At 49.7% G+C, this 115,343-nt stretch carries 103 protein-coding genes, 1 tRNA gene, 1 other RNA gene and 2 pseudogenes (2 of these 107 cut by a window edge); 28 read left to right on the forward strand and 79 right to left on the reverse strand.

From position 1 onward, the window contains the following. From GI364_RS15460 to selA, 7 genes are all read right to left on the reverse strand, one after another. Positions 1-661 carry the 5' portion of a replication-associated recombination protein A gene (locus tag GI364_RS15460; RefSeq protein WP_198850147.1) on the reverse strand. The gene continues 632 nt to the left of window position 1, outside the view, so 661 of the gene's 1,293 nt are visible here — the first part of the coding sequence; the start codon lies at positions 659-661; its stop codon lies beyond the left edge, outside the window. Positions 662-668: 7 nt separating this feature from the next. Then, entirely contained in the window at positions 669-1,712 is a 1,044-nt protein-coding gene (ltaE, locus tag GI364_RS15465; protein ID WP_370541787.1) for a low-specificity L-threonine aldolase, read from the reverse strand. 106 nt (positions 1,713-1,818) lie between these two features. Continuing rightward, positions 1,819-1,996: non-coding RNA, 6S RNA (gene ssrS / locus GI364_RS15470), on the reverse strand. Between the two features lie 165 nt (positions 1,997-2,161). Continuing rightward, positions 2,162-3,976 carry an aspartate--tRNA ligase gene (gene aspS / locus GI364_RS15475; protein ID WP_198850148.1) on the reverse strand — a complete coding sequence of 605 codons (1,815 nt, stop codon included), beginning with the start codon at positions 3,974-3,976 and terminating at the stop codon, positions 2,162-2,164. A 1-nt stretch (position 3,977) separates the two neighbouring features. Further along, positions 3,978-5,261 carry a histidine--tRNA ligase gene (hisS, locus tag GI364_RS15480; RefSeq protein WP_198850149.1) on the reverse strand — a complete coding sequence of 428 codons (1,284 nt, stop codon included), beginning with the start codon at positions 5,259-5,261 and terminating at the stop codon, positions 3,978-3,980. 482 nt (positions 5,262-5,743) lie between these two features. Then, positions 5,744-5,917, reverse strand: a complete 174-nt coding sequence (locus tag GI364_RS15485; protein WP_198850150.1) for a hypothetical protein — start codon at positions 5,915-5,917, stop codon at positions 5,744-5,746. A gap of 117 nt (positions 5,918-6,034) precedes the next feature. Then, positions 6,035-7,531, reverse strand: a complete 1,497-nt coding sequence (selA, locus tag GI364_RS15490) for an L-seryl-tRNA(Sec) selenium transferase (protein WP_233095816.1) — start codon at positions 7,529-7,531, stop codon at positions 6,035-6,037. A gap of 90 nt (positions 7,532-7,621) precedes the next feature. Between selA and GI364_RS15495 the strand changes: the two genes are divergently transcribed. Next, positions 7,622-8,971 (forward strand): glutamate-1-semialdehyde 2,1-aminomutase, encoded by a 1,350-nt coding sequence (locus GI364_RS15495; RefSeq protein ID WP_198850152.1) that lies wholly within the window; start codon positions 7,622-7,624, stop codon positions 8,969-8,971. A gap of 1,294 nt (positions 8,972-10,265) precedes the next feature. Here GI364_RS15495 and trxA read toward each other — a convergent pair. From trxA to GI364_RS15530, 7 genes are all read right to left on the reverse strand, one after another. Continuing rightward, complete coding sequence (gene trxA / locus GI364_RS15500) at positions 10,266-10,586, reverse strand: thioredoxin (RefSeq protein ID WP_198850153.1); 321 nt, start codon at positions 10,584-10,586, stop codon at positions 10,266-10,268. A gap of 153 nt (positions 10,587-10,739) precedes the next feature. Then, the gene (locus tag GI364_RS15505) at positions 10,740-11,825 is read right to left on the reverse strand and encodes a sodium:calcium antiporter (RefSeq protein WP_233096178.1); all 1,086 of its coding nucleotides are present in this window, start codon (positions 11,823-11,825) and stop codon (positions 10,740-10,742) included. A gap of 107 nt (positions 11,826-11,932) precedes the next feature. After that, on the reverse strand, positions 11,933-12,691 hold the full coding sequence (locus tag GI364_RS15510; protein WP_198850155.1) for a 3-oxoacyl-ACP reductase family protein: 759 nt from the start codon (positions 12,689-12,691) through the stop codon (positions 11,933-11,935). A 130-nt stretch (positions 12,692-12,821) separates the two neighbouring features. Next, positions 12,822-13,796 (reverse strand): hypothetical protein, encoded by a 975-nt coding sequence (locus tag GI364_RS15515; protein WP_198850156.1) that lies wholly within the window; start codon positions 13,794-13,796, stop codon positions 12,822-12,824. A gap of 101 nt (positions 13,797-13,897) precedes the next feature. Then, positions 13,898-14,737, reverse strand: a complete 840-nt coding sequence (locus GI364_RS15520) for an ABC transporter permease (RefSeq protein ID WP_198850157.1) — start codon at positions 14,735-14,737, stop codon at positions 13,898-13,900. Then, entirely contained in the window at positions 14,734-15,666 is a 933-nt protein-coding gene (locus GI364_RS15525) for an ABC transporter ATP-binding protein (RefSeq protein WP_198850158.1), read from the reverse strand. The genes GI364_RS15520 and GI364_RS15525 overlap by 4 nt, the downstream gene beginning before the upstream one ends. Before the next feature lie 32 nt (positions 15,667-15,698). Beyond that, positions 15,699-17,678, reverse strand: a complete 1,980-nt coding sequence (locus GI364_RS15530; RefSeq protein ID WP_233095817.1) for a hypothetical protein — start codon at positions 17,676-17,678, stop codon at positions 15,699-15,701. 218 nt (positions 17,679-17,896) lie between these two features. Between GI364_RS15530 and panD the strand changes: the two genes are divergently transcribed. Next, entirely contained in the window at positions 17,897-18,295 is a 399-nt protein-coding gene (panD, locus tag GI364_RS15535; RefSeq protein WP_198850160.1) for an aspartate 1-decarboxylase, read from the forward strand. 152 nt (positions 18,296-18,447) lie between these two features. Here the strand turns inward: panD and queF are convergent, their stop codons facing one another. Next, a complete protein-coding gene (queF, locus tag GI364_RS15540; RefSeq protein WP_198850161.1) occupies positions 18,448-18,810 on the reverse strand; it encodes a preQ(1) synthase in 363 nt (120 codons plus the stop codon). A 174-nt stretch (positions 18,811-18,984) separates the two neighbouring features. Between queF and GI364_RS15545 the strand changes: the two genes are divergently transcribed. After that, a complete protein-coding gene (locus GI364_RS15545; protein ID WP_198850162.1) occupies positions 18,985-20,577 on the forward strand; it encodes a methyltransferase RsmF C-terminal domain-like protein in 1,593 nt (530 codons plus the stop codon). Between the two features lie 5 nt (positions 20,578-20,582). Here GI364_RS15545 and GI364_RS15550 read toward each other — a convergent pair whose 3' ends face one another. After that, positions 20,583-21,758, reverse strand: coding sequence for a thiolase family protein (locus tag GI364_RS15550; protein ID WP_233095818.1), 1,176 nt, complete (start codon positions 21,756-21,758; stop codon positions 20,583-20,585). A gap of 276 nt (positions 21,759-22,034) precedes the next feature. Between GI364_RS15550 and GI364_RS15555 the strand changes: the two genes are divergently transcribed. From GI364_RS15555 to GI364_RS15565, 3 genes are read left to right on the forward strand one after another with little or no spacing between them, the layout of a single operon-like run. After that, the gene (locus GI364_RS15555) at positions 22,035-22,421 is read left to right on the forward strand and encodes a DUF2089 domain-containing protein (RefSeq protein ID WP_198850164.1); all 387 of its coding nucleotides are present in this window, start codon (positions 22,035-22,037) and stop codon (positions 22,419-22,421) included. Next, complete coding sequence (locus GI364_RS15560; protein ID WP_198850165.1) at positions 22,414-23,391, forward strand: DUF4097 family beta strand repeat-containing protein; 978 nt, start codon at positions 22,414-22,416, stop codon at positions 23,389-23,391. Before GI364_RS15555 ends, GI364_RS15560 begins: the two co-directional genes overlap by 8 nt. Positions 23,392-23,443: 52 nt before the next feature. Next, a complete protein-coding gene (locus tag GI364_RS15565) occupies positions 23,444-23,635 on the forward strand; it encodes a hypothetical protein (RefSeq protein ID WP_198850166.1) in 192 nt (63 codons plus the stop codon). Between the two features lie 85 nt (positions 23,636-23,720). Here the strand turns inward: GI364_RS15565 and GI364_RS15570 are convergent, their stop codons facing one another. Together GI364_RS15570 and GI364_RS15575 are read right to left on the reverse strand one after the other, a co-directional pair. Then, entirely contained in the window at positions 23,721-24,887 is a 1,167-nt protein-coding gene (locus GI364_RS15570; protein WP_198850167.1) for an aminotransferase class V-fold PLP-dependent enzyme, read from the reverse strand. A 79-nt stretch (positions 24,888-24,966) separates the two neighbouring features. Next, a complete protein-coding gene (locus tag GI364_RS15575; RefSeq protein ID WP_198850168.1) occupies positions 24,967-26,460 on the reverse strand; it encodes a class I SAM-dependent methyltransferase in 1,494 nt (497 codons plus the stop codon). Between the two features lie 97 nt (positions 26,461-26,557). On the opposite strand from GI364_RS15575, the gene GI364_RS15580 reads away from it, so the two are divergent. Further along, positions 26,558-26,887 carry a hypothetical protein gene (locus GI364_RS15580; RefSeq protein WP_198850169.1) on the forward strand — a complete coding sequence of 110 codons (330 nt, stop codon included), beginning with the start codon at positions 26,558-26,560 and terminating at the stop codon, positions 26,885-26,887. A 71-nt stretch (positions 26,888-26,958) separates the two neighbouring features. Here GI364_RS15580 and GI364_RS15585 read toward each other — a convergent pair whose 3' ends face one another. Continuing rightward, positions 26,959-27,501 carry a peptidylprolyl isomerase gene (locus tag GI364_RS15585; protein ID WP_370541788.1) on the reverse strand — a complete coding sequence of 181 codons (543 nt, stop codon included), beginning with the start codon at positions 27,499-27,501 and terminating at the stop codon, positions 26,959-26,961. A 370-nt stretch (positions 27,502-27,871) separates the two neighbouring features. On the opposite strand from GI364_RS15585, the gene GI364_RS15590 reads away from it, so the two are divergent. From GI364_RS15590 to glp, 3 genes are all read left to right on the forward strand, one after another. Further along, complete coding sequence (locus tag GI364_RS15590; protein ID WP_198850170.1) at positions 27,872-28,567, forward strand: hypothetical protein; 696 nt, start codon at positions 27,872-27,874, stop codon at positions 28,565-28,567. A 49-nt stretch (positions 28,568-28,616) separates the two neighbouring features. Beyond that, complete coding sequence (locus tag GI364_RS15595) at positions 28,617-29,573, forward strand: aldo/keto reductase family protein (protein WP_198850171.1); 957 nt, start codon at positions 28,617-28,619, stop codon at positions 29,571-29,573. A gap of 106 nt (positions 29,574-29,679) precedes the next feature. Continuing rightward, positions 29,680-30,891 carry a molybdopterin molybdotransferase MoeA gene (gene glp / locus GI364_RS15600; protein WP_198850172.1) on the forward strand — a complete coding sequence of 404 codons (1,212 nt, stop codon included), beginning with the start codon at positions 29,680-29,682 and terminating at the stop codon, positions 30,889-30,891. A 307-nt stretch (positions 30,892-31,198) separates the two neighbouring features. Here the strand turns inward: glp and GI364_RS15605 are convergent, their stop codons facing one another. The 10 genes from GI364_RS15605 to GI364_RS15650 form a co-directional block, all read right to left on the reverse strand. Next, a complete protein-coding gene (locus tag GI364_RS15605) occupies positions 31,199-32,425 on the reverse strand; it encodes a DUF2705 family protein (protein WP_198850173.1) in 1,227 nt (408 codons plus the stop codon). Next, entirely contained in the window at positions 32,418-33,368 is a 951-nt protein-coding gene (locus tag GI364_RS15610) for an ABC transporter ATP-binding protein (RefSeq protein WP_233095819.1), read from the reverse strand. Before GI364_RS15610 ends, GI364_RS15605 begins: the two co-directional genes overlap by 8 nt. A gap of 126 nt (positions 33,369-33,494) precedes the next feature. After that, positions 33,495-34,532, reverse strand: a complete 1,038-nt coding sequence (locus GI364_RS15615) for an ABC-2 transporter permease (RefSeq protein ID WP_198850175.1) — start codon at positions 34,530-34,532, stop codon at positions 33,495-33,497. Beyond that, positions 34,513-35,427, reverse strand: a complete 915-nt coding sequence (locus GI364_RS15620; protein WP_198850176.1) for an ABC transporter ATP-binding protein — start codon at positions 35,425-35,427, stop codon at positions 34,513-34,515. Before GI364_RS15620 ends, GI364_RS15615 begins: the two co-directional genes overlap by 20 nt. Then, positions 35,424-35,822, reverse strand: coding sequence for a GntR family transcriptional regulator (locus GI364_RS15625; RefSeq protein WP_198850177.1), 399 nt, complete (start codon positions 35,820-35,822; stop codon positions 35,424-35,426). Before GI364_RS15625 ends, GI364_RS15620 begins: the two co-directional genes overlap by 4 nt. Before the next feature lie 574 nt (positions 35,823-36,396). After that, positions 36,397-38,064 (reverse strand): IS1182 family transposase, encoded by a 1,668-nt coding sequence (locus tag GI364_RS15630; protein ID WP_198850178.1) that lies wholly within the window; start codon positions 38,062-38,064, stop codon positions 36,397-36,399. A gap of 1,100 nt (positions 38,065-39,164) precedes the next feature. Then, positions 39,165-40,655, reverse strand: coding sequence for a phosphoenolpyruvate carboxykinase (ATP) (locus GI364_RS15635; protein ID WP_198850179.1), 1,491 nt, complete (start codon positions 40,653-40,655; stop codon positions 39,165-39,167). Between the two features lie 158 nt (positions 40,656-40,813). Further along, positions 40,814-41,593, reverse strand: a complete 780-nt coding sequence (locus tag GI364_RS15640; RefSeq protein WP_198850180.1) for a YheC/YheD family protein — start codon at positions 41,591-41,593, stop codon at positions 40,814-40,816. Positions 41,594-41,664: 71 nt separating this feature from the next. Further along, positions 41,665-41,955, reverse strand: coding sequence for a hypothetical protein (locus GI364_RS15645; protein ID WP_198850181.1), 291 nt, complete (start codon positions 41,953-41,955; stop codon positions 41,665-41,667). 117 nt (positions 41,956-42,072) lie between these two features. Further along, positions 42,073-42,288, reverse strand: coding sequence for a hypothetical protein (locus GI364_RS15650; RefSeq protein ID WP_198850182.1), 216 nt, complete (start codon positions 42,286-42,288; stop codon positions 42,073-42,075). A gap of 46 nt (positions 42,289-42,334) precedes the next feature. On the opposite strand from GI364_RS15650, the gene GI364_RS15655 reads away from it, so the two are divergent. Then, positions 42,335-43,291: an alpha/beta hydrolase gene (locus GI364_RS15655; protein WP_233095820.1), complete on the forward strand. Its 957-nt coding sequence runs from the start codon at positions 42,335-42,337 to the stop codon at positions 43,289-43,291. Between the two features lie 82 nt (positions 43,292-43,373). On the opposite strand, the gene GI364_RS15660 is transcribed toward GI364_RS15655, so the two are convergent. Next, complete coding sequence (locus tag GI364_RS15660) at positions 43,374-44,339, reverse strand: nucleoside hydrolase (RefSeq protein ID WP_198850183.1); 966 nt, start codon at positions 44,337-44,339, stop codon at positions 43,374-43,376. 378 nt (positions 44,340-44,717) lie between these two features. On the opposite strand from GI364_RS15660, the gene GI364_RS15665 reads away from it, so the two are divergent. After that, positions 44,718-45,155, forward strand: a complete 438-nt coding sequence (locus GI364_RS15665) for a DUF309 domain-containing protein (protein WP_198850184.1) — start codon at positions 44,718-44,720, stop codon at positions 45,153-45,155. Positions 45,156-45,402: 247 nt separating this feature from the next. After that, a complete protein-coding gene (galU, locus tag GI364_RS15670; RefSeq protein ID WP_198850185.1) occupies positions 45,403-46,290 on the forward strand; it encodes a UTP--glucose-1-phosphate uridylyltransferase GalU in 888 nt (295 codons plus the stop codon). Positions 46,291-46,512: 222 nt separating this feature from the next. On the opposite strand, the gene GI364_RS15675 is transcribed toward galU, so the two are convergent. The 5 genes from GI364_RS15675 to GI364_RS15695 all read right to left on the reverse strand — a co-directional run bounded on the left by GI364_RS15675 (position 46,513) and on the right by GI364_RS15695 (position 51,403). Further along, entirely contained in the window at positions 46,513-47,739 is a 1,227-nt protein-coding gene (locus GI364_RS15675) for an aminopeptidase (protein WP_198850186.1), read from the reverse strand. 124 nt (positions 47,740-47,863) lie between these two features. Further along, complete coding sequence (locus GI364_RS15680) at positions 47,864-48,205, reverse strand: DUF6054 family protein (RefSeq protein ID WP_198850187.1); 342 nt, start codon at positions 48,203-48,205, stop codon at positions 47,864-47,866. A 163-nt stretch (positions 48,206-48,368) separates the two neighbouring features. Then, a complete protein-coding gene (locus GI364_RS15685) occupies positions 48,369-49,622 on the reverse strand; it encodes an MDR family MFS transporter (protein WP_198850188.1) in 1,254 nt (417 codons plus the stop codon). 243 nt (positions 49,623-49,865) lie between these two features. After that, complete coding sequence (locus GI364_RS15690; protein WP_198850189.1) at positions 49,866-50,024, reverse strand: TetR-like C-terminal domain-containing protein; 159 nt, start codon at positions 50,022-50,024, stop codon at positions 49,866-49,868. A gap of 17 nt (positions 50,025-50,041) precedes the next feature. After that, entirely contained in the window at positions 50,042-51,403 is a 1,362-nt protein-coding gene (locus tag GI364_RS15695) for a hypothetical protein (RefSeq protein WP_198850190.1), read from the reverse strand. A gap of 195 nt (positions 51,404-51,598) precedes the next feature. On the opposite strand from GI364_RS15695, the gene GI364_RS15700 reads away from it, so the two are divergent. Beyond that, entirely contained in the window at positions 51,599-51,961 is a 363-nt protein-coding gene (locus GI364_RS15700; RefSeq protein ID WP_198850191.1) for a cupin domain-containing protein, read from the forward strand. 140 nt (positions 51,962-52,101) lie between these two features. Here GI364_RS15700 and GI364_RS15705 read toward each other — a convergent pair whose 3' ends face one another. From GI364_RS15705 to GI364_RS15780, 16 genes are all read right to left on the reverse strand, one after another. Further along, on the reverse strand, positions 52,102-53,700 hold the full coding sequence (locus GI364_RS15705) for an APC family permease (RefSeq protein ID WP_198850192.1): 1,599 nt from the start codon (positions 53,698-53,700) through the stop codon (positions 52,102-52,104). A gap of 260 nt (positions 53,701-53,960) precedes the next feature. Then, a complete protein-coding gene (locus GI364_RS15710; protein WP_233095821.1) occupies positions 53,961-54,563 on the reverse strand; it encodes an acyl-CoA-like ligand-binding transcription factor in 603 nt (200 codons plus the stop codon). 142 nt (positions 54,564-54,705) lie between these two features. Further along, entirely contained in the window at positions 54,706-56,214 is a 1,509-nt protein-coding gene (locus GI364_RS15715; protein ID WP_198850193.1) for a DHA2 family efflux MFS transporter permease subunit, read from the reverse strand. A 315-nt stretch (positions 56,215-56,529) separates the two neighbouring features. Next, positions 56,530-57,060: a 5' nucleotidase, NT5C type gene (locus tag GI364_RS15720; protein WP_233095822.1), complete on the reverse strand. Its 531-nt coding sequence runs from the start codon at positions 57,058-57,060 to the stop codon at positions 56,530-56,532. 46 nt (positions 57,061-57,106) lie between these two features. After that, on the reverse strand, positions 57,107-61,072 hold the full coding sequence (locus GI364_RS15725; protein ID WP_198850194.1) for a UvrD-helicase domain-containing protein: 3,966 nt from the start codon (positions 61,070-61,072) through the stop codon (positions 57,107-57,109). Further along, positions 61,069-64,707: a PD-(D/E)XK nuclease family protein gene (locus GI364_RS15730; RefSeq protein ID WP_198850195.1), complete on the reverse strand. Its 3,639-nt coding sequence runs from the start codon at positions 64,705-64,707 to the stop codon at positions 61,069-61,071. Before GI364_RS15730 ends, GI364_RS15725 begins: the two co-directional genes overlap by 4 nt. A gap of 2 nt (positions 64,708-64,709) precedes the next feature. Beyond that, the gene (locus tag GI364_RS15735; RefSeq protein WP_198850196.1) at positions 64,710-67,979 is read right to left on the reverse strand and encodes an AAA family ATPase; all 3,270 of its coding nucleotides are present in this window, start codon (positions 67,977-67,979) and stop codon (positions 64,710-64,712) included. Next, complete coding sequence (locus GI364_RS15740; RefSeq protein WP_198850197.1) at positions 67,976-69,253, reverse strand: metallophosphoesterase family protein; 1,278 nt, start codon at positions 69,251-69,253, stop codon at positions 67,976-67,978. The genes GI364_RS15735 and GI364_RS15740 overlap by 4 nt, the downstream gene beginning before the upstream one ends. Then, positions 69,250-70,254 carry an NADP-dependent oxidoreductase gene (locus tag GI364_RS15745; protein WP_198850198.1) on the reverse strand — a complete coding sequence of 335 codons (1,005 nt, stop codon included), beginning with the start codon at positions 70,252-70,254 and terminating at the stop codon, positions 69,250-69,252. Before GI364_RS15745 ends, GI364_RS15740 begins: the two co-directional genes overlap by 4 nt. After that, a complete protein-coding gene (dusB, locus tag GI364_RS15750) occupies positions 70,254-71,228 on the reverse strand; it encodes a tRNA dihydrouridine synthase DusB (protein ID WP_198850199.1) in 975 nt (324 codons plus the stop codon). The genes GI364_RS15745 and dusB overlap by 1 nt, the downstream gene beginning before the upstream one ends. A 236-nt stretch (positions 71,229-71,464) precedes the next feature. Beyond that, entirely contained in the window at positions 71,465-72,094 is a 630-nt protein-coding gene (locus tag GI364_RS15755; protein WP_198850200.1) for a hypothetical protein, read from the reverse strand. 53 nt (positions 72,095-72,147) lie between these two features. Continuing rightward, entirely contained in the window at positions 72,148-72,369 is a 222-nt protein-coding gene (locus GI364_RS15760) for a TM2 domain-containing protein (RefSeq protein ID WP_198850201.1), read from the reverse strand. A gap of 103 nt (positions 72,370-72,472) precedes the next feature. Further along, positions 72,473-73,342, reverse strand: coding sequence for a D-alanyl-D-alanine carboxypeptidase family protein (locus tag GI364_RS15765; protein WP_233095823.1), 870 nt, complete (start codon positions 73,340-73,342; stop codon positions 72,473-72,475). Positions 73,343-73,395: 53 nt separating this feature from the next. Continuing rightward, positions 73,396-74,079 (reverse strand): metal-dependent transcriptional regulator, encoded by a 684-nt coding sequence (locus tag GI364_RS15770; protein WP_233095824.1) that lies wholly within the window; start codon positions 74,077-74,079, stop codon positions 73,396-73,398. Positions 74,080-74,091: 12 nt separating this feature from the next. Continuing rightward, positions 74,092-74,760, reverse strand: a complete 669-nt coding sequence (locus GI364_RS15775) for a fumarylacetoacetate hydrolase family protein (RefSeq protein WP_198850202.1) — start codon at positions 74,758-74,760, stop codon at positions 74,092-74,094. 295 nt (positions 74,761-75,055) lie between these two features. Continuing rightward, the gene (locus tag GI364_RS15780; protein ID WP_198850203.1) at positions 75,056-75,490 is read right to left on the reverse strand and encodes a BrxA/BrxB family bacilliredoxin; all 435 of its coding nucleotides are present in this window, start codon (positions 75,488-75,490) and stop codon (positions 75,056-75,058) included. Positions 75,491-75,860: 370 nt separating this feature from the next. On the opposite strand from GI364_RS15780, the gene hemE reads away from it, so the two are divergent. From hemE to GI364_RS15805, 5 genes are read left to right on the forward strand one after another with little or no spacing between them, the layout of a single operon-like run. Continuing rightward, positions 75,861-76,907, forward strand: a complete 1,047-nt coding sequence (gene hemE / locus GI364_RS15785) for a uroporphyrinogen decarboxylase (protein ID WP_198850204.1) — start codon at positions 75,861-75,863, stop codon at positions 76,905-76,907. Next, positions 76,904-77,836 carry a ferrochelatase gene (gene hemH, locus GI364_RS15790; protein ID WP_198850205.1) on the forward strand — a complete coding sequence of 311 codons (933 nt, stop codon included), beginning with the start codon at positions 76,904-76,906 and terminating at the stop codon, positions 77,834-77,836. Before hemE ends, hemH begins: the two co-directional genes overlap by 4 nt. Before the next feature lie 21 nt (positions 77,837-77,857). Then, positions 77,858-79,282, forward strand: a complete 1,425-nt coding sequence (gene hemG, locus GI364_RS15795) for a protoporphyrinogen oxidase (RefSeq protein ID WP_198850206.1) — start codon at positions 77,858-77,860, stop codon at positions 79,280-79,282. A 60-nt stretch (positions 79,283-79,342) separates the two neighbouring features. Further along, complete coding sequence (locus GI364_RS15800; RefSeq protein ID WP_198850207.1) at positions 79,343-80,968, forward strand: GAF domain-containing sensor histidine kinase; 1,626 nt, start codon at positions 79,343-79,345, stop codon at positions 80,966-80,968. Between the two features lie 5 nt (positions 80,969-80,973). Next, positions 80,974-81,690, forward strand: coding sequence for a response regulator (locus tag GI364_RS15805; protein ID WP_198854062.1), 717 nt, complete (start codon positions 80,974-80,976; stop codon positions 81,688-81,690). A gap of 178 nt (positions 81,691-81,868) precedes the next feature. Here the strand turns inward: GI364_RS15805 and GI364_RS15810 are convergent, their stop codons facing one another. The 3 genes from GI364_RS15810 to GI364_RS15820 all read right to left on the reverse strand — a co-directional run bounded on the left by GI364_RS15810 (position 81,869) and on the right by GI364_RS15820 (position 83,520). Continuing rightward, positions 81,869-82,840, reverse strand: a complete 972-nt coding sequence (locus GI364_RS15810) for an aromatic acid exporter family protein (RefSeq protein WP_198850208.1) — start codon at positions 82,838-82,840, stop codon at positions 81,869-81,871. Between the two features lie 119 nt (positions 82,841-82,959). Continuing rightward, positions 82,960-83,241 (reverse strand): hypothetical protein, encoded by a 282-nt coding sequence (locus tag GI364_RS15815; RefSeq protein ID WP_198850209.1) that lies wholly within the window; start codon positions 83,239-83,241, stop codon positions 82,960-82,962. Positions 83,242-83,367: 126 nt separating this feature from the next. Further along, positions 83,368-83,520 (reverse strand): hypothetical protein, encoded by a 153-nt coding sequence (locus GI364_RS15820; RefSeq protein ID WP_198850210.1) that lies wholly within the window; start codon positions 83,518-83,520, stop codon positions 83,368-83,370. 325 nt (positions 83,521-83,845) lie between these two features. Between GI364_RS15820 and GI364_RS15825 the strand changes: the two genes are divergently transcribed. The 3 genes from GI364_RS15825 to GI364_RS15835 all read left to right on the forward strand — a co-directional run bounded on the left by GI364_RS15825 (position 83,846) and on the right by GI364_RS15835 (position 85,852). Beyond that, a complete protein-coding gene (locus tag GI364_RS15825; protein ID WP_198850211.1) occupies positions 83,846-84,715 on the forward strand; it encodes an aldo/keto reductase in 870 nt (289 codons plus the stop codon). A gap of 321 nt (positions 84,716-85,036) precedes the next feature. Then, entirely contained in the window at positions 85,037-85,309 is a 273-nt protein-coding gene (locus tag GI364_RS15830; RefSeq protein ID WP_198850212.1) for an aspartyl-phosphate phosphatase Spo0E family protein, read from the forward strand. Positions 85,310-85,755: 446 nt separating this feature from the next. Continuing rightward, a tRNA-Sec gene (locus GI364_RS15835) sits at positions 85,756-85,852 on the forward strand. A 34-nt stretch (positions 85,853-85,886) separates the two neighbouring features. On the opposite strand, the gene GI364_RS15840 is transcribed toward GI364_RS15835, so the two are convergent. The 3 genes from GI364_RS15840 to GI364_RS15850 all read right to left on the reverse strand — a co-directional run bounded on the left by GI364_RS15840 (position 85,887) and on the right by GI364_RS15850 (position 87,209). Then, entirely contained in the window at positions 85,887-86,114 is a 228-nt protein-coding gene (locus GI364_RS15840) for a hypothetical protein (protein ID WP_198850213.1), read from the reverse strand. A gap of 100 nt (positions 86,115-86,214) precedes the next feature. Beyond that, entirely contained in the window at positions 86,215-86,979 is a 765-nt protein-coding gene (locus tag GI364_RS15845; RefSeq protein WP_198850214.1) for a hypothetical protein, read from the reverse strand. Beyond that, positions 86,961-87,209, reverse strand: a complete 249-nt coding sequence (locus tag GI364_RS15850) for a hypothetical protein (protein WP_198850215.1) — start codon at positions 87,207-87,209, stop codon at positions 86,961-86,963. The genes GI364_RS15845 and GI364_RS15850 overlap by 19 nt, the downstream gene beginning before the upstream one ends. A 233-nt stretch (positions 87,210-87,442) precedes the next feature. Between GI364_RS15850 and GI364_RS15855 the strand changes: the two genes are divergently transcribed. The 4 genes and pseudogenes from GI364_RS15855 to GI364_RS25455 all read left to right on the forward strand — a co-directional run bounded on the left by GI364_RS15855 (position 87,443) and on the right by GI364_RS25455 (position 89,487). After that, on the forward strand, positions 87,443-88,756 hold the full coding sequence (locus GI364_RS15855; RefSeq protein ID WP_198850216.1) for a TrkH family potassium uptake protein: 1,314 nt from the start codon (positions 87,443-87,445) through the stop codon (positions 88,754-88,756). A gap of 35 nt (positions 88,757-88,791) precedes the next feature. Then, positions 88,792-89,175: pseudogene (locus GI364_RS25445) on the forward strand (TrkA family potassium uptake protein); the annotation flags it as partial. A gap of 32 nt (positions 89,176-89,207) precedes the next feature. Further along, positions 89,208-89,261, forward strand: a pseudogene (locus tag GI364_RS25450) (hypothetical protein); the annotation flags it as partial. A 13-nt stretch (positions 89,262-89,274) separates the two neighbouring features. Then, positions 89,275-89,487, forward strand: coding sequence for a cation:proton antiporter regulatory subunit (locus GI364_RS25455; protein ID WP_370541865.1), 213 nt, complete (start codon positions 89,275-89,277; stop codon positions 89,485-89,487). Positions 89,488-89,523: 36 nt separating this feature from the next. Here the strand turns inward: GI364_RS25455 and GI364_RS15865 are convergent, their stop codons facing one another. The 10 genes from GI364_RS15865 to GI364_RS24925 all read right to left on the reverse strand — a co-directional run bounded on the left by GI364_RS15865 (position 89,524) and on the right by GI364_RS24925 (position 101,187). Beyond that, positions 89,524-91,305: a putative bifunctional diguanylate cyclase/phosphodiesterase gene (locus GI364_RS15865; RefSeq protein ID WP_198850218.1), complete on the reverse strand. Its 1,782-nt coding sequence runs from the start codon at positions 91,303-91,305 to the stop codon at positions 89,524-89,526. A gap of 85 nt (positions 91,306-91,390) precedes the next feature. Then, on the reverse strand, positions 91,391-92,026 hold the full coding sequence (locus GI364_RS15870; RefSeq protein WP_198850219.1) for an MBL fold metallo-hydrolase: 636 nt from the start codon (positions 92,024-92,026) through the stop codon (positions 91,391-91,393). Between the two features lie 16 nt (positions 92,027-92,042). Beyond that, on the reverse strand, positions 92,043-92,492 hold the full coding sequence (gene dtd, locus GI364_RS15875; RefSeq protein ID WP_198850220.1) for a D-aminoacyl-tRNA deacylase: 450 nt from the start codon (positions 92,490-92,492) through the stop codon (positions 92,043-92,045). Positions 92,493-92,548: 56 nt separating this feature from the next. Beyond that, positions 92,549-94,699, reverse strand: coding sequence for a RelA/SpoT family protein (locus tag GI364_RS15880; RefSeq protein ID WP_198854063.1), 2,151 nt, complete (start codon positions 94,697-94,699; stop codon positions 92,549-92,551). A gap of 40 nt (positions 94,700-94,739) precedes the next feature. Further along, positions 94,740-95,249 carry an adenine phosphoribosyltransferase gene (locus GI364_RS15885; protein ID WP_198850221.1) on the reverse strand — a complete coding sequence of 170 codons (510 nt, stop codon included), beginning with the start codon at positions 95,247-95,249 and terminating at the stop codon, positions 94,740-94,742. 128 nt (positions 95,250-95,377) lie between these two features. Next, entirely contained in the window at positions 95,378-97,387 is a 2,010-nt protein-coding gene (gene recJ, locus GI364_RS15890; protein ID WP_198850222.1) for a single-stranded-DNA-specific exonuclease RecJ, read from the reverse strand. Between the two features lie 12 nt (positions 97,388-97,399). After that, complete coding sequence (locus GI364_RS15895) at positions 97,400-98,302, reverse strand: cation diffusion facilitator family transporter (RefSeq protein ID WP_198850223.1); 903 nt, start codon at positions 98,300-98,302, stop codon at positions 97,400-97,402. A gap of 125 nt (positions 98,303-98,427) precedes the next feature. Further along, positions 98,428-99,351 (reverse strand): protein translocase subunit SecF, encoded by a 924-nt coding sequence (secF, locus tag GI364_RS15900; protein WP_198850224.1) that lies wholly within the window; start codon positions 99,349-99,351, stop codon positions 98,428-98,430. Then, a complete protein-coding gene (secD, locus tag GI364_RS15905) occupies positions 99,348-100,652 on the reverse strand; it encodes a protein translocase subunit SecD (protein WP_198850225.1) in 1,305 nt (434 codons plus the stop codon). Before secD ends, secF begins: the two co-directional genes overlap by 4 nt. A 109-nt stretch (positions 100,653-100,761) precedes the next feature. Further along, positions 100,762-101,187, reverse strand: a complete 426-nt coding sequence (locus GI364_RS24925) for a post-transcriptional regulator (RefSeq protein ID WP_233095825.1) — start codon at positions 101,185-101,187, stop codon at positions 100,762-100,764. A 136-nt stretch (positions 101,188-101,323) separates the two neighbouring features. On the opposite strand from GI364_RS24925, the gene spoVB reads away from it, so the two are divergent. After that, positions 101,324-102,907 carry a stage V sporulation protein B gene (gene spoVB, locus GI364_RS15915; RefSeq protein WP_198850226.1) on the forward strand — a complete coding sequence of 528 codons (1,584 nt, stop codon included), beginning with the start codon at positions 101,324-101,326 and terminating at the stop codon, positions 102,905-102,907. Between the two features lie 12 nt (positions 102,908-102,919). Here spoVB and GI364_RS15920 read toward each other — a convergent pair whose 3' ends face one another. Beyond that, the gene (locus GI364_RS15920) at positions 102,920-103,657 is read right to left on the reverse strand and encodes a DUF421 domain-containing protein (protein WP_233095826.1); all 738 of its coding nucleotides are present in this window, start codon (positions 103,655-103,657) and stop codon (positions 102,920-102,922) included. Between the two features lie 75 nt (positions 103,658-103,732). After that, the gene (locus GI364_RS15925; protein WP_198850228.1) at positions 103,733-105,898 is read right to left on the reverse strand and encodes a sensor domain-containing diguanylate cyclase; all 2,166 of its coding nucleotides are present in this window, start codon (positions 105,896-105,898) and stop codon (positions 103,733-103,735) included. A gap of 154 nt (positions 105,899-106,052) precedes the next feature. Between GI364_RS15925 and GI364_RS15930 the strand changes: the two genes are divergently transcribed. Beyond that, the gene (locus GI364_RS15930) at positions 106,053-106,460 is read left to right on the forward strand and encodes a TIGR04086 family membrane protein (RefSeq protein WP_198850229.1); all 408 of its coding nucleotides are present in this window, start codon (positions 106,053-106,055) and stop codon (positions 106,458-106,460) included. Positions 106,461-106,528: 68 nt separating this feature from the next. Here GI364_RS15930 and yajC read toward each other — a convergent pair whose 3' ends face one another. From yajC to GI364_RS15980, 10 genes are all read right to left on the reverse strand, one after another. After that, positions 106,529-106,966, reverse strand: coding sequence for a preprotein translocase subunit YajC (yajC, locus tag GI364_RS15935; protein WP_198850230.1), 438 nt, complete (start codon positions 106,964-106,966; stop codon positions 106,529-106,531). 5 nt (positions 106,967-106,971) lie between these two features. Continuing rightward, positions 106,972-108,120, reverse strand: a complete 1,149-nt coding sequence (tgt, locus tag GI364_RS15940; RefSeq protein ID WP_198850231.1) for a tRNA guanosine(34) transglycosylase Tgt — start codon at positions 108,118-108,120, stop codon at positions 106,972-106,974. Between the two features lie 2 nt (positions 108,121-108,122). After that, positions 108,123-109,283 carry a tRNA preQ1(34) S-adenosylmethionine ribosyltransferase-isomerase QueA gene (gene queA, locus GI364_RS15945; RefSeq protein WP_233095827.1) on the reverse strand — a complete coding sequence of 387 codons (1,161 nt, stop codon included), beginning with the start codon at positions 109,281-109,283 and terminating at the stop codon, positions 108,123-108,125. A 166-nt stretch (positions 109,284-109,449) separates the two neighbouring features. After that, on the reverse strand, positions 109,450-110,844 hold the full coding sequence (locus GI364_RS15950) for an anti-sigma factor domain-containing protein (RefSeq protein ID WP_198850233.1): 1,395 nt from the start codon (positions 110,842-110,844) through the stop codon (positions 109,450-109,452). 12 nt (positions 110,845-110,856) lie between these two features. Then, positions 110,857-111,600, reverse strand: coding sequence for an RNA polymerase sigma-I factor (gene sigI / locus GI364_RS15955; RefSeq protein WP_198850234.1), 744 nt, complete (start codon positions 111,598-111,600; stop codon positions 110,857-110,859). Positions 111,601-111,712: 112 nt separating this feature from the next. Further along, on the reverse strand, positions 111,713-112,738 hold the full coding sequence (gene ruvB, locus GI364_RS15960) for a Holliday junction branch migration DNA helicase RuvB (RefSeq protein WP_198850235.1): 1,026 nt from the start codon (positions 112,736-112,738) through the stop codon (positions 111,713-111,715). 138 nt (positions 112,739-112,876) lie between these two features. Next, positions 112,877-113,494 carry a Holliday junction branch migration protein RuvA gene (gene ruvA / locus GI364_RS15965; RefSeq protein ID WP_198850236.1) on the reverse strand — a complete coding sequence of 206 codons (618 nt, stop codon included), beginning with the start codon at positions 113,492-113,494 and terminating at the stop codon, positions 112,877-112,879. A 4-nt stretch (positions 113,495-113,498) separates the two neighbouring features. Continuing rightward, a complete protein-coding gene (gene ruvC / locus GI364_RS15970; RefSeq protein WP_198850237.1) occupies positions 113,499-114,008 on the reverse strand; it encodes a crossover junction endodeoxyribonuclease RuvC in 510 nt (169 codons plus the stop codon). 102 nt (positions 114,009-114,110) lie between these two features. Continuing rightward, positions 114,111-114,542, reverse strand: coding sequence for a hypothetical protein (locus GI364_RS15975; protein WP_198850238.1), 432 nt, complete (start codon positions 114,540-114,542; stop codon positions 114,111-114,113). Between the two features lie 94 nt (positions 114,543-114,636). Next, positions 114,637-115,343, reverse strand: partial view of a YebC/PmpR family DNA-binding transcriptional regulator gene (locus GI364_RS15980; protein WP_198850239.1) — the 3' portion only. Its footprint extends 28 nt past the window's final position; 707 of the gene's 735 nt are visible here — the last part of the coding sequence; the start codon falls outside the window, past its right edge; the stop codon is at positions 114,637-114,639.

The following is a 115,343-nucleotide window of genomic DNA, read 5'->3' on the forward strand; positions in this document are numbered from 1 at the left end:
CCATTTCCAGAGCATTGAGCGACCTCCGCGCGTCACCGCCGCTCATTTGAATGAGCCAGTTTTCGGCTTCCTCACTTAGACGAACGTGCAGCTTTCCGAGACCGCGTTCCTCATCTGCCAAAGCCCGGTGCAGGAGGCTGCGAATGCCGTCAACGCTAATGTGACGAAGCCGAAAAATATGCGATCTCGATAAAAGCGCGTTATTAACCGACGTATATGGATTTTCTGTCGTTGCCCCAATCAGGGTTATCAGGCCCGCTTCGACGTGAGGCAAAAGGGCATCCTGCTGCATTTTATTAAAGCGGTGGATCTCGTCGATGAACACAATGGTTTTACGACTATACATAGCCTGTGCTTCCCTAGATTCTTCTACGGCCTTGCGAATATCAGCGACCCCGGAGGTCACCGCATTGATGACTTCAAAGCGGGCTTTGGTCAGATTGGCAATGACCTTTGCCAGAGAAGTCTTTCCGGTACCTGGGGGTCCCCAAAAAATCAACGACACGAGCCTGTCAGTTTCTATCACACGCCGCAACATGGTTCCGGGTCCAACGACATCCTCCTGACCTACCAACTCATCCAGCGACTGCGGTCGCATTCGATATGCCAGCGGAGCCGTCTCTTCTGCTTCTCTTTGCGCTTGATAGCTGAACAAGTCCATTCTTGCTTTATCTCTCCTCTGTCATCACTCTCTGAACAACCTGTTTAGCGGCGGCAATATCAACTGTAGACACGTCATGATGCGTTACAAAGCGCACGCGCTTGGCACCAAATCCGTTGGCCAGAACGCCGTGACGCTTCAAGGCAGAAACAAATGCAGTTGTGTCCACGCTCTGCTCCAATTCAACAATCACAATATTCGTATCCACTTTATCAGGGTTTACAGCAATTCCCTCAATCTCCGCCAAACCGTTTGCAAGTTTCTTGGCATTGTCGTGGTCATCCTTCAGTCTGCTGCGCATTTCTTCTAATGCAATGAGTCCTGGCGCGGCAATGACACCTGCCTGACGCAATCCGCCACCAAGTCTCTTCCTCCATTTTCTGCAACTTTCTATAAATTCGCGGGAACCGAGAACCAATGAGCCAATTGGTGCACACAAGCCTTTTGAGAGACAAATTTGAACCGTATCCGCATAGGCAGCAATCTCTCTTGGAGGCATATCGAGTGCAACGGCCGCATTAAACAGGCGGGCACCATCCATATGTACAGGAATTCCATAACTGTCTGCCACTTTTCGCAAGTCCTGTAAGTCCCTGATTGGCAGTACAGCCCCCCCTGCACGGTTGTGTGTATCTTCAACAGTAATCAGCGCAGTACGCGGTTGATGGATATCTGTGTCATCTCGAATGGCAGCTTCAACGGCTGCCGCACTCATACTTCCTCGATGACCTGCTACTTGTCTGATTTGTGCGCCAGTAAAAACGGACACCGCTGCAGCCTCATACATAAACACATGGGATTCAGCCTCGGCAATGACTTCTTCTCCGGTTTTCACATGACTTGCTATAGCTACTTGATTTCCCTGGGTACCGCTTGTCACGAACAAAGCGGCCTCTTTTCCCAGCAGGTCTGCAGCTGTCTCCTCCAGCTGGAGAACAGTCGGGTCTTCACCGTAGACATCATCGCCGACTTGTGCGCTAGCCATCGCTTCACGCATGGCTTGAGTCGGTTGAGTCACCGTATCACTGCGTAAATCAATCAGTTTATCCACGTTCCAGCCTCCATCTCCCACTTTAGGTCTGTCTCTCCCGTCTGTCTTCACAGTGCTCATTATACAATAAAAAACGGTACCTTTAGGTACCGTCTCATTGTACACGCAATGCCCCGCCCATGCCGTGAAACCCATAGTTTTGAACCTGCTCTCGCAGGTGGGTGCCCTGCTCAACCGAATGCAGAGTCCCGTAACGGGCATTCGCACGCGACCGAGACACAGGCTCCCTCGTTTTGGGTGTTGGCTCAAAACGAAAAGGGTTCGCACCAACAGCGCAGGGCGCTGTGTCAATCAACTTCTGTAGTTATGTTACCACCATTGCAAGGCGAAGGCAACACTGAGATGCCTCTTTTGCAGGCATCTGACTTTCCATATTCAGGAACCCATATGTGTTTACACAAGTTGCCTCAAACGCCAAAAGTCTACTCGCTGTACGTGACCAAATGAAACTAACCGTTCACCTGCTGGGCTTCACTTTTCTCGATTTCAAGACTCAACGTATGCAACTGCTCTGAGCTGACTGGAGCCGGTGCATGAATCATCAAGTCACTGCCGCGGGACGTCTTGGGAAAAGCAATAGAGTCCCGGATGGAATTGCGCCCGCCCATCAACATCACAATCCTGTCGATACCAAGGGCAATCCCGCCATGTGGAGGCGTCCCATACTCAAATGCGTTGAGCAAAAAACCGAACTGCTCATACGCTTCTTCCTTCGTGAAACCCAAAGCCGAGAACATCCGTTCCTGAATGTCACGGCGGTAGATACGCATGCTGCCGCCGCCAATCTCGTATCCGTTCAGCACCATGTCGTATGCAGCCGCTCGAACACTCCCCGGGTCCGTGTCGAGCAGATGTAAATCCTCTTCACGCGGCATGGTGAATGGATGATGCTCTGCAACGTAACGTCCCAAATCCTCGTCGTAACTGACCAGAGGGAAATCTGTGACCCACAAAAAACGAAACTCATTGGGGTCGGTCAGTTCAAGGTCTTGCCCAAGCTTTTGTCGCAGCGCTCCCAGGCCCTGCCTGACCGTCTTTTTGCTGGCTGCAGCAATGAGAATTAGGTCACCTTTGTCTGCTCCGAGAGCAGTTGCAATCTGCTGCAACTGCTCTTCGCTGAAGAACTTTTGAATGGACGATTTAATCTGGCCATCCTGCACAGCAATGGTTGCCAACCCTTTTAATCCATATTGCTTGACGAAATCTGTCAAGGCGTCCGTCTGTTTGCGCGAATACCCGGCACATGACGGTGCCACCAGAGCCCTTACGACACCTCCATCCTCCAAAGCAGACGTAAATACTTTAAAGTCTGTGTCTTGAACAAGGTGGCTAATGTCCTGAATCTCCATGCCAAACCGTAAGTCCGGTTTATCTGACCCATACCTGTCCATAGCATCTTCATAAGACAGGCGCGCGAACGGGACTGGAATGTCTTTCTTCAGCACCTTTGCGAAGACTTCCTTCATCATGCCTTCCATCATGGCCTGAAATTCATGCAGCGGAATAAACGATTGCTCGATGTCAACCTGTGTAAACTCAGGCTGTCTGTCCGCCCGCAGGTCTTCATCCCGAAAGCATCGCGCCACTTGATAATATCGCTCAAGTCCGGAAACCATCAGAAGTTGCTTGAAGAGTTGGGGACTTTGGGGCAACGCGTAAAACTCACCCGGCTGAAGCCTTGACGGGACCAAATAGTCCCTGGCGCCCTCAGGAGTGCTCTTAGTGAGCACCGGTGTCTCCACTTCAACGAACGATTCATCATCCAGATACAGCCGCATCGCCCGGATCACCTGGTGCCGCAATCGGAGCATTTTCTGCATTTCCGGCCGACGCAAGTCCAGATAGCGGTGTCGCAAGCGCACTGACTCGTCTGCATCGATACCGTCCTGAATGTAAAACGGCGGTGTTTTTGACTTATTCAGCACGGTTACATCCATTACAGTAACTTCAATATGCCCTGTCGCAATCTTGGCATTGACTGCATTTTCGTCTCGCTCTACAAGGATTCCGCGCACGGCGACCACGAACTCGCTGCGCAACTGATTGGCTGTAGACAAGGCATCTGCCGGTGTCCCCTTGCTGGTGTCAAATACCAGTTGGACAATTCCAGACCTATCGCGAAGGTCAATGAAAACGATACTTCCCAAATCCCGGCGACGCTGTACCCAGCCGTTCAAAACAACCTCCGTCCCTGAAGGCACATTTACTGTTTCCACGGCCAAGTGTGACCTGACAAACTTGCTTTTATCATTTGCCTGATTCATGTTAAACCCCTTTCTGGCCGCGAGGCTCAGTCATCTGTGCAGTCACAATTTCCATCATCTGTTCTACCGGAACTGTCTCTTGCTCTCCTGATGCCAAATTCTTCAGCGTCACCGTGCCGGCATTCACTTCGTCTTCCCCCGCTACAGCCACAAACTTTGCCCGTGCCCTATCGGCTGCCTTAAACTGCGCCTTCAGGCTGCGTTTCAAATAGTCTCGGTCAGACTGAATTCCACGCTCCCGAAGCGACTGCACCAACTTTGTTGCATAGGACTCAGCGGTCTCGTCAGCGAGCGCGACGTAAACATCCATACCTGCTTTATCTTCTGACCGCTTCCCTTGTTCTTCAAGCAGCAAAATGGCTCGCTCCACGCCTCCAGCAAAGCCAATCCCCGGCGTCTCTGGTCCGCCTACGTCTGCTACTAGTGAGTTATACCGCCCGCCGCCAGACACGGTGCCGAAGTCTTGTGCAGTGACTTCCCAGGCAGTCCTGGTGTAGTAGTCAAGTCCACGAACAAGCATTTCATTAATCTTGTAGGGTACGAGAAGCACATCCAGATGGCGTTTTACATCATCAAAGTGTTCAGCACAGTCATCGCAAAGGGAGTCAAGAATGGTTGGTGCTCCCGCTTTTTCAAGAACCATGTGACAGCTTTTATTTTTGCAGTCGAAGATCCGCAGGGGATTGCGTTCCAGCCTGTCCTGACAGTCCTTACACAGCTCCTCGCGGTATGGCGTGAGGGCAGCGATCATCGCTTCCTTGTGCTTTGGACGACAGATTGGGCACCCCACGCTGTTTAACTCAACCGTTAAATCGGAAGCACCTGCGCGAGTCAAAATATCCATGTTTAGAGCAATGACTTCCGCATCCAACGCAGGGCTGTCCGTTCCGAACACCTCACATCCGTACTGGTGCAACTGCCGCAACCGTCCCTTTTGCGGCTTTTCGTAGCGAAACATGGGACCAATGTAATACAGTTTAGAAATACCAGGCTGACCGTACAGCTTATTTTCCACGTACGCCCGTACCACTCCGGCTGTCCCCTCAGGCCGAAGGGTAACACTGCGTCCGCCTCGGTCCGTGAAGGTGTACATTTCCTTCTCGACAATATCCGTGGTCTCTCCTACACCGCGCTGAAACAACTCGGTGTGCTCGAAAATGGGCGTACGAACTTCGGCATAGTTGTACGTCTGGAATACCTGGCTTGCAATCTTCTCGAGTAGCTGCCAGGATTTTGACTGCTCCGGCAACAAATCAGCTGTGCCGCGCGGTCTTTGAGTCAACATGCTCTCCACCTCTTTCGACAATCTAGCAACATTTTGTTTCCTTTTCTCTATCTCATTGCTGTCCTGAAGGGTTGTTTCATGACAAATAAAAAACGCCTTCGCCGCCTGTCTTCCAGACAGGGACGAGAAGCGTTGCTTCCGTGGTGCCACCCTTGTTCAGACAAAAGCCAAATCAGGCTTTGTCCCTCACATCGCGTAACGTGCGAAGTGCGCCATGCGCTTGGGACCTTCGATACCTGTCAGTATGATACCTGTCAGTATGATACCTGTCAGTAAGAAGACCGTTGACGCAGGTTCTCAGAGGTGTCCTTCACGACCGGGGGCCAACCTGCTTCCAGCCTTGGCAGGTTTCTCTTTGGACCACCTGTTTCCGCTACTTTTCCTCATCATTGAATCCACTTTTCAGCTTTTTGCAACAACTTGCGTTTGAATCTTATTTGCGGGAATTATACCCGTCGAACGGCAGCATGTCAATATCTTTGCTAACCCCTGCGCAATTGCCCTGTCACTGACGGACGTTCTTTCGGCTCATACGAAACAGTTTGAATGGTTCTGATACATTCTTGCAGGGCCACTGAACGCACGCCCCAAAAATCCATTGCACCGTCGTCCTGCAACATCTGCTGCCGGTACTCTTCCAATTCGGTTCGTCGCATGGTTCATCCTCCCAAAACCTCGTGCAGTCATGATGCACCACTTCTGGCAAAACGCGCGGCCGTTTTGCTGTGGGCAGGAAAACTGCTGTTGTATAGGATGAACATTGCTGCCGCAGCTCATGCGTGCGAATGCAATAATTGCCGAACAACATGTGCTACGGAATGCGCACAAATTTCTTCCTCTCCAGGCAACAAAGTGCGGACATTCAGTCTGACTCTGTCTTCAACCAATCTCCCTATGACGGGCGGGTCTCCTAGCTGCCGTAAACCATCAAATAGAGCCTGCGAGGACACTCCTTTTACTTTCAATTCCAAAGCGGTTGAAGGTAACTCTTCCAGCGGAAGCGCTCCTCCACCCACCCGACCGGTGTCCTCTATGAGTTGGAGCCCAAACGCTTCTTCTGGTTGGAGCCCAAGCGCTTCTTCCCTGCCAGCCAATTCTTCATGAAGGAATTTCACCAGTACCTCGGCTCGCTCCCGCACCGCAGTTGCAGTTTCCGTCAACATGCGCGGAACGGGAATGGTCCGAGGGGCGCAATCGGGATTAGCCGAATCAATCAATGTAGCCTCCAAAGCAGCCAAGGTCATCTTGTCCACTCTTAGCATTCGAGCTAACTGATTTTTCTTCAGTCGCCCAATAATGTCCTTTTTACCTGCTATGATGCCAGCCTGAGCTCCTCCCAAGAGCTTGTCACCGCTGAAGGACACCACGTCAACTCCGGCCCGCAGACTCTGCATGACGGTTTCTTCGTCGCCAATGCCGTAGCTGCGAAAATCTATCAGTGCACCGCTGCCCAGGTCTTCATATAGATACACGCCGTGCTCTTTTGCCGTTTCGGCTAGCTCAGCTAAGGCAGGACGCTCCGTGAACCCGACAATCCGGAAGTTGCTGGTGTGCACCCGAAGCAGCATTTTGGTGTTTTCGGTGATGGCTCTGCGATAGTCGGCCAAGTGTGTCTTGTTGGTAGTCCCGACCTCAACTAGTCCAACCCCGCTCTCTTCCATGATGGCGGGAATTCGAAATGAACCGCCAATTTCAACGAGTTCACCTCGGGACACAACTGCTTCGCCGCCCTGTGCCAATTCTCTTAGTACCAAAAATACTGCTGCTGCGTTGTTGTTCACTACCATGGCTGCCTGTGCACCTGTCAGTTGACACAGCCGTTGCTCGACCAAATCATGACGTGAGCCTCTCTGGCCCTTTTGCAAGTCGTATTCCAAGTTACTGTATCCTCTGGCCACAGACGATACCGCATTGAGAGCCCGCTCTGACAGCGGTGCACGACCTAAATTGGTGTGGATGACCACTCCGGTTAAATTAAGCACTTCACGTAAAACCGGACGGGTCCGTTTCTTTAGGAGATTGTGAACCGACGCCATTATGCCTGTCTCTGAAATCCTGTCCTTCCACCACGCTTCGTCAGGTTTGCTATCACCCGCCCACATCTGACGCAAAGATGACAGAACCTCTTCAACCGCTTCTGTCACCCATTTTTTTGAGTACATCTCAATGAGATGGGCTGCCAAGTGAGAGGAAATGAGTTTATGTACAGCGGGCAAACTGCGAAGTGCAGATTGTTTGTCCAAAGTGCCGTTGTCTGAAGTCCTATCCAAGAGCCTCGAACCCCTTTCTCGGTTCATGCCTTCATTGTCCTCAATATGGTACCATTGTGAAGAAATTCAGCAACAGAGGAGACGACCGTCATGAACAATAAAGGTACCAAATTCAGCAGTGCAGGGTTTAAACTGAATCAATCGGAAGCATGGCAAGCTAGAGCACACGAAGCGATTCTTGGCGGTGTCAACAGCCCATCGCGATCGTATAAATCTGTCGGCGGCGGCCTCCCCCCCGTGATGAAACGGGGAGAAGGAGCATATCTCTACGACGTCGATGACAATCGATACATAGACTATCTCGCTGCATACGGACCCGTCATTCTTGGACACGCCCACAAAGGTGTGGGAGAAGCGCTTAAACAGGCTGCCGAAGAAGGCATTCTATACGGAACCACGACACCGTGGGAAGTAGAGTTTGCCGAACAGCTGCAAGAGGCCATTCCTGACCTGGAACGCATCCGTTTCGTCAATTCGGGTACAGAAGCCGTCATGACAACAATACGAGTCGCCAGAGGCGTCACCGGGAAAAACCGGCTGGTCAAGTTCGCTGGCTGCTATCACGGCCATACGGATCCAATGCTGGTGGCGGCGGGATCCGGTCCGTCATCCATGGGAACACCGGACAGCGCAGGCGTTACCAAATCCACTGCGGAAGATGTCATTACCGTGCCGTATAACGACGTTTCAGCCCTCAAACATGCGTTGGAGAAATACGCCGGCGAAGTAGCCGCAGTGCTGGTTGAACCGATTGTCGGCAACTTCGGAATGGTTGCGCCCGCCACAGATGCCTACTTACAGCAGGTTATCGATCTCGCACACCAACACGACGCCCTGGTCATCTTTGACGAGGTCATCACTGCATTTCGTTTTCACTACGGCACGGCCGCTCAGCTGTACGATGTTCACCCAGACCTGTACGCCATGGGGAAAATCATTGGCGGCGGAATGCCGATTGGCGCATACGGGGGCAGCCGCAGGATTATGGAAACCGTCGCTCCTTTGGGCCCAACCTACCAGGCTGGCACAATGGCCGGAAACCCTGCCAGCATGCGAGCTGGTATCGCCTGTCTGGAAGCGCTCCGTACACCCGGCTTTTATGAGCATCTGGACAATCTCGGACGGCGGCTCGAACAAGGCATCCTCCGCTTAGCCGAACAGAGCGGGATTGACATCACAATCAACCGCATCAAAGGTGCCTTTACCGTCTATTTTGGTCAAACTCGTGTGCAAAATTACGTAGACGCACAAGCCACAAACGGTGCTGCATTCGCTGCGTTCTTCCACGGGCTTGCCAAACGAGGCATATGGACCGCTCCATCTAAATACGAAGCCTGGTTTGTCACTGCAGCACATACGGACGAAGATGTAGACAAAACGTTGGCGGCAGTGCAGGAAACCTTCGAGGAAATGGCAGCAGCTGGATTCTCACACAAGTAGCATGAGGCGGATTGAGGTGGGCTGGAGCCGCGTGGAGCCGGCGTGGCGTGGGCTGGAGCCGCGTGGACCCGGCGTGGCGTGGACCCGGCGTGGAGTGGGCCGGAGCCGCGTGACCCGGCGTGGACCCGGCGTGGCGTGGGCTGGAGCCGCGTGGAGTAAAATAGAGATCCCAGAGGAGCTTATTGGGGTGTTACCCGTGAATTTGCAGCAAATAAGCTTCTCAGACGCGTCTATTTTGGGATTTCAACCGAATTTCCACCATAGGTCTACAAATAAGCTCGTTTAGCGAGCTTATTTGCACCGTTCAATAGTCATGACGGCGAATAAGCGCTTCGGAGGACCTTATTATGTGCCAACCCGAGCGGATACGTGGGATGGGCCCCGCAGAAGCAGGCATAATGCGATACAAGTCGCAAAAATTGGTGCTAAACCTTGATGCCCACATCTGCGGCCGATCAAGTCCGAGGATATGTGACTCTATACCTCGGTACAGCAGGGTGGCAACCAATACGCTGCACTACGTTCCGCTTTCCTTTGTTCATCTTTCTGTTTTACCGCCTTACACAGACTCAACTGTGTGCCAGAGCAGAAGCTGGACCAACTTTAACGGGAATTTTCTGCTTATCTTCTTGTCCAATCCCGTCGTTCCCCTCTGACCACCTGTCCAGACTGGCTGCCCCGGATACCTGTGAGGCACTTGGTTGCAGGAAGTTCGCGATGCAGGGGGTTCGTGATGCCGTTCGCGATGCAGGCAGTTCGCAAGCCGCTTAGTGACTCGAAAGATCCCTATTAGCCCATGTGTTGGTACGATTGTGATCGCGATGATCACTAATGCCCCTCGCCCAAGAGATTAGTGTCATGAATGGACACTAATCCGGGGAGGACCAGGCTGGAGCGTCAGGAATAGGGAGCAATGGGATCACTATTCAAAAGGGGCCCATTAGGATAGGGATCGATTCGATCACTATCGTTTAACCCGCGTCGTGATAGGGAGCAATGGGATCACTAACAAACATGGTTGGAAACAAATCCTGTTGGGTGGGCAGCCGAATTGACTGCTTTCCGACTCATCAGCCGCCTAATCTCACCTTTTATTAGAATTATAATATATTTTAAGTATGTAAATGGAATTTATCCGCTTATTTTCTTGTTCGATCCCGTCGCTCTCCCTGATCACCAGTCCTCTGGCCACCTGTCCATTATTATCGCAATCATCACCATTCCAAACAAAGCTAAGGGCTGCCCTAGCCACTCATAGAAGTGGATCAGACAGCCCTTATGTTATGGTGAAGGCTTAGGACAGAACGTCAGCCAATTGTGCCAGCAAGTCGTTTTTCGGACGATATCCGACGAGTTGCTTTACCACTTCACCGTTTTTGAATACCAAGGTAGTTGGAATACTCATAATGCCAAATTGTTGTGCAGTGCGTGGATTTGAATCTACATCCAGCGCGCCGACGGTTAACTTGTCTGCGTACTCATTGGAAATTTCTTCGATGACTGGGCTTAGCATTTTGCACGGTCCGCACCATTCTGCCCAAAAGTCAACGAGTACAGGCTTCTCCGAATTTATAAATTCGTTAAAATTTGCGTCAGAGACTTGCTGTGTAGCCATTCTCCATCTCCTCTTTTCTACACATGGGTTTAAAGCATTAATCATTGTAACACATCTGATAAGTATTTATGAAATGTAAGCACGTCGAAATCTGCAATTTATTTGCATGGCACGTGTCTGAAGAACGCATTTGGCCTGACAATCTCTGCATTGCTACAAGCTGCGATAGCGGGTCCCTATTCCAAATGAGAGAAGCAGTATGATTCCAAAGCCCGCAAAACCCAACCAATAGGCGACGTGTAGGTCATAGCGAGTAACAATGGCTTGCATGGGCAAGATCCAGTACAACAGTGAGGCTGTCATCAAAACACTGCTTTTGACTTGTCCCTGCATCTGGAACATGCCAAAGATGAATGTGGCTGCCGCCAGTGTCAGCCCAGCCGTCAGCAATGCTTCCTGATTTAAATTCCAGGGTGTCATCCATATCCCAAGCGCGGGTACTAATGTACTTTGAAAGACCATGGCTCCGGTAATGTTTCCGCTTGCCAAAGCATCCTTACCCTGCCGAATCCACACTACACTGTTCAAGGTCTCCGGCAACTCCGTTGCCAACGGTATGAGCAACGCCGAGACAACGAAGGTGGGGATATTCAGCCATACTGAAACTTGTTCCGCACTGCCAGACAAAAGGTGAGCTCCGCCGACAATGAGCGCAAGTGCAACGGTCAACTGCAACCAGACCTGCAACATGCCAGGAATCTCAGCTTTCCCCTGCAGGTACAGGGGATGGAGTTCTCCGTCCGAATCTATGTTTACTTTATCCCGCAAAGTCAAAACGAGGAAAGTGATGTAAATTCCAATTAGGAAAATGGGAGCAGCCTTATGAAGCCATGGATTTGGGACGCAACCTGTCAGCGTTACAACGGCAAAAGCCAGTAAGAAAACAGTCATGTCGCGTCGATATGACCTGCCATATACATTTAGTTTTGGGGCACTGCCGCGCCGCCGGATCAAGAGCAGCGATATAGCCATAATAAAGGAGCCAAGCGTAATTAATAGAAATGGGGCCCCTAAAATGCCGCCGATACCCACATCCTGTGCCCGCAGCGATCCCTTCCCCGCCACTATGGCTGTGACGGGCACCGCAGTTTCAGGCAAGGCCGTTCCAAGAGCTGCCAAGACCGACCCGACAGCTCCTTGACCCAAGTGCCACTTTCGCCCAAGCCACTCGATTGCATTCGTGAATAGTTCCGCACCAAATAATATCATTGCCAGGGCGAGGATCATCATTATCGCCACATTCAAACAAATTCCCTCCCCGCGACCACGCTGTCTCTAGACAATACGTGATTGCGGACAGGGATATGACAAGCCTGCCTAAGTTGTCCCAGGACAAACAACACGGTCTACCCCATGTAGTTGCCGCCATTGACGAAAAACATCTGTCCAGTGATATAAGAAGCCTTGTCGGAACAGAGAAAGGATACCATGTTTGCAATATCTTGAGATTGTCCCAGGCGTCGCAACGGAATGGAATCCAAAATTTTGTCCTTATTAGCATCGTCATCGAGAGAAAAGCGGTCTACCACTTCCTGGGTCTCAATGAACCCGGGTACAATACAATTCACGCGAATTTGCGGGGCTAGTTCCAGTGCTGTGCATTTCGTCAGCGCCATAACTCCTGCCTTCGATGCACAATAATTCGCCCCGTCCTCTCTCCCATGCAATGCAGTGCTTGCTGACATGTTGAGTATAGAACCATGAATACCTAGCTTCATCATGGTGTTTGCAACAATTTGAGTGCAATGAAAGGTACCGTCAAGGTTGACTTTCATGACGCTCGACCACTCTTCAGAGGTCATTTCGAGAAATGGCCTATCTATGTTCAGACCTGCGTTATTAATCAGAACGTCTATTCTGCCTGCACGTTCTACAATATCATTTGTCAACTTCAATACTGCTTCCCTAGAGCTAACGTCAGCTTGATAAGACATGGCTTCTCCGCCTAAGTCAACAATTTCATTGACGACTTGTGCTGCCTCTACAGCAGACGAGCGATAGTTTACAACCACATAATATCCGTCCGCGGCCAGCGTTTTAGCGATGTCTCGACCCAATCCGCGGGTGCCTCCAGTAACAATTGCTACTTTTGTGCTCTCAGCCATGCTTGAATCGTCCTCCAATTTCATCAAATCGCGCACATAGTCCTTCTTCAGATTTAACGCTTCCCGCTTGCGTTGTCCGCTTGAACAGACTGTATGACAGCCATATCGTACGATTCCTCCGTCAACTCATTCAGGACGGTTCATGCCGATTGTTCGCGTGAGCTTGGAGCAAATCCCTCGTTAGTGCCCAACTGTCTACATCTCTGTCCACAAACAGCGCAAACCAAATCTCGTCAACCACAGTCAACAACCAAACCTTGCCCTCGTCACCCACAATTGAGGTTTCGACTACCCGCGATAATCCGACCTGCTTTTGCAGACGATCCGTTGATATCCGATAGCTGCGCAATGCATCCAAAAAATCCTCATCGTACTTTCGATCGGCAGCACCCACTGTCTCTTGGGAGAAGGCAATCCAGCCCAGTACGCCGTCGTGATTGGTCAAGTATAGAAAGGACTGAACCCAGTCTTGTCGTGTGAAATCCGGCACATTTACTTCGTTCAAATAATAGGGCTGGCGGCGTTGTGCAAAAATACCTTCCCGCGAATTTAATGTTCGATTCTGCAGTACCTCAATTGAGGTTTGCTCATGCTCAGACTCCGCAGAGGGATGAGAAGACCAATTAGCTGATGCATCGGACCCGGTTTCAGGTGATGCAGGAGACGAAGAAAATTGCAGGTCTCTTTGACCATCAGAAACATTGTGCGCCTTATCTAATTCACTATCAGTCGCAGGTCGCTCGAAACGTCTGTCCGTTCCTCGCGTAACCTGTGCCCTGTATCGTTCTGGTTTCGCGTCCGGCCTCATGTCTGCGTTCGCGCCTCGCTCAACATCTGGTTTCGCGTCCGGCCTCATGTCTGCGTTCGCGCCTCGCTCAACATCTGGTTTCGCATCCTCGCCAGAATTCTGCTCTGAATGGCGATGGACACTCGATTTCGCGTCTGCGCTCGCACCTTGGTTGCGGTCGGTCGGAACATCAGATTTTGAATTCCTCTTTGCTACTTTTGCTGAATCTCGCTTGGGAAGTTGGCGAGCCCAGTACACATTCAGCCAGATGAGTACTAACAACAAGACTACAACTACAGCCGCGATTGCATAAACCATCGGCGCCCCTCCTTCAGACCTTCGTTTAACAAACGCTGCCAAACAGATTTCGGCTGCCTGGAACTTATGCTCTTATTAGTCGTTCCGTTATTACAGTTCCGTTATTGGTAGTTCCCTTCCTGCGTTCCGCGAAGCCAAGGGATTTTGTGGACCCATTGAGGTCGCAGCCGCAGTGTAGCGGGAACAGCCAAGACTAGACACAGCCCAATATAAAACACACTAAACCCAATCCAGTTGCTGGTCCCAGCTGTCACCACTGCTTCCAGTGATGCCTGCATCCACAACGGATTCAGACTTAAAATAATATTTGCCCAGTGTAGTGCAAAAAACTCAATTGGACTTTGAGGTGACAACAGTTTTAAGGCATACCCTATCAATCCCGTCAAAATCATCATCCAGGACACCGTGCCGTATGCCAGGACCGTGCTCCATCCGGAGCGCAGGGCGATAGAGGACCACAACACGCTAAGGGTGGCAATGAGCACGATTGTAACCAACTGAAATGAAAAGACTGCAAGGGCTTCTTGAATCACAGCACCGCCGAATAGAAAGACCAAGCTGTACAACGGCAGCGTCACCACGACCAACAATGCCAGCAAAGCGCTTGACGACAAAATTTTCCCGACGAGAATCCGTACCGGTGAAAGAGGCGTGGTAAGCAGTACAGCCAAGGTTTTCCGCTCTCTCTCGCCACTGATAGCACCCGCAGCGAAAGCTGGCGTCAAGAAAGCCACGACCGTCATTTGCAACAGGGTCAACACCAGAAAAACTTGCTGACTGCGTGCTGGCAGAAGTAAAGCGAGTTGTCCCTGAACATTTTCGTACAGCAAAAAGAAGGTAATCACCCCAAAGACCAAAACATATCCGGTAATAATGACTGGAGCTCTCCTTGTCCGCATACGTTGCCGAAATTCCTTTGTCAACAGTGGATTGCGGTTCATGACTCTGATTCACTCCCTTCCGTCAGTCGCAAGAATAATTCCTCAATGTCTGTTGGCCGCTCAGCAAACTGGTACAACTTAATTCCAGCACCAAGCAAATTGTTCATCAATCCCGCCTGCTGGTCAATCGTTCCCGCATAGACTACTTCTACCCCGGGATTGACAAATTTCACGTTTAAAACCTGCGGGTCATCGCGCAGCACGCGCTCCCACTGCGATGTTTCGGCAACTCCCGTGATCCACAGCGTGCGAAATGCAGTGGAATGAGACAACAACACGTGGATAGATGCAATAGCGGATAATTCGCCGCCCCGTACGACACCAATTTCGTCAGCGACCGAGCCAAGTTCGTGTAGAATGTGAGAACTGACAACGATGGTCTTGTTCAGTGAACGCAGGTTCTGCAGAACGGACCGCATTTCTACCCTCGATCTCGGATCTAAACCGGAATTGGGCTCATCAAGTATCAGAACTGACGGGTCGTGCATCAAACACCGGGCTATTTCGAGTCGCTGCTGCATACCCCGAGAAAGTGCGTTGACATAGTCTCCTATCTTGTCCGTCAAACTCACCCATTCGAGTAAATTCTTAGCCCGTCGCTCGGCCGTTCCCCGAGGTACGTCATAACACTCAGCAAAAAACAGGAGGTATTCCATAACCGTGACATCGTCAAAGACGCCGAAAGCATCCGGCATATAGCCAATTTCCCTGCGAACTTGAGCCGCTTGCTTGGTAATTTCATACCCTTCTATGTATGCCTTCCCAGACGAAGGAGCCGTTAAGGTGGCCAGCATGGACAGAGTTGTTGTCTTACCCGCCCCGTTTTCACCGACAAATCCAAAGATGCTTCCCTTGCGAATACTGAGATTAAGGCTGTTTACTGCTAGGTGTCGGCCAAACCGCTTTGTCAGGTTTTGGGTTTCAATCACGAGAAAGCCTCCTCAGGTCCACCACAGCCGGTCTATTGCACACGCACCTTAGCAAACTCTCGAATAAACACCAGGTGTTCGTTTGTGATGACCTTCTGCGCCGTGTGAATACGTGGAAACGCCTTGGCCATGCTGTCAGTAGACGCTACAATCATAGCACGTCCTTGAGGAAACGACAGGCCAGAATCCATTGTTGCAATGTAACTGCCCAAAGCTCTGCCTAGGCCATGGGTAATATCACCGTTATACTGTCCGTATTCCGTCAGCCAGTTTCCCCTCACTCCCTTGTATTTAGTCTTCGGTCCAATCACAGTTTGGGCGTGGGAACCAAGGTTCCCCACTTCGAAAAGTTTCCCATTCCAAAGGACCGCAACGTCCTGCAAATTGTAAGGTGTATCATTTTGCACAATGCCAGTTATGGGGCCGGAAGAAGCATCAAGTGTTGTCCGAATCTGTCCGGTACCGGACACTGTGCCTTGCGCGTAGAGGTAACGCAGATTCCAGCGTCCAACTCCCTCAAACTGAGACAACACATGCGTCCCAAAGGTTACAGTAGCTTGTCCATGTTGGCGTCCTTGGGGTGATACCATGGGCACCGCAAAATCCAAGCCGTTTGCAGAAAGGGTAGCAAATGTCGTGTAAGGTGACGTGAAGCCAGTCACACTATACGCCTCAGCTTGTCCATCACCAGTGAGTTCCAACATACCAACAGTCTCTGAAAGTACACCCCTCGGGCGTTGAATTGAACCAAAACCGTAAATGGCGGCTGTCGTCACGAGACTAATGGCCGGCAGAATCCACCAAGCCATCGGCTCCTTACGATAACGCCGCAAGATGAAAAACAGACCTGGTCCCGCGATGAATAAATAAACCGCAAATAAGGGTCCCCAAAATGTCAGCGACGGAATTCGCATGGGTGACAGCGTATCACTCGCATTGCTGAGTGACGAGGCACCGGATTTACCTGTCAGGTTCGGAAAGGCATTGTTGCTGTCCAACAAACTCTTCTGCAAAATCGTACTCCATAACGATGCGTTTCCCGTCCAACCGAGGAGTTTGGGAGCCAACGGTGAGAACCCTGTCTGCACCACCACTCCTCTTCCCAGCGAACCCTCTGCCAAAAGGGGGATGTGTGCGGTGCCTGCCCAAATATGTATTCCGTGGAGTGAGGAGATCGGCTTCGCATAACTGTTGACTTTCCCGCCGCTGATAGGTGTTGCCGCCCCCGCAAATTCCCGCAGTGACAAGCTCGGTACGGCACGAGGACCACTGGCAGCGAGAGGAAGGATTTTACTCCACGTTCCTGACAATCGTCCGGGACCAGTTACGAGCAAAACTCCTCCGAGTTTGACCCACGTATCCAGCGCCCGGGTCTGCGCTTTGCTCAACTGCAAAAGAACTTTTGGAGATATAGAAATTGCGGTCAAGTCGTCCATCCAGTCAGCTTCAGACGGGAGTTCGGAAGGTGAAATGCGTTCCGCTAATACTGGTTCCTGACGAACGGGATCGGTGCTGCCTGAAAGAAACTGAGCTCCCTGCGGACTGTTGGACACCACTGCAATCAATGCAACATTGCCCAAGAGGTTCCCGGATAACACAGAGGACGCCACCGTCTCGTTTCCAATCGTCAATTCAAGCGGACTCCCTGAACCAATAACACTTCCAGGAAAGGCTATTACCTTTTTGGTCACACTTTTCGCTGCCAAGTGAATAGGATATTGCAATGTCCCGTCCAAAGTTGATTTGGTCAACGCGGAGGGAGATAACGTCACATGCAACGACGCGTTCACAGCCGCTCCCTGATTCTTGATTTTTACCAGTACAGGAACAAGGTGATGCTGGTCATAGTACCCATTAATACCGACGGACGTGGAAATGGAGTATAGGCTCGTCGGGGCAGCTTGTGCTTTTGCTGGAAAACTGCAGACACCAAACGCAATCATTCCCGGCAAAAGAACAAGAGCAATGTATCTCAAAACAATTGCAGTCTTATGTCGCCTCATTTGCATCATGCCAATCGTCCTCTCTACCATAAGAGGGTCCACTACCAAATTGTAATTATTCTACAGACCACGGGCAGTTCCTTCAATTAAGGTATTTACACTTCTCCGAGCCAATCGCGACGGAACAGCCACGGTTTTGATAAATTCACTTTTGGATAAATGACATCTGCGCAAGTTATCTTTCATATTGGTAAACTAGATAACAACATGCTAAGTGGAGGTCAAAAATGCAGAGAACAATGTGTAAAGGAAAAATACATCGAGCGCGCGTAACGCAAGCGGATTTAAACTACATGGGCAGCATTACAATCGACAAGGAACTGATGGATGCCGCTGATATCAGAGCTTTCGAAATGGTACAAATCACCAACGTCTCAAACGGTGTCATCTGGCACACTTATGCAATGGAAGACGACCCAAAGTCAGGAACAATCTGCCTGAACGGGCCGCCCGCTCGACACTTTCAACCAGGCGATGAAGTCATTATTCTCTCCCTCGCCCAAGTCGATGATGAAGAATGGGGACACCAAGTCCCTAACGTCGTCTTCGTTGACGAAAACAATCATATTTCAGAAATCGTGGAGCATCCGCTGGAACCGCCGCACAAATCCAGAGACGGTCAATAGAGTACTGTATCTGCAACGGCGACGGCCTGCTTGTAGCTGCTTGACGGTACTGTTTCTGGTCCTTCACGGCAAACTTTGGCAGGGAAGTTTAGCCTGCCGAAGTTTGCCTCCTGAAGTCTGTCTTCTTTAGAAACAACACAATACCCGCGGCTCTATGCGTCTTTTGCGGTGTATTCGACCGCCACTTTGGTGTGAATGCCTCCCCTTATCGTAAAGTCACTGACGACTTTCGCCGTCCGGGGCTTAGCTGCTTCAACGAAATCATTCAAAATAATGTTGGTGACATCCTCATGATAATGTGCCTCGTTTCGAAAGCTCCACAAATACAGCTTTAAAGACTTCAACTCCACTAGGTGTTCGCCAGGTTGATAGATAATCGTTATCGTGGCAAAATCAGGCTGTCCCGTCATGGGGCACAAAGTCGTAAATTCAGAGGTGGACATCTCTACGTCATACACCCTGTGCGGGTGTGGATTTGGTACTACAACCAGTTCTTTAGAAGGTTTGGTCGTCAATGAAATTTCCTCCGCTCTATCAGTGAAAACTTGCTTGTCGTTGCAACGGCAGAGTATAAGAATGACATATATCGAGACTTTGGACAACCCGCCGAAGACGCTCAATGCGTATTTTACCACGAACGGCAACTTCGTGATGACGGGTCGGTATCCATTGCAGGGAGCTGCTGACTTATGATAAAACTTCCGGAAGACTTTGTACGACAGACTCAACAGTACATAGGACAAGAGTGGCACGAACTTGCACAGGCATTGGCTCAGCCCCCCACCCGTGCAGCACGCCTGCAAAAGTTCACAGCTGATCTAGCCGAACCGGATCTAGCCGAACCGGGAGTGGCAGCGAACGGATCGTCCTCTCGCGGTCAGACAGAGATTTCATCGCCTTGGTATACAGCCGGTCCCCTGGCTGTACAGCCCGTTGCAGTCGCTGCAGAAATGACAGAGAATGTGCCGTGGTATAAGACTGGTTTCTACATCCAACCTGACAGTCAGTTGGGCAAAACCGTTCTTCATGAACTGGGTGGTGTCTATATTCAAGAAGCATCAGCCATGGCTGCTGTGGCTGCGCTGAATCCACAACCTCATGAACGCATTCTCGACTTGTGCGCGGCCCCCGGCAGCAAAGCCACTGCCATTGGCAGGCGACTGCAGGGACAGAGTCTGTTATACGCCAATGAAATTGTTCCGGCACGAGCCAAGGTTCTCGCTCAAAATTTGGAGCGCAGCGGCATTCCAGCTCTGGTTACGAACGACAACCCAGCGCTCCTTGCCAAGGTTTGGGCAGGCCAATTTGATGCTGTTTTGGTTGATGCGCCTTGTTCGGGAGAAGGCATGTTTAGAAAGGACCCCGACGCGGCTTTTGAATGGAGCCTAGACAATGTTGGGATGTGTTCCGTAAGACAACAGGATATTCTGCAAAGTGCTGTCAAACTCCTGAAGCCTGGAGGACGATTGGTTTATTCGACATGCACGCTCAATCCTGTCGAAAACGAGCAAGTCACCGCGTGGGCTTGTAAGCATTTGCCCTTAAGCCTAGAGCCCCTGCCGCAATGGGCTGGATGGGAAACCGGACGGCCCGAATTCACCGAGAGCGGCGTAAATGTTGAATATACTCGACGACTGTGGCCGCACAGGGGCCGTGGAGAAGGACATTTTCTCGCCTTATTTCGATTGACTGGGAGTACGAGTCGTGATGGCGAGCATCCAAGCACAGACAGTCTGCCTCACGTCAGGAAAAAGATGAAACGAAGCAACCCTGGCACAGAATCCAACATTCTAAAAGGACAGATCCTGGCGGACTGGAAGGCCTGGATGAAGACGATTGTCGTTCCAGAGCCTGAAGTGTTTGGACCACCGGTTCAATACGGAGATGGAATTTATGTCTTCACCGAAACCAGTTTGCCGCTGACGGAGGTACATGTGGTTAGAAACGGTGTGTGCACAGCCCATCTTCAAAACCAGCGTTTTACGCCACACCATCAATTTGCGATGGCTTTACACCCACAGGCATTTCTTCAGCACAAGCGCCTCGATGAAGATGAGGCACGGGCCTACCTTGGCGGAAACACGCTTGCAACTGTGAACAGTCACGGCTGGTACGGCCTTTCGTTTGCCGGATTACCAGCAGGGTGGGGAAAAGCCGTACCAGGAAGAGTAAATAATTTGTATCCAAAAGGACTTCGTAAGAATAACCTCATTGTACTCAGTGACGCGGTACTCGGTGACGCGGTACTTGGTGACGCGCGCCCTAGACTGCATGACGCATAAGGTGACTAGACTGCTTCAATGACCATGGCAATACCCTGCCCGCCGCCAATACACAATGACGCTACACCGTAGCGTTGATTGCGTAAGCGCAGCTCGTAGGCTAATGTAAGCAAGAGCCTCGCTCCGCTGGCGCCGACCGGATGCCCCAGCGCTACGGCTCCACCATGGACGTTCGTACGGTCACGCGGGAGCTCAAGTTCTCGTTCCACACTGAGGTATTGTGCGGCAAAAGCCTCGTTTATTTCCCACAAATCGATGTCTTTGATTCTTAAGTTTGCCTTATTTAAAGCGGCTTTCACGGCTGGTACAGGACCAATGCCCATGTAGGCGGGATCGACGCCGACAACAGCGTGGCTTACAATCCGTGCCATTGGCTTCAACTGTTTCACTCGAACAACCGTGTCCGAAGCAATGACAAGTGCCGCGGCCCCGTCGTTAATTCCGCTTGCATTGCCAGCTGTAACAGTCCCGTCTGCTTGAAATACCGGTCGAAGTTTCGCCAGTTTTTCAACCGAGGAATCTTCACGGATGTGCTCATCCTCGGACACAATCGTTTCGCCTTTTCTGGTCTTTACGGAAACCGGTGCGATTTCCTGTGCAAACCTTCCTGAACTGCGTGCTTCTGCAGCACGTTTGTGGCTGAGGACAGCAAACGCGTCTTGGTCATCTCTTGAGATTTCATACTGCTTGGCTAGATTTTCTGCTGTCACTCCCATGGGCAGCCCTGTATAGCTGTCTGTGAGGATTTCGTCCAACATATCGACTGCCGTTGTGTCTCCCATTCTCATACCAAACCTTGCCTTGCGAAGGAGATATGGCGTTAAGCTCATCGACTCAGCTCCACCTGTCAGAGCTATGTCACTATCACCCGTCTGAATATCCTTGGCAGCGGTTACAACGGATTGTAAGCCAGAACCGCACAACCTATTTACCGTGAGAGCCGGGATCTCCTGTGGTACACCCGCTGTTAAGGCGACATGACGTGCAAGATACGCAGCTCCGTTGAAACTTTGAATCACGCTGCCGAAGACCACATTATCAATGTCCGTTCCATCAACACCCGCACGGTTCAGTGCTTCTAACGATGCAATACTCCCCAACTGCGTCGCAGTTTGCGTAGAAAGACTGCCTCCCAAAGTACCAAACGGGGTTCTGGCACCCTCCAAAAGATAAACCTCCACGCTATCACTCCCTCCCATAATCTATTTTATTATGACATGAATCGAGCAGCCAAGGATAGCTATCCTAGACAAAACTTTCATGTTCGTCAGGAGGGGTTCGGTTCAGGGGTTGCGGGGATATTGGAAAGCTGACATCGACTCAGGCTCCGGTAGCATCCGCAGACCTGTATATTCACTTATTTAATACCAATATTAATAATTACACTGTCCGTATTGACATTGTTAATGTAGGAGAACATAATGATGATAAAACTGCTGTAGAAGGGAGATGTTTTTGTGAGTGCAAAACACCGTTTGCCCCTCACTTGTCCAGCGTGTAATGAAACCATGAATGTCACCGAACTCACGTGTCCCGAATGCAATACCCGCATTCAAGGCGAATTTTCAACGTCTGGCTTATTTCAATTGACGCCGGAGCAACTTCAGTTTGTCGAGGTCTTTGTTCGCTGCCGCGGCAACATCAAGGAAGTCGAACGAGATTTGAAAATCTCCTATCCAACAGTCCGATCCCGTTTGGACAACGTCATTCAAGCAATGGGCTACCCTATCAGTGAAACAGAGGAAGACGAATACTCAGACCGCATTCTACAGTCGCTGGAAACTGGTGAACTCACTTTCGAACAGGCCATGGATATCTTAAGGGAGGGGAATTCAAATGAATGACCGAAAAAAGATTTTGGAGTTAGTAGCTCAAGGAAAACTGACGTCAGAACAGGCAGAAATGTTGCTGGACGCGCTGGGTAAAACGAAGCGCAACAGCAGTAAGACTAAAGACAAATTCAATCGGACGTGGGATGTTCGGTCAATGAGTGATTTGAAGCAGTTAGGGAGCCAACTTTCTTCAACCCTAAGCCAATCCCTTGCTGATGTCAGAAAGACGGTTGAAAACGAGTTGAAGAGTTTCCCCAGTTTTGGTTTTGCTTCCTCTCTAACCGCAGCAACAGAGGTAAATCTACCGGAAACCATTAAGGATATCTGGATTGAAACCAAAAACGGGCAAATCCAAGTCCATAGTTGGGATGAGGATTATGTCAAAATCCATGTACGTGGACACATACGCACAGACGATTTGAATACAGCCGAAGAAAAGCTGAAAAATGCCCTACAAACCACTCAGTCAGAACACCGTTATCATATGACTGTTCTCCACGACCAAAAAGAAGGCGTTCTCGGTGCAAGTATCGAAATTCAGGTGCCCTCCGGTATGCTCAACACAGCGGTCAAAAGCGTAAACGGAGAAATTCGCTTGGATGGCCTCAACACCGAACAACTCCGGGCCGAAACATCAAACGGAAACATCTGGGTACATCAGGTGTCAGCCAACGGACTTCACTTTGCAACAGACAATGGCAGCATTGATATCCACCAAGGACTTCAGAGTCAAACGCGAAACGTATATGCAAGCACCAAAAATGGAACGATTGTAATTGAAGGAATTCCATCGGGCCTAAATCCGACCGGCATTCTTAAGACTGCAATTGGACGAATTCACGTGACAGATCCAAATTTGCATGTAGAATACATCGATCAAGCACGTAAAATGCACGCCAGGCTGCAAAGCGATGAAGAAGGCGAAACACCGGTGCATGTGCACTGCGAAAGTCGCAACGGTTCCATTTATATACGCGAATAATTGCTTGCAGTCAGTGTGATGAACTGTCAACGCAGGCAATCGGCAGGAGGCGATGGCAATTCATCACACGGCGAGCGTTTTGCTCATTATCGCATTCGCTGCAGCGTTTGGCATGCAGTGGCTGCTCATGCGTCGGATGGGGAGAAGTTTAGAACAATCTCAGCGCGTGAGAGCGATGGAATATACCGACAGTACCACCGCGCAGCAGGAAACTCCCGACTCGGCGCAGAGAGAACAGCAGTAAGCTGTCAACCAGAGGTATGAGAAAAGGGAGCGGACTCTTAGCCGCTCCTGTGTCAGATGTGTTTGTGCGCAATTTTGTGCGCTAGCTATTGCCCGCGCGTATTCAGTTCCTGGATGAGTTTTACGACTCGCTCAATGTCTCCACTGTTGTTGTATACACCCATAGAGACTCGAACAGCGTCTACGGACGGAATCCAACCGAGATCAATCTGACGTGCCGTTGCCTCCCGAACGAATTTCTTTGCCACAGAGTTCGTCATTTGAAAACTAACAATGCCTGCCCGCGCTTCTCGCGGCGTCAGTACTTTCACACCGCTTAGATCCAGCAGAGAATCAATCAGCTCACCGGACAGTCCGTGGACATGTGTATAACTGTAATCAAATCCGACTGTGACGCGCATGAATTGCAGCGTTTTGAGAAAGGCCGTCCACTTTGGCAGGTCTGTAATACTTGAGTCAAAGCGCTGCGCATAGGAAGCCGGCAAGTAGTGTCCCGCGTCATCATAGGCCTGACTGTATGCCAGCAAAGAGCGATCCATATGGGTCAATTGCAGGCGGTCTATCCAAGAGTTGTCCATGTACAAAAATCCCGTACCGTCGGGGCCGCACAGCCACTTATGGCCTGAAACGGCATAAAAGTCCGGTTTCATAGCATCTAATGCAACTTCTTCAGCACCCGCAGCGTGACCGCCGTCCACAAAAACTGGAACGCCGTTACGAGAGGCGGCTTCAATGACCTGTTCCACCGGCAAACGGTGTCCCGTTGAATAGGAGACCTGCGGAAGCATGATAATTTTCGTCCTAGCGGTGAGGTGATTCGTTAATTCGCGAACCAGCGCATCGGCGGGTAACGTTCCGTCGATGTAGCGGAGTTTTACACCCCGCCTCTGTTTTTGAATGAAAGCCGGCAATAGTATGTCTTGGTGGTTCAGCCTAGTTAAAAGAATTTCATCGCCTTCCATTAAATCCAAGCCCCACAACACAGTACTAGCTGCCTGTGCTACGCCCGAAACAAGTGAAAATGACTGGGGGGATGCGGAAAATACATGGGATAGCTCCTGTCGAAGAGCAGAAGCTGTCTCCGCTAGCCCCGGCCGCTCACTGCTGCCCCTCCCTTGTTCCAATTGTAATTTCAAAATGTCTCCTACAGCTTCGACGGTTGCATCGGGGAGTGCACCTGAATTTCCCGTATTGAGGTACGTGATATAACGAACAGCCGGAAAATGCCGACGTAAATTCTCCACATGTGCCACGGGCGACCTCCTAGTCTATCTGTCCTATCTGCATTATACCTTAGTTTGAGAGTGGAACGCTGTCGGAAGATGTCGTGAATCACACTGGTTTTGCCCCCTGAATCATTACACCCGGCAACTCAATCATCCGCTCGCCAACTGGGTACTTGCGGCGCACATCTTGACCGCGCTGAATCAACTCTTCAATGACCGCTCTTCGGTCATCCCAAGGAAGTTCGTGCAACTCCTTCTGAAAGAAACTGACGCCGCGAACGATGTGTTGAACCACCACATCCGGGTTGTCGAAAACCCACGGGGAGGAATGGAGATCCAGCCGTACTTGCTCCAATCCTACTTCATGGAACCACGCCGGTATGTTCTCTGCACTAGGCATGTATGTTGTCCTGTTGTTCGCATTGAAATGCCCGCTGCTGTTTGCATTAAGATTGCCAGTCAATTCTAAAATGGGATGAAACCAGTCTTTAAAGAAGGGTTTGTTGACGTCAAAGTCATAGCCTTGGAAAACCGACACGATTCCGCCAGGGCGAACAACACGCATCATTTCGGAGATTGCTTTGTGCGGGTTCACAAAATGCAGAAAGAAACTGCCAATACACACATCAAATGTGTCATCAGGAAAGGGCAGCCGCTCTACGGATGCCAGTTCAAAAGAAACGGTGATTGGCGCCCCGTACTTCCTGTGCTTTTGTTGCGCCTGCTCCAGCATTCCGACAGAACTGTCTGTTGCAACCAAATGACCGCGGGTGGCAGCGTGCTGATACAGCCCGGCATCAAATGTCAGTGCTCCCGTTCCGCACGCAACCTCCAGCATGCTCTGTTCGGAGGGCAAATCCAGCCACTTAATATAGTCTGTTCGTGCCTGATCCATTTCAGGCCAGACGGTATGACTTAATTCATCCCAATCTTTTACCGCGTCAAACTGGTACACATAGGACAGATGAATACGCTTCTCGATGTAATTCGAATCGATAAGACACTGGTGTGCCCAACTGTACACACGCGTTCCACTCTTGGTAATTGCTAACACGCGTTCGCCGTCCCGGTGTTGAAGACGCAACACGCGCCGATACAATGCAATCGGCAAAATAATATCCAGATTTTCTGCAGGATATGGATAGTGGCGCACACCGATGAAGAAATCATATTCAGTCATTTCCTTATGGTACGCAAACGGTTGGAGCAAATCATGGCCCACCACGTAATAATACGTAACATACAAGACCTGAATCCCCACATGCTCTATCATCTCTTTAATATGAACAGAAGCGTTCTGCAAATCCAACTCCGAGGGCACCATTTGTCCCGTTCGTTCATGAGCAGCAACCATGGCGGTAGACAGTAACGTCTCGTAGAGGCACAACCGGGCAATGTGCAATGAATAGGGAAGTTCTCCAAGGTCCGCGAGGGCTTTCATCTGACCGTAGGTCTCATGCAAGCCTTGGGCCATTTCCCGCGCCCGATCCGTTACACTGCCTAATGCCGACTCAGATTGTGAATTTACCAGAAGCGGATCGATAAAGACTTGAAACTCCATTGTCGATTTTAGTCCACCCAGAAAATCTACGGGCTTCAAAGCAATCCCCCACACCACAGAAAATATCGTTGTTTTTCCTCTCCGGTTCTCCTATCATAGAAGGTAAAATTCCTTCAAAGAGAAAGGGAAGGTTTCTATGTATTTCAAGAAAAACTCACGCCTTCTCATCGAACTACCTGATTTCGCCACACCTTTTGAAAGGATGTCAAGTCTGCAACAAGAAGAGGTTCTTGTTGAGTGGGCTCGAATCAAGGCACAGATTCCAGATAAAATTAAGTATTTTGAAGACCAAATCCGAGACTTGCTGGACGACATCCATCACGAAGAAAATTGGGATGTTATCACAAACCACTTTCAGCAAATCACAGACTATGCCAGCAGAATTAACGAATTAAATCTCTGGTCCCGCGTCGATCCCGATTTACACCCCAACGCGCCTTCCCACTTCACTGACGGGGCCGTATAAGCCCCGTCCAACTCTACATATTCTTGTATACACATGTTCTTGTGAACACATGTATTGCTTCGAAGTTTGTTCTATTTCGGAGCTTTCAGGATTTCAACAGAGTTTATTTTGACCGTTTCCTCGGGTTTGCTCATTTCACCCATGGACGAACGTCCGACAGGCGTATTTTCCAACTTTTGCACCACATCCATACCCTTTGAGACCTTTCCAAACACGGTATAGTTTGGTTGTTGGTTGAGGTTTTTGGAGTGTTCTCCGGAGCATATAAAAAACTGTGATCCGTTCGTATTCGGCCCGGCATTCGCCATCGCTACAACACCAGGTTCATAGGGCACTACCGGCGGCAGTTCATCTTGAAACTGATATCCTGGGCCGCCCATGCCTGTACCCATAGGGTCTCCGGTTTGCACCATAAACCCCTTGATAATGCGATGAAAAATCACATCGTCAAAATACCCATCCTGAGCTAGAAAGACGAAGTTATTAACCGTAATCGGGGCATCTTCAGAAAATAAGTCGACCGTGAGGTCTCCCTTGTTCGTATGAATGACAGCTTGATAGGTCAGCCCTTGTTCAAGCTTCATTTCGGGTGCGTGCGGATAGTTCTTTGCCACAGTACTCCACCTTTCTCCCAACCCATCGCGGCGTCAAACTCTCAAAACATCCTGTTTGACAGTCTACTACGGCCAATCGGGATACCAATTTTCTACAATAAGCTTTTGCAGTAAAGGGTATCACAAGCACCAGAACAATTCCACCGGAGGGCATTCCTGCTATTTGACAAACTTTATAATACTGCCGACTGGTTCTATTGGCTGATAAAACTTGTACAGCTTCGAAAGCCTCTACTCGTTCAGATTTTGTTTGTCGAGAGTCTGACCATCCTGCTTCGAAAATCTAAGCTTCCTACGTCGAGAGTCTAACCACGCTGCTTCGAGGAAACACTGTCAAATAGAACATGACAATGCGAGAGGCGGTCTATTCATGAAACATTTGTTTCGCCTGCAAAATCCGTTTCAAGGCATACGGACAGACGCGTACAACACATATCAGGAGCCACCTGCTGAGCTCTTATACTTAGAGACAGAATGGATCCAAGGCAACCACTGCAGAAAACACCTGCGCAAAGTCTGTCAACAGTGGTATAAACCCGAGACCAAGTTACTCATGGAAGAACTAAATTTGATTCAGTGGCAAGTTATTGGAGGAGATCAACGGATTCAACCTTATCCCTCTGTTGTCTCCACCGTATGTGACGGAGTTGTCGTTGGCGTGCTGTCCGGTCGGCCGAACTACGTTCATAAGTACTTTTTTATTGAGGAACTCGCAGTACATCCGGGGTACAGTTCGAGCGCTGAGCGTAACTCGAGCGCTCATCCCAACTTGAACTCTCAGCCCACCTTGAACTCTCAGCCCACCTTGAACTCTCAGCCCACCTTGAGCTCTCAGCCCACCTTGAGCTCTCAGCCCACCCCGAGAAGTACTCCTACCTCAAGTTCTAATCCTCAGGAGAAGGTAGTTAGTACTCTGTTAGAGGCTGCAATAGATTACAGTATGGAGCTGGGATTTCGAGGATGGGTAGCTTGTGATACGGATATAAAATATCTGGAGGTCCTCCGGCTCAGCGGCTTTTACCCTCACGATTCATTTACTTTTCGTAAGATGGGATATTTTGCATAGGTTTTGCGTGAACTTCCGAGAGCGGTACAATAGTCTTGGAGGGGATACGATGAAATATCGAAGACTTGGAAAAAGCGGTGTTAGCGTATCTGAGTTGGCACTTGGCAGTTGGCTTACATACGGAACCGTGACAGAACGCAATCAATCTGTTGAATGTGTAAAGGAAGCTTACAATCAGGGTATCAACCACTTTGACTGTGCCAATGTGTACGGTTCTGAACCTCATGCGGCGGAAAAGGTCCTCGGAGAAGCACTGCGTCCCTATAGACGGGATAGTTACGTGCTGACAACGAAGGTGTTTGGTAAGGTCGGAGACGGTGTGAATGACAAAGGTCTCAGTCGAAAGCATATCTTCTCTCAAATTGATGAGAGCCTCAAATCATTGGGCGTCGATTATGTTGATATTCTTTACTGTCATCGATTTGACGAAGAAACCGATTTGGAAGAGACATTGAGAGCACTGGACGACTTGGTCGTACAAGGAAAAGTGTTGTACACAGGTATCAGCGAATGGCCTGTTCACCGAATTTCAGAAGCTGTCAGTTTACAGAAGGAGCTGCGCCTGCACAAACTGGCTGCAAGTCAACCAGTTTACAACCTGTTTAACCGTTACATTGAAGAAGCTGTCATACCGGTATGCGACGACGCGGGCATCGGTCAAGTGGTGTTCTCACCGTTGGCACAGGGGGTTCTTACAGGAAAATACCGACGTGGACAAGCACGTCCGGAGGGTTCAAGAGCAGCTACTGCGTCAGTCAGCCGCTTCGTTGAGCGTTACCTGGATGACGAGCACTTGTCCAAGGTGGAGAAACTGAAAGAGATTGCGGACGAGCTCTCAATTTCTCTCGCACAACTATCGTTGGCATGGGTGCTTCGTCAACCAAGTGTGAGCAGTGCCCTAATCGGTGCCAGTCGGCCGGAGCAGGTTAAGGAGAACGCTGCATCAGCGGCAATAACACTGGACAAAGACACGCTGAAAAAGATAGAAGAGATTGTCGACAAGTAATCGTTACACGCAGTGAGACCGCAGAGGTGCTTGATGCAATCCCTCTGAGTTGTCGCAATCGTCGCGTTGATTGCTGCCATGCTTGCTGCCGTATAGGAGGATACAAATGACAGTAAAAAACGTTGTCCTGTTTGACACTGCTTTTGATATGATAGCCGGCCTTGCGTCTGTCTTTCCGGTAGAGCAGCTAGCTGTTCAGGCAGCTCAAGGACGCGTTTTATCTGAGGATGTATTTGCCCGTGTCTCGCTGCCGCCATTTCACCGATCGATGATGGACGGTTTTGCAATCCGCACAACGGACCTTCACAGCCTTCCAACCAAGCTTCGGGTTACGGGCAAAACAGAGGCCGGGAACCCTGCACAGTTAGAGCTCGGTGAGGGCGAAGCTGTCCGAATCACCACGGGATCGGCAGTGCCAATAGGTGCAGATGCGATTGCCCGGTTCGAGTGGTGTGAGGCCGACAGTTCGTCTGTCACAGTTCTCCGGACCGTAAATCCGGGCGAGTCCATTCAGAAAACAGGCGAAGACAATCTTGAAGGTGCTTTACTGCTCCCTGCAGGTACAATGCTGCACGGTGAGCAAATGGCCCTGTGTCAAGGGTTCGGAGTAAGCACCGTGTCTGTGTATCGCCGTCCTCGGATAAGACTCATTATCACTGGCGACGAAGTAGCGCCGAATCCGGCGGCATCACTGCGCCCTAACCAGGTGTACAGCGTCAATGACATATTTCTAAGACAACATTTAATCGAAGACGGATGCGACGTGGGTAATCCAGCATTTATCGGCGACAATCCCGTCGAACTTCAGGACGCAATTCACGAAGCAGCCTCTGATGCAGACTACGTTATCTGTACAGGCGGCGTCTCTGTCGGTGACAGAGACTATTTGCCTACGGTACTGCAGGGGCTAGGTGCCGATATTCGGTTGCAAAAAATCATGATGCGTCCGGGATCACCCTTCATAGCGGCGAAATTGGGCAATGCGGGTATTTTCGCTCTATCCGGTAATCCTGCCGCGGCCTTTTCGCAATTTGAAGCACTTGTCCGTCCTGCTCTGCGGCGCGCGATGGGCCAGAACGATATACCGTTCCCAGATACTGCAGTCTTGGCGCATTCTGTTAGTCTGAAGCCAATTAAACCTGTTCGCGTCTTACGCGGGCGCGCATTTATCGAGAACGCCACCGTCAAGGTGGATGTAAATATGACCCAGTCGTCCGGGTCTATCAGCAGCTTTGCTGAGGCAAACTGTCTCGTGCGAATGGATTCAGGAAAGTTAGACTCCGGCTCCATTGTGCCGGTGCGTTGGTTCAGACACTAAGACTGACAGGTGACACAATGATAGGTGACAGGTGAGAGGTGACACCGCCAGGTTGCATATGGTTTGGCAGCTTTACGAGTGCCCCCTTCGTTCTACTTGTCGCTTGACCGGTATGTTTTACCAGGACCGGAGGTTCTCCTAAACAGTCTTAGGGAGGCAGTTGTCGGCTGCCTCCCTAAGACGTGTTACATCTCCTCTTTACGATTGTTCAACGTAACTCCTGTATAACAGCTATTGACTATTGGTACAAGAACTAGGGATCTTAGAACTAGTGACACCACACCGACCGACAACTGCACCAATAGTCCTATGCGTTCAAAACATCTTGACGCTTAAACTTGATAATTGACGCAACGATGGACACGACAATCCAAGCCAGAAGTATCAGCGTACCTGTTGCAAGTCCTACATTCATTTTCATTTGCGTCGAAGTGGAACCTGTCCAGTCCGCTCCAAGGTTAAAGTGAACGGGGAACCAAGCCACCATCCAGTGAGCATGTATCAACTCAATTGCGATATTTCCTAAAATCACAATCCCCAAGGCTACAGCTGTACTGGCCATAGAGGACTTAAACAATGTGCTCAGCAGAAATGTGACAGTGGTAATCGAAAGCATGGCAAACGTCACAAGTAATATGGATAACAGGGTGTATTGCCATGCGGGCAGCACCGATGCGTGGTCCAGCATAGGTGCACCAACTTGAAATCCGGGACCATGATGATTCGACACATGAATAAACTTGTAGTAAACGCCAACTACTTGCGGCAATAATGCCCCTTTGTTGCCTAACACTGCGATTCCGGCTCCCAACAACGCAAGCATCGTGAGAAAAGTCAGTACTGCAGATGCAAACAGGCTTACGAGCCACTTCCCAATAAGAATTTTAGTACGTGACACGGGACGGACCAACAATAGTTTGATTGTTCCCGATGTTGCCTCTCCAGAAACCATGTCAGCGGTTAAAATCACGACCATCAATGGAAGAAATATAGCCGTAGCAACTGTCATAAAGCTTTTCAGCGACTGATAGGGTGAGGACTGCCACGGCAATATGGGCTTAATGTTATGATTGACTTCATATTGCAGCGACATCAGTGTCAGCTTGGATTGCTGAAGTTGCAACAAGCTCTGGCCTGTGGGTGAAGACGAACCTCCAGATGCCGACTTAATTTGTGCCTTCGCGCTCTGAATCTGTTTGTTCACTGCAGGTTTCCAATTGCCAGCCGCTTCCGCTTTCTGCAACTTATACTCATTTTGCAGACTCGTCAGCTCCGACTGCTGTTGTTGAAGGTTCTGCTTTGTTTGCGCTGTTTGCGGCTGGTTCTTAATAGCCTTAATAGTGTTCTTCGTATTGGTAATCTGCTGGGCCGTATACGACGGAGTCTGGTATTTCTGCTTGTCTACCTGCTGCCTGTAGGTTCCGTAGGCGAACAGTGCTACAAGTAGAATGGCTAGTGCGGCAGCGACCCAGAGGCGTTTTCTACGTACCAACTTCATCCATTCATTCAGACTGACTCTCCAAATTTCACCCATGTGCTCGTCCCCCTGTTTCCGCCTGAAGATTCGTCTTAGAATCGTCCATTTCAGTCATTTGCAAGAAGGCCTCTTCCAAAGTGTCCCGAATAGGTTCAATGGAGAAAATATCTACATTTGCGCTGACCAGTGCTCGCACCAAACCAGGCACCTGAGAAGATTCAACAGACGCTCGCACGTGTCTGTCGTCATTGACTTGTGCAGTGACGCCCGCCCCTTTCAGTACTTCGAGTGACACGGACGCATCGCTCACTTCGAGACTGACACCTGATTGAACACCACTTACCAATTCATCCACGCGACGCTCTGCGATGATGCGGCCTTGCTTCAGCACAGCGACTCTGTCGCACATGAGTTGAATCTCACTAAGCAAGTGACTGGAAACAAACACACTCATGCCGCTGTCAGCCAGATTTCGCATCATTTCACGAAACTCACGCATCCCAGCCGGGTCGAGACCATTTGTAGGCTCGTCGAGCACAAGCAGTTTCGGGTTGGCCAACAGTGCCTGCGCTACCCCGAGGCGTTGACGCATCCCGAGGGAATAGCGCTTCACCTTATCATTCAGTCGCTCTCTCAAATTCACAATGTTCCCGACTTCTTCAATCCGCCGGGTTGGATCCTTAATGCCAGCCAATCGAGCATAATGGAGAAGATTCTGTCGTCCGGTCAAATAACTGTAAGTCTCCGGATTTTCCACAATGGCTCCAACCTGCGCCAACGCCTCACTGCGTTCTCTGTGAATATCGTGGCCCAGCACTTTGATGCTGCCTTGCGTTGGACTGGCCAATGCCATAATCATTCGAATGGTCGTCGTCTTCCCGGCACCGTTCGGGCCGAGGAACCCATAAATTTCACCTTCCTCTACGGTCATAGAGATGTCGTCAATAATCAGCCTTTTCCCAATTCGTTTCGATACATGGCTAAGTTCCAAAACAGCCACTAGTCGGCCCCCTCTCATACTTCCTAACCCTTAAGTTCTACAAGACACATGCTTAAAAATCGCACACCCAAAGAACGCTTATGTCATACAACCCATTTGCGCAATGTATTGCGCCATATATTGAAGTCAAGCCATTCGGTGTTTTCGTCGACGCCGTGTACGGAACCCAATGACGCCGAACAACAACAGTCCAATGACGCCTGCACTGAGAACAGAGAGCGGAACAAACAACGGATAGAAGGAGTGCCCAAATGCTCTAGACAATAAAGCCATTTCGACTGTGGCAAAAATACTTCCCAGCCCGGTGCTAATCCCGACAATCACCAGATACCACAGCTTTGGTAAAGTCAAAAGGCTGCTCAAATGTTCCGCCTCAATCCGTCTCATCAGAACCTGCGCCAACACGTAAAGCAATGGAATCATTACCATGTACAGGTACAAAAACGGATTTGAAAGCAGCAGGTTGTGTTTGAACATAGCCAAAGGGCTGAGGGAATCAATCCACTGGGTTGACCTCTGCACAGCCACATGAACCGGCTGTGAACTTGCTATGGTTGCTTCGTGGATATATCCTGAGAGAAAACTAGGAATTCCAAGAACCACGAAGGTGCCAATGAAGACGAGAATGGCGTTGGTCACACACAGCGCCGTTACAAAGGCTACTGCGTAGACAGTTCCCTGCACAGCCAGCATATAAATCCACCAGCGAACCACGTCTCCAAAACCTACGGGCGCCGGATTGAACACCGTAACTACACTGTTCCAAATGAGCAGGATTGTGTAGGTGCCATAGATCACACCCAATCCAAACAGGAATTTTGTTCTCAGCCACTGGCGGCGCTGAACTGGTGTAGACAAGATGTACCACAGCGATCCGCTGTTGCGCTCTCCAACCACAAGAATAATCGCGATGATGACAACCACTACAACGGCCGGCAATCCGGTTGTCGAACTCTTGGAAAATGTGCTAATCTCGCTGTTGAATTGATTCCAAAACATCCTTCCTGCATAGTTCTGGGCGCCTGGTACGGCCGTGTGCCGAGACCAATAGAGCAGTCCTCTGGCAACAGGCGACAGGCTGATTATCACAGCTGCCAGCACAGCCCTCCACCGGTGCTCACGCCATTCCTTGAACCACAGTGCTTTAGGAAAGTAGGATTCCATCTCGTACGTACCCCTCTTTCCGCATAACGTGTTCAAACAACTCCTCAAAGTCCACATGAACTGATTCGAGATATACCGCGCCGTCATTCCTCAGCCGATCCATTATCGCGTCTGCATCATTTTCGACCACCAAAGTAAACAGGTGTCCGCTGGATGTAATCTCCACCACTGCAGGATTCTCTCGCACCCACTCAGGCAGGTCGTTTGGCATAACCACCTGAATTTGCTTTATCGCCTGGCGCAAGTCCTCCAAAGCACCGCTTAGCAAGAGGCGTCCTTTGTACATGAATGCAACGTGATCGACCATGCGAGCCACTTCATTCAACTGATGGGTGGACATCAGCACAGTCGTGCCAGCGCCTGCAGCTTCCTGAACAATCAGCTGCAAGAACTGCTTTTTGACAACGGGATCGAGCCCCGTGGTCGGCTCATCCAAAAGCAACACATCCGGTCTCGAAGACAGGGCGATACAGACCCGCAGCTGCATCAGCATACCTGTGGACAATTCACCAACTTTACGGTGAACAGGCAACTGCAAGACGTCAATCAGCGTCTTCGCACGTCCTGCATCCCAGCGTTGATAGAGCAGACTGGTGTAACGCAACAAATCGTTGACCGTGAAGTTCTTGAAAAAACGACCGTCAGGACCGACATAGTGGATCCGTTGACGAAGCTCGGCCGCTTCCTTTGCCATCGGCTCCCCAAACAGATACACGGTACCGGCATCAGGTCTCAGAAGTCCGAGAAAGATTCGGAGTAAGGTTGTCTTTCCGGCGCCATTGGCTCCTACGATGCCGTAGATCGTACCTTGCTGAACGCTCAGTGACACCTCATCCAAAGCCAGATGTCCCGCAAAAGTCTTACTTACCGATTTGGCTTCCACAATTGGATTCATGCGTGTTCACCCCTACCTTCTCGCAACCGTCGTACTACTTGGCGCAGCATCTCTTCTACCTCATCCTCGCTCATCTGCAGGTGGTGCGCCTCAACCAAAATGCGCTCAAGTTCTCTCTCCAGTTCGTTTTTTCTCTCATTGACATCGGCAGGTACTTTGCTCGCGGCAATGAACGTACCTCTGCCTCGCCAGACTTCAATCACCCCAGCCCGTTCAAGCTCCTGGTATGCCTTCGCAACTGTGTTGTGATTTAGCGTCAATTCCATTGAAAGCTCACGGACTGCAGGAAGCTTGTCGCCCGGCTGCAAGATGCCTTTTGCGACAGCAGACTTCACACCGTCTACCACCTGTTGATACATGGGTTGAGGAGACCTAGGGTCTACATGTAACCACATCACCGTCACATCCTATCCGCATGTACCGCATGTATCACCTATACCACCTGTCCCGCGAGTATGTATTGAGTCTCTTACCCGCGAGCCTCTGCATTCCACACCATGTACCGCGAGTACCATGCAGATGCAGCACGCATCCCGTATCCCGCAGAGGGACCGAGCTACATCAACTACCGCGGACATATGCAATGCTTTCTGCAGAGAATCATCTCTACCTCGGGTACGGTGATATGTACCACGCGTCCCGCGTGTACCAGTTTAACCGGTACACATAGGATAATATGACGCGAATAAGACTTTGTCAAGTCCCAATCAAGGCCTTGTCGGGCGGGGCGTAGGGCGGGGCGTGACTATAGAGATCCCTCAGGCGCTTATTCGCTGGAATTACCGCTCCCGACAGCCAATAAGCTCCTCCCAGAGACAGTCTATTAACAGGAGCTGTAAGGCTCCTGTTTTCCTTCGTTAGGGAATTTTTTCAAAGGAATTGGATGCAAATGGTATATTTTTGGTTGTCAGTAACAGAAATCGTGGGATTTCCACTGTCAATCCCTCCATTTTTTACTCTCGCTTTCTTCTAAGAGCAGACGGGGGCCTCTAACGGTTTACAACGTTCCACCAGGGTCTTTACCATGACTTTGACGTTGACGACCATGGACGTAATTTTGACGTCAATTCGCAATTTCTTTCGGCCACGGGTTCGCGGTCTTTCGAGCCCGTGGTGGCGTTTCATCTCGTTATTGGTGCGCTCAATTTCGTACCGAGCTCGTAACGCCTCTTGCCCTTGCGCGCTCGCATTATACTTCTTTGCCTCTTGCAGCAATGCCCAATAGTCACTTACAAATACAGTGCGACCTTTGGCATGGTCGGTACACTGCCCACGTAGAGAACATTGTCCACAAACTTGTTCGGCAAATCCATATTGCGAACCCTTAGATTTCTTAATGTGAGTCCTGCGAACCGATCTCTGCCCTTCAGGACACACGACCACGTCATCTTCCGGTAAATATGTGAAGTCCTCCGTTCGAAATGCCTTGCCAGAAGGGTTGGTGACTTTAGTCAATGGTGCGGTCAGATGAATGTGTAACCCGTTGACAAGTTTATCGCGATTCTCCCCGCTTCCGTAAGCTGCGTCTGCCACCACTTCCTTGGGGCGTTTGTCGAACTGCTCCACGACCGTCTTCACCACGTTTTCCAGTGTAACCCCATCCGCTTCATTACCAGGGATCGGCTCTGCATTGAGGACTAAGTGAGAGCTTGCAGATTCCACTACTTGCGTCTTGTCACCCAGAAACGCCAGCTTCTTGGATTTGTGCCCTATACGTACCTCTGGGTCATGGGCACTGACTACGCGGTCGGCGGGTTTCTCCTTTTGACCCAGTTCAGCGTATTGAAAGCCTCTATTCTGTGGTCCAGTGCTGTCAGATGAACCGGATGAGTCCTCATCCTGTTCCTTTGAGTCCACATTTTCACGCAAAATGCGCAGCAGCACCTCGCATTGTTGCTCTGCCGTCTCCTGTTCACTGGGGTCTTCCCATTTTGTAACCCCCTCGTCAGCCTCTGTGCGTTTCATCCATGCCACCAATCCAAACCCTAAAACGCATAGGTTACTGAAGGCGAGATTCCTTTCAGTCCCCCGAACATCACGTTTGAGCTTGCGGAAGAACACCCCCACATCCATGTCTGCTTTCAGTTGTGCATAATGTGCTGGGCTCCTACGTTTCAGGTGACGTACAAGCTTTTGGGCAGCCTGTTGAATAAGCTCGTATGTACTTGGCGCGGCAACATTGGCATAGGTGTGGAACGCATCCACCAACCAACGGTCATCGTCTTGGCCCCACATACCGTGGTTTAGGGCTTGAGCAAGGATGTTCATATGACAGGCATGAAATATGTCCGCCCCAAGTCGACTCCTGTCTAATGCAATTGTGCTATGGTCAAATTTGGCGAGCGAAACCGGAACACCCAAGAATCGCTTGATAAAGATGTCACCGACGATCTTTAATTCCATCTCTCGGTCGGAAATATTGTAGTATCGCTGTATGAGATGGATTTTCAGTTTCAACGACGGGGCGTAGGGGTGCTGGCCGAGCGGCGAGTACAAAGGAGCACACAGCTTATTTGCGAAGGAAAAGTCAATGTGTTTCGCCACCATATCCCAGAATGGGTGAGGTGGTATCGCCGAGTACACCATTAGGTCTTCGAAGGAAGCCTGCTCAAAGTTCTTGTACTTAACCCCGCTCATATCTCCAACTCCCGCTTGTTTTTTGATAATTCAATTATACACGAAAACAAGCGAATTATGGATAAATATCAAGATATAACGAGTTAAATTCAAAAATTGGAGACTCTTATCCTATCTAGTTCATCGACAGTCTCTCCCAGGCCTCTATTCCCCGCTTGGCCACCACATATCGGCTGGCTGACAGGTAATAGAGATCCCTCAGGCGCTTATTCGCAGGAATTACCGCTCCCGGCAGCCAATAAGCTCCTCCCAGGCCTCTATTCCCCGCTCCCCGCCACATATCGGCAAGCTGACAGGCAATAGAGATCCCTCAGGCGCTTATTCGCTGGAATTTCGGCTCCCAACAGCCAATAAGCTCCTCCCAGGCCTCTATTCTCCACTTGGCCACCACATATCGGCAGGCTGACAGGCAATAGAGATCCCTCAGGCGCTTATTCGCTGGAATTACCGCTCCCGACAGCCAATAAGCTCCTCCTAGGCCTCTATTCCCCGCTCCCCGCCACATATCGGCAGGCTGACAGGCAATAGAGATCCCTCAGGCGCTTATTCGCTGGAATTACCGCTCCCGACAGCCAATAAGCTCCTCCCAGGCCTCTATTCCCCGCTTGGCCACCACATATCGGCTGGCTGACAGGTAATAGAGATCCCTCAGGCGCTTATTCGCTGGAATTACCGCTCTCGGCAGCCAATAAGCTCCTCCCAGGCCTCTATTCTCCGCTTCGCCACCACATATCGGCAGGCTGACAGGTAATAGAGATCCCTCAGGCGCTTATTCGCTGGAATTTTGGCTCCCGACAGCCAATAAGCTCCTCCCAGGCCTCTATTCCCCGCTCCCCGCCACATATCGACGGCACCCACACGTGCGTATCCGCGCCACATCTTAACCGGCAATGCTCTGCCGTGAACCTGTGAGCCTTGTCCCGCAACGGCCGCATCCTGACACACTGCTGCACAGCCGCGTCCCGCACAAAAAGGGCCGCCGGAACCGTCTCCACAATTGGGTACAGGTATCGGGCAGCCACATTCGTGTATCTCGTGTATCTCGTGTATCTCGTGTATCTCGTGTATCTCAAGGGGCTCACTCAAACTGGTCGGTGCAGTTACAATACCGGCGCAGCCTCGAAGCCTCGTAACGTCAGTTCAAAAGACTTCACGAGTTCAGCACGCTTTCTTTGATATTCGTCCACATCCTTAAATCCGAGTTCAGGTCGGAGGTATTGCGTAGGGATGCCAGCAATGGAAACAGGGACATTCAAGGACAATTCGCCATCGCGAATTGTGTCTACTTCGTTCAGTTCGCCCGAGAGGATTCGGTTTACTAATTCACGCGTCAGTTGTAACGGCATCCTCTTGGTATTGCCGTAGCCGCCGCCAACCCATCCTGTGCTGAGCAGGTATACGGGGACATCGTGCTCGTCAATGCGATCCATGAGCATATTTGCGTAACGCACAGGGACATCGGTCAAAAACGGAGCAGCAAAACACGCAGAAAAAGTCGATTCTGGATGTATCACTCCGCGCTCTGTTCCAGCGAGCTTACTTGTGTAACCGAGAAGATAGTGTTTTCGGGCGTCCTCTGGGTTCAATCGCGAGACCGCTGGTAAAACTCCAGAAGCGTCTGCTGACAAGAAGATAATGGATGTCGGATGCCCGGCGTATGCCTTCTCTTCTCGATTTGGTATATGTGTAAGAGGATAAGCCGTTCGAGTATTTTCAGTTAATGTTCTATCTGAATAGTCCGGGTTTCTGTCTTTGTCATACCTTACATTTTCCAGAACTGCACCGAACTTAATTGCTCTATAAATCTCCGGTTCCTTGTCCTCCGACAAATCAATGGTTTTGGCATAACACCCGTTCTCCATGTTAAACACGCCTTCTGCACCCCAGCCGTGTTCATCATCTCCAATAAGTTTACGCTTGGGATCGGTCGAAAGTGTAGTTTTGCCTGTTCCAGACAATCCGAAAAACAACGCTACATCCCCGCGTTCGCCCAGTGAGGCAGAACAATGCATCGGCATCACGTCCTGCTCAGCAAGATGGTGATGCATCAAGGTAAAAATCGATTTTTTCAGTTCGCCTGCATATTCGGTGCCGCCAATGAGAACTATCTTTCTGGCTGTGTGAACCACAATAAAAGTAGACGATCTCGTTCCATCTTCCTCAGGATCTGCCTCAAACGACGGAGCACTGTATACGGTATACGTAGGTTTCGATTCAGGCGTTCCATGAAGAAAGAGGCGCTGAACAAATAGGTTGTGCCAGGCGTATTGTGTGTAGAAGCGTACCGGAACGCGGTACTTTTCATCCTGATTCACGGCTCCGTCAAAGACATAGCCGCCCGTTCGATTGAGATGATGCTGCACTTTTTCAAATAAATTATCAAATTGAGAATCAGACAACCACTGATGCTCATCCCTTGGCAGAGGGCAGCCTTCATAATCGACAAAGTACTTGTCCTTAGGGGAGCGTCCTGTAAACTTCCCCGTTTCCGCAGCAAAGGCTCCGTTAGAGAGCAAGACTCCTTCTTGGTTTCTAACCGCTTCTTCTACTAGTTCAACCGGCGTTAAACGCTGCCACTGTTTCTGGTTCACAACACCACTCCTCAATAAAAGGTCGTACACAAAGCTAATTATGACACACTAAACAAGCTCTGTGTACGACATTTTTACCGAGGTAATTTTCAATTGTGTGACATTATACAGCAAGATACACGAGTTAGAGAGTATTTTTTTCGCCTTTGTCTACTGTTTCAAGTCACACTCCGCTTCTTCACATACTTTTGGTATCTTCCCCATTTTAATTGGATTTGGCGATACAATGCCTTATTTGAATTCAATTTTGCAAACAGCCTATGGCTTGGACCCGTGTTTTCCTCAAGCAGCCACAGTCTCCCACCTTTGTCGATAGCCCAATCAAACCCAATTTCCCGGTAGGGCTGATATGTGTCGAAATGGCGAGCTCCGACAAGTGAAAGTCTAATCAGCCGTTTACGGACTGTCTCCACCTCATCGTGACTCCAGCCCAGGCTTTGTTTCAATGCAGGCTCAAGCTCCATGACTCTCCCCTTGCTCAGCGCAACATTCGTAACAACACTGGCCGGTCCAGCCACTTTGGCAAGCATTCCGGAATAAGTCCATTCTCCCCCCGGCTTTGTTTTTTGAACCATAACACGAATATCAAAAGCTCGGCCCTTGATGCTGGCCAAGTTGATTCCCTGTTGTACAATATAACCCTTACCGTTGCGAAGCTTATCGACATAAGCTGCTGCAGCCGCGGCAGAAGAAAACACCTTTGTCTTCCTCACCGTGTGCTTCACGTAAAATGCTCCTTGACGTTTCCAGGCTTTGATGACACCGATACCCTGACTTCCGCCGGACGGTTTTACATAAACGGTACTGTATTTACTCATAAAGGATGCAAATGAACTTGGAGTGTAACGAGCTGTTGCAGGCAAATATGAACGCAGCGTTTTTGAACGTGAGAAGAGTCTCCATAGCAGCAATTTTCCCAGTTCGGGTTTACGTGCCATGCAGGAACACCCCCTGTCCGTGCCAGCGTATTCAAACAGGGGGGAAAGTGGATAGGTGAATTCCACGAAGTCTATAAATTTTTTACTCGATGGAGTTCTCCTGCTAAAGCAATACAAAAATCCTCAAACTCTTTCCCGGGCTGTTCCAGCTCTGTTTTTGCAAATGTATGCAACCACGGACCTCCCCGAAAAGGGGCCACGTTGTGCGGAGCCACTCGGATTTGGTAGAGCTCTTCCGCTTCATCTTCCACTCTCCGGACAACACGAACGAGTACATTCGCATCCTCAGTCTGGATCGGGCTCTTTGTGAATGCAATATCTGCCAATGGAAATAGGCTGTGAAGCCACGTCCATTCTCCCATTTTCTCGCCCCCTTCTTCTCTGTTACAATCCAGCATCTGATTTACCCTAAGCAACATCGGTTACCTTATGATTCCCGCGCAATCCGATGAACTTTCCTCATCAGCGGCCAGCACAAGTCAGCCTCCGGCACAAGCAACGTCTCTTTCTAATGGTCTGAGAAGGAATTTTTCGACAACAGTCGAACTATGATCCATTATTCTGATATTAAGTTCATATTTATTAAGTTGATATTCGAGCAGGTCCAGCAAGTTCGTTTCAACTAAGTTCGTTTCAATTAAGTCTGGCAAGTTCATTTCAACGGAGTTCATTTCAACTGAGTTCATTTGAGCCACGTTCATATCACCTAAACTCATTTCAGCAAGAAGGGAGCTACCAAGGTTGCTTCAGACCCGAACCCACCTCTCATTCCGTACACCGCGCAGGAGAAGAAAGCGCATTCTTAAAGGCATTATTTGGGGTGCCATTGTACTTGTCCTTTTATTTTTATTCGTAACTGGCGGCATTTCCTACTACGTAGGCTGGCACCTGACTCACCCGGCCCGAAAACCAATTACAAAAACACCAGCTATATACCAGTTAAAGTACCAGTCCATTCATTTTCCGTCACGCGTTGACCATCTCAATCTTTCAGGTTGGCTTATCCCTGCGGGTTCCGCGCAATCAAAGAAAATCGTGATTGAAGCGCACGGCTATCGTGAGAATCGTTCCGCTGACAAACCTGCACTCCCTGTAGCCAATGCATTGCATAAAGCTGGCTACGCAGTTCTGATGTTTGACTTCCGAGATGAAGGAAAATCCCCCGGTCATGAAGTCTCTGTTGGACTGTATGAGCAGAGAGACCTGCTTGGCGCTGTCGATTATGCCAAGAAACTGGGATATCGACACATTGGTATCATCGGCTATTCAATGGGGGCCGTCACGGCGTTAGAAGTAGCTTCTCGCGACCAATCCGTTCAGGCTGTCGTCGCCGATAGTCCATTCGCAAATTTCTACCAGTACCTGAAAATTAATATGCCGGTGTGGACTCACCTTCCCAACTGGCCGTTCACTTCTGAAATTCTGTGGGAAATGCCGATATTCACGCACATCAATCCGCACCTCGTGGATCCAGAGAAGGACGTACGGCACTTTGGACAACGTCCTGTTATGTTTATTGCCGGAACTGCAGATCATCTGATACCTATGAGTAACAGTAAGACACTCTACAAAGAACTTGGCACCGATAAGCATGCCAGCTTGTGGATTGTTCCTGGAGCCAAGCACGTCGGTGCTTACACCGTGGAACCCAAGCCATATCTGACCAAAGTCACACAGTTCTTTAATGACTATTTATGACTTGCTTTAGCGCTCAAGTGAGCTTGATTGATGTCTTGCGCCGCCTTCTTCAAAAGCGCATTCGAAGCATTTTTTGAAGCATTTACAGTATTCCCAGTCGCTCTCTCATTGCTTCCAGGAAATCATGTGCACGTACGTCAGTGCAGACACGGACGTTGGCGTCGGCAGATGCCTTGGCTCGAGCATCGACTACTGTCATGCCGGCCGTAATTCTGCCGTCCGTCTCAACGTCAACGGGATATAATGGTGCTTCAAACCACTCGGGGTGTTCAACCATGGCTACGGCCATAGGATCATGCAATGGACACCACGCGTCTTCAACACCTTCTCCCTCATACGCTCCAATGTAGAAGCGCAGAGCCTGTTTCAATAAAGGACCATACGCTGTATCTTCGGAGATTCGTTCAATCTCCGATAGAAACAGGCGCGCCTTTAGGGTCACGTCCAGCCCCACCATCGACAGTGGTACCCCTGACTGAAAAACAAGTTTGGCCGCCTCAGGATCGCCCCAAATATTCGCTTCTGCAACAGGAGTTACATTGCCTGGACAAAAGGCGGCTCCTCCCATAAACACAACTTCCTTTATCTCAGAGGATAATTCGGGATTCTCCACAATTGCCCGTGCCAAGTTCGTCATCCGAGCTACAGGAATGATTGTGACCTCACCTGGATGTGCATGCACCGTTTCCTTGATGAAAGTCACCGCATCAACGGATTCACTGCGCAGACTTAACTCGGGAAGGGGTGCATCACCAAGTCCATTTTCCCCGTGAATCCAAGGTACCGGTCCACTCCATTTTCTTGCCACAGGGGACTCTGCACCACGGTAAACTGGAACTGTACCATTAATGAGTTGGACCACCGCTAATGTATTTTCAGTGGCTGTGTCCACGTCTACATTTCCAAAACAGGTTGTAATGCCGAGCACCTCAAGATTAGGTGATTTCAGCGCATATAGGATTGCCAGAGCATCGTCAATACCTGTATCTACGTCAAGAATAACTTTCTTTCTGTTCCCCATGATTGTTTTCGCTTGTTCCTCTTCCATTGTTGCACTCCTTCCTGTTCCACCTTCCATGGGATGAATTCTCCCGCTCTATCTCCTGCTATAGAAATGACGTTCACAAGAGTGACGTTTCAGAGTCATAAGTAAGACCGTTCCGCTGGGAAGCGCGTGCGTGCGTACCCATTACAAGTGTGTATTGCTGCTGCACAGACTCGTAAGAGGCAGCAAACCAACGCATTGTCCAATATACCAAAGGATGTGGGCAGATGAAACCACGCTTCGTGTTTCCTTCCCAAGGAAGCTGACGTCTCGGACTGCAAAACTCATAAAAGTGAGCTATACTGTGACTGTACGTGACCTGTTAAACCGAAGAAGCTTTGACTGAAGCGGCTTCGACTGAAAAAGGAGGACTGCAACGCATTGGAATCGCGGTTACTCTCCTTTCTCTACCACTTTAATGTTACACAAGATTACTTTGAATGCCACGAATACCTTGAGTCCTTGTGGCTGGACAGTGGTCGTCCGGAAATCATGAAAGGACTCATTCAAGCTGCGGTATCGCTGTATCACCTTTACAACGGGAATGTGAGAGGGGCACTCCGCATGTATCAACGAGGTCGTCCTCGCTTGGTAGACGCGTTCCCTGATTACGAACACATAGACGTAACAAAACTAGTGTCAGACTTGGATGCTCTGTTTGAATGTGTTCCACAAGCGTTTAAGGGGAAGACTGTCACACCAAGGCGCATTCGTGAACTCGCCCTTCCAAGCGTCTTCATCTCTTTTACGGATTCGGAAACTTCTCAGTTGGTAACTTCTTGGATTCCGGAATCGCTTGAGGAAGGTAACGAGTTGTAAGAGAGGCCTGTGCAGCTCCCCTGTTCTGGTGGTACTGGAAAATGCTATAATAATAGCTCGAGGCTTTGTTGAGCGTTATGCGTCAGATGTGTGGACGCTGTGTCAGTGTGCAGGAATCCACTTTGGTGTGTCGAATTTAGTCTCGGATGTCGAATTTCGTAGTCGTGTGTTGTATCTCATGAGGCTCCCGTGGCTTCGTTGTGTTTTAAATTACGTCGCTTTGCGGCGTGAATCGGGGTGACTCTAATTGGGGAAAGTGCGTAAAGCTGTAATTCCAGCTGCTGGTTTTGGAACACGCATGCTTCCAGCCACTAAAGCTGTACCAAAAGAAATGCTTCCGATTTTAAACAAACCTTGCATTCAGTACATCGTTGAGGAAGCTGTATACGCTGGAATTGAGGAAATCTTGATTATTACAGGCAGGGCCAAAAAGGCAATTGAAGACCATTTTGACCGTTCGCCAGAACTCGAACTTCATCTGGAACAGAGTCGTAAGTCATCGATGCTGACTGAAGTGAAAGCCATTTCCGATCTCGTTGATATCCATTACGTTCGCCAGAAAACGCCGCTTGGACTAGGTCACGCCATCTTGTGTGCCCGATCCTTCGTGGGCAGCGATCCGTTCGCCGTACTCCTAGGCGACGATATAATTCAATCTTCCGTTCCCGTCACTCAGCAATTGATGAATGAATACCAGGATACGGAGTCTGTCATGCTCGGTGTACAACATGTTCCAAACGAAGATGTGTCAAAGTACGGGATTGTCCAACCAGGAACACCAGTGACAGGAAGTGCAATCATTCCTGTACAAAATGTTATTGAAAAACCCGAGGCACAGAGTGCACCGTCTAATTTAGCGGTACTTGGAAGATACATTCTTCCCCCAAGTATTTTTGAGGAACTGGAACAAATTCCGCTCGGACACGGCGGCGAACTCCAACTGACAGATGCAATTCAGCGCTTGGCAACGAAGGGCAAGGTTAACGGCTATCAATTCGAAGGAGTCCGGCATGATATTGGCAACCTTGAGGGGTGGCTTCGGGCAAACATGTCCTTCGCGATGGAGCACCCTACCCTGTCTTCGTCGTTGATGTCGCAATTGAATACTCCAACGGCAAAAAAGAACCTAATATAGCATCAACATATGGCCACAGGCGTTCCTGTGGCCATAGCGTTTGCCTGAGATTCGAGTTTAAACTGCTGCGCTGTGCGGTTGTTAGCTGTTTAGATACAATCCGTGAAATGAAACGCAGTCTCACCTCATTTCAAGCTACTACGAGAGTGGCCGTCCTCACTAAGAAAAGAGGACGGCCACTGGATTTGCAGCCTGCTTACACTAACCTGTAAGAATACTGCTTTACGCCCAGTTTCCTTGTCTAAAAATAGCCACTGTCTTACCATCCTGTGTTTCCCCGTCAATGTCCAGTTCACTGGTTCCCATCATAAAATCTACATGGGTTATGCTGTCGTTTACACCGTGCTGCAACAACTCATCTTCAGACATCTCCTTGCCGCCGTTTAAACAGGTGGGATATGCCTTTCCAATAGCCATATGACACGAAGCATTTTCGTCAAATAGTGTATTGTAAAATAAGGTATTTAAGTTGGATATGGGTGAATCATTCGGTACGAGGGCAATTTCTCCAAGATAGTGTGAACCTTCGTCCGTATCGACAAGGCCTTTCAACGTTTCGTAGCCCGTTTTTGACGAAAAGTCCGTGATCCGACCCTCTTTGAACGTGAATTCCATGCCCTCAATCACAACGCCCCCATAAGCCAGCGGCATTGTGCTCCGTACGGTGCCATTTACACCGTTTCGCTTTGGCAAAGTAAATACTTCTTCAGTCGGGAGGTTTGCGACAAACCTGGTGCCCTTTTCATTAACGCTACTGGCCCCAATCCAAGTATGTAAGTGAGATAATTCAATGGTCAAGTCTGTACCGGGTGCACGATAATGCAGTTTTTTCAAATTCAAGTCATTCAGCCACTTAGCTCGTTTATCGAGCGTCTCAATGTGGTTTTCCCAAGCTGCGACTGGGTCTGCCGCATCCATCCGCATTACTTTGAATATTGCCTCCCACAGTTTATCCACAGCACTTGTCGCGCTTTCTTCCGGAAACATTTTTTGAGCCCAGTCTTGTGTTGGCAGAGAACAGACAAGCCAGGTAACGCGATCTTCCATGAAATACTGCTGTACATTCTTTGCCTTTTCTCCTACAGCCTTATGAAACATGGCAATGCGCTTTGGATCCACATCGGCGAGCAAGTCTGGATTGTCTGCTGCTATGTTTAGAAATGCGGCGTTATTATCAATAAGTTCTTGTGCGCGTTGAATAATCCAATTTGGTACCTTAACTAAATTCTTGTCCGTTTCCTTCTGCAAGCGGATTTTGTGAGCCAGAGGATCAACCCACTCAATATCCACAGTAGATGCGCCTGCTTCATAGGCTTTGTTCATCAGCAAACGTGCAAATTCGGCTGATTCAATTGGAGAGTCAATGGAGACTGGCTGCTCAGGCTGCACATGGAGTCCAATTCGTATCAATATATCAGCATACTTTTCAAGCTGCTCCTTACTCGGCAAATATCATCCCTCCAAATTTACTGTAATGATGCCATACTACCACAGATTCTGAATACAAGTGCAGGTTGCAATGACTAGGTTTTGTCGCTGCCAGTCCTCTCCTGTCATTGACTTATTCAGTTGTTTAGGAATCCTCTTGGGTCACTATATGCCCTTCAAGTATTCTCTCTACCTGCATGACAAAATTGTCCGCTGCGCCCCAGTCGAAGTTGAACAACATTCCCTCGGAACTCCCCGTAGACACCGCTCGGACCTCAGTGAAACCTTGAAAATTGTCTGCTGTCACGACAAGAGCGGCCCTATTTTTGCTCCTAAAGTAATACTTTTCGAAAATAACGCTGCCAATCACCTTGTCGACGCAAGGTGTATGTAATTCTTCATGGACTAGATCTGCGGACAGTTCTTCTTTTATTTTCGCAAGGGCTTCACTGGGCGACAAATCAACCTGACTGACTATTTTACTCATTTTTAAACCCCTTTTCTGTGTCTGTTTCGTATGTCTCTTCTGCACGCCTCCATTACCCATTACATTCCATTTTAGTAATGGGTTGTCCTGCCCGAGGTATCAAATTCTGTAGTAGACATAATAGATGCATCCTAGCTCAGGATAAATTCTTTTAAGACTGACTTTAAGACAGACTGTGCACGGTCTCTTCTGAGTGGGACACGGGCCTTGCTTTTGTTCTCAGCGTCCAAACCATCAAAAGACCCGAAACAAAGATAACCACACCAATGCCGGCAAATAAGTAACTTCCGCTGAGAGTCTTCATTACCCACCCGCCAGCTAGCGGACCCACAATTGAGCCAGCCGTCCAACGCAAACCAAATATGGAGAAGTATTTTCCTCGTTTATCCGCTGGTGCCAAAAGCGACACGACATGCTGGAGTTGAGGAAACCCAATCATCTCTCCCAACGTAAAGACAAATTCCACTGCCAGGAGCACGCCCAAAGACGGAGCAAAGGCATAACCAATCCCCACAGAAGCGAATGCCACATAAGAAAACAGTATGAGTGCCCATGCCTGGTGTTTTCGGGTAATACGGGCGATGACCATTTGCAGCACAATCACGCTGATGCCATTGAACGTCTGCATCAGAGCAAAGACATGAACGTAGTTCGCAAAGTGATGTGATAAATGAATCGGCAGGTTCGTACGAACTTGGGCGTAGAGGAGTTGGATGGGTAAGCTCAGGACCGTGATCCAAATAATCAGGACGTAGAGCCCTGTTCCTCTGCCTGGGTCTGTAACACGCGATGCTGCTTCATCCTTTTGAGCTGACCCCTTCAGTAAATCGGATGTGTGCGTACGGGGTTTTGTTTCAGGAATATACACCAGAATCAACAATCCCGCCATTGCAGCCGACCCTGCCGCTGTTAGAAATAAAATCAGCGGTGAGGATTGGAAAAAACTCGCTCCCACCAAAGGTCCCACTGCCGCTCCTACATTGAGACCCATGTGCAGCAAAGAAAACACCTCACTGCGCTGTTCTTCCTTGACTACATCTGTAACCTGAGCACTAGCTGCGGGAAAATACATGGCGTTAAAAGCGCCCTGCAAAATCGTGATGACAGCGAACTGCCAGACAGTCGATGCAAAGCCAAACAAAAGCATGGAAAATGCCTGCCCGAATAAAGAGACGCACATGAGCGACTTGCGTCCAAAACGATCGGTCAGATTTCCTGCCAACAATCCCACGACTAATCCTACTGCTGGAGACATCGAGGCAATCACCATGGTAGACATAAGGTGAATATGCAGTTTTTCATAAAGGTACAAGGTGATAAAGGGGGTTATCATAAAGTTTCCGACAGCGGTAATTATCTGACCGAAGAATCGAACCCAGATTGCCCTGTCATAGTGGTGCCATAGTCGTTTTATCATCCCGGTCGCTCCTTTTGTCTTAGCTATCATAGCAAATTGGGCGAAACGTTGAATATACGACTTTGGTCCCATCACAATGACATGGTCTTAGGACTGCTGGTCAGGCGCTTTACAATGTGGTAATTGTTGGGACTATTGTCATGTGATTGAAGATTCTGCCGACAAGCCAGCAAATAGCCGATGTCATCTTGCTATCCTCTTGACGTGAGAGCGATTGTCGAACGATCACATTCGAAGGATGACTTACTTCTTCAGTCCCAGCAAAAAGAAATCCACCAACCGCTGATAGCTTTCATCTTCATCAACTTCCATGGCAAATGCATCTGCAGCCTCCAGTGTTGCAAATCCGTGTCCAATTGCACGAAATGCCCGCACGACATGAATGGTTTCTTCAGGCTCCAATGCGACGCACACCCATCTTATCCGCCGCAGGTTTGAACAGACCATGTTGTGCCCCCGTCAGTTGTCTTGAGCACAGACGTGTGAATTCGCCCGTTTTGTGGATTCATGTAGTTCAGTAGCATCCAACCAGTAACTCGTGTCACCATCTCTAGTTTCTTTACTGTAAACCCGCTGTGTAACAGCTTTTCGATCGATCCCGTCACCGCGACACGCGACCAGGACCGCCCACCGTCTTCCGTCCTTTCAAAGGGTGTACCTGAACTTCCAATGATCCATACTTCATCAGCATTCAAGTAGGATTCTCGGATCCGGGCATCTTGGTGTTGGAGTGACAGAACCGATTCGATGTTCCACCGTGATCCGTAATTTGACGTACGATAACTGACGATGTTGTTTTCCCCCGCGTGATAGAACTGAAACAACTCCGTCCCGGTCTTTCCACTAAACACCGGTTTATATCCTGTCGTTACAAAACCTTCCTTATCACCCTTCGGAACCGGAAGGTGTACAGGGCTCCATACCCTGCCAACTGTGTTCGTATGGTAAAGAGAAGCCATTGTCTTTGTCCGAACTACATTGCCGACTGCAACCCATCCATCGACAGCATTGGTAAAGGTCATTGGCATGGACACGTCCAGCTCTGGTAAAGCATGAGCCGTAGCATGTTGATTCGGAACATAACCGCCCGCAGACGATACCATTGTCCACGTCTTGCCCCCATTCCCCGTGTGAAAAATGGTCGTGTCTCCCTGATTCATCACGCCCCCTGAAAAAGCTTGAATCCAACCATCTTTCAGTGATGAAAAGTCAATGGCTCGGATGTAATTGGCAACGGATAGCACCTTCTGCGCATGTACTCCCCATGTGCGACCGCCATTCGTCGTTGTGAGTACATGAAGGATATGACCTTTGGCGGTCCGCCCTATCCAAGCTGCCCAGCCGTCAGTACTTGACTTGAAGAAAACAACCGGAACAAAACTGGACTCAGAATTTGAAACGGGAACCTGCGGCACAGGGGTTTTGTTCCAATGATGCCCTCCGTCGACCGTTCGCCAGATGCTGAAGTGACCATTCAGATAGCCCGAAAGGTATCCTGTCTTCGAATTCATCATGTTCAGGCTAATGAGATACGAATTCTTACCATTTGACGGAAAACTCATGTTTCCTAAGCTTCTGGGTAATGAATGTCCAGCCAGCGTGGAATTCTTGTTGCCAGCCAGTTTCTTCCCAGGCGCGTAAACATGGGTCAGCCTGTGACTCGATTGATTCGTCTGTTCAGTCGATGCCGCGTGAGTGCCGCTGTGCGCGCTGCATCCGCTAGCCAAAAAAGCCAAGCTCGTGACCGCACCCAATGTAATCAATGAAGAATATCTTTTCATGCAACGATTCCGCTCCCTCCATGAACTAGACGGAGTACACCCTGCATGATGTTTCATGAAATAGTGTTTCATTAGAATGCAGTCAATTTCATTGAATGCAGGAGCATCCGCTTGCAAGTGCCATCGCCGTGAAGGGACAACTGTGCTAAACTCCCTCGTATGACAGTGAATGACTAAACGGAAGGACTGCATCCAATGGTGTCGAAAATTAACCTTGAAGAAAAGTTCTCCATGTTTCATGATTACTGGCACCCGCGAGTGGCAGCGGAACTGAACGACTCGTATGTAAAGTTGGCGAAGCTAAAGGGTGAATTTGTGTGGCATAAACACGAGAACGAAGACGAAATGTTCTATGTTATCAGCGGCACCTTGCGCATCCGTTTGCGAGATGGGGAAATCATATTAAGAGACGGAGAGTTTACAGTCATCCCCAGAGGAATTGAGCACTCGCCAGTCGCTGAGGAAGAGGTGCAGGTTCTCCTGCTGGAGCCAAAATCCACACTGCACACGGGAAACGTCGTGACAGAGCAGACCGTCACTACGACAGATTGGGTATAGGTTCCGACGGGTTACGCAAGCCTTACTTCAGCAAGCAGACTCAGCGGCAGCACAAGCTGGTACTTCAATCAGTCCTTAAACCAGTCCTTGTACTGCCGCCCCTTTATTGTCAACAACGGACACAGTGCGCCTGCAGTCCTCTAATAGGTGTCGAGTGCAACCTTTGCATCAGATTCCGGACTTTCCTGATAATGAGGCACCCGGACGGCCGAGGCAACCCCCCAGTAATAGCAGACGATGGCGATGACGACAACGGCAATTTGATCCCACGGGGTAGAAAGCACGTTGAGTCCGTCAAAGGACTTTGAGCCTAAGAGAGAGACAAAAAACATCAAAACATAGTAAGCAATCAGCCACCAGGATGCACTCAATTGCTGCCTGATGGAGTATTTATCCTTTGGCATTTTGGTTTGCAGCAACAGGTAAACCAGCCATACGACAACTTGCAGTCCAATCAGCCAGGAATCAACCTTCCATCCTGTCCAATAGATAATCAGAGAAGAAACAATAAATGCCAGCGGCGCGATAATACGTATTCCGCCAAGTTTAAAAGGTCTCTTGAGGTCAGATGCAGTACTGCGAAGTGCAGAGGCAGAAATAGGCCCAATGATATAAGTCATGACGGTAGCTGACGAGATAACACCCACCAGTTTGTTCCAGGTTGGAAAGGGCAGTGTCCAAAACACGGATAGAATAAATGTGAGCCACAGGGAAGCACGCGGCACGCCTGTTTTTTTATTGACTTTTGCAAATAATTTAAAGAAAGTTCCTGTTTTGGCCCAAGCATATATCACCCTTGAGGTCGACGCCAGATAAATATTCCCTGTACCGCTGGGAGATATCACAGCATCAATTTTTGTCAACGTCGCCAGCCACATTACACCTAAAGCGGTCGCTAAATCGGCGTACGGTGCCTTGAATGTCACTCGCAGCCCCTTCGTCCACCCGCTGGCTAAGTCTTGACCCGGTATTGCACCTACAAACGCGATCTGAAGTAACACGTAAAGAACAGCTGCAATCGTAATTGCCATAATAATGGCCAGGGGGACATTTCTCTGCGGATTCTTGGCTTCTCCTGCAAAGTCTACAGCCTGGCGAAAGCCAAGGAAAGCAAACACGATGCCTGCGGTGGAAACCGCTGACTCTACGCCTGTGAATCCATGGGGGGCAAATCCGTGAGATGAGAAGTTGACCCCATGCATATGTCCCAGAAGGATAACCAGTACTAGTATGGGAACAACAAACTTGAAGGCTGTGACAATTGAGTTAACCTTGCCAAATACATTTACACTCCAATAGTTCAAAAAGAAGAAGACAGCCAAAAGAAGAAGTTGTACAAACCACCCGGTAACTGTAACGCTCCCGCTTGCTGTCCCCAAGGCGGGCCACCAGCTCTGAGCGTATCCTCTCATCGCTTCTGCCTCAATTCCAGCAACGCTGGAGTACGCAATAAGTGCAGCGAATCCCATTAGATAACCAACCATTGGACCGTGAGAGTATTCAGGGTAACGGATGATACCTCCTGCTCGCGGAAGAGCGCCCCCTAATTCAGCATAGACTAGACCAATGAGAAGAACCGCAACGGCACCAATAATCCAGGCAATCCATGCAGAAGGACCCGCAATAATGGCGCCATTCAATGATCCAAACAGCCATCCGGATCCGATGATAGCGCCGAGCCCAAGAAAAGTAAGGTCTAATAGATTCAGCTTCTGTTTTAATCCTCCGTTTTCTTCCATACCATTCCCTCCCAGAAAATAAGTTTTGCTAACGCATTCTGAAACTACCCCTCTCCAGAAATCACTCATACCCTCGAATATGGATATAGAAATTCCATTGTATAAAAGTTAAATATACTTAATTCAAAACAATCTCAAAATTAAGTGTTTTACAACTGCAATCTTGTTTCCTGCTCAGAACGCATCCTAGTTAAAGCAGAGCTCAAGCCGTTGAGCTCTGCCTTGAACAAGATAAGCTGAATCAAGTTTCATCCATGGTGTTAATCCAATGGTACGCCCTTTTTTAAATACTCAATTGCATCATCAATCATTTCCAGCATATCCCGCTCAGGGTCCTCCATCCACATCACACCAGCAGCCAGTGCAACCCCGAAAAACGCACCGGTAAACATACGCACTTCTGAATCATCCGAGCTTCTGTCAGTACGCTTCGCCAAAGCTTGGTTCAGCAGGCCAAATATGTCCAGGAAATTACTCAAAATGGCCGCTCGAAGCTCCGGTACCGACATTATCAGTTTCGTTCTTTCCATCTCCGATGTCTGTTCGTCAGATGACATGGCGGCAAATGCATCTCTCATACCGTTGCGAAGGGCTTCTATTGGAGGTAAGTCTTTGGGCTGTGAGACAAATGTCTCCATGATAACGGGATCGTAGAAATCCGTTAGAACGACAGACTCCTTCGTAGGAAAGTAACGAAAAAATGTGCTGGGTGAGATTTCTGCAGCCTCAGCAATCTGTTCTACCGTAGTCTCTGTATACCCCTGTTTCTTGAACAGTTTCATCGCATGCTGCTGAATTGACATTCGCGTTTTCAGCTTTTTTCTATCCCGCAAACCCATTTGCTGTTGCTTCGCCTGTTCCATTGTATCGTTCCCCTTACTGGCGAACGATGCCCTATCGAAAAGCCCGGTTCATTCCGCACGACGACAGCACGGAATGGACCCTAGTCGATCGCCAAATTTTACAAGAAGCTGTGCTTTGCCATTCCCTTATTTCTATGTTTCGTCATTCTGAGACATCTCCCTTCTTTTCGCTGTGTACGCGGCCGGGAAGGAAGGTAAGTGCCAGAATTACATCAAGAATTGCAATACTACCGCTGACCCACAGGGCTTCATTCATGCCGTGGACAAAGGATGCCCTGACGGACTCCAGCAGACCTGGAAGCCCCAGCTTATGCGCTGTCTCAATTCCTGCGGACACATTTTTCTGTGCCAGACTTGCAATCGACGAAGGAAGTCCATGAACATTTAGGTGATGACGATAGCCGCCTGCCAAAACACTGCCCAAGACAGCCACCCCAATGGTTCCGCCCGCCTGGCGAACAGCCTGAATGAGTGCCGAACCAACTCCGCTTCGCTCACCGGAAAGAGCGCCAAGGGCCGCATCCATTGCTGTTGGCATTGCAAATCCCAGTCCTAAACCACTGATGGAAAGCCACCAAACAGAAAATCCGGCTTCACTATGAATCGTTGTTCTGCCACCTATGAGAACCCCTGCTGCCAACAGAACGAAACCAAGACCGACGGCCCATTTCGCCCCGGCGAAGGCTGCTAAACGAGTCGCCGCGATGGCGCCAACCAGCAGACCTGCAATCAAGGGAAGAAGCCTGAGACCACTTTCAAACGCAGTTAAACCAAGCACATCTTGAAAGTATTGCGGCGTGGCAAACAGAACCCCAAACATCACAAACGAGACCAGTGTTGTTAAAACCGTTCCCCACAAGAAGGCACGAGACGAGAACAGTGACAAATCAATCAGCGGGTTCCGTGCTTTTCGTTCCCACCAGACACAAGCAACTAAGACTAGGACGCCCACGATAATCGGAATCATAGCGGCACTGCTGTTAAAGCCATGTGGGCCGGATTCAATCACCCCATATGTGAGAGCCGTTAGACCAACGCTTGATGTGATGATGCCTAACCAATCAATTGGGCCGCGTTCAGATGAACGGGACTCTGTCAGAAGAAAAGCTACAGCAATGATTGCCAGGATGACGATGGGTACATTCATCAGGAACACCGTTCCCCACCAGTAATGGGTTAGCATCCAGCCGCCGAGAATGGGTCCCACCGGAAACGAAATCAAGGTTGCTACCATCAAGACTGCCACGGCCTTGGGACGCTCACTGTCTGAAAAAGACACGGGTATGATAGACAGTGCAAGCGGAAAGAGAGCGGCTGCTCCGAGACCCAACAAAATCCGAGATAAGATGAACACAGTGGCCGATGGTGAATACGCACAAGCCAATGAACCAAGCCCAAAAACAGCGAGCGCAATGAGGAGTAATTTTTTCCTCCCAATTCGGTCTCCCAGCATGCCAGCGGGTAACATCGCTGCGGCCAGTACCAGAGCGTAGGCATCAACAAACCACAATAGTTGTGTGGAAGACGCATGTAATGCCGTACTCAGAGTCGGCAAGGCCAAGTTTAAAACGGTCATATCCAAACCAATTGCCATAACCGCCAGTGCAATTGCACCAAGAGCCCACCATTTTTGACTTTTCTTTTCCTTCATGACAGTTTACCACCTTTCAAGAGTGAGTTCATAATGCACCAAACCGTCTAATGATTCCTAATTCCATATGAATGTTCATGTTTTTTGATAGTCACTGTCATTATATACCGAGTGTCAATACTGCAGTTGGATATACAGTCAGGCTTAAAGGGAGAGGAGTTTGTTGTGAATCACCCATCGAGGCATATCAAGAACTGAGGTACAAAAAGCTAAAATGGGAGATAAAAATGGAGGATGGATAAATTTCGCTCCATCCCCCAGGGGCTTCACTGATGCTTCACGTTACTCACGCAAAAAGCTATGGTTTTTGTTCATTTACAGAAAATAGTCGCGGACTTCCTGCCAATTTTTGACTCGTACATAGCCTTCTTCGTGGATGTTGTGACCAGCTGTATACAAAATCCCCTGACCGACAAACCCCTTAAAGTGACGCACGCTGTCATCAATTAAATAATCCGCGTGAAGAATACCCTTATTGCCACAGAACACAAAGTTCTTGTCTGAAAGAAAGGGAAAGTGTTCTCTGAGCCATTCATACTTTGCAGTAAAGGACGTCGGACGCTCCATGGCTGCAGTCGCAATAAAAATCTCATAATGCTCGTGTAACTCTTTCAGTACATCCTGGCTTCCTTCAACGACATCCAAGTCTCGAAAGAAGTCTGTATCATTCAGCATCTCCAGAATTTCATCTGCACGGTGACTGTCATATTGCCATAGGCGCCGGCCGAGAAAATCTTCAGCAGACACGCTCTCCTGATACGTTTCATTATAGAGTTTCAAATGTTTTCCGCCAAAGTCTGCAACAACCTCATCCATGTCAACGGCAATCCGCTTCAACAATTCCACTCCTTATCCTCAAACGGCTCAATCGTTGGGGCAACTTCTGACCGAATCAACTAGAAAACAACCTGCTCAAATCCACTGTTTCCATCTTGATGGCAGCGCCAGCCTTCACGAAGTACAAATAGGGTTGAACGTCGTCCGTTCTACACACTTGGCGCGCAACTTGCACATACGTGGCGACCTGTGCTGCATATTCCGTTGCCTGTGTTTCTACGTAGGACTGTGTGACTCTGTCCGTTTTGTAGTCTATCAACAGCCATCCGTCTTCTTCTTCGGCGAGGCAATCGATAACGCCCTGAACAACGATGAACGATGTGCTGCCTTTTCCCTGCTTGGGGTCGGGGACTGCGATTCGACTGAAGAAGGGCTGTTCCCTGTACACTCTCTTGGCGGCAGTGAGTCTTCTGCCAAGAGGAGATGACAAAAAGGACAACACGTCGTCGTCTGAAACAGCTGCTCTCATTGCCTCGGACAGTTTGTTGTCATCAACTAACTTATCCAAGGCGTGTGATACACCGGCAAGAGACTCTTGTACAGATAAGTCAATATGCTGCATGGCAGCGTGAAAAGCAATTCCGCTCTCTCGAGGACTCACTGGTACCACTATCGGTGCAGAGTTATCATCGCGTCTCGATGCGTCGTGTCTGACGGAGTCAGCCGTACGAGCCAGCATCGGACTGTCAAGCAGGTTTTCCGCTGTTCCCAATCCGGTTGCAGGTCGCGACGTTGACTGTCGGGATTGACTAGACCAAAGGCGTCGCAGTTCCGTTGCCGTGACTTTACCTGGGATATCAACAAGGTGACTCTCCCCTTGGACCGATACATCCATAAAGCTCGACCAAGAGGCGGTCCGCAGCTGTCTCTCAGAGCTAAAGCTCCCTCTTTCATCAGAACCAATCGGCAGATTTTTAAGCCAGGTCTCAAACTCATCAATAGAACCGGCTTCCGGAGGAACCTGAATTCTTTTGTCGCTAAATTCGTTGGAGTCATCCAACGGCGTCTGCAAGTGAGGCAGGGCAGCCCCTGCATCTGTGTTCCACAGCTTTACGTCCACGTCTGCTCCTGTCTGACTCGGCGGAGGAAGCAGGCCTACCATGTCTGCATCCAGCAGAGGGTACAGCCGCTGTCGTGCAGGATGCCGAAACAGTATTGTCAGCACCCAGTCCAAATACGTAGACGCGTTCATAAGGACAGACCGAGACAGCGGCTTGCCTCCGATTGCGGCGCCTTGTGCCGCGTTCGTTATGACCTTTCCAAGATTCCCTTGGGACCCAACAAGAATCAGTTTTTCCTTTGCGCGAGTCAACGCAACGTACAATACCCGTGCCTCTTCTTCTAGAAAACCAGACTGATTCACTTCCAGCAGTGCAATCGAAGGAAGTGTTTTCCACCTGCGCCCATACTCAGCATCGTGAAACTCTGGACCAAACCCGTAATCCCGATGCAAAGGAAACGCCTTGTCTTCCGGCCCTTGATAGAAGGTCTTCCCCAAATCAGCGACGAACACCACAGGAAACTCTAGCCCTTTGCTTTGGTGTATCGTCATGACCCGGACCACATCCTCGTTTTCACCGAGAGTTCTAGCTTCACCAGCATCCAGTTCCTGTTTAACAGTGTCGCGCAGCCTCTGAACGAAACCGAATATCCCGTCGTAGGAGGTTTTGTCAAACTCCCGCGCTTTGTCCAAAAGTGCTTCTAAATTAGCCCTTCGAGTGGGACCTCCCGGCATACCAAGCAAATAGTACAGCACGTTCGTCTCATCGACAATTCGTTTGAGAACATCATATGCCTTATCCTGGCGTGCCTTTTGACGCCATCCCCTAAACTGGGACAAAAAGCTGCTCAACCTCGTTTTCAACTCGGCACCAACGTCATCACTCTTAGCAGCTGCCTTCACTGTTTCGTAAAAGTTCCCCGTTCGCACGAGCCGAATTTGGGCCAAGTCATGGTCAGAAAATGCGGCTAATGGGGACCGCAGCAGACTGACAAAGTCGACTTCTCGACGAGGATTGTCAACAGCCGCTACAGCACTCACCAGCCATTGAATCTCAAGGGCTCCATAAAAGCCGGAGGAGGTGGCACCGTATGCGGGAATCCCCTTCTGTGTAAAAACATCAAGCACAGTGTTGATTCTTCCTTTTGTCGATCTCATTAAGATGACGATGTCACTATAGCGAAGCGGACGATATTTCTGCAATTTTGTATCGTATACCTGTCTCTGGCCGTCGTCATTGTTGCCCATCAAGTCTAAGACCCGCTCTGCCATGACCAATGCTTCGCGCTCAATGTTCGTCAAATCAACCGGCTCATCCTCGTTGTCGTCAACCGTTTCATCGGTTTGTGAACTAGAATCATCTGCCGAATGCTCTACTGAACCCTGTTCTCCTGATTTATGAGCAATGAGCTCCGACTCGACCCCACCTTCGCTCCGGCTCCGCCGTTCAATCAAGTGAAGTTCAACAGGCCCGGACAGTCCAGCTTGACTGTCGGACTCTGGGTATAGGGCACCGAATTGCATCTGTGTCTCTGCATCGTAATTGATTCCTCCGAAGGCAGGACTAAATAACTGAGAAAACACCAGGTTCACCATATCGACAACCTGTCTGCGGCTGCGATAATTGGCTGCCAAATCAATCGCAGCCCCTGCGCCTGCTCCCAATCTTTCACGTTCGTCGAGAAACAGTTGCGGCTCTGCCATCCGAAAACGGTAAATGCTCTGCTTCACATCTCCAACAACAAACAGATTGCCTTGACCGTTTTGAACTGCGCTCACCAGCGCATCCTGAATCGAGCTTGTATCTTGATATTCATCAACAAAAATTTGTTTGAACTGCTCCTGTAGACGCTGCTTCTCGCCATTGGCCGGATTGTCGATGGCTTCAAGTGCCAGGTGCTCCAAGTCACTGAAGTCAAGTTGGGAACGCTGCTTCTTTTGCTCCTGCGTACGTGTCTGAAACGCCTCTACAAGCTCCAGTAAAACAGCTAAGTCTCCTGTCATCTCAACCATATCCTGAAGGAGTGCACTCTCCCCCCGCGCAAGCACTTCAGTGACTTCGACCAACTCTTTCTTCACGCGATTGCGCAGTTCTTTGACTCTTTCCTTTAACGGATGGTCCTTGCCTCGCACCGTTTTCTTTAACACTCCCTGCAATGCGGTGAATTGAGGCAATACAGTGTCAAAGCCGTTGGACTGAACAATCTCCTCCCGCGCTCCAGACAGTAGTTGCTCAGCTTCTGCAAGATTATCACAGTATTTTTGCAACTCGTCTTGCCCCTGCGCCAATTGAATTCCTTGCCGTACCAGTTGCAAAGCTGTGTCTAAGTGTCGCAGGACCCACTGGAAAAACGGTTCTGCAAAAGGAATGCTGTTAAAACTGCCACTGTGCGCTTGCTCGAAATGGCATGAAATACGACGAAGCCACCGCTTAGGATCCGCTTGACTCCTTGCGAATTCGTCCAATCGAAACACAAGTTTTTGCAGACGTTCGGGCTGTGTCACACGAAATCTGCGAAGCATATGAACAAACCGGCCCGAATGGTCTTGCTCAAGGCGTTCTTCGAGCAAGTTGTTGATGACATCGTTCTTCAGCAAAGTACCTTCTTCTTCAGACAAAATGGAAAAGGACGGTTCAAGTCCCAGACTGAAAAAATTGCGACGGACAATATCCAGGCAAAAGCTGTGCAGAGTTGAAATTTGAGCTTGATGAATCAACGACTGCTGCTTTTTCAAGTGTGCTGCAGTTTGCGTATCACCCTTGTCCTCCGCTTCCTTGCGAAGCTCTCCAATGCGTTTTGCAACACGTTCCCTCATTTCCGCAGCGGCTGCTTCTGTAAACGTAACAATGAGCAAGCGGTTCAAGTCAATCGCCCTGTCTCCGGCAATCATACTGACGACGCGTTCTACGAGGACGGAGGTCTTTCCAGACCCGGCACCAGCAGAGACGAGAACGTCCGTATCTCTCGTCTCAATGGCCTTGCGTTGCTGCGGCGCCCAGCGGTCAAGTTGAAGCTTCATTGTTCATCGCTCCCCGCACTGATAAACTCGTGCCAATGCTCGGTATAAGCAGTCCAATCTTCCATATCATCTGTGTTAAGAGGGCTGAGATTTCGAAATGGCGACGGGTCCCACCGTTTATCAATATGACAAACGGCACTGTAGGGACAAAACGTACAAGACTCTTCACTCCGAAAGCGGTACGGTTGAATGGGAATTTTCCCTGAGAGAATACGAGACGACAGTGTATACACATGGGAAATAACTCGTCCCAACAGACTTTGCCACGCTTGTTCTGTTAGAACGGGGGCTGTCTTCATAAGGCTGCCGTCTTTTTTATATACTTTCTTGAACAAGTCGGTCGCACCGTCCCGGATGCTTCCATCCATCCACTGCAAATACGTATCATTTGCCAACATCCAGCCTCGCGTGCGCATGTGTTGCGCTTGTGCTGCAATCGCATCCGATGGCTTCATGGGACTCGGTGAGACGCTTATTCCTGATTGAATGGGAAGATACAAAAGTCCCGCAAGGGTACCCTCTTGCCCAAACAACTGTTGAGAGTACTTCACCAGCGCAGCACCATACAACGGCAACTGCAACCGGAGTCCGTATTCAATTCGAGTGATATCCAAGTCCAGTGCACTGCTCTTATAGTCGATGATGCGTATTGCTAGGTCGTTTCCTTCCGCCGCAGTATCAACGCGATCGACCCTTCCCCGCACTAAAACTTCAACCTCGTTATCCAACGCAAACTTGAGCAGCGGCAGCCTGTTCCCAGTGCCGTCAGCGCCATGTTTATCGCTGTCACCGTCCGCCCCAGCCCGAGTTCCGAAGGACAGTTCCAAGGCCCTTGGTACAAATTCGCCTCGACGCACGTGATTTGTCAGCACAACCGCGGCCCGCTCTAACAGGAGAAGCGCCTCAAGGGCCTGTTGTCTCCGAGACGCTTTCCGTGCCCAAATTTGAGACGTCGGGCGTTCTAAAACCTGGTCAAACAAGCGGCGGATGGACTCCTGCACATCAGCATCCGCCATTTTTCTCCATGACGAAGGGTCATCCATGTGCTTCGCAACAAATTCCTGCAATACGTCGTGGATGAGGGTTCCCCGTTCTGCTGGTGTGATTTCGGGAAAATCCTCTGGCTGCAGCCGCAGTCCATATTGAAGAAAATACCGATAGGAGCAAGAGGCGTAAGTTTCAAGTTGATGAACGTTGGTGTACAGGGGTGTCCCGTAGAGTTGCTTGGCAACACTGTCAGGCAATGACTTCGCTTGCGTCTGGTGCGACAGGCCGGCAACACCTTGACGGGCCGCTGCACGCCAAGGATGGTTTTCTAGATAGTGCAGCATGGCAGATTGCAGTTGTGGAAGCTCTTTTACAGGCAGAGTCCCTTCTTTCAACCGAGGCAGCCAATACTCAAGCAAACGCCCTGGCGGTGCTTGAATGTTTGCCAGGCCTCTGTCACCTTCAAATAAGCCAACAGCGTCCTCTCTCGTCCACAAAACCTCAGAACACTGTCCATTGAACCACTCCTGTATCTGGGCAAACAGAAGTGACGGTCTAATTGCCTTGCCGTCTTGATTTGACAAGGGGGAACTGATAACCAGGTGTTCACTGGACCGGCTGAGGACGGAATATACAAACATCCGTTGAAATCCTTGCCGTTCCTGCGTTGTGTAACCTAGGCGCTGGTCAAACAGGGCTGCAAACTGGATGCGTTCTTCGTCCTGTAAAAGCCCGCGGTGCAAAACTCGGCCCGGGAGCACACCGTCTGCCGCCCCCATCACAAACACCCGGCTTGCTTCCCAAGCTATCGCATGAGCAAATGACAAGACGCGGACCTGATGCAAGCCTTCAGGAATGGTCGTGAGAGACTGTGTCATGCATTCTTCGTAGACTAAGGAAAACAGAAAGGACCTTGGCATAGGTATCCCTGCACGGGTTTCCGACAAATCATTCAAGAGACTCATCCATTTCATCCACGCCTGTTCGTGGAGACTGCCTTCGCCGGGGTTTGCCGCTGCACCGGCTCCTTCCTCCACGAGCCACTGGGCTACTTTTCGCTTAGCTCCTGCGTCAACCAACAGCTCCCACAACGCTTGCGCCAACTGTGCAGGCCGCAAGTCGCCAGAAAGTCTGGTGACAAAAGGCTGAAGTATGGACAGTAGAGTCTGGCGGAGAGATTCAGCCCGCTCATCGGCGCGGCTGGCAGCCGCCGCAGCAACACCATCGCTTTGTGCCTGTGCGAATCCCCACCGCTCAGGTGACAGCCACATCTTCCGTCCCTCAACCTCGTAGCTTTGAATGTAGGTCTCCAGCCAATCCCCATCCTCAGGCGTCAGACCACAAAACTCGGTCTTTAGGTAGCGTTTCATCGCTTCAACTGACAGGTCCTCGTCCACAGTTACGAGACTCGCCAGGAGAAATTTTGTCAAAGGATGATTGGCAAGAGGGGGATACGTATCCATGCTAAACGGAATTCCGTACGCGTGAAAGCTCTCTGCCAGTTGCGCACTGTAGAGCTCCATGTCCGGAACCAGCACTGCAATGTCCTCAAATCCGCAGCTTTCCTCTTGGACGTACCGTGCGATGGAAGCGGCCACTCCGTCGCACTCCGCTCTTGAATTTTGAGCTTGAGCCAAAAACACTTGGCCCTGCCAATCTGCTGGTTCTGTGCGTTCTCCAGCCAAGAACTCCGCCAGTACGGACAAATCAGGAGCTTCCTTAAACCGGCCTTCCTTGGCTGTAACGGGTGCTTTCTGTACGTCAATCTGCAGACCCTGCTCTGCGGCAGCCCAGGTCAGGCGCCGAAAGCTCATCCACCCTTGGAGGATGAGCGGATCGTCCCAGGGAAAGCCGTCCTCATTGTGAGAAACGGCACTGCCTAGTGCCCGACCGGTAGCCGTCGACCTCCGCAGCGGGAGTGTGATGACAGTGTGGGCGGCACGCTGTGCCAAGGCTGCAATGAACAATGCGTCCCGCGGGCAAATGTCTGAAAAACCGTCAATATATAAGGTTATCTGGGGCAATTCACTCCAGCGGTCCAAGTGCGGTGTAACAAGAGCCGGCAAATCAGACGCGTCATAGAGATGACGAATCCGAAGTTCCTGTTTCCATCGAACATACATGAGACTGATATCTCGCAGTTTACCAATCAATGACTTGGATGCAACGGCGGTCAGAGAAAGCGGATCAATGTCGTCAAAGCGAGTCGCAGCTACCTCCAATTGGGCTTCAATTTGTTCCGGCACCAAAGCAAATTCGGACAACTCTTCAAACACTTCAAGAATTGAATCCAGAAAACGAATGGAAGGTTCGGCCCTGTGCAGAACCTGCAACTCACTTACACAGTCCTTGTAGACTGCGGCCAACAGAAGCCGTTTGCCCGTATTATTTACAGGAGTTGCTGTCGTGGCCTGAAGTTTAGTATTTGCCTGTTCAGCCAGTCGGCTTAAGTGAATGACCTCAGCCCGCACCGTCGCTGCTGTTTGCTCGAGCAACCGCCGCTCGGAGGTATACGATGCCACTCCCGGAACCACCCAAAAGATACGCGATGAAAGTGGATTGTTTTCAACTTCCCTGGCAATCTCATTTGCAATAGACTGACTCTTCCCAGTTCCCGAAAGGCCAAGTCTAAATTCTATATGACCCATTGTTATCCGTCTCCTTCAGCAAGACTAAGTTCGACTGTAGAAGCAGGAAGGATGTCGCTGATTCGTTCCAGAGTATTGCGGTGACACGTAAGGTAGATAATCTGACAGTGTGTAGCTGTGTCCGCGAGCAACCGAAGACTGGCGTCAAGTCTGTCGGCATCAAAGTTTACAAGGGGATCGTCCAGGACCAACGGCATTTTAATGCCCCTGGTTGAGTAATCCTGAACCAAGCCAAGTCGCAGACACAGATAAATCTGTTCCCTCGTACCTCTTGAGAGGTTTTCAAATGACCATTCCTGATTGCGTGCATCGACTGCGACAAACCGAGCCGTGCCCTGTTCATCAAAACGAGACCTCAACCCTTTGTACCTGTCATTTGTCACTTGCTTGAACAACCTGCCTGCGGTCTCCAGGACTTCGGGTTGACGCTCTTCCTCGTATCGTTCTCGAGCGGCTTTTACCAGGGCTTCCGCCAGTTTGTAACCGGCCCACTCAAATGCGAGCTTGTCCCGTTCGGCTTCAACTTGCGACAATTCCCACTCTAGGTGTTGGCGCTGCTCTGAGTTCCAGTGACGAAGCTGTGCCTTGTGTTCAGCTAACCGTGCACTCAAATTGTCATATGTGACGCGAGCTTCATTCAGCCTTGCTTCGTTTAGGACTAAATCCTCTTCAATTTGTTCCATAGTACTGTGCAAAAGGGTATTCTCGAGAACTTGGTACTCTGCTTCTCCCCCGCAGCAGCCGTAGAGTTGCAGCATCGCATCGCGATAGGACGACTTGACGTCTTGGTAGACTTTTACTTCCTCCAAGAATTGCTGAAACTCTGCTTGAGTCTCGACACCGGAACTGCAATAGATTTCTGCAATCTGTGCCTGTTTTTCCTTCAAATTCTTCTGTTTCGCTGCCAAGTCTGTCCTCGTCTCGTCAAGCCTCTGCTTGATATCCTGCAACTTTCTCTGAGCTTCTTGTGCTGCTTCTGCCTCATGCAGGATTTGCTGTAAATCCTCTGCTGCTTCACCAAGTTGTGCTGCAACGAGGCGAAGTTCACTGTGGTACTGTGCAGCGATTGCCGAGTTCCACAAAACGGAAGACAGATCACCTAATTTTGCTGCAGCTAATTCCCTGTCTGCTGTAGACTGCAAATCGATGTCCGACCTCAGCAGGTTTACGTCTGAAATGAACGTACGGAGTTCAGCTTCGTACTCTGCCATTCTGTGAAGTTCGCGAGCTAGTTCAAAGCGAATACGCATCATTTCCTGGATGATACCCAGTTCATCGACCCATACAGAGATTGAAACGCACTGCTCAGCGGTCCATCCGGCTTCCCTCTGAAGCTGACGGGACTGCTGCTGCAGTTGCTCCTGCTGGTGTGCAGTGAATTGCATCTGCCGCCGGAGAGATTGAAGCGTCTCATCAGCTTCAGCCAAAGAATCCGCTGCGGCCCGCAAGTCTCTCAACTTTTCTGCTTCTTGTGTGAGTTCAAATTGCCGTTGTTTCACGCATCGACGCAAACTCGCTGCACCGATGTCTCGCGGCAACGGAAAACTTCGTATCCGGCTGAGGATGCGTTCCATTTCTCCAGTTACCTGATGCATTTCTTCTTGCAGTTGTCTCAGATGATGGCTTACGGCAGCATCCGACCGCCGGCCATTGCCTGGAATGCTTCGTCGTGTCCACATCCAGATGCTCACAGCCAAAGCCGCGCCAGCTGTCAACACCGTGAGAACCCCGACCATAACCTGCGCCCGGCCGATTTGCCAAATACCCAGCCCGACCAGGACAAGTCCCAGTGCAGATACAGCTCCTGCCGTCCCGTACTGATTTCCAGCCCTCGTCACTTCCAGCGCAGCCTGAGTTTCCATCTCCAGTATGTTTTGTTCGATATTCGCTTTGTTGCCTATAAGCTGAGCGTATGTCTCAACCTGCTCTTCGTCATCGTTTAATTGACTCCATTTGCGTTGTAATTCCTGCTGCTGCTGCTGTAGTTCCGCTGGAGCCGTTGCAGCAGAATCAACTCCGTATATTTTCAGCCGCTCGGAGCGCCTAAGAACCTGCTCTTTCCATGTGTGGGTCTGTTGGTCCAATTGCAGGCGCTGTGTCTCCAACCGCTTCATAGTCTCCAACTGTTCTCCAGCCTTTGACAAAGTGCGGGCATCAACCTGTAGTCGAGCTACCTCCTCTAGCGACCAGTTGCCTGACAGCTGGGAAAACAGCTCTTCATACTTCAGCTGATACTCCGTCACGTTTTGACGCGCTTGGTCCAGTAGATCCGCCAAAGTCATCATTTTTTCACGCTTTGAAACTTGTTTTTTGACTTCCGGCAGCTTCGCCAACAGTTCCAAATTGACATCTATATCTTTACAATTAGAGGACAAGCGGGAAATGGACTGCTCATCCTCAGCGGTTCCTTTCTCCAATCTGTCAATGTCGTCTTCGAGACGCTGTGCTTTCATGACCATTGCTTCCGTAATTTCATATGGTTTCCCGTACAGTTTTTGCTCTGCAAGACTGCGTTGTGCGGTCTGATACAGCGGCAGAGCCTGTTTCACCCTGTGTAAATACCCTCGCTGTTCAGATAGTTGCTCAATCGTACTTTGCTCCTCACGGAGCTTCTCTTCAATGTCCCTTACCTGCTCTTGAACAGCCAGAAAAGCCGCGACCTCATCCTTCTGCTTTCCCTGTTCTTCCTTCAGTTCCTGAATCCGGAGCAAGCGTTGAGTCAGCAACGGATTCCGCGCTCGCCGGTCAGGGTTATAGATGCCCCTGGCTGAAGTTTTAAACTGTTCTTCCATTTGCAGCGGAGAGGCTTCGCCAATCATGCCAACAGTATAGAGTTTTTGCGCCAATTGGCTCCGATGCTCCGATAAATCGCTCAGTTCCTGTAATTGAAATGTAAATACTGACTGATAAATGCTCGATTCCAGCTGTTGCAGTTCCGGAAAGGCCGAAAACAGAGCCTCCTCACCTGCCTGCGGTTCAAAGTTTGGGCCGTAGACCTTTACCGGACTCTTTCGTGCCAGGGCCCGTTCCAGCGTATACTCGTGTCTGGATTCTGATTCTGCCCGCAGTCGTCCGGAGGCTCCTCGCACTGCCCCCAAACGGGGGTCGGTTCCAGTCAATCGGCCAAAGAGCATAGCTCGCAGACCCGCCATTAGTGTACTTTTTCCCGCTTCATTAGGGCCGTAGACAACATTAAAGCCGTCTGTCAGACCCGCAAACACGGAACCGTTGTGCCGACCCACGTGATACAACTCAAGGTCTTTAAACTTCACAACGTGTCCTCCTCACCGACAAATGCCAATGCATGTCCTCTGGCTCGAAGCAATAATCCTCGCAATTCTTCCTCCGTTAACTGCTCGACGGCCAGTCCGTTGCCCGCATGAAACACATCACGCAATACCACACCTAGTTCTTCTGTGATTTTTTCGGGATTGTTCAAATAGGTTTCACACAGACGCAGAAACTCTCCGACAAACTCCTGCGAGTTACGAAGCTTGTCAATATCTGCCGCAGGCATCGTAGCAACTGCAAGACGGGAAACAAGAATCTTCGGAAACCGACTGGACAGCTCCGCACGAAATTCATCCACCGTCTCCTCGTCCTGCACCAACCACTTGTGGACAGGCGTGATACCTGTGAGTTGGATACGAGCGATGCGAAACACGTCATGATGTGCTGCAAAGCGCTCCAACTCGGCAGATAGTGTTGACAGAACGTCTCTCAAGTCTTGACACTCATCAAGGCTAACACTGAGACTCTCCCACTCGACCGTTGCAATTGGTAGAAATGAGAACTCAACATGTCCACCTTCAGAGAGTTCAATCAAAGCACACCCGCGCTCCCCGGATTCTCTGGCGTGACGGCCTTGAGGATTCCCCGGATAGAGAATTCCCGGATGCGACTTCCTCAATACCTGAGGTTGGTGAATGTGCCCTAGGCCCCAGAAGTCAAATTGACGGGCTGACAGGTTGTCCACTGTGGTTGCACAATAGTTCTCGTGCTCAGCATAGGACCCGACGGCACCATGGTAGAGACCAATGGCAAAGTCTACGCTGCGCTGTCTGATGAAAGCATGGTGCATAGGTCGTCGCATCTCAGGTGCAGTGTAGCTAAATCCGCTGACTTGCACCCTGTGGCCTGAGGCCGTTTCCAATATGACCGAAGGTGCTGCTTCAGTCTCTGCAGTTGTCTCACAGGGCCCGAGCACAGTGACATTACCCGGCCAGTGAATGGGCTGTTCACCGCGAATGGGGTCGTGATTGCCATGGGTCAGAACAACTTGTATGCCGGCCTTCTCGAGTTGTCGAAATCCTTTTAATAAAGCAAAGTGAGCCGACATAGCGGCTCCTTCTCTGTCAAACAGGTCCCCGGCGATGGTAACAAAGTCCACTTTACGCAGGCATGCCTCATCTACAATTCTATCGAACACAGTTTCTGCTGCGTGTTGCAGGCGTTCTGACCAGGCTTGGGGAAGATCCCGTGTTAAACCGCGAAAAGGGGTTCCCATATGCAGATCTGCCGTATGCAGAAACCGAACAGAAGTCATACTTTTACCACCTGTTTGCCGATATTTTCCCCTGTGAAAAGACCAAGAAATGCACGGGGGATGTTCTCAAATCCTTCAATGATGGTGTCCCTGTATGTTATTTTGCCTTGTGCTATCCACTCTGCCAAGTCTTCCATGGCTTCTTTGGCTTGACTTAGGTAATCACTCACGATGAAGCCTTTTAGAAGGGTTCTATGAACCAACAACCGCGACCAATCAGGCGCAGGTGTCAGTTGGTCAGGAAGTAAATTGTACTGTGAAATTTGACCGCATAACGCAATCCGTGAAAAGTCGTTCAATCGTCGAACAACAGCGTTTGTCACATCTCCGCCTACATTGTCAAAATACATATCGACGCCGTCCGGACAGGCAACTTTTAGAGCAGAATGCAAGTCGTCCGTCTTGTAGTTTATCACCGCGTCAAATCCAAGCTCATCAAGCAGGTACTTCGCTTTAATGTCCGAACCGACGGTGCCGACGACACGGCAGCCTTTGAGCTTGGCAATTTGACCTGCAACAGACCCGACCGCTCCTGCAGCTGCAGACACAACAAAGGTTTCCCCTGGAGCAGGATTACAAATACTTAGCCCCACCCAAGCGGTTAAACCCGGAATGCCAAGGACGCCTAACGGCGCGGTCACAGGTACTCTGTCCGTGTCAACCTTTCGCAACCGAGCACTGTCCGCTGTTTGATATTCTTGCCACTTCAACATGCCCAGACTGGATACGATGTCGCCCTGTTTGAAATCCGCATGCTTCGATTGCTCAACGCGGGCAACTAGTCCGCCCTCAATCGGTTCATCAAGGGCAAAAGGAGGTACGTATGACTTGGTGTCATTCATTCTCGAACGCATGTACGGATCGACCGACACGTACAACGCCTTGACGAGCACCTCCCCGTCCTTCGGTTCTGGTATGTCAATGTCCTCAAACCGGAAGTTCGTTTCGTCAGGGTTACCTTGTGGACGGCTGCTCAGCACAATTCTCCGATTTCTCGTCATCAGGCACTCTCCTTCACACCTAGGATAGACATCAGCACTTGTGTCATCCCCTCCTGTGTCACCTGTTCGTTAATCGCGTTGCGAAGTTTGGCACCGCCCGGAATGCCTTTGATATACCAACCTGCGTGTTTTCTCATTTCTCGTACACCAATGTGTTCACCTTTGTGCGCTACCAGCAGTTGCATGTGACGAATGGCCACATCAATGCGCTCTTCCACGGAAGGCCGAGCCAGTTTCTCTCCCGTTTCAAGATAATGAACTACCTCACGGAAAATCCAGGGATTGCCCAGCGCACCCCGGCCAATCATGACGCCGTCACAACCGGTCATTTGGAACATTCGCTCTGCATCTTCCGGCGTCACAACATCACCGTTCCCAATCACGGGAATGTTCACTGCTTCTTTCACCATCTGAATGATAGACCAGTCTGCTTCTCCACTGTACATCTGCTTTGCCGTGCGGCCATGAAGCGTAACTGCCTTCGCGCCGGCAGCCTCTACAGCCTGCGCCACTTCAACTGCATTCACACTGTCTTCGTCCCAGCCTTTGCGAAACTTCACCGTCACTGGCTTATCCACTCGCTCGACAACACCGCGGACAATGGATGCGGCGTAGTCTGGATCACGGGCCAACGCAGCACCCGAGCCATTTTTGTATATTTTCAGCACAGGACATCCCATATTAATGTCAATCAAATCCGCGTTGGTTTCCCCGACCAGCTCAGCAGCCTGAATCATTGAATCGCGGTCGAAGCCAACGAGTTGCAGACTTACAGGATGTTCATCCGGCAGAATCGTCAGCATCTTTTCACTCTTCTTGCTGCCATGAACAAGGGCCTTGTCGCTCACCATCTCTGCGCATACCATACCTGCACCCAGTTCTTTCGACAGTATTCGAAAAGGCGGATTGCACACTCCCGCCATAGGAGACAAAATCACAGGGTTGTCCAATTTTACTCCGCCAATAGATAACATGTACGTCCTCCTCAAATCAACAGACTTTCACCATAGACTAAACAATTTTGAAACCACGTGAATGTGGACGCGCAGGCACTCCGCGTGCCTCTGCATCTGAACTTCACCTATGCTTGGTTCAATGAGAAAATTGAAGGAATTCATTTAGAATTATATCATGGAAAAGACGGGGCAAAGCAAGGTGTCTCACCCCTTCGTCAACACTGCGGATGGTAAAAAGACGCACATGAACCCGGTTACGGCCACATCCGGACTCGGCTGAGCAGCAGACCGATAACCACAACACACGCAGCCAAGACAATGTGAACCCAAAGCAAGTAAATTGGCAGCACGCTCAGAGCAAAGGGGGTGTCCAGCAACAATGAAACACCAGCCCACGCTGGCATGCCGGCTCCGAGGAAGACAACCCACCGATGACGTTCACATTCATAAGACAAGAGCAGGGCTACAGCGATGAAGATGGGAACTGTGAGCAAAGAAAACAGCATGAGATACAGCGCATTACGATGCACCGAAGTCCCGAGCCAAATCATATTGTCAACATTGCCGACAACTGTATAGGACGAAACCTTCCAGAAACTTTTCCATAGAGAGATACTGCGAGTCGGGGGAGTCAGTCTTAATGTCTCGATTGCCATCCAGAACAGAATGACAATGGCTGCCAATCGAAAAATGTACAGTTTCAAGAGTTGCTGTGCGCCGACAGCAAGTGCTGCCTGAGATGCAGCAATAGCAATAGCAACCGCTGCCGTCAAACGCAACTTGTCAGAACGACTCAGGTAAGGCAAGAGCAACCCAGCCAACAAAGCGTTGTCTGTCACGACGATGGTCGTCACAAGCAGCAGGGATAACAATTCGTGTGTCATACAAGCATCTCTCCTGAGACAAGTATATGTCCCTGAGATGCCTTCATGACCCGCTACATTGCCATTCTTGCTGTCAAAAACAGGTCTACAAGCCACCATATTCCCACAATAAAAAACAGTATATGTCCCAACAGAAAGGGTGAGGTGAACAGTCCCACAACCGAACAACACAGCATTGCTACCCCACTGGTCACCCGGCCGCAGTACATCCGGTGAAAGCCCAAATACCCTAAGAAGAACCAGAGCACGTACGCCAACGTTACAGATTTACGCATCGGCGATCCCCCGTTTACCCCCAACTCACAGACGGGAAGAATCTGCTTTAGTTCTCTTAGGATATGAACTTACTGCTTGTTCGAATTCAGAGACAAGTTGTCTTTAGACAAGAACCACCTCTCGGTGATGCTCTGCAAACTCCAACAAGCGCCTTGTCTCACGATACATCAGACTCTTGCGGGGTGCGCCCAAAACGACGGAGACTAACACGTGATTTCCTTGACGCACCGAGAACGCCAGACAGTACATGGCTTTCGACGTGTACCCAGTTTTTCCGCCGATGATTTGGCCGAAAGGGGAGTTCTTTAGGTACATAAAACGATTGCCGTTTCGAATAGCTTTGCCGTGAACTGTGTAATGGGTGTCCTGCATAGTCTGGACAATTTCTCGGTGCTTGACTGCTTCCGCCAAGATGAGAGCAATGTCATGGGCAGAAGCACGGTGTTCATCATCATGCAATCCGTTGGGAGTCACAAAATTCGTATTGGTGCAGCCCAACAAGCGTGCTTTCAGGTTCATCATTCGAGCAAACCCTTCCTGAGAACCGCCGACACTCTCAGCTACAGCGTAAGCTACATCGTTGGCGCTTTTCATGAGCAGTGCATGGAGCGCCTCGTCAGCGGTCAGTTCTGTGCCTGGTTTCAGTCCAAGCCTCACTCGGGGTTCATGCGCGGCCGCTTTACTTACGTAAATTACATCATCAGGCTCTGTATGGGTTACCAGTAAAATTGCAGTCATCAGTTTCGTGGTACTTGCAGGAAACATTGGTTTATCAGCATGTTTTTGATACAAAAATTTGCCAGTCGTTGCGTCCAGAACAACAGCACTTTTTGCGTTGATTGCCACTCTGCGTGCCGGCTGTGAGTCCGCCATGGCCGGAGCTGTAAACCACAAAAACACACTCATGATTGACACAGTCAATGCAAGTCCTATGCGCAGCCACTTTTGCGGAATCTTCTCCTGTGCTTGCATCCGATCACTCCTTAGCCAAAGCTGTCCTTTAGCGTGATCAGAAGTTATGCAGTTTATGCCTGCAACACCGAATCAGAAGGAATTTCCACGATGATGCGCTCTGCAACACGGCGCTCAAGTGAGAAGCTTTCTTCACCAACTGTGACCTGAATTCCCGCCTCATATGGGTTGCTGTTTCCAGTCAGGTGAAGCTTGGCTCCCGGAATGAAGCCCGCAGCGTGTAAAAAACGCAACAGGTCAAGGTCCTCCTCTGCCTGCTCCATAATTCTTATCATTTGCACCGTAACAGAACCAGTTACTTCCGTGAGAGGTGTCCCCTTATTAAATTCTGCCCCAGACCCGGGAATTAAGTTCCCATGCGGACAGGCTGTCGGATGCCCGAGCTTTTCCCACAGACGTTCTTCGACTAGCGGTGAAATTGCGTGTTCAAGGCGTCCCGCTTCCACGTGTGCATCCGCCCAGTCCAGGCCGAGCTCGTCGGAAAGCCAGCGTTCAATCAGTCTGTGCTTGCGCACCACCGCTTCTGCCCGTTCTTTACCCGCAGCGGTCAGCACCAACACTTTGTTGTTGCCGCGTTCCACATAGTTGGCCTTTTCCATGCGATGGACTGTTTGTGTAACAGTAGGACGTGAAACTTGAAGGTAGTCTGCAAGCTTGGACGGCGATACCGATACACCTTCAGCCTGCAATATATAAATCGCGGCTAGATATTCTTCCATCCCATGTCGAAATTCCAAACCCGTTCCCCCTTAAACAAACTCCACAGTACCCCACTCTTCTTCATCAAAGTGCAGACTCAAGTTATCCCCTGGCTTTACCGAGCCAACACCAGCCGGGGTGCCCGTGTACAGTATGTCTCCTGCTGCAAGCCCAAAGTGCTCTCCTACATACTTTGTCAATTGCTCAAACGAAAAAATCGTTTCAGACGCTTTGCCCTGCTGCACCATCTCGTCATTCTTGACTAATGAAAAGGGAGTCTCCAACAAAACGTCCCAGTCAACCACTTGATAAAAATCAGTTATGATAGCAGAATGCTTGAAACCCTTTGCCAATTCCCACGGATGGCCTTTCGCCTTCAACTCGCTTTGCATGTCCCGGTCCGTCAGGTCCAGACCCAGCGCAACGCCCCCTATTAATTCAGAGAGCGAAACACTGTGTTCATAATCTCTGTGGATGTACAGTACGATTTCCAATTCATGATGAATATTTTTGCGGCCCTCCGGAAGTGCGACCGTATTTCTGCACGGGACCAGAGCGTGGGTTGGTTTACCGAAAATCATTGGTCTTTCAGGTACATCATTGCCAAGCTCCTTGGCATGGTTCACATAATTTCTGCCCACACAATATACATTGCGAATTCTGTGCTGCGCCTCTTTGGCACCAATATACATCAGCTTAGGTTTGCTAAACGCTCCCATTACCCTTCCTCCTGAATCATTGGCAGTCTGATACATGATTTTACGCCACGCGGAACAACTCTGCGAAAAGCGGGCCTTTTCCTTTTTCTATACGTTCGCCCTTAAACTGAGTTTATTGTAGCACAGTCAACTCAAACAGGGTTGTCCCGTGCCGCTTAAGAGCGAATTCGGAATCAACCCTGTCATGGGAGACTTATGTCATTACACGTGTCCTTCGTCGACACCACTGTCCTGAAAGCCACTGGCAACAAGCTGAGAGTTCACCTTGTTGCCGCCAAGACTTCAACAACTGTACCTACGCAGCACAGTGTTGTTTAAACATCTCCTGCAAACGTGCTGCAACGACATCTGCATCGAAACCCTCGATATCGGAACGGTGCAGTGCATCTACCACTTCGCCGTTCTTAAACAAGAAGATAGAAGGCGAGGATGGCGGCATGTTAATATACTGCTCCCGCGCCCGCTTTGTTGCATCCTTGTCTTGGCCTGCAAAGACAGTGACCAAATTGTCAGGATGCACTTCGCTTTGAAGTGCCATTCCTGCGGCCGGCCGAGCAATTCCGCCCGCACATCCGCAAACTGAATTGACGAAGACTAAGGTGGTTCCGTCCTTATTTCCCAAAGCTTCATCAACCTCTTCGGCTGTTCTCAATTCACGAAAGCCGATTTCCGTCAACTCATCACGCATCGGCTGAACCATCATGGCATAGAAGTCTAACTCCAGTGACATGGGAATACCTCCTTGGTCAAACTTGTGTACTCGGTCATCCTTTAATATGGATGACTTCTTTTACAATTATAGCGTTTGTGACAGACTAATGACAGTTCTATATTTCAGATGTGACAAACAATCGTGTAAAATGACGGATGGTTGCAAGGATTGCATGCGACAGGTATAACTTTCTATGACGGTTGGACTCTTCAAGAGACTTATCCCGATTTCATTACATCTTGTTACAGTAACGTCCATGCTTGTTGCTGCTATCGTTTCTAAGTACTTCTATCGTTTCTAATTCAGAACTTGCACCAAATGTCACTTTGCCAATCGCTTGTCAATCCATCCGTGTGAATTGGTATATTCCATAGAAATGAGGCTTTTCATGCAAAACCAAACCTTTTTAGACGCTTGTTGGCAGCGTCCCACCGACTACACGCCTGTTTGGTACATGAGGCAGGCCGGACGTTATCAGCCAGAATACAGAAAGATACGAGAGAAGTATTCTCTGCTCGAGATCTGCCGCATCCCGGAAGTTTGTGCAGAGGTCACTAAATTGCCTGTTTCGCAACTGGGCGTCGATGCGGCGATTCTGTTTTCCGACATCTCGGTTCCAATTGGAGCAATGGGCCGGAACTTTGATATTCAGGAAAACGTCGGACCAGTTATGGAACACCCTATCCGAACGGAAACAGACATAGCTCAGTTGCAAGTGTTTGATCCCCGTGAGGCACTGCCCTATGTCCTCGACACTATTATGATGCTGAAGGCAGATCTAGAGGTTCCGCTCATTGGCTTTGCCGGTGCTCCATTTACTTTGGCCAGCTATATGGTGGAAGGAGGGCCGTCCAGAGACTACATCCAGACCAAACAGATGATGTGGAAGACTCCAGCTTTGTGGAACTCGTTGATGGATAAGCTAACCACCATGACAGTAAAGTATTTACGCGCCCAGATTGAAGCCGGTGCCAGCGCAGTGCAATTGTTTGACAGTTGGGTCGGGGCATTGTCTCCTGCCGACTACAGGAAGTACGTTTTGCCCGTAATGAAACGAATTTTTACTGAACTGAAGGACCTGCAGGTGCCAACCATATATTTTGGCGTTGGAACTGGAGAATTGCTGCAGGACTTCACCGAGACAGGCGCTCACGTCATCGGGGTGGACTGGCGGGTTCCGCTGTCGGAAGCTCGAAAACGAATTGGTCTTGACCATGCCATTCAAGGCAACCTCGATCCGGCTGCAGCACTCACCAGTGGAGCAGTCACAGAAGAAAAGACAAAACAGATAATCGATGCAGGTATAGAGCATCCAGGGCATATCTTTAACTTAGGTCACGGCGTCCTCCGTTCCACACCAGTAGAGAATCTGCAACGTTTGACGGCGTTGGTGCACGAGTATTCGGCCAAGGTCAAAAGTGAGGTGAAGAGATGAGCCAGTCTCCTCTTGGTGTGCTGCTAATGGCTTACGGAACACCTCGGACTGTGGAGGACGTTGAACCTTACTATACGCACATTCGTCACGGTCACCCTCCAACACCGGAATTGCTGCAAAACCTGCTGAACCGTTACGAGGCTATCGGCGGCCTGTCACCGCTGAATGAAATTACCGAGGCACAGGCACGGGGACTTGAAGAACGGCTGAACGCAGACGGCGGAAGAGCGGTAAAAGTCTTTCTCGGCATGAAGCACACCCATCCGTTTATCGAACAAGCGATTGCGGACATGAAGGACGCGGGCATCAAGGAAACTGTTGCATTGGTCCTTGCACCCCACTATTCGAGCATGAGTGTCGGAAGCTATATGAAATCCGCCAGGGACGCTGCGAAGCGAGAGGGAGCCCCCAGGCTGTTTGAAGTTCAGAGTTGGCATCTGCAGTCCACATTTATTGACTTGCTGGCAGAGCGCGTCAAAGCCGCCATCGCGTCCTTCCCAACCGGTGTGGACCCAATGGTCATTTTCTCTGCCCACAGCTTGCCGCAGCGCATCCTCGAGACAAACGACCCTTACCCTTTGCAACTTCGCGAGACCACAGAGGCAGTGGCACGCAAACTGGGATTGAAGAAGTACATGTTTGCATGGCAAAGTGCAGGTCGAACAGCAGATCCATGGATGGGTCCAGATATACTAGAAGTATTGCAGAATTTGAAGGAACAAGGCGAAGACAACGCAGTGCTATGTCCGGCCGGATTTGTTTCCGATCACCTCGAGGTGTTATATGATATTGATATTGAGGCTCAACAATTATGCAAGAACATCCATCTGAATCTTACAAGGACCGAGTCACTCAATGCAGATGACAAATTTCTCAAGGCTCTCTCTGAGATTATTCGTCAGCATGAACCCGCTCAGAACCGCCCGTAGTACAGGAGGACAATGATGGGAATGACAGTTGTTGTGATTGGAGGCGGAATCACTGGTCTCAGTACTGCTTTCCGCCTCAAACAACGTGCAGAGCAAAATGACTTTGCCCTCGAATGTACAGTTTTAGAGGGATCGCACCGGTTGGGCGGAAAAATTCTGACCCACCGCACGGACGATTTCATCCTGGAAACTGGACCTGATTCGCTCTTGGCGAGGAAACCAGCAGGGATTCAACTGATTCGGGACTTAGGTATTGAATCGGAAGTTGTACACAGCAACCAGACCGCAATGCAGACTTTTGTCCTCCACAAGAACAAACTTGTCTCAATGCCAAAAGGTACCAACATGGGCATTCCTGCATCTGCTGCTCCACTGACGAGAAACAGATTGGTTTCTCCAGTTGGTCGGATCCGGGCATTAAAAGACCTGGTAATGCCTGCTACGCCGCCAACAGGAGACACTTCTGTCGGCCAGTTTCTGAAGCAGCGGTTAGGCAACGAGTGGGTCGAAATGATGTGTGAACCGCTCCTGGCTGGCATTCATGCCGGTGACTTGGACGAACTCAGCCTGAAAGCCACGTATCCCAACTTCCTGCAGCTCGGGTCAGAGAACCGGAGCTTAATCATTGCATCTTCGAAGCAAATGAGGGCATATAAGCCCCCTAAAAAAAGCAGCGGACGCAGCGCCTTTGTTACATTAAAGTACGGGCTTCAAACAGTCGTCGAACGGCTTTATGATTCTCTGTCCGGCTTTGCAAATTTGCAAACAGATTCCCCTGTGGAGCGCATTGAGCAAGTTCAAGATGAAAAGTACTTAATTCACTTTGTCGATCACGGCACACCATCGACCCTGACAGCAGACGCAGTCGTATGCACCGTCCCGGCAGACGCGGCCTCTAAGCTGATAAGGCCCGTGTCACAGGAAGCAGCCAATCAACTCGCAGGTGTAGAGTATACGTCTACCGCGACCGTTCTGCTCGCCTACGACACGGCCAGTTTACCGCAAGGGGTCAAAGGTTCCGGGTTTTTGGTGCCGAGGTCGGAAGGCAAGGCCATTACGGCCTGTACCTTCATGTCCAGTAAGTGGCCAAACACGGCTCCTAAAGGACGAACGATGATACGCTGCTATGTGGGCAGGCGCGGACAACAGGAATACTTACAGCAAGACGACGCTTCGCTGATTCAAACTGTGCAAACGGAGATTTCTGAAATTCTCGGTTGGAACGCAGAGCCGTTGCTTGCTCGTGTCACGAGGTGGAACAAGGCGATGCCGCAGTACCTCGTTGGCCATATGGACCGAGTTGCGAAGGCAGAACAGGCTCTGGCTCGCGATGCTGGGGGTGTCATTCTTGCAGGAAGTGCGTACCACGGTGTCGGTATTCCTGACTGTATTGCGCAGGCGCAGCGGTCAGCTGAACAGATTCTGAACCGGATTCAACAAGATTGAGCAAGTAAATCTGCTGAGACTGAGATCTACTCTGAACCAAGAGAACAGGGGCCTACAGCCATGACCGATATGCAGGACTTTGCACTTGATGAACCATCAACTTTGCGAATTTTAAAAGAACTGGCCGAGGTATTAAACGAGGCCAATGACGTATCTGCAGCCATGGCCGCAATTCTTCCAAGACTTGGTCAAGTCCTGGGTCTATCTACTGCATGGGCCTTTCGCTACGACCCATCCCGCAGTTCCTTTGTGGAAGTTGGCGCCAGCGGGTTGCCTCCCGCTCTTGCCAAAGAGGACACTGCTGCACTAAAGTCTGGGTGGTGTGAGTGCCAAAGTCAGTTTGTGGACGGTACACTGCGGCGGGCCGTGAATCTGGTTCGATGCAGTCGTTTGCGCGATGCTACAGGTGATAAACAAGGATTGGTTTACCACGCCAGCATTCCGCTTCAAAGCAACGGCAAACCACTGGGAATCCTGAATGTTGCTGCCAGCGGGCCAACTGTGTTTACGGAAAATGCACTGGCGCTTCTTACAACCATCGGACACCAGGTTGCAATAGCCGTCGACAGAGCCGGCATCTTGGCAGAGCAGCGAGAGCGAAGCAAGAAATCGCAAGCCTTATCGCAAATTACAGCTGAATTAGTCAGCTTTGTGGAACGTGATGAAATACTCCAGTTTGCCGCGGACAGTCTGGTCAAGCACTTGCACTACGAAGCAGCAGGGATTCTAAATGAAGAACGGGATCCTACGGCACCTGAGGCTGGTCGCTGCCTGATAGCGGCGGCCCACGCGGATGCTGAGGGCGAACCGGGAGAGTATTCCTATGCCCGCGATACTGACCCTGCTGCAGTGTTAGACGAGGAACCAGTTATTCTCAGCAATGCCCGCAGTTCTCTGGAAATCAACATTCCTCAAAGTCCGTTTATACTGCGGCTTGAGAGCAGAAAGCTCCATGTTTTCACCGATGCTGACAAGGAGTTGCTGGAATCGTTTGCTTGGCATATGACGGCAGCACTTGAAAACGAGCGGCTCTACCACCAATCCGTGAAAAGTGTGCAGTGGCGCGAACGCCGAAGGCTTGCCGCTGATTTGCACGACGCTGTCAGCCAACGTCTTTTCTCTGCCCTGCTGTTAACAAGAAGTCTCAGTCTGGCGAACAAGGGCGCCGATACTAAGGCGCAAGGGGCAACGCTGACACGCATCCAAAACCTCATTGCACAAAGCCAGCAGGAAATGAGAGAACTGATTCAAACACTAAGACCGGCCGGCGGGGAGAAGTTCCTTGAAGCCCTTAAAGACCGACTGTCTCCCTTCCAGGCATATGAAGCCGTAAAATTCGAAATTACAGCTCCAGCCGACATCCCGGACATGGACCCCCAAACCCAGCAAGCATTGCTGAAGGTTGTGGATGAAGCTGTTCAAAACACACTGCGACACGCACAAGCCACGACACTCAGTATCCGTATTCTGAACGATACCAGAGAACTCATTATTGCGATTGAAGACAATGGCACGGGTTTTGATGTAACAAACACCCAGGCAGGACTGGGTACCTCAACAATGAAAGAGCGGGTGGAGCAGGCTGGGGGTACATTTACCCTGCACAGCAAACTGCACGAGGGGACTCGAGTTGTCATCAGAATCCCGCTCGCGACGCGTTGGCTATCTGATAAAGGAGACATGTGATTGTGATGAAGCCTGCGATTCGCCTTTTACTAGTGGACGATCACGCTATGGTACGCGAAGGGCTGCGCTCCTTCCTTGAGCTCGCAGAAGACATGACTATCGTAAAAGAGGCAGAAACGGCAGCAGAAGCGATTGCCAGTGCTGATGAGGAGCAGCTTGATGTCATCATCATGGATTTGGTCATGCCAGGTGAACGAAACGGCATTGACGCTATTCGTACCATCGGCCAGAGACACCCGGACATTAGAATTTTGGCGTTAACGTCCTTTCAGGATGAAAGCCGAATCCTGGATGCCTTGGAAGCTGGAGCGATTGGCTATCTGCAAAAGGATATCAGCCCAGATGACCTCCTGGCCGCAGTACGCCATGCTGCTGCAGGACGGACAGTGCTTGAAGCACGTGCCATGGAACTACTGCGCAAAGGTCAATTTGGTAATAGAGGAACAGAAGTGCCGCATCAGGAACGTCCGGAGGAGAACGCTCACACAACCAGTGAATCCGCAGTCGCTCAACTGCCGCCAGTGGATGTGTTAACACAACGAGAGAGTGAAATCCTGCACAAATTGGCGCTGGGATACGCCAACAAGGAAATCGGTGCGGCTTTGGGCATCACGGAAAAAACGGTGAAAGTCCATGTGAGTCACATCCTGTCTAAGCTTGGCGTTTATGACCGGACTCAGGCCGTCATCGTGGCTTCAAAAATGGGAATGGTAGAATTGTGAGATGGTTTTAAGGATTTAACACAAAATTCTTATTTGTATAAAATTCTGATATTTACATTATTACTGCGTCGTGTTAAATTGGTGACGTGCAGGTTTGACAAGCCTGTTTGTCACCCTTCTTGGGCTGTTATTGGGAGTAGGGCCCCAATAACAGCCTCCTTTTATGTTTCATACACATCTATGTACCTTGTTTTTTCACCAAGGTTTCCAACAGCTGAAGTTGAAGAATGAGATCCCGTACAAGCCATACGGCAAACTTGAGCCGATGATTCACGTCCTGAACAATCCATTCATCGTTCTCCTTATACAATGCCGTGGCCGGAGTATCAGAGGTTAGCTGTATCATTCCTTCTGATTTCTTCCGTATCTTTTCCTCATAGGACAAGACATGGGTGACATGGTTTGAAAATTCCGGATAGGGTTGTCTAAGGGTTTCAAAAACCTTTAAAATCCTGACTTCCGCTGATAGTGTTTGAATCATCTGCCGCGCCACAACTTGGCGCCGGCGCAGAGACATCGGGGTCCTTAGGTGCCACAGCGGACGCTCCTCCAGGTATAAGCGGAACAATTCCTCAATCCGCTCCAACTCACGCTCCACTTGTACGCGAGACAGCCGAAGTGCGGCAATTTCTTGAGTTGATCCCAACCGGAGCAATAGTGACAATTGAGTGCTCAAACTGTAGATTCGGCTGAAAACCCGTTTTCCTTGTCGCGGAGGCAACACAAACAGGTTAATGAGTGTAGCAAAACTGATACCAATCATAATGAAGACGAACCGGTGTAGTGCATAAGTCAAATAGTGGTCCTGTGAACTGTACGCCAGTGCGATGACCACAAAAATGGAGAGGTCCAGACTGCGCTCCAACTTCAGTCTCAAGTTGATTGCAATCACGAGGATAATAATAAGTCCAATCACTGCCGGATGTGAACCAAACAGATGTATTCCGCCGATGGCAATAATCCCGCCAATAACGTTTGCTTCGGTATTCTCCAGCAACAGTCTCCAGGATTTGTATACGGAAGGCTGAATGGCGAGGACGGAAGACGCAACAATGTAGCCAATGCCTGTTGTAAGGTGAAACCATTGGCTGATATAAATCGCAAAAATAACTGCTATTCCCGTCTTGATAATGCGGGCTCCAACCAGCATCCCTTCACCCCCTGACTCATCATACCAGAATTAAAGGGCTGCTATAAAAGCAGCCCTTTCTTCAAGTTAAATTTGGCTTCCCTATGTCTTTCAGCAGATCCACAGATCCGTAAGTTTCATTACATTCTGACAATTGTAACCCCTTGAGGTGTTGTCACCATCACCGGTTCCTCTGATTCATCTTCAGAAACACTGCTGGTTTGCGCACTGGCTGCACAGCCATGTTTCTCATTTTTCAGCGTGACATTCCCCTGATTGTACGCCGTCGGCCACTTTTCCAGAACTGCATTGGTTCTCTGCAGCGTGACCGCCAACTTATCGAGCTTGTGATTCATATGCAACAAGAGTTGATACATATCAGGCCGAGGATTCACATCGCAATTCGGTTCTGGAACAGGCATCGTCAAGGCCTCCCTGTAGTCGATAGCACTCACCCTTACGGTAGGCGTTTATCCACCCCTTAGGTCAGTCTATTGGAAAACCTGAAATGTGTGTGGGCAGATATCCCCGGGTACTGCTGTACCCTTTTACAACGCCTCACACTCAAACACGAGTGTTTCCACATCAAAGTCAGTTTCAGCAGAACCGTATAATGTCATACCTTCGATAAGATTTGAGAGAACCACGTCCAAGTCGTCGACGACTTCTACTGTTTCTGTATTATACATCACATATTTCATCAGACTCGGCCTCCTTTTATTAACAGAATTTTATGACGCTTAGAAGCTCCTGTCAATTGAAAATTTATGAACGATATCCGAGAACTGCCCATTTGTCTTATTATTCTGTGTTTGTGGACATATAAATTGAAACTTTGATGAGTCTGTACCCGGTTCAACAGGCTCGGGAGAATTAGATTTGGTTATCAGCAGCACTGCGCTCTATTTGTGTTGCCGAAGGAGAAATAGTATCCTGAAACGTGATCCAAATTCTAAAGTGAAAGCTTTTTTATAAGCTCCCACAGAATTATGGCATCACTTAGTGACTTTCAAGGGAGGTAGAATCATGGCAAATCAGACTGTAACCGCTGCTGCATCCGGCAGTTTTACCATTGGTGGAGACTTGACCGTTAATCGTCTGGGCTACGGCGCAATGCAACTCACCGGGCCTGGAATCTGGGGAGATCCAAAAAATCCAGATGAAGCGGTCCGCGTACTTCAGCGCGCGGTTGAACTAGGTGTCAATTTTATCGACACCGCAGACGCGTATGGACCTTTTGTCTCAGAACAGCTTATAAAGAAGGCTTTGCATCCGTACAAAGACGATTTGGTGATTGCCACTAAGGCTGGCCTGACACGGTCTGGTCCGAATGATTGGCGTCCCGTCGGCAGACCCGAATACTTACGTCAGCAAGTCGAGTTGAGTTTGCGTCACCTCGGACTGGAACGCATCGACCTCCTGCAGCTTCACCGTATCGATCAAAAAGTGCCCTTAGCCGATCAAGTCGGAGAACTGGCCCTGCTGCAACAGGAAGGCAAGATTCGTCATATTGGTCTGAGTGAAGTGAGCATTGAAGACCTACAGGCAGCCAGTGAATTTGCCACTATCGTCTCTGTGCAAAATCTTTTCAATCTGGCAAAACGTGACGCAGAACCGCTGCTGGATTACGCCCAAGAGCACAACATTGCTTTCATACCCTGGTTTCCGCTTGCCACTGGCGAACTGGCGAAGCAAGGCGGCCCGCTTGATAAGCTGGCGGAACAACACGGGTCTAAACCTTCCCAACTGGCCCTTGCATGGCTGCTGAAACGTTCGCCCGTGATGTTGCCCATTCCAGGTACATCTACTGTGTCACACGTAGAGGAGAACATCTCAGCGGCAGGTATAGAACTGAGTGACGCTGATTTTGAAGCTTTGACGCACGCGGTCAAGTAGCACTGGCGGGCACGGCAGACAGTCGTTCTGTACTGTCTAGGAACTGTGCTATTCGTAAAGGCTTCGCTGTGCTATCAAAAAGGCAATATGAGCAAAGGCAGTTTCCTGTGCGGAAACTGCCTTTTGTCTGTATTTTAGCGCCAAAGCCATTTAGTTGGAATCATCTGATTTTTATGACGGATACAATTATCCTATTATTTTATATAACCGACAGAAAATTATTTTCATTCGACACGGTTAGACACAAAAATTGCTGTCTATATGCTACTTTAAATCAAAACAACAAATCTCAAAGTCTTGTTAGGTGGAATCAGTTACATCATGGATATTATTGAATATTTGCGAAGAAAAATGATTCGTACGGCAGAGGTTCACGGGAGTTTGACGCACCCTGAAGTAGTCGCAGTCAGCGAACAACTGGACCTCTTTTTGGTTCAAGTTCAGCGAAACCGTTCTGTTACTCGAACCTTTGTAAATTCAAGAGTGTCACGTGAAGATTTAAAAGCTGTCAAGATTGCACAGCGCAATACAGACAAGGTTTTTAGAAATCGCTACTCAACGCCGACAAGCTTTCGTAAATATCGTAATTTATAGGCACCAAGCCCCAAGGCAGATTCTCCGTCCCGCTTGCAGTTGCTTACTGGTACAACCAGACTCGATGCCTTGCCATTCAGTCACAACCACAAATATCACTGCAGCAACATTGCTCTTTTCCACATCGTTCACACAAGTTTGATGCGTCCATCGTGCACTTAGCCACTCCTTTCGATTAGCTGCTAGTTCTTTCACAGCGTAACAGTACACCCCAAAGCCGTATGCACGCAAGTAGTTGACCTTTGCTGGAAATAGCCGTGGTGTTTGGTCGAAGCCCCTTAGAGTCCTTGATTCTTACCTAAACTCGACATATACTGTGAACTGTCGGTTTGACAAGCTATCATTCTGAAGCAACCTGCGACAGACGCACAGCAGCGGTTGCGTGAGTATTGCGTGAGTACAATAACTCGACTGCAACGTTAGCTAGGTCAAACCACACACTTCGAGGGGGTGGATGGGGAACTGGTGTCCTCCCTGGCCTTCAAAGCCATGTGTGCGGTGTGGTGCATCGCAGGTGAGTTCGATTCTCACACACTCCCGCCAGAAACCGAACGAAATGCAGGCACAGGGTCCCGCACTATCCCCCCATTAATTGCTTACTTGCGGCCGATGCACTCATTGCAATGCTGTCGGCGGAAGAAGGATGGGCAGCAAATGAATAAAACCACCGGAACGGTCGCAGTGAAACCCAGTGATACCCGACATGCTTTGTACCGCCTCCCGACCAACTGCGTTCAAACTCTAACAACTGAATTGAAGGAGAAGCGCGGAAGACCTTTGGTTTACGAATATAAATCACTCTCATAGCAGAACCCCCCACATTGTCCGTAGTCATCTGCTTTCACGTTGACTGCACAAAACTGTGACTTACGAGAAACACCGAGAGCGAATCCGCTCTGGTCCAGCTACTTATTGAGAAACACGCCGCCTTTGTAATCCTGGTCAAAGATAGGGGCATCAATCCAATCATTGTCAACCGTCATGTTTTGGTTCCCTGCTCCAATGTTCCAACCGCCATAAATCTGTCCATGTGCCAGGTTTTGTTTTTCGTGTGAATCCATCCCTGTTATGTTCGCAGTCCCCATGAACACAGCGGAATTCTGGGTAAGTGTATTCACGTCTAGTCTGCCGACACCAATACGCGTTGTCTCTGAAGCGGGTCTGTCACCGGGGTGTAGAATGTGAGTGTCTCGGTCGTCGATTGGCGTGTCAATAATGTCTGGGTCATGTACAAAACTGACGTTGTCGACAAACATGTTGGAACTGCCAATGGATCCAAATCCCATGTTGCTTTTGGAATGAGCGCTGACGCCGCAGACCGTATTTGTGCTGCCCAGATAAATACCCGAGTTGCCGGACACTGTGTTGACTTGAATATTGACCGGTAAATTGGTTGTTTGTGTTGCTGAACTTGTTATCGATCCCGTTGGACCAGCACCACCGGGAGCCTCCTTCGGCATTCCCCCGGGCACGGTTGTAGGGCTTTTCTCATGCTGCCTCCCAGTTTCCATTCTTGGCCCCGTGTCATGCCGCGCTCCAACTCCCGCAGCTGGTCTCTTGGCTTGTCGCCAGTTTTCATCCGTGCGGACCTGCGCCCGTCGCCCCCCTGTGTCCGACGCACCTGCTCTTTTAGAAGTCCATAGCCCATCCATCATATGTTCATATTCCACGCAATCTTCATGTCCTGGTCGTTGATAACGCCGTCAATCCATTCGAAACTATCAATCGTGTTACTGATGGTTCCCCCAATCAATGAAAACGGTCCAAAGTTTGATCCGTGAGCAAAATTCAACTTTTGATTCGCATCCCATCCGGTGACATTGACCTGCCCAATAAAGATGCCTGAGTTCTGCTGTGGACTATTGGCATTAATGACACCAAACGCAATAAATGCCGGCAACTGCAAAACCTCCTTTACGGTCAGCAATCACAGCCGCCCGCCGAAGCTACGCCTGAGTCCAGTACTGTTCTGTTGTGAGACTATGCCGCTGAAAAGATGTCCTATGCGAATGAATTGCTAAAAAGCCGTCGACTTTTCCGGGAATTTGCAGAGAATAGGTGGAAATGGATAGTTTTCTTACGAGAAAGAAAGTGTATAATCGTATGTGATTTCACAGCAGGGGGGACCACTGTTTGCGTAAGCAGCCGCTGAATCCAGCACAACGAATCGCCGTTACATACTTCGCACTCGCAATCATCGGGTCAGCCGTACTGCTTCTGCCCATTATGCACCACACAGCGGTAAGCCTCACGAACGCTGTTTTCACATCCGCAAGCGCCTTGTTTGTCACGGGGCTAACAACTGTACCTACAAATACAACTTGGACTCCGTTCGGAGATGTGGTTATTGCCATCTTGATTCAAATTGGCGGAGCAGGTATCACCCTCGTCACAACAGCGGCATACTTGTTGATGGGTCGAAAAATACCATTAGGTACGCGATTGTTAATGGCTGAAGACCGCAATATGGGTTTACAGGGAATTGTCCGTCTGTTTCGCAACATTATGGCCTTCAGCTTTGCTATTGAAGGAATAGGAACTGCTGCCGTCGGTCTCTACCTCAAATTCGTGTACCATTACACCTGGTTGAGAGCACTGGCGTTCGGGCTTTTTCACTCGATTTCATCCTTTAATAACGCTGGTTTTGACTTGTGGGGAACGTCACTGGAGCAGTTTCAACGCGATCCGTTTATGCTCTTGTTTACAAGCGCCCTCATCATTGTTGGAGGGTTAGGATTCGTGGTTCTGGCGGAATTCTATTCGTTTAGGGAACGTCATTTGGTCTCTCTGCACACGAAAATCGTACTGGTCATGACGGCAATTTTGCTTGTCGCCGGGACACTGCTCATTCTGGCATTCGAATGGAACCGCTCAATGGGACAACTGAGCTGGCCTTATAAAATCCTCAACGCTTGGTTTACGTCGGTTTCGACCAGAACGGCAGGGTTTGACTCAATCCCCATTTCTCACATGAAAGAAGTAACATGGCTCGTGATTACCATGTTCATGTTTATTGGTGCGTCTCCTGGTTCAACAGGCGGAGGAATCAAAACATCTACTTTCTACATGCTCATCAAAACCGCTATTTCTACTATCCGCGGCAACGCGGAAATCGTTTCAGGTGAGCGCTCAATTCCATGGGAGATTGCGCATAAGTCGTTGTTAATCTTCCTGCTTGCAATTGGCGTCATTATGAGCTGTACACTTGTGGACGCTGCCCTGGAGCCGCATATTCGCCTGATGCGGATTATTTTTGAGGAAGTGTCCGCATTTGGAACCGTAGGGCTTACAACGGGGATTACGACAAGCATTGCATTACCTATGAAGTGGGTGTTAATCTTTACGATGTATGTCGGCCGAATTGGAATCCTGACATTCCTATTGGGAATCATGCAGAAATCTCAATCAAAGGTTCGGCACGTACAGGAGCGAATTTTAGTTGGATAGGAGTCTTGACGGTGGCAAGGAATAAATCCGTGGGAATGCTTGGTCCCGGCCGGTTCGCGAATGGTTCAGGACGGAAGCAGCCCAAAACCATTGGCATTATTGGTGCAGGTCGCTTTGGCTCTGGTGCCGCACAGGAATTAATTCGAAACGGGCACCATGTTTTAATCATTGACAGAGATCCGTCTTGTCTTGAACCATTGGCTCACACGTGTCATACGGCTATCGGCAATGCTGAGGATATGGAATTCCTCGCAGAAGCCGGAATCAAAGACGTTGACGCTGTCATTATAGCCATCGGCGACAATGAAACAAGTTCAAATCACGCAACCATCAACTGCAAGGATTTTGACCTATACGTTGTCGCAAAGGCCACACATCCAACACACGGGAAAATCCTGGACCGGCTGGGCGCGGACATGGTGGTATACCCTGAACACGATTCCGGTGTGCGTCTTGCCAGGCTATTAACGAGATCGTCCATATTAGAGACTTTGGAGCTCTATGAAGAGGTCTTCATGATGGAACTCAATGCAGGCGGCGACTTACTCGAGAAGAGTCTGGACCGCCTCAACCTGTCAAATCGGTTCGGTGTACAGGTCGTACTAATCGTGCGCGGTAAAGTCACCATTTTTCCTGTATCTGCATCCAACATTGTCATGCCTGGGGACAGGCTGGTCCTTGTTGGCCCTTCTGAAAGCCTTCACCAAGTGGCAAAGCTCGCGGAGAAATAAGGTCTCCGCGAGCTTCACTCCTCTTTCAACGACTCGCTACATCTTCATAATAAACTTCTTGCTAAACTCCGCGTGTGAAACTGGGGCTCCAAACAGGAAACCCTGCATAAAATCGCAACCCAAACTCAGCAGCGTTGACCTTTGCGCATCGGTCTCAATACCTTCCGCTACGACCTTAAGGTCTAATTGATGAGCGAGCTCTATAATGGCTTTTACGATTGTCCAGTCGTTTTTGGACTCCGGGAGATTTCTGACAAATGACTTATCAATCTTAAGCATATGAACAGGAAGACGGCGCAGATAACTTAATGAAGAAAATCCCGTACCAAAATCATCTACAGCCATCGTAACGCCCAAATCGTGTAAATTATGTAGAATATCAGACACCTTGTCGATGTGCATAAAAACACTTTCGGTAATCTCAAACTGGACACGGTCCGGCTGAATGCCAATGTCCTGCAGAAGCCGCTTGACACTAGTAATAAAGTCAGCACTGGTCAGTTGTAAAACGGATAGATTGATTGCGATTCGGTAATCCGTAAAGCCCATTTTCTCCCACTTCAGCGCCTGTTCACAAGCAGTGCGGAACACTGACTCTCCAATATGGGAGATGATTCCTGCCTCTTCTGCAACGGGAATAAAAGCATCTGGATAAATTAGACCGCGCTCGGGGTGATTCCATCTCACCAAAGCCTCAATGCCCACAAGTCTACCTGTAGAAGCTTCAAATTCCGGCTGGTAGTGTACACAGAACTCATCCTTTGCAACGGCACGGCGCAAATCACTGACTAATGTCAGTTTTTCAACGACTTTTCCGTGGAGTTGTCCGCTATAGCGAACCATCCGCCCTTTTCCAATGTGCTTTGCTTCAATTAACGCTGTGCTGGCATTCTGGATGAGTGTATCGGCAGATTCACCGTCGCGAGGATATACCGCGACACCGGCTGAAAGGGTCACAAAAACCTGCCGTCCTTCGACTACAAAAGGTTGACTGAACATTGCCTTGACCCGGTTCACCAGTTCCATTTGCAACCGGTGATCTCCCTCAGGAATAAAGACTGCGAACTCATCCCCGCCCCAGCGAGCCACAAAACAATTTGGCGGAAAACAAGCTTTAAGGCGGCGGGCTGTACTTTTTACCACCCCTTCAGCTGCAGAATAGCCAAACATACTCACCATCTGTTTAAAGTTATCCATATTCAGAAAGACTACGCCAGACTTGGAATCGGTTGCAGAGCCGTTGACAAGACACTGATTCAGATCATCCCTAAACTTTCGTCGATTCGGAAGCCCTGTCTCATCATCAAAATACGCCATGCGATGCATGACGTTTTCAAATTCCTTTCTTTCTGAGATATCACGTGCAATCATGAAAACGATTTTCTCATGTTGTTGAGGAACTACCCGAATACTAAGTTCGAGAGGCAAAATGCGTCCGTCGTCAACGACATGCTTCCATTCCATGGTTGTATAGGACCGCGTGAAAATGGTTTCTTCCAGTTCCCGCAACTCCGCCGCGGTAATATAGTTGCTCACTAAATCTCTAAATGTCATCGACAACAGCTTTTGCCGTGAAAACCCCGTGGTCTTGCATGCAATGGGATTAACCTCAACAAAAGGCGAAATCTCGTTACTTTCAAAGATAGCAAACACAAAATAGGCATCATTAGCACTGTAGATTAAATCGCGAAACAACGTTTCTGATGCAAACGGTGTACTAGGTTTCCGTAGCCGCCCATCTTCAGACCTTCTAGTGCGCGCAATATCGTCCATCGTTTCACCCTTACCGCCGTACTGCTTTATATCAGTTCTTGTCAATGGAGAAATGTTCCCTATTTTGAGTCCCTTTACCTTCTTTCGACATATTCTATAAGATTCCTTCAAAATTGGTCATAATGATAAACTACAGTTCCAAAAGGAATGGATTTGTCTTTCGCTCGTGTCCCATTGCAGTAGCCTGCATGTGTCCTGGATACAACTGCGTTGTATCGGCGAGATTCAGGAGTCGGTGCAAGGAGCTTTTCATGGCTTCCGCATCTGATTCGGGGAAGTCCGTCCGACCAATGGTGCCAGCAAACAAGGTATCCCCCGTGAACACAATGGATTCACCCACGAGACAGACTCCGCCGGGAGAGTGACCAGGGGTATGCCATACAGAAAAAGACGTCTCCCCCAAGGATACGACGTCACCGTCTGTCCAAAATCGGTCTGGCACGGAAAGAGGAGCCGTGTCTTGGTTGAGCCACATCTTTGCATGTTCGTGGGCCTGTTGCCACAATGCAAAATCCGATCGGTGCAGAAAGATTGGAACGCCATACCGGCGGCGTAGTTCGTCCGTACCCAAGACATGGTCAAAATGTCCGTGTGTGCACCAGACGGCTGTGAGCTTGAGTCGGTGTTCCTCTATATAGGTAAGGACCGGTGACAGCGCTGTATCACCGGGATCGATAACGACAGCCTTGGCGTCAGGGTCTTCACTCTCCGATACCACATAACAATTGGATTGTAATGGACTGATGACAAACCGCTCAATTTTCAAAACAAGGCCCTCCCGTCTAGAAATTTCGTTGACTGTCCAAAAGCAGGGTCACAGGACCGTCGTTCACGAAATCAACTTCCATCATGGCCCCAAACACTCCAGTCGCGACTCGAGGTCCCCTGTCTCTTAAGAGTCCGTTAAACTCGTGATACAAGGCCTCAGCATGTTCCGGTGGAGCGGCATCCATAAAATTAGGCCTGCGGCCTTTGCGGACGTCTCCGTACAATGTAAACTGCGAGATGGACAGAATCTCTCCTCTTACTTCAAGCAGACTCAAATTCATTTTTCCGTCTGCGTCTTCGAAAACTCTCAAATTTACAATCTTATCTGCTATGTACTTCAGATCCTTCTCTGCGTCCCCATGACTAAAGCCCACAAGCAGCATAAATCCCCTGCCAATGGCACCGACTTCCTCGCCTCCCGACCTGACGGCTGCCCTCGTGCAGCGTTGAATGACGACCCGCATTGTATCCCCCCTTGCATATCATAGATGGACCCAGTCTTGCATTGCAGAGTATACGACTATTGCACGACGCGACGCACGGAATGGATATCTTTCAAGCGCTTAATACGCTCCACCACACTTCGTAAGTGTTCAAGATTCCGAATTCTGACGCTGACGTGAATGTGTGCAATTTTCTTCTTGTCGGCTCTCGCACTGACTGCGGTAACATTGGTTTTGGTTTCACCTATGGCATTCATGACCTCATTCACCAACCCGTGCCTGTCCAACCCCTGGACTAACAGGTCCACGTTGTAGTCCATCTGCGAAGCGACAGCCCACTCAACGTCGAGGATGCGTTCCCCGTCCTCGCGCAGAACCTTGACATTGGGGCAGTCCGTGCGGTGCACGGAGACTCCGCGCCCCTTCGTAACGAACCCAGTAATGTCGTCGCCCGGAACAGGATTGCAGCACTTGGCGAAGCGAATCAACATGTTGTCGACGCCTTTGACTTGAACCCCATTGGTATTTGGCTTGTTCTGATGCCTCAGTTCCATGGTAATAGATTCCAGGGATTGGTCCTCATTGTCGCGCCGATATCGCTCTACCAACCTGGTAACAATCTGGACAGGACTGAGGCCGCCGTACCCAATGGAGGCGTACATATCCTCTTCCTTGTTAAAGTTAAACTTCTGCATCACTTCTGCTAAATACTCGTCTTTCAAGAGGTCTTGACTAACGAGGCGCTGCCGCGTAAGTTCCTTTTCCACCAGTACACGACCGCGCTCCACGTTTTCCTCCCTTTTCTCTTTCTTAAACCACTGGCGAATTTTGCTCTTTGCCTGTGAGGACTGTACGATTTTCAGCCAGTCGCGGCTAGGCCCATAGCTGTGTTTTGAAGTCAGGACCTCAACAATATCACCTGTTCTCAGTCTGTAATCCAGCGGAACAATTTTACTGTTCACCTTCGCGCCTATGCATCGATTGCCAATGTCCGTGTGAATGCGATAAGCAAAGTCAATAGGAACTGAACCCGCAGGGAGGTCAATGACATCACCTTTGGGTGTAAAGACGAACACTTCGTCAGTAAACAGGTCGAGTTTGAGGGTCTCCATAAATTCCTGCGCATCCCGAAAATCCTGTTGCCACTCGAGAACTTCTCGAAACCAGGCCAGCTTTTGATCAAATTTCCCTTCAGCCTTTTGTCCGCCCTCTTTGTACACCCAATGCGCAGCAATTCCGTACTCTGCGGTCTCATGCTGTTCCCATGTTCGAATCTGAATCTCAAGCGGTTCGCCTTTCGGACCGACTACAGTCGTATGAAGACTCTGGTACATGTTTGGCTTCGGCATCGCAATATAGTCCTTAAACCGTCCTGGCATCGGCTTCCACATGGTATGTACAACGCCAAGTACGCCATAGCAATCTTTCACGTTCTCGACAATAACACGGACAGCAAAGAGGTCGTAAATTTCGTTAAAGTCTTTGTTCTGCGACACCATTTTCCTGTAGATACTGTAGATGTGCTTTGCGCGTCCTGTGACTTCCGCCTTGAGACTGACCTCTTCGAGCCGTGCTCTGAGGTTGTTCATAACTTCATTGACGTATGCCTCACGCTCTTGGCGTTTTTGAGCCATTAAGTTAACGATGCGATAGTACTGCTGAGGGTTGAGGTAACGAAGGGAGGTATCTTCTAGTTCCCATTTCATTGTGTAGATTCCAAGGCGATGCGCTAAGGGAGCAAAAATCTTTAATGTCTCACGGGAAGTACGGGCTTGTTTCTCAGGGCTTTGATACCGCAGCGTTCTCATGTTGTGCAGCCTGTCGGCCAACTTAATCAACAAAACTCGAATATCTTTAGCCATGGCCATGAACATCTTGCGCAGGTTTTCTGCTTGTTGCTCCTCTGAGGAGTCAAACTTGATGCGTTTCAGTTTCGTTACCCCGTCCACCAGTGCCGCTACTTCCGCTCCAAACTGCCTGACAAGTTCCTCATCAGTGACTCGGGTATCCTCAACGACATCATGCAGCAGGGCCGCCACAAGCGTGGTGGGGTCGAGTTCTAAATCTGCCAGAATTGTGGCAACCGCCACCGGATGAGTGATGTAGGGTTCCCCAGATTTACGGAACTGCCCTTCGTGAGCATCCTTTGCATAGGCATAAGCCTTGTGCAGGAACTCTACTCTGTCATCGTCAGCGTAGCTTTTGACTTTCTCTACGAGCTCGTCCATCCCCACTGCATGTCCCCCCTGTTCTGTGACTTGTTCTTCTCTAGTATTGAACAAGTGTTAAAATCGGCAGATGAAGCGGAAGCTTTTCACGGCCGTTAAGATGCGTCAATTCAATGAAGAATCCGGCTCCGACGACTTCTCCGCCGATTTTCTGAACCAGTTCAATGGTCGCGGCCATGGTGCCGCCAGTCGCAAGCAAATCATCCGCAACGACGACTCTTTGCCCAGGTTGGATGGCATCTGCGTGGATCTCCAATTCATCTGTCGCATACTCCAGTTGATACTGTACACGAACAGTGTTCCCCGGAAGTTTGCCTTTTTTTCGAACGGGTGCAAATCCGGTCTCCGTTGCATACGCTAGGGGAGCCCCTACGACGTAACCACGGGCCTCAGGTCCTACAATGACATCAGCTTGTAATTCTCTTGCAAAAACCGCCAGTTTATCAATGGCAGATTTATAAGCCGGTCCGTTGGCTAACAATGGCGTTATGTCGCGAAAGAGAATGCCCGGCTGCGGAAAATCTGGAATTTCACGAATCCATTCTTTCATCCAATAAGTCTCTCCAATCATACGGTCTTTCCGATGACATGTCCGAATCGGAATGCCTAAACAGGAATATCTAAACAGGAACAGGAATGAAACATTGTAACGCTCCTATTCCGACTCTGCTTTCGGTCTCACAGTGATAAACCAATAGCTCTCTGAAGGTGATCATGATAATGACGCGACTCGCGCAAATCTCTAACATCGGCTCGTTCAACAACATGATACGCGCTCTCTTGGCAGTGGGCAAACCCCAATTCGACAAAAGCATCCAATATCAGTCTGATTTCGTCAGCCATTGCATCCGGCAACACCTCTGCTGCTTCCTCTACAAGCAGCTTCCGACGCGCTCGCAGGAACTTATATAACAATCCAAAGTGCTGGCGTGTAAGGGGACGAACGAGCCGTCTTGCGTCCACGACGCGAATTTGCGCACTGCGGTTTTGCCTCCACGTATTCAACTCGAGTTCGACGACGGCACTGATCTGTTCTCCCGGATGAATTCCTCTTATCCAGTCAGGCGCGTTGAACCAAATCATGTCTCTGCGAGCGCCTCCCTCGGATGCGCTCAGTCTGACATGCTGATTCCCCTTACCTACCATAGCTACAGACTCGACTTTCAACGGCCCCATATAGAAACACAAGGGTGGATTCCCTGGACCATAAGGCGCAAATAATTCTGCCCACTCAACTGTCTCCAAATTGGCTTGTGCCAACGGGAGAAAATCGTCTGCCGGCATCAGCCGGTGCTCACGCTCCTCCAATGCAGCAGTCGCCTCTGTGTCGACCGTCTGTTGGCAAGCTTGGTTAAATGCCCGTTGAAACCCTGTGAGATTGTCTGCGTCAAGTCCACAGCCAATCGCGCCGTCATGCCCGCCAAAGTGAGTCAGGTACGCTTGGCACTGCTGTGTCAACCGGTACAACGAAGTTCCTTCAGGGGCTCGTCCAGAACCCTTCATAGTTCCGTCTCCGTTGTCTGCCAGAACGATCACAGGCTTCTGATAGATATCGACCAGACGAGCAGCCACGATACCTACCACACCTTGGGGCCACGGGCCTGCGACTACATAGCCAGCTGCGTGCCCCGAAAAGTGTTGACTGCACTGTTCCTGTGCCGCTCGAAACGCTTTGTCTGTCTCAAGTCGACGCTGATTGTTCAGCGTTTCAATTTGCTCTGCCAGTTGAGTTGCTTCGAGTGCATCCGTTGACATCAGGAGTCGGAACGCCAGTGCAGCACTGTCCATCCGGCCCGCAGCATTCAGCCTGGGCGTAATGCGCCAAAGGGCTGTCCGGTCCGTTAGTTCTTCCTGCTTGACCCCGGCTGTTGCGCACAGCGAACGCCACCCCGGATGATGTGAAACGCGTAGTGCAGCCAGCCCCTCTCGAATCAAAAGGCGATTCTCAGGGCTCATTGGCATTACATCTGCCAATGCTCCGAGACTCGCCAAGCCTTTCAACCAAGGCAGCAAATCTTCGATTGCCTCAGAGGACACAAGCTGTGTCTCGATACCCGTCGCCAACAGAGCTTCGCTCAGTTTCAGTGCGACACCTGCTCCAGACAGATAAGAGACATCTGCCTGGTGTACAGTTCGGCGCCAGTGCACCAGAGCAGTTGCGGACGCTGGAACGTCATCTCCCGGTTCGTGATGATCCGTGACAATTACATCCATCCCTAGTTCCATCGCTGCTGCTACCGCATCCATACTCCGAATTCCATTGTCTACCGTCACCAAAAGAGTTGCTCCCTGCTCCTTCACACGGTGCACAATTTCCTCTGATAAACCGTACCCATCCTTGATTCGGTGTGGGATATCGCATAGCCAATCAGCGTCAAGGCTGGAAAGTGCAGAGCATAAAATGGAACTCGCCGTCACGCCGTCCACATCATAGTCCCCGATGACGGCAATACGCTCCTGCGCGCCAATTCCCTTCAAAATTCTCTCCACTGCTGCATGCATATCGACAAATGTCCAGGGGCTGGTCAAACAATCACCGTCAAGGCGCAGCCACTGTTTCGCCTGTTCTATGTCAATTCCGCGCGCGCACAACCAACGCGCCACACGTACAGGTATCTCAACAACCTCAGCCATCTGCTCTGCTGTTTCCTGGTTGACCAGAAGGGTCTTCCACAATACTTTTGTCAAACTCATTCTCCTCTATGGGGTTTCTGGATAATACGGATTTACGTGAACGAGCACCTCAACAATCCGCGGAAACACGACACGCAACTCTGTTTTCACGCGTTCAGCCACCTCGTGGCCCTGCTCAACTGAGATCTGTGCGTCTACGCCAATTTCGACGTCGACGACAATGAACTGACCGTGATCGCGAATCCTGAGGTCGTCTACCCGCTCCACCCCTTTAATCTTGTGCAGAGCAGCATAATACTTCTCCAGATTCGTTTCTCTGACCTCAACCCGGTCCATCAACGATTGCACGACGTCGGCCACGATTTGATACCCAATAAATACCACAACCAAAGCCACGCCGGCACCTGCAATGCTGTCCATAAACTTCAACCAGTGAATATGAAATACACGGCCTGCAATCGAAAGTACGATACCGATTAAGGCAGCAATTGACGCATAGACATCTGTCCTATGGTCCTTCGCGCTCGCCACCAAACTGTGGCTGTTGAACCGACGACCCAGCCGAACGTTGTATTGGTACAGGATTTCTTTGACGACAATGGACGCTGCTGCAACGTACGCCGCCATTGCTTCCGGTGCATGAGGCGGAGCGAATAAGCCTTTAATAGAAGCAATGAATACCTCAATTCCTGCTACGAGCAACACGAGGGCAACGACAGCGGAGCTGACAAGTTCTGCCCGGCCGTGGCCGTATGGATGGTCTGCGTCCGGCGGTTTTCGTGCCACTTTCAAACCAATCATTACTGCAATGGATCCGACAACGTCCGCCCCGGAATGAACGGCGTCCGCAAGCAAAGCACGGCTCCCCGCAACATGACCCACCACCGCCTTGCCAATGGTAAGGACGATATTTGCAATGGTTCCAATTGCGGCAGCCAGTTGAATTTGTCGCTGCTGCGATTTATCCACAGGGTTGACTCCTTTGTAACTGCGCTTTCTCTATACTATCCCAAAATCCCGTATCGGCACAAAAGTCGGCATAAAAATACGCTCCGGCAACGGAGCGTATTTTCAGCCTCATACCCTTGACCCTCTCAGCTGGTCTGCTGCTCTGGTGTCAATTTGTCTTTGCGTCCGTCTTTCATCTGTTTGCCTTTCCACACTACCCAAATCGGGCTGGCGATGAAAATCGAACTGTAGGCACCGCTGACAAGACCTACAATCAGCGCAAAGGTGAAGTCGTGGATGGACTCTCCGCCAAAGAAATACAGCATAACAGCTGCAATCAGGACGGTGATAACTGTGTTAATAGACCTAGACATGGTTTGCCACAGACTCTTGTCCACCATTCGCTCCAATTCCCCAAATGTTCGTGGTTTGGCAATCCCCTGGTTTTCCCGGATTCGGTCAAAGATAACAATCGTGTCATTGACCGAATAACCAACAATAGTAAGGACCGCAGCCACAAACGGCAAGTCAATGGGCAGACGCAGCAGCGCAAACACTGACATAACAATAAATGCATCGTGTAGAAGAGCCACAATCGCTGCGACAGCAAAGCGATATTCAAAGCGGATTGAAACGTAAACCACGATAAACAAGGAGGCTAGGAGAACGGCCCAAACAGCCTTTTTCGAGGTGGTTTGTGCAACGATAGGAGACACCGTTTCGCTGCTGTATTTGGTCGAATGAAACGTCTTTTTCTCCAACTGTTGAACTTTCGCCAGTTGTGATTGGGTCAACACCGTTGAGAACCGAATCACAGCTGTGTGCCGCTTCGTTCCCGCCACGGTTATCGCATTCGGTCCAACAGACAACTGCGCCGCATCAAGCATTTGCCGAACCTTACTCGTATTGACAGTCTGATTCAAGGTCAGTTGAACTCTTGAACCGGCAACAAAGTCCGTGCCGAGATTGAAGCCCATTGTCAGAAACACGACTAAGCCAGCAACTGTAATCGTCCCGGACAAGATAAAAAACCACATACGGTGACGGATAATGTCAAACCGTTTCTTCACGATTTGGCACCCCCCTTCCGTACTCCGTACCACCAGGGACGCTTCACAATATTGGACTTGGTAAACAGGAGCAACATTGCCCGACTCAGTAATACGGCTGTCAACATGCTGATGACAATACTAATCATAAGAGCGATGGCGAATCCTCGAATATCTCCGTGCCCGAACCAGTACATCACGCCGCCGGCAATAAACGTCGTGGCGTTGGCATCGATAATCGCTCTCATTGCCCTCCGATTGCCAGCGATAACAGCCGATTGAATGCTGCGACCGTTTCGTACTTCATCCTTGATTCTCTCGTAGGTAATGATGTTTGCATCCACTGCCATACCGATTCCGAGAACCAGGGCTGCGAGTCCGGACAGAGTCAAAACCACATGCATCCCGCTGAAGGTTCCTAATGTGAGGTACCCGTATGCCACCAATGCCAAGTCAGCTATCAGCCCAGCCATACGGTAAAATACAATCATGAACAGGAAAATGATGATGATAGCAGCGAGTCCCGCCCACATGGTGGCCTTCAACGAAGCAAAGCCCAAAGACGGACCAACGCTGTTTGAACTAATCAACTTCAGCGGATACGGCAACGCACCTGCATTCAGTTCCTTTGAGAGCGTCTGACAGTACTGCGGCGTAAACGCATCGGGGCCGCTGGTTGGGCCAGATAACTGAGTCTGACCGTTAGAAATAATGCTGTCAATCGTAGCACTTGTCAGCAGTTTGCCGTTTAAATATGTATAGACCGGCTTGTTCAAATACTTTTTGGTCACTTGAGCCCACTTTTTCTTGTTTTTAAAGGTCAAGTCAATCACATTTTGCCCGAGTTGGTTCTGAGAGTAGTGCGCATCGCTCTTCAAGTCCTTACCGGTAAGCAACAAGTTGCTCTTGTCTACCACATACTGACCAGGCACCGTCTTGCCGCTAACCACTTTGGGCTTTGGACCGTAAATTCTGAGCTGCGCCGTCTTGCCAATGACATTCTCTGCGTTTTGCTGGTTAAACTGGCCCGCAAGTTGTACACGAACTTCATTTTGGCCGCCAGCTTTCTCCAAGTCAATAATCGGAGATGATACACCCAAAGAGTCCACGCGCATCTGCACTGCCTGGAGTACCGCCTGTACTCCTTTTTGAGTCACGGGCCCTGTACTGGGGGTAGACTCAATCTTGTACAGCAAGTCAAATCCGCCTTGCAAATCCAGACCAAGCCGGACTCCTCTCCACAATTGGAACGACGTTCCTGCTGTCAATCCGATAATGACGCACACTATGAGCAAAAAACTCAAAAAGCGTCCCCATTTCATAAACGCTTGTCCTCCTAAACCAATTCAAGTAGGAAATCGAGAAAATTCAGTGAGGCTGATATAGTCCTGTGGACAACCTCCTTAGTATAATCAACCTTTATTTCAAAGGTCAAACGTCTTCTTCGAAAAACTCTCCCTTATAAGCCGAAATCGTCAGGTGATTCATCAGCGTCCCAATTTGTAATGACAAAATGGCGTCCACCATCTGATAAAGCGGAATGTCACCCTTGTTGCGACTTTTCACACAGTCCCACACAGTGCCGCCGTTAACCTCCTCATATCCAAGAAGACGAAAGTCACTGGCTTTCACCTGGCACAGCTCCATCAGTTCAGGCTGATAGGCATTTGGATTCACAAGGGGCTCCTGTTGAACGCTCAATTCCGTACGAGTCTGTCTGACTAACGTCTGTTCCTTGTCGCTTTCAGACAGCAAACGTCTTCTATGAAAAGATTCTGCTGTATCAAACAAGTCTTCGCTTGTCACATTGCCACCTTCTTCATCAACTTGAGAACGAATTTCAAAACGTCCCAACATGTCTCTTTCGCTCTATCGCTATTGAAATCCTGCATTCAAGCCCATCCACAAGGTCTTTTGTCAGAGACTCGTGCATAAGTTGTCCCAAAGGGACATGCTCACAGCTGTCATCAGTAGAGACGGGGAGTGTAGCAGCTTGAATCAACGGTCATTTCTCCACGGCGCATTCGTACTCATCGCGGCCGGTCTTGTCACCCGCATCATGGGATTTGTCTACAGAATTTTTCTGACTCGCCTTATCGGCGCCCAGGGAATCGGTCTTTTTCAACTCGTCTTCCCGCTGCTGAGCCTCGTACTCACATTCGTCACGGCAGGCCTGCCAACCGCCATCTCCAAGCTGGTGGCAGAGGCCGTCGTACAACGAGACAAAGTGCGGGTCAAACGAATCATGACAGTCAGCAGTACCGTCATCCTCACTTTGGCTGTTGTGTTTACAGTGCTGATGTGGACTTTGCGCGGGCTTGTACGCACGTACTGGATAACAGATGCGAGAGCTTACCCCGCCTATCTTGCGATGATTCCCATTACCGGCGTGATAGCTGTTGCAAGTATCTACCGCGGGTATTTTCGCGGATTGCAGGACATGGCACCCACGGCGTGGGGACAAATCATCGAGCAAAGCGTACGGATTTTAAGCATTTGGGTGTTGGCTGCTTATTTCATTCGCTTCAGCCTTCCTTATGCGGCAGCAGCCGCGATGATGGGTATGGTCCTAGGTGAATTATCCGGTCTGATTTTTCTTATCGTGCAGCAGCGCCGCAGAGCTCGACTCTCTCAAGTGATTCCCGACGCTCCAAGCCGCAGTCTGGAAACAACCCGGCAAACCTTAAAAGCCTTGGTAGACATCGCTGGTCCCGTAACGTTTAGCAGCCTGATTGGCTCACTCATCTTTGCCGTCGAACCCGTGCTCGTCACTCGTGCTTTGCTCCGCGCTGATATTGCAACGCACATGGCTACTACATTGTACGGAAAATACGGCGGCATGGCCATCCCTTTGTTAGTCTTCCCTACTGTCATAACAGGCGCGCTGGCAGTTAACCTTGTCCCTTCCGTTTCAGAAGCAGTGGCTGGAGAAGCAAAGGGACGAGTTCGAATTCGTATGGCTCAAAGCTGGCGGGCTACTGCGATGGTTGGCTTTCCAACCAGCGTGATCTTAACGCTGTTTGCATCGCCGCTGTCGCAAATGATTTTTAATGACGGGACAGCAGGTCCAATCCTGTCCATTATTGCACCAGCTGGATTCTTGCTGTATCTGCAGGGACCGCTGGCCGGCATTCTCCAAGGAATGAATCACGCAGGCATCGCCATGAGAAACTCCATTGTTGGAGGCATTGCACGACTCGGATTCATCTACCTGCTTGCGTCCGACCCCGCTCTTGGAATTAAGGGGGTAGCGTGGGCTGTGACAATTTCCATTTGCTTAACTACCTCTCTGCATTTTTTCAGCCTCTATCCCAAGATTGGCTTTGCAGTCAACATTGAAGACACCACTCGAATTGCCATTGCTACGCTGATTATGCTTGCGTTCATGGAGTTCATACGACACAACGGGCAAGCGTGGGGCAGTGTCCACGTACTGCTTGCGATTGGTATGGGACTCATCATATACAGCGTTTTACTGTGTTCTTTCCGAGTCATCACCTCAAAAACTGTCCGGAAGATCCCGCGCATCGGTGACATGCTTGCCCAGATTGTTGCGTCTATGCCCTTTGCTGTGTAATGAATCGCCAGGTCAAGGCTGTTTGGAGGACAGTTCCGCTTTCGATGACGGCGTTGAGTGGGATGGGTCTTTCGGATCTACAACAATGGTGCCGGCACTGTCGATGGCCGCGTAAAATACGTTTTCCAAGCTAGGATAGCCACGGCGGCGCAGCTCATTTTCAATCCACTGCCGGTCTTTGTTGAGTGAAAGAAGCGTTTTAGCCACAGGATTGCCATCGACAACAAGAGGCAATGGAATCGTAGCTCCACTGCCTCTGATGTTCATGTCCCGCGGCGTGACTGGAGCCGCATCCGGCTTCGGAAAAACGCTCAGTTCCCCCGACGTTTCCAGAATCGCAAATTCAACATCCGCGGCATTTGAAAAGCCTTTCTCGCGCAGTTGTGTCAACAGGTCGTGCATAGTATAGTGCATTTTTTTCATTTCGCTGTCCTTAATCGCACCGTGCTCAATCAAAACCGACGGTTCTCCATCGACCCAATGGCGAAAGCGATGGCTCTTTAACTGCAGCAAGGCTACCGCCAATTGTAACAAAACAAGCGAAGCTATTGGAATGAGTGACTGGGGCAGAGAGACCTTCGTATCTTCCATCGGGAGGGTAGAGAGTTCAGCAAGCATGACAGAGACGACAAAGTCAAACACGGATAACTGGCCAATTTCTCGTTTTCCCATGATTCGCAGGGCAAACATCACTGCAAAATACAACACAACAATTCGGACAAGAAACTCCCACAGCGGTATCGAGCCCACCCTACACACACCCCTCAGCCTGTATCTCTTAGAGGTAGTATGGTCACTTGCGTACTTTGTCATGTAACAGCCGCGCTACATCTGACCGGCTTGGCTGCTGCGCTGGTGGAGTCGAGTGAATGTGTGTTGTACGTGATTTAAAAAATCCGCCGCATTTTCAGACTTTGGCATAACGAATTCTTGCATGTGGCAGTGAATCGCCAGTGTGATGTTTTCCTTGTACACAAACCGCTGTTTCGCCAACGCCTTGTGCAGCCTTCGGGTGACAGAACCCAACTCCTGTTCTGTCACATCGGGAAGCAAAATCAGGAAATCGTCGGCTCCATAACGACATGCCAACTCGGATTGCCGAATATTCTCTTTAATCACTCGACTGACTTCTTTTAGCACACTGTTTCCACTGGCAAATCCGAAAGTTGTGTTGATTTTCCCCAAATGCTCGACGTCAATACAAATGGCCGCCCAATTCCCGCCAAAATCGTATGACCTATCGCGCAGTTCTATGGTCGCGTAGTGCAGTGTATAAAGGCCAGTCAACTTGTCGATGAACAGCTCCGCATCAAAATCAGGAGAGTAAACAGCCGTCTTATTGCGGCCGCGCTGTTTCGCGCCCCAATACAGCGCTGAGTCAGCTTTTAACAGTAAATCTCTGTCATTGGCACTGTTGTCTGGATACGCGGCAATTCCGGCGCTAACGGTAATGCCTTGCAGTTGATAGGAGTTAAACATAATGGTGTTTGAAGCGACTGTCTGGCGAATCAACTCGACCGTGTCCCTTGTGTCTTCAATGTTCTTGCCGAACACCATGACAAACTCTTCACCGCCATACCTGGCAACTAAGGTTTCGTCATCAACATGCTTCAAAAATAATTTGGACAAAGATTGTAAGACTGCGTCCCCCGCCAAATGTCCATACGTATCATTTACCTGTTTGAAGTTGTCGATGTCAATCACGGCAACGGAACAAGGTTTGTCTAGTTCCTTAGCTTGACTTAAGCGTTTTGCCAGTTGTTCATAGAAATAACGATAATTATAGAGACCGGTGGCTGCGTCACGGCGAGACTGCTCTTGCAGCAATTGATACAATTTCGCATTTTCCAGTAAGACCGCAAACTGAGCTGCAAGTGCGGCTAGGTAGTCTGTCAGGGCTGCAAATGCGTGGGGTCGGGCTGCATAGCAAACCACTGCGCCATGAAGCTTCCCGTGAACCCGAATCGGAAAGACTGCCATACTGCGGTACTTTACGGACGGCACCCCATCCCACCTGACTCGTGCATCACGACCTGTATCAGGCACATATTCAAACGTCGCATCTGTGTCAAGCACGCTCCAGATGAGTCCGCCCTGTGACCGATGGAGAGCATCTGTGCTCATTTCCGCCCACTTCGTTACAGGATACACAGCTCTAACCCGTGTCGATTCACCGTCGTCCTGCAACAAGTGAATCGAAACCACGTCCGCGTAGCTCAGCTTCACAGCCGTCTGTGCCACTTCAGCCGACAGATGTTCAATGTCAAACTCACTCATGAGCCGGCCGATGGAACGCTGCACAATCTGTGCGAAGGTAATTCTTCGATAAAGTCGCAAAAGTTGTCCAAGACCCAGTATCGGCAAAATTGACAGCATTCCCAACAAGGGTTGAGACGGCGTCAGCGAAATCATGACGAGAATAAGCGGAAGAGACAGGGCATAATTGATGGCTTCGGCCAGAAACGTATTATACAGGTCCTCTATTGAAAAGAGCTCCCGTATCACTGAATGAATATGGATGAGAGCGTGATTCACGACCATAAAAGCAGCAATGGCTGCGGCCAACCCGAATAACAGATTCCAACTGATAACAGGGGGCTTCTCTAGAGAACGGACAATCCAGTGATAGACAATCGACATACCCAAAACGCTGACAGCGTATTGGCCAACGTTAAAAAACTTGACGGACCACTTTCTTTGCGATGGCTGCAGCAACATTGCGATGAACTCAGATAATATAATCAACCAAATTGCCTGGCCGGTCCCCATGATAATGAGTGTTACTACAGGTAGAATCAAGATGAGTGAGGTAAAGACTTTCCCCACCGGGACAGGCAGAGACTCCAACACGACACCCAAGACGAGCAAATACAAAAACACGCCTTCATTCATGTGAAGAAGCGAGTGAACATAGACTCCTCCAATGAGTGCTCCGCAGAAGGCTGCCAGCCATTCGTAGGCAAGCAATAGTGTTTGCCGTCGTGTTCTCAAGCCCCCACCCCTCGGTTCATCCTAAGCATTTAACAAATCAATCCAAAAACCATGAATTTATAAGCAGTACTTACAATTAGATCCTACCATATTTTCATACTTTTTGGACAGGTAGAATACATATGTATTATAAAAAATACGGGAGTGAATCCGGATGAATCAAGCCTCGCGTGAACCCGCTGCAATTATGAATACGATACGGCGATGGCCGCTCTTATACGGCTTAGCCTGGTCTCTCTTCTACGCGGTGATTGGCACAATATTCATCGGTATTTGGGCGCACTACAGTAATTTGTATCCCAGCACTGTTATCGTCAGCATATATGTTGTTCACGGCATAGCAATTTTCATCGGGAGTTTAACCGCCAGTCGTCACAGCGGCGTTCGAGGGTGGTTCTACGGCGGTATAACAGCGCTCATGTACTGCGCGGTCATGGTTGTAATTGGATTCGTTGTTTACAATACATTTATGCTGGACGCGCCCGGCTTGCTTAGAATCTGCATTCTGACTTTAGTCGGGGCGTTCAGCGGTATGATTGGAGTCAACACGTCTCACAACTAATCACGAACCATTAACGGGATCCCTGCAGAAAAGTGACCCGCCCGATTCTGCAGGGAAGTTCTCGTCGTTTAGTTTCGGTGCGTGGAACCCTTATCCTCATGTTCCCGTTCATGAGATTCTTCGGTGTGTTCTTCCTCACCGGCATCTTCTTCTGAACTGTCGTCGGTGGTCTCTTCATCGTCCATCTCTGTACCTTCCGGCAGTTCGTCTACTTCGTCCTCATCCTCATCATACTCTTCCTCGACACTGTCCACAGACTCCAATACTCGAACAATGGACCTTCTATCCATTTTCATTTCCACATCTTCGGCAACTTCAATCATCACCGCATCATCCATCATGGCTGTCACTTCACCGTGAATGCCGCCTGCCGTTACAATCTTGGAGCCGAGGCTCAGATTGTTCATGAGTTCCTGACGCTTCTTTCTCTGCCTGCTCTGTGGCATCATAATGAGAAAATAGAATGCCGCAATCAATACAATAATGAAAATTAAATTCGTTTGCAAAAAAGTCACACCCTCTCAGTTAATGAACCATCGTATCCATAATTTGCGAAAAATTCCTTCTTATACTGCAAAAAACGGTTCTCTTCGATGGCTGTTCTGATGTTTTCCATAAGCTGAATCAAAAAATAGAGATTGTGGTAAGTGGTCAAGCGAATCCCCAGAACCTCATCTGCCTTGATTAAATGGCGAATGTAGGCACGAGAGAACTGTTGACATACTCGACAGTTACAATTCTCGTCCAGTGGGCGAAAATCCTCTGCATATGCCGCATTTCGAATAACCAATTTCCCAGACGACGTCATTACGGTGCCGTTGCGTGCAATTCGTGTCGGTAACACACAGTCAAACATATCAATACCGCGCTCGACACCTTCAAACAAGTCATCTGGAGAACCAACCCCCATCAGGTACCGGGGCTTGTCCGCAGGCAGCCACGGCGTAGTATATTCAAGGACTTCATACATGATGTCCTTCGGTTCCCCTACACTCAGTCCACCCACTGCATAGCCCGGCAAGTCAAGCTCAACAAGAGCATCTGCGGACTGCTTACGCAGTTCTTTAAAGGCTCCGCCCTGGACAATGCCAAACAACCCTTGTTCATCAGGGCGCACATGTGCTGCCTTGCACCGCTCTGCCCAATCAAGTGTCCTCTTCAGTGAAGTCTCCACATAACTCCGCTCTGCGGTGTACGGAGGACACTCATCGAATGCCATAATAATATCTGCACCAAGGGCATTTTGAATCGACATTACCGATTCCGGTGTAAACAGCAGCTTACGGCCGTCAATATGAGATCTGAATGCAACACCTTCATCCGTAATTTTGCGCAGATCAGCCAAACTGAACACCTGAAAGCCCCCGCTGTCTGTCAACACAGCGCCATTCCAATTCATAAACCCGTGCAATCCTCCGGCCTGTCCAACAAGGTCTTCGCCAGGGCGCAAATGCAAATGGTAGGTGTTGGCCAAAATAATTCTGGAACCAATTTCCTCCAATTCCCATGGAGCCATGGTCTTCACGCTAGCCTGTGTCCCTACAGGCATAAACACGGGAGTCTGAATAACACCGTGAGGTGTCACAAGTTCTCCACGACGTGCGAGTGGAGCATACAAGTCACGTTTTTTCAATTCAAAACGAATTGCACTCTCTGCCATTCTTACGCTCCTCGACCTGTAATAAACATTGCATCTCCAAAACTGAAAAAACGATACTCGGCCTCTACTGCTTCGCGGTATGCCCGCAGCGTGACATCGCGTCCCATCAAAGCTGAAACCAGCATTAAAAGCGTAGACTTTGGCAGATGAAAATTCGTAATTAGAGCGTCGACTATTTGAAATTGGTATCCGGGATAGATGAATATCCCTGTCTCTTCCGCACCTGACTTCAGTCGTCCATGGTCGTCAACAGCACTCTCCAACGTCCGCAAAGCGGTAGTCCCCACTGCTATCACACGTCTGCCTTCGGCCCGCGCCTGATTTACCGCACGAGCAGTCTGCTCAGGAACCTCGTACCACTCCTTGTGCATCACGTGTTCCTCAACAGTATCGACTGACACTGGGCGAAAAGTGCCAATTCCCACATGCAGTGTGACACGGTGAATCTCGACGCCAGCGTCGCCTATCCTTTCAAGCAGTTCTTCAGTGAAGTGAAGTCCTGCAGTGGGTGCTGCGACAGATCCGCTGGGATTCGCATAAACAGTCTGATACCGGTCCTTGTCCGAAAGCGGTTCGTGGATATACGGCGGCAATGGCATGGTCCCAATTTCGTCCAGAAAGGCATGCATACTCGTACTAAGACTAAATTTAAGTCGTCGTAAGCCATCCTCCATAGTCTCCACAACCGCAGCCTCTCCGAGCAGGCGATTCTCTTGCTGCCGGGCCGCTTCACTGTCCAGAGGCTGTGCGTTCATACGCGAGGCAACGCTACCGGATATGGCAGGCGTCTGATGACCTTCGTCAGCTCCAGTTCCGACGCCGCCCTTGGCAAAGAATTGAATCACCGTTCCAACCTTTAGACGTTTGGCCGGCTTGGCCAAGGCAATCCATTCCGTGTCGGAGACAGCATGAGTTAACAGCACTTCCACATTGGCTCCCGTGTCCTTTTTGACACCGTACAAGCGCGCCGGGATGACTCGGGAGTCATTTAATACCAGTACGTCCCCTTGATGCAAGTACGCAGTAATATCATGAAACATGCTGTGCTGTATCTCCCCAGTCACTGGATTAATCACCATCAGACGGGACTTGTCCCGCTGCTGCAGCGGAGATTGTGCAATGAGTCGTTCGGGGAGTTCGTAGTCAAATTGGTCTACCTGCACAAAACGCCATCCTTTCCAATCTTCTGTGCGCATTTCATTATACTTGACGAGAACTGTCTATGCCAAAAAAGCAGTTAAACTTTTTGTTTAACTGCTTTTCATTGGACAAGTTATTGAATTCGAACCCTTTATATCAGTGGACAGCCTTGAAAGTTGGGCACTGTGCTCAGTTATCCCCTTGGCGACTTTGAGTGTTTGACTGGGCGCCGTTGTCTGACTGTGAATCCGGACTCGTACTGCTGTTATTCCCTGCAGATGACGGTTCAGGAAGCCGATTTTGACTGTCCATTTTGGAGCTTGTTAAGGCATTCGCTTTCGAATCAGATGAATTAGGCCGTTTTGGGATATTTCTCATCGAATTAAACTCGTTGATAATGTTCTTCAGAACCTGTAAATCCTGGTTCTGTGCATTCTTTGCCGCTTTCTCCGCAGCTGACAGAGACGGTTTTTTACCAAGAGAAAAGACGTTTCCTTGCCCAGAGGAGTTGCCTCCCTTACCCCCAGACTTCCCCTTTGCTGCCGACTGCTGACTTCCACCGCTTGACCCTTTTTGATTGACTTGAGTCGCGAGCTTAGACTGTCCTTTAGTAGACGGACTCGTCATATGAGATGAGGGTGCCTTCGATTTTCCTTGCGGGGACTGAGGTAGATTAGGCTTCGCTGGCGTCACCACATTTTCTCCACTGTTGTTTGAGGAGTTGGGGTTGCTTTGCTTTTGAACCGCTGGATGCTCCGCGACCGACATTGCGTTTGATACCCAGTCCTCAATTTGGTGCACATTATCACCTTGAATAGTGCTGAGTACATTTGGGAGTTGTGCATTGGTTAAAATCTCTTTCAGAACTTCACCATGGAGCTGCTGCATACCCACATTCTGCCCTGCTTCGTGAGCCGCTAGATATGCAATCAGTTTTCCTGGAGACATATTCAACTTCTGTGCTGCCTGTGACACCGCAGCAGAAACCGGAAGAGAATAGACTCCTGGATGTTGTTTTGCTGCTTGCGGATTCATCGAAACGGCTTGCTCCATATCCGCCCGCGCCATACTCATCAGTGTGGAAATGTCCTCATTGGCCTGGATGGGTGCAGCGGTCACAAGAATCGTGTCCTTGTTGGGGAGCATCTGGTTTAATACAGCAGTCTGTATCGTCTGGCTGAGAACCTTCTGAAGTCCTTCTCCTTTAGGATGAAAATGGGTCAACAGTGTCCTCCCATCGGCATTCAGTCCTCTTGCTGCAATGACTTTCTCTCTGTGATTCAGGGTGTAGAGAATGCTCGGATTGATATCCACGGACACGTACGCGTAAGCTCGAGTTATGGTTGAGTGTTGAACTGCATACCATAAACCGCCGCCCAAAATCAGACATGCGGCGGCACCAGCGGCCAGCGTCCTTTGCCAGATTGGAACGCGATATGCCTTGCGTTTCAGATTCGGGTCCCAAGTAATTTCCTGACCCGTTTGCCAACCGCTTTGCGCCGTAGTCTTATAGAACCGTCCGTCCTTGCCTAATACAACTGCCTTTTTCCCCTTGACTTCCATTAACAACCCATTTTGCCGCATGTCTACACCTCCCTAGCCCCTTATATACTCTCTCAGCATGGGGTAGTCTCCGTCTAGTAAAACAGTAATTGCCAATATATACTTCCTTTGTCTCTCTAGAGTCTTACGCGACACTGTCACGTGTTGTTCCAGACGCTTCATTGGAAGAGTCTTCTTTTTCTTTACATACTCGAGCAGTTCATTGTCACTGGCAATGAGCTGCGCAATTCCCATGGCCGTATCTCGCGCATCTTGATGTTTTGGCGATGCCGCAACCAAATCACCGAAAGACAGTCCGTAGTGAGAGAGAATTTGGGAGAAATCATCGATTTCCAGTTTGCGAGCCCCGCGTTCTTCCTCTACTTCATACGCTTGCAGAGACGTCGTTGTCTCAGCGTAATTGACTACGTTGTCCTCATCATCGGTTACGTCAAATTCGGTCCAGGGAATACCTTGAGATTGACTTTTTTGAGAACGAAAATAGTCAATTAGGCGCCGACGAATTACCGTTTCCGAAAAATTAAGGAAGCTGCTCTTGGATATATCCACATTGTCTATGGCTTCGTTCATCGCCATTAATGCAATGCTGTACTCATCATCCCGTTGCATGTCAATATAGCGACCAGCAACTTGGGACGCTACTCGCAGTACAAAAGGCCTATACTGAGTTAGAATCTTCTCTCTAGCCAGTTGGTCGCCCGCCTGCGACTGCATGAGTAACTCCTTGAGGTCGGCGAGGTCGGTTGACCTTTTTCGTCTGAAGGGGAATACCCCCATTCACTACCACCTCGCATTAAAAGGTTCGCATGTTTCACGGTATATGTGGGGGTAAAGTCTGTGGCAGACTCGTGAAAACGGGAATTTTTTCAGTGATTGTCAATTATCAGCCTTATTCACTTTGAAACAAATTTAAAGCGTTATTTTGAGTCAATGGAATATCAAGGTGCTCATAGGCACGCACCGTCACCACACGTCCGCGAGGGGTTCTTTGAATAAATCCCATTTGCAGAAGGTACGGTTCATATACGTCCTCAATTGTGTCGGATTCTTCCCCGACCGTTGCCGACAGTGTATCAAGGCCTACCGGACCACCCCGAAATTTCTCTATTATTGAATGTAGAATCTTGTAGTCCAGTTCGTCGAGACCAAGTTCGTCCACTTTTAATCGTTTTAACGCAGCCTTAGCAATTTGCAAGGTAATTGCACTAGATTGTTCCACCTGGGCAAAGTCCCGCACTCGCTTCAACAGCCGATTCGCAACCCGAGGTGTACCACGACTTCTTGTCGCCAGCTCGACCGCTGCATCATTATCCAACGTTATCCGTAGAATTCGGCCCGTACGCGTGATAATATGCGACAACTCATTGGTTTTGTAGTAATCCAGGTGGGAGATTACACCGAACCTGTCCCGTAAGGGAGCTGATAGCAACCCGGCTCTTGTTGTTGCCCCAATGAGTGTAAAGGCTGACAGGTCAAGGCGCACAGAACGAGCTGTCGGCCCCTTTCCAATCATAATGTCCAACGAGAAATCTTCCATGGCCGGGTACAAAACTTCTTCCACAGCCTTTGACAAACGGTGGATCTCGTCGATAAATAACACATCACCAGGCTGCAGATTGGTCAACAGTGCAGCCAAGTCTCCGGGCCGTTCAATGGCTGGTCCGGATGTATGGCGAATATTCACACCCAGCTCATTCGCGATGATCATCGCCAGGGATGTCTTTCCTAAGCCCGGCGGACCGTGAAGCAAAACGTGATCGAGAGCCTCTTCCCGCTCGCGTGCAGCCTGTATAAACACTTTCAGGTTTTCCTTCACACCTGTTTGTCCAATATAATCGTCGAGGAAACGCGGACGCAATGATTCCAGCGCTGCATCTTCCTGATTAAATTCAGCTGAGACAATGCGCTCGGACATGGCCCCGGCGCTCCTTTCGTGTATCATATCAAATAAACGAAGAAAGTCTATTTCTGCTTTTACCATTTAAGGAAATCCAAAGGACGTCTACGTTTTCCGCCCTGTTCAGTCGTTCAGTTCACTCCAACCTGCCGCAGTTCAACTGCCCATCTGCTGTAAACACCGGGTTAAAGCTGTTTCCAAGGTCCAGTCTTCATTGTGCGACAATACACTGGTAACGGCTGTTACAGCCTGTCTCTCATTATATCCGAGAGATTTAAGAGCCTCAACAACATCGCTGCGCAACGACTCTGGATACTCCGTGTCTGCTGCAGCAGCACGCTGTGACGTCAGCGGACCATCAGATGCGACATAGAGATTGGACATTTTGTCCTTCAAATCCAGAATCAATCGCTGTGCTGTCTTTTTACCGATGCCAGGCAACTGACACAGGTAGGCACTATCCTCCATTTGCACGGACGACACAAACCGCTGATAATCTGCTGAAGAGATAATTTGCAACGCAACTTTCGGACCAATACCTGAAACTCCGATAAGAAGCGTAAACCATGCACGCTCGCTGTCAGTCAGAAAACCGTATAGTTCTTGTGAATCCTCACGGATGTAGTGGTACGTATACAGCATCGTCTCGGTACCCCGCTGCATCTCTACAGCAGTTCTGTCCGGTACCCAAACACGGTAACCCACGCCTTGAACATCTACATCGACACATCCCGCCGATGTCTCAGCTATCAGCCCGCGAACAAAAATTATCACAGCTCTACCTTCCTCGTATTGAGTTGGTTTTATCAAGCATTGGAGCCGCATGTGCATAAGTGATGGCAATAGCCAATGCGTCTGCGGCATCATCTGGCTTTGGAATAGACGTCAAACCCAGAAGCATCCGAACCATCTCCTGAATTTGTTTCTTATCTGCTCGACCGTAACCTACGACAGCCTGCTTTACCTGGATGGGTGTGTACTCCTGTGTTTCCAGACCGGATTCAACACCTGCCAACAGTGCTACCCCGCGCGCCTGTCCGACAGTAAATGCGGTCGTTGTGTTCCGATTAAAAAACAACTCTTCCACAACCATAACACTCGGCTGATAGGTAGCTATAATGTCCTGCAATTCATGATATATACTTTGTAACCGGGACGGCACAGGTGTATGAGCAGGGGTTTCAATGCAACCGTAGGTCACCGGGCGAACCTGATTTCCCTGAAGCTTGACCACTCCGTAGCCCATGCGTGCGATACCCGGATCAATTCCCAAAATCACTCTGTCCATAAGAAACCTCCTGCCCTCTTATTCGTGGACAGGAGGCCAAATTCCTGTTTGACAATCCTAAATCAATTCAATCACTGCACCGCCAACAATAGCTTCAGTCACTTAAAGCGCCCTTGCATCATTCGCCTCGGGCACTTCGCGAATATACACAGGCATGTTCACAAACCACATCAGTTCCGGACTGAGTTCCCATGCAGCGTGATCGGTTTTGAAACTCACTACAGCATCATTACCAATCGGCCGAACTTCGACCTGGCGGCGACCATCATGATATAAGGTCAAAAACATGGCATATCCGGACGGCGCCTCGTCCTGCTGCCACACGTATTGCAGCGAGGAACTCTGCATCCCAAAATCAGTCACTGCAGGGGTATCTGCATAGCTTGTTACCGAAAGAGCGACAAAACCAGCTGCAGCCGTGATAGCTGCAATCCATAGGCGCAAGCATGTCGGCATTCGCTTGCACAGTTGCATGCGAAACTTCTCTGCGTATTCAAGAGTGCTGCCGCCAACTTTCCCTAGTCCGTCCGCCATGTTCATACACCTCGTTTCCGAGTTAATCTAGCCATAGTATGACACGCGGCGGAAACATTATTCAGGATATGGAGAAGTTACAAGCCACATTGGCCTATGACTCGGCAACCTCCAGATTCGCGTATACGTTCTGGACATCGTCGTGTTCCTCTAATGCATCAATCAAATCAAGTACTACGTCAGCATCATCTGCAGCTAAAGCGACCGTCGTTTTGGGCTCGTATGTCAATTCTGAATCCTGAATCCTCAGGCCCTGCTGCTCAATTTCATCGCGTACCTGCGCGAATTCGTCAGGTTCAGTCACAAGGATAAATTCTTCATCCGTTTCGCGCATATCCGCAGCTCCCGCTTCTAATGCCTGCATCATCATGTCGTCGGTGTCCAAAGCGACGTCTTCTTTAGCAAGAGTAATCATGCCGATTTTATCGAACATCCACGCAACACATCCCGATTCACCTAGATTGCCTCCGCGTTTCGAAAAGATGTGTCGAATATCGGCTGCACTTCGATTGCGATTGTCGGTGACAATATCCATCATGACGGCCACACCATTTGGACCGTACCCTTCATACATCACTTCTTCGTACGTGACGCCTTCCAGGGTGCCTGTGGCCTTAGCAATCGTTCGGGCGATGTTATCAGCAGGTACGTTGCTTTGTTTGGCCTTTTCAATTGCCGTTTTTAGCCGGAAGTTTGTGTCAGGATTACCTCCGCCTTCTTTCGCTGCGAGGTAGATGTCGCGGGATAGCTTTGTAAACAGTTGACCGCGTTCTGCATCTTGCTTACCTTTACGACGCTGGA

Source organism: Alicyclobacillus sp. SO9 (assembly GCF_016406125.1).
Taxonomy (GTDB): Bacteria; Bacillota; Bacilli; order Alicyclobacillales; family Alicyclobacillaceae; genus SO9.

Bases quoted from the DNA above. Each gene is read 5' to 3' on its own strand.
- GI364_RS15685 (WP_198850188.1), bottom strand. From the start codon at position 49,622: ATGATAAAACGACTATGGCACCACTATGACAGGGCAATCTGGGTTCGA.
- GI364_RS25455 (WP_370541865.1), top strand. From the start codon at position 89,275: ATGGAACTCAATGCAGGCGGCGACTTACTCGAGAAGAGTCTGGACCGC.
- GI364_RS15815 (WP_198850209.1), bottom strand. From the start codon at position 83,241: ATGCCTGTTCCAGAACCGAATTGCGATGTGAATCCTCGGCCTGATATG.
- GI364_RS15975 (WP_198850238.1), bottom strand. From the start codon at position 114,542: ATGGCGGACGGACTAGGGAAAGTTGGCGGCAGCACTCTTGAATACGCA.
- GI364_RS15950 (WP_198850233.1), bottom strand. From the start codon at position 110,844: ATGCGGCAAAATGGGTTGTTAATGGAAGTCAAGGGGAAAAAGGCAGTT.
- hisS (WP_198850149.1), bottom strand. From the start codon at position 5,261: ATGTTGACTCAAAGACCGCGCGGCACAGCTGATTTGTTGCCGGAGCAG.
- GI364_RS15700 (WP_198850191.1), top strand. From the start codon at position 51,599: ATGGTGTCGAAAATTAACCTTGAAGAAAAGTTCTCCATGTTTCATGAT.
- GI364_RS15695 (WP_198850190.1), bottom strand. From the start codon at position 51,403: ATGAAAAGATATTCTTCATTGATTACATTGGGTGCGGTCACGAGCTTG.
- GI364_RS15825 (WP_198850211.1), top strand. From the start codon at position 83,846: ATGGCAAATCAGACTGTAACCGCTGCTGCATCCGGCAGTTTTACCATT.
- secD (WP_198850225.1), bottom strand. From the start codon at position 100,652: ATGAAATGGGGACGCTTTTTGAGTTTTTTGCTCATAGTGTGCGTCATT.
- GI364_RS15760 (WP_198850201.1), bottom strand. From the start codon at position 72,369: ATGCGTAAATCTGTAACGTTGGCGTACGTGCTCTGGTTCTTCTTAGGG.
- GI364_RS15660 (WP_198850183.1), bottom strand. From the start codon at position 44,339: ATGGAAGAGGAACAAGCGAAAACAATCATGGGGAACAGAAAGAAAGTT.
- dtd (WP_198850220.1), bottom strand. From the start codon at position 92,492: ATGCGGGTCGTCATTCAACGCTGCACGAGGGCAGCCGTCAGGTCGGGA.
- GI364_RS15840 (WP_198850213.1), bottom strand. From the start codon at position 86,114: ATGAGAGTGATTTATATTCGTAAACCAAAGGTCTTCCGCGCTTCTCCT.
- GI364_RS15930 (WP_198850229.1), top strand. From the start codon at position 106,053: ATGAATCAAGCCTCGCGTGAACCCGCTGCAATTATGAATACGATACGG.
- GI364_RS15730 (WP_198850195.1), bottom strand. From the start codon at position 64,707: ATGGGTCATATAGAATTTAGACTTGGCCTTTCGGGAACTGGGAAGAGT.
- GI364_RS15625 (WP_198850177.1), bottom strand. From the start codon at position 35,822: ATGTGGTTACATGTAGACCCTAGGTCTCCTCAACCCATGTATCAACAG.
- GI364_RS15820 (WP_198850210.1), bottom strand. From the start codon at position 83,520: ATGAAATATGTGATGTATAATACAGAAACAGTAGAAGTCGTCGACGAC.
- aspS (WP_198850148.1), bottom strand. From the start codon at position 3,976: ATGAATCAGGCAAATGATAAAAGCAAGTTTGTCAGGTCACACTTGGCC.
- GI364_RS15645 (WP_198850181.1), bottom strand. From the start codon at position 41,955: ATGGGAGAATGGACGTGGCTTCACAGCCTATTTCCATTGGCAGATATT.
- GI364_RS15605 (WP_198850173.1), bottom strand. From the start codon at position 32,425: ATGGGTGAAATTTGGAGAGTCAGTCTGAATGAATGGATGAAGTTGGTA.
- GI364_RS15595 (WP_198850171.1), top strand. From the start codon at position 28,617: ATGAAATATCGAAGACTTGGAAAAAGCGGTGTTAGCGTATCTGAGTTG.
- GI364_RS15515 (WP_198850156.1), bottom strand. From the start codon at position 13,796: ATGGTTTATGCAATCGCGGCTGTAGTTGTAGTCTTGTTGTTAGTACTC.
- GI364_RS24925 (WP_233095825.1), bottom strand. From the start codon at position 101,187: ATGTTGGGACGTTTTGAAATTCGTTCTCAAGTTGATGAAGAAGGTGGC.
- GI364_RS15590 (WP_198850170.1), top strand. From the start codon at position 27,872: ATGAAACATTTGTTTCGCCTGCAAAATCCGTTTCAAGGCATACGGACA.
- GI364_RS15755 (WP_198850200.1), bottom strand. From the start codon at position 72,094: ATGACACACGAATTGTTATCCCTGCTGCTTGTGACGACCATCGTCGTG.
- GI364_RS15580 (WP_198850169.1), top strand. From the start codon at position 26,558: ATGTATTTCAAGAAAAACTCACGCCTTCTCATCGAACTACCTGATTTC.
- GI364_RS15615 (WP_198850175.1), bottom strand. From the start codon at position 34,532: ATGGAATCCTACTTTCCTAAAGCACTGTGGTTCAAGGAATGGCGTGAG.
- hemG (WP_198850206.1), top strand. From the start codon at position 77,858: ATGACAGTTGTTGTGATTGGAGGCGGAATCACTGGTCTCAGTACTGCT.
- dusB (WP_198850199.1), bottom strand. From the start codon at position 71,228: ATGTTATCTATTGGCGGAGTAAAATTGGACAACCCTGTGATTTTGTCT.
- GI364_RS15715 (WP_198850193.1), bottom strand. From the start codon at position 56,214: ATGAAGGAAAAGAAAAGTCAAAAATGGTGGGCTCTTGGTGCAATTGCA.
- GI364_RS15725 (WP_198850194.1), bottom strand. From the start codon at position 61,072: ATGAAGCTTCAACTTGACCGCTGGGCGCCGCAGCAACGCAAGGCCATT.
- GI364_RS15805 (WP_198854062.1), top strand. From the start codon at position 80,974: ATGAAGCCTGCGATTCGCCTTTTACTAGTGGACGATCACGCTATGGTA.
- GI364_RS15495 (WP_198850152.1), top strand. From the start codon at position 7,622: ATGAACAATAAAGGTACCAAATTCAGCAGTGCAGGGTTTAAACTGAAT.
- ruvB (WP_198850235.1), bottom strand. From the start codon at position 112,738: ATGTCCGAGCGCATTGTCTCAGCTGAATTTAATCAGGAAGATGCAGCG.
- GI364_RS15740 (WP_198850197.1), bottom strand. From the start codon at position 69,253: ATGACTTCTGTTCGGTTTCTGCATACGGCAGATCTGCATATGGGAACC.
- GI364_RS15630 (WP_198850178.1), bottom strand. From the start codon at position 38,064: ATGAGCGGGGTTAAGTACAAGAACTTTGAGCAGGCTTCCTTCGAAGAC.
- GI364_RS15780 (WP_198850203.1), bottom strand. From the start codon at position 75,490: ATGTCACTGGAGTTAGACTTCTATGCCATGATGGTTCAGCCGATGCGT.
- glp (WP_198850172.1), top strand. From the start codon at position 29,680: ATGACAGTAAAAAACGTTGTCCTGTTTGACACTGCTTTTGATATGATA.
- ruvC (WP_198850237.1), bottom strand. From the start codon at position 114,008: ATGGACAGAGTGATTTTGGGAATTGATCCGGGTATCGCACGCATGGGC.
- sigI (WP_198850234.1), bottom strand. From the start codon at position 111,600: ATGGGGGTATTCCCCTTCAGACGAAAAAGGTCAACCGACCTCGCCGAC.
- GI364_RS15775 (WP_198850202.1), bottom strand. From the start codon at position 74,760: ATGGGAGCGTTTAGCAAACCTAAGCTGATGTATATTGGTGCCAAAGAG.
- GI364_RS15560 (WP_198850165.1), top strand. From the start codon at position 22,414: ATGAATGACCGAAAAAAGATTTTGGAGTTAGTAGCTCAAGGAAAACTG.
- trxA (WP_198850153.1), bottom strand. From the start codon at position 10,586: ATGGCTACACAGCAAGTCTCTGACGCAAATTTTAACGAATTTATAAAT.
- GI364_RS15810 (WP_198850208.1), bottom strand. From the start codon at position 82,840: ATGCTGGTTGGAGCCCGCATTATCAAGACGGGAATAGCAGTTATTTTT.
- GI364_RS15485 (WP_198850150.1), bottom strand. From the start codon at position 5,917: ATGCGACGAACCGAATTGGAAGAGTACCGGCAGCAGATGTTGCAGGAC.
- GI364_RS15565 (WP_198850166.1), top strand. From the start codon at position 23,444: ATGGCAATTCATCACACGGCGAGCGTTTTGCTCATTATCGCATTCGCT.
- GI364_RS15705 (WP_198850192.1), bottom strand. From the start codon at position 53,700: ATGGAAGAAAACGGAGGATTAAAACAGAAGCTGAATCTATTAGACCTT.
- GI364_RS15620 (WP_198850176.1), bottom strand. From the start codon at position 35,427: ATGAATCCAATTGTGGAAGCCAAATCGGTAAGTAAGACTTTTGCGGGA.
- hemH (WP_198850205.1), top strand. From the start codon at position 76,904: ATGAGCCAGTCTCCTCTTGGTGTGCTGCTAATGGCTTACGGAACACCT.
- hemE (WP_198850204.1), top strand. From the start codon at position 75,861: ATGCAAAACCAAACCTTTTTAGACGCTTGTTGGCAGCGTCCCACCGAC.
- GI364_RS15745 (WP_198850198.1), bottom strand. From the start codon at position 70,254: ATGACGAGAAATCGGAGAATTGTGCTGAGCAGCCGTCCACAAGGTAAC.
- GI364_RS15510 (WP_198850155.1), bottom strand. From the start codon at position 12,691: ATGGCTGAGAGCACAAAAGTAGCAATTGTTACTGGAGGCACCCGCGGA.
- tgt (WP_198850231.1), bottom strand. From the start codon at position 108,120: ATGGCAGAGAGTGCAATTCGTTTTGAATTGAAAAAACGTGACTTGTAT.
- GI364_RS15800 (WP_198850207.1), top strand. From the start codon at position 79,343: ATGACCGATATGCAGGACTTTGCACTTGATGAACCATCAACTTTGCGA.
- GI364_RS15520 (WP_198850157.1), bottom strand. From the start codon at position 14,737: ATGAACCGCAATCCACTGTTGACAAAGGAATTTCGGCAACGTATGCGG.
- GI364_RS15545 (WP_198850162.1), top strand. From the start codon at position 18,985: ATGATAAAACTTCCGGAAGACTTTGTACGACAGACTCAACAGTACATA.
- GI364_RS15530 (WP_233095817.1), bottom strand. From the start codon at position 17,678: ATGATGCAAATGAGGCGACATAAGACTGCAATTGTTTTGAGATACATT.
- GI364_RS15830 (WP_198850212.1), top strand. From the start codon at position 85,037: ATGGATATTATTGAATATTTGCGAAGAAAAATGATTCGTACGGCAGAG.
- GI364_RS15885 (WP_198850221.1), bottom strand. From the start codon at position 95,249: ATGAAAGAATGGATTCGTGAAATTCCAGATTTTCCGCAGCCGGGCATT.
- panD (WP_198850160.1), top strand. From the start codon at position 17,897: ATGCAGAGAACAATGTGTAAAGGAAAAATACATCGAGCGCGCGTAACG.
- GI364_RS15640 (WP_198850180.1), bottom strand. From the start codon at position 41,593: ATGGCACGTAAACCCGAACTGGGAAAATTGCTGCTATGGAGACTCTTC.
- GI364_RS15710 (WP_233095821.1), bottom strand. From the start codon at position 54,563: ATGGAACAGGCGAAGCAACAGCAAATGGGTTTGCGGGATAGAAAAAAG.
- GI364_RS15765 (WP_233095823.1), bottom strand. From the start codon at position 73,342: ATGCAAGCACAGGAGAAGATTCCGCAAAAGTGGCTGCGCATAGGACTT.
- GI364_RS15680 (WP_198850187.1), bottom strand. From the start codon at position 48,205: ATGAGTAAAATAGTCAGTCAGGTTGATTTGTCGCCCAGTGAAGCCCTT.
- GI364_RS15880 (WP_198854063.1), bottom strand. From the start codon at position 94,699: ATGGACGAGCTCGTAGAGAAAGTCAAAAGCTACGCTGACGATGACAGA.